The following is a 114,263-nucleotide window of genomic DNA, read 5'->3' on the forward strand; positions in this document are numbered from 1 at the left end:
ACGACGGCTCCGACAAGATCGGCTATACGGCTCCCTCCCTCGAAGGCCAGGCCGCGGCCGTGCGCACCGCCCATCTCGTCGCCGGGGTCGACCCGGCCACCATCACCTACGTCGAGGCGCACGGCACCGGCACGCCGCTCGGCGACCCGATCGAGGTGGCGGCGCTGACCAAGGCGTTCAGGGCGGGCACCGACGCACGCGGGTTCTGCGCCATCGGCTCGGTCAAGACCAACATCGGGCACACCGACGCGGCTGCGGGCGTGGCCGGGTTCATCAAGACCGTCCTGGCCCTGGAACACGGCCTCATCCCGCCCAGCCTGCACTTCCACACGCCCAATCCGCAGATCGACTTCGCCGCGAGCCCGTTCGTCGTCGCCACCGAGCCCACCGCGTGGCCGTACACGGGGCATCCGCGCCGGGCCGGGGTGAACTCGCTCGGCATCGGCGGCACCAACGCGCACGTGGTGCTGGAGCAGCCCCCGCCGCGTACGCCCGAAACCCAGGGCCCGGCCCACCTGCTGGTGGTGTCGGCGAGGACGCCGACGGCGCTCACGGCCACGGCAGGCGCCCTGGCCGCCCATCTGGCCAGGGACACGCCCGCCGCTCCCGGGCTGGCCGACGTCGCCCGTACGCTCGGCGCCGGGCGGCGTGCCCACCCTCACCGGGCCTTCGCCGTCGCGTCCGACCGGTTGGACGCCGTACGGGCGCTGTCGGGGGCCGATCCAGGCCGCCTGGTCGTGGGGCCGACGCCCGCGGGGGAGCCGCAGGTCGTCTTCGCCTTTCCCGGTCAGGGCGGCCAGCACGTCGGCATGGGGGCCGAGCTGTACGAGCACGAGCCCGTCTTCCGTGCCGAGATCGACCGCTGCGCCGCGCTGGCCCGCGAGGCGCTCGGCCTCGACCTGCGCGACGTGCTCTATCCCGATCCGGACGACAGGGTGGCGGTCAAGGAGGCTGCGGCCGCCCTGACCAGGATGGTCGTCGGGCAGCCCGCCGTCTTCGCGGTCGAGCACGCGCTGACCGCCCTGTGGCGGCACTGGGGCGTCGAGCCGGTGGCCGTGCTCGGGCACAGCCTGGGCGCGTACGCCGCCGCCTGCGCCGCCGGGGTGTTCACACCCGCCGACGCGTTACGCCTGGTCGTGGCGCGCGGGCGACTGCTCGACGGCCTCACGCCCGGCGCCATGATCGCGGTGCCGCTGCCCGAGCGGGAGGCGGCCGGGCTGGTCGGGAACGGCCTGTCGGTGGCGGCGGTCAACAGCGCCGACCAGTTCGTCCTGTCGGGACCCGTCGCCACCGTGCGCGCGCTCGGCGCCGACCTCGCCGCCCAAGGCGTCGACGCCAGGCTGCTGCACATCTCGGCCGCCGCGCATTCGCCGCTCGTCGAGCCGATCGTGGCGGCGTTCGAGGCCGTCTTCGACCGGATCGCGCCCGGCAAGCCGGTCATTCCGTTCGTGTCCGACACGACGGGCCGGTTGGCCGAGCCCGAAGAGGTCGCGACCACCGCCTACTGGAGCGCCCATCTCCGGCAGACCGTGCGTTTCGGCGACGCGCTCACGACCGTGCTGCGTACGCCGGAGGCCCTGCTGCTCGAAGTGGGGCCCGGCCGTACCCTCGCCGCCATCGCCAGGCGGCATCCCTCGCTCACCGGCGGGCGCACGGCCGTCAACAGCCTGCCGCATGCCTCCGAATCCGGCTCTGCCCTGGTCGCCGCCTACGCCGCGGCGGGAGCGCTGTGGACGCGAGGGGTCGAGGTGGACCTGCGGCGGCTGGGCGGCGGGCGGGGATCGCGCACGCCGCTGCCCGGCTATCCGTTCGAGCGGCGCAGGCTCTCGGTGCTCGGCGACGACCCGGAGAGCGTCGTACGGCCGGTGGCCGTCGTTGTCGAGGAGGACAGGGCGACGGGGGTGGACCTGGCCGCGTTGTTCGCCGAGACGCTCGGCCTGGCGCGGGTCGGCGAGCACGACGGGTTCTTCGATCTCGGCGGCGACTCGGTGATCGCCGCCCAGCTCGTGCGGGCCGTACAGCGGGAGTTCGGGGTGCGGATCCCGGTCCGTGCCGTCTTCTCCGCGCCCACGGTCGCGGGGCTGCGCCGGGTTGTCGCCGATCTTTCACAACTGACCGGCTGAGGCTCTTCTGCACTGACCTCCCAAGGAACCGACCTGCTGAGGAAGGGAACATCGTGTTCGAGGACGAGAGTGAGCAGACCTACGACGTGGTCCGCAACCACGAGGAGCAGTACTCCCTCTGGCCGACCACGCATCCGCTGCCCGGCGGCTGGAGCAAGGTCGGTGTGGGCGGCGTCAAGGCCGACTGCCTGGCCCACATCTCCGAGGTGTGGACGGACCTGCGGCCCAAGAGCCTGCGTGAGCCCGAGGTCGGGCTGCGGGACTCCGTCGAGCCGACGGGGCGGGTGAAGTGATGGCCACCGGAGTGGTCGGCAAGCGGCCCAGCCTCTGGCGGCGGGCCGACTTCATGAACCTCTGGGGGGCGCAGACGATCAGCGTCCTGGGCTCCCAGATCACCCTGCTGGCGCTTCCGCTGACCGCGATCCTGCTGCTCAAGGCGACGCCGCTGCAGATCGGCATCCTGTCGGCGCTGCAGTACCTGCCGTTCCTGCTCGTCGGGCTGCCCGCCGGGGTGTGGATCGACCGGCTGGCCAGGCGGCCCGTGCTCATCGTCGCCGATGTCGGCCGGGCGGTGCTGCTCGGGCTGGTGCCGCTGGCGTATGCGTTCGACCTGCTGTCGTTCTGGCTGATCTATCCGGTGGCGTTCCTTGTCGGGGTGTTCACGGTGTTCTTCGACATCGCGCACCAGTCGTACCTGCCTTCGCTCGTCGAGCGTGAGGACCTGGTCGACGGCAACGCCAAGCTGCAGCTGTCGTACTCGGGCGCCCAGCTCGCCGGGCCCGGCCTCGGCGGCACGCTCGTCCAGCTGCTCACCGCGCCGATCGCGATCCTGGCCGACGCGATCAGCTTCCTGGTCTCGGCCGTGCTGCTGCTGTTCATCCGCAAACCGGAGCGGCGGCCGGACGTCGGGGCCGCCGGTCGGCAGAGCCTGCTCAAGGAGATCGGCAAAGGCGTGCGCTACGTGGTCCGCAACAACGTGCTGCGACCGATCGCCCTGTCGACGGCCATCGACAACATCTTCGGCCTGTTCGGCATGCTGCAGGCCGTTCTCACCATCTACGCGCTGAACGAGCTGAAGGTCTCGCCGGTCTACCTCGGCCTGGTCTTGGCCCTGGCCAACGGAGGCGCCCTGCTCGGGGCCCTGGTCAACGGCAGGCTGGTACGCCGCTTCGGGGTCGGGCCCACGCTCGCGGCCATCTCGGTCGTGCCCGGCCTCGCGACCATGCTGCTGCCCCTGGCCACACCGGCGACCGCGGTTCCCGTACTCGTGGTGAGCCTGGCGCTGGCCTGGTTCGGCGTCGCGGTCTACAACACCAACCAGGTCAGCCTCCGTCAGGCGGTCACGCCCGTCGACATGCAGGGCCGGATGACCGCGACGATCAGGTTCGTCATCTGGGGGACGATCCCGCCCGGTGCCCTGCTCGGCGGTGTGCTCGGCGCCACGATCGGGCTACGGCCGACCCTGTGGATCGCGGCCGTCGGGAGTGCGTTGTCCGGGTTGCCGCTCATCTTCTCCGCGATCAGGTCGCTGCGTGAGATTCCGGCTTCGTGGGATTCGGGGGATTTGGTGGCTTCGGGGGATGCGGGGGATTCGAGGGACTCGGGAGTGGCTTCGGACGGGGCGATTTCGGGTGGGGTGGTGGCTTCGGATTTGCCGGTGGCTTCGGGTGGGGTGGTGGCTTCGGCGGAGTCGTTGAATGCCGAGGTCGGCGGTAGGAGGAAGCAGGGCGATGGCTGAGTCGCTGCTGCGTCGGCCGTGGCTGGCGTGCAGGACGCGCAGGCCCGACGCCTCCGTACGGCTCTACTGCTTCCCGCACAGTGGCGGCTCGGTCGGGGAGTACGTGCGCTGGGCCGACGCCCTGCCCGACGTCGAGGTGTGGGGCGTCCAGCTGCCCGGCAGGGGCGCACGGCTCGACGAACCGGCCCACACACGCATGGACGCGCTCGTCGAGGCGCTGACCGCCTCGGTGCACTTCGAACCGCCTTTCGCCCTGTTCGGGCACAGCCTCGGGGCGCTGGTCGCCTACGAGACGGCGTCGGCGTTGCAGGAGGGCGGTGAGGCGGGCCCGGTCAGGCTGCTGCTCTCGGCCTATCCGGCGCCGCACCTGCCCAGGACGCCGAGCGCCCTGCACCTGCTGCCCGACGCCGACCTGGCCGCCGTGCTCGACGACGAGTACGGCGGGTTCCCGCCCGAGCTGCGGGCCGACGACGAGCTGCTGCGGCTCGTCCTGCCCGGCTACCGGGCCGACTTCGAGATCTTCGAGACCTACGAGCATCGACGCAGGCCACCGCTGAACGTGCCGATCACCGCGATCGGCGGGCGGGGCGACCGGCTGGAGGCCTCCCAGCTCCTGGCCTGGCAGACACACACCACGAGAACGGTGACCGCACACCTGCTGCCGGGGGGCCACTTCTACTTCAGGGGCGCGAGCGGCCAGGGCCTGATGCGCACGATCTCCACGGCCTTGGGATGACCTGGAGCGATTCGCATGACCTGGGATGACCCCGGGAGACCGGCTGGACTGAGGAGCTCTGGAGGGTGATCGACAGTGACCATCGTCGAGTCGGGCAGTCTGGTGGCCGACCTTGCCGTCGGCCGGGTGCCCTGGTCCAAGATCGTGCCGTTTCCGCGTACGCCGGAATCCGAGCGTGCCGCGGGCGAACGCATCGCCGCGGACGTCGAACAGCTGCTGGCCGAGCACGTCGACCCCGACGAGGTCGACGCCTCCCGTACCCTGCCCGACCGCTATCTGGCCGAGCTGCGCCGCAGGGGTCACCTCAGGCTCGGCGTGCCGGAGGAACTGGGCGGGCACGGGCTCTCGGCCGTCAACGTCTTCCGGGTCGTCGAACGGGCGGCGAGCTGGTCGTCGTCGGCGGCGCAACTGCTGGCCATCCACAGCGGCATCGGCGTCGCGGCCCTGCTGGAGGCGCTGCCGGAGGGGCCGTTCGCCGATCGGCTGCGCGGCCTGGTCGCCAGGGACGTGATCTCGGGCTGGGCCGACACCGAACCCCAGGGCGCGGCCAACCGGCTGCCCGTCATGAGCGCGACCCGCGTGCCCGGCGGGTACGTGCTCGACGGCGAGAAGATCTTCATCGGCAACGGCCCGGTCGCCGAGGCGCTCATCGTCTCGGCCAGACTCGGCGACACCTCGGCCCTGTTCCTCGTCGAGACGGCGTCGGCCGGGTTCCGGGTGGGCTCGCGGCACGAGTTCATGGGCAGCAAGGGCCTGCCGAACGGCCGTCTGATCCTCGAAGGGGTCAAGGTCCCCGACCACGACGTCCTGCTGCGCCAGGAGGGCGACTGGCGTGTCACCTCGCCGCTGGAACCCCTGAGCGCGACCGGCAGGCTGTTCATCACGGCGGCCCCCGCCCTGGCGATCGCCAAGTCGTGCCTGGAATGGTCTCGGGAGTTCGTCAACCGCCGCACGGTGGACGCGCGTCCGCTCGGCGCCTACGAGGAGATCCAACGGCGTATCGCCGGCGCGGCGGGCGACATCTTCGCCATGGAAAGCGTCCTGGAATGGAGCCTGCTGCCTCCGGCTGCTGCAGCAGCAGCTGTCTCGGCGTCCGGCGAGTTGAGTCCGCTGTCTTCGCCCGCCGACTCCTCGGGGTCCAGCGGGCGAGGTGTGCCGTCTTCGTCCGCCGGCTCCTCGGGGTCGGGTCATGCCGATCGGTGGCCGGAGCGTATCGCCGCCAAGAACATCTGCTCCACCGCCTGCTGGCGTATCGCCGATCGTACGATGTCGCTGCTCGGCGGCGAGGGCTTCGAGACGGCGGCCAGCAAGCGGTCGCGCGGAGCGTCCGGCGCGCCGGTCGAACGTCTCTTCCGCGACGCCCGCGGTCTGCGGATCGCCGGAGGGGTCGACTTCCATGTGGACAACCGGGCCGCTCGTAACGTCCTGACCAGGTTCCACTACGGCTCGCCGCCTCCGCTCGACCTGCGGGACGCCGACTTCACCCCGCCGCCCGGCATGCGGCTCACCGCACGCAACCGCGACCATCTCGCCTTCGCCGTACGCCAGGTGCAGGGCTACGCGCTGAGGTGCAGGGAGCTCGCACTCAGGCACCCGGAGCCCGAGGCGCTGTTCGAACGGGAGCACGTGCTGATCCTGCTCAACCGGCTGCTGGCCGAGCTGTTCACGATGGTGGTGACGCTGGCCCGCGCCTCGCACCTGTCGGCGGCCGACGGGCTCGACGCCGGGCAGGACCTGGCCGACATCGCCTGTACGGAGGCCAGACACCGCGTCGAAGGACTACGCGCCCGGCTCGCCGATTCCCCCGGCCCCGACTTTTCCGGAATTAGTACGGCATGGCTGGAAGGGGAGGCGCTTGACCCATTGCTGGGGAACATCACGACAGCACGTTTGACATTGCGAGATAAATCCCCTCTTGTCAGGTAGGAAAAGTATGCATACATTGTTCCCATGCGGTTTGGTCTGCTGGGCCCGCTGGCAGTGCGCGGGTACGAAAGGGAATTGACACTGAGCCGACGGCACCAGGCGGTGCTGGGCGCGCTCCTGTTCAAGGCCAATGAATGCGTTCCGGTCAGCCGGCTCATGAAATGCGTGTGGACCGACCCGCCGAGATCCGCCATGGCCAATCTCCGTACCTATGTCTCCGCCCTGCGCCGGCAGTTCCATACCGCCGGAATCGCCGACGCCACCCTGGAAACACGGCACGGCGCCTACGTCCTCCGTATTCCGCCGGGCGACCTGGACCTGACCCTGTTCGAGGCCTCCGCACGCGCAGGCGAGGCCGCCTCCCTCGACGGCGCGCCCGGCTGCGCCGTCATCCATTTCGGCCGGGCACTCCGGCTCTGGCGCGGCCAGGTACTCGGCGACATCGAGGCGGGCCCCGCCCTGCACAGCGAGATCCTCAGACTGGAGGAACGCCGCCTCGTCGTCGTGGAAAGCTACATCGAGGCCTGCCTGGCCGACGGCGCCGAGGCAGCCGTCGTCCACGAACTACGCAAACTCGTCGCCGACCACCCCCTGCGCGAACGCTTCTGGGGCCAACTCATGACCGCCCTGTACCGCCTGGGCCGCCAGGCCGACGCCCTCGCCTGCTTCGGCCAGGCCCGCCGCCACCTCATCCAGGAACTGGGCATAGACGCAGGCCCCGCCCTCACCCTCCTCCACACCAAAATCCTCCAAAGCGACCCCACCATCCTCCACCGCACCCCCGACGTCCCTCCCACACCCTCTCCTCCCACCCCCTCTCCGGCCGCCACCTCGACACCCACGTCCCCACCGACGATTACGCCTCCCCTCGCCCTGGCACCCACCTCGGCATCGACGCTTGCGTCCGTGTCTTCGTCTGGGGTGGCTCCAGGGCTTGCGGTTGCGTCCGTGTCTTCGTCTGGGGTGGCCCCCGCGCTTGCGTTCATGTCCACGGCCCAGGTGGTCCCCGCGTCTACGCCTGCGCCTGCGTCCATGCTCGCGCCTGAGGCGGCCCCTGCGTCGGCGCCCGCGTCTGCATCGGAACCTGCGCCCGCGTCCGCACCCGAACCTGAACTTGAACCTGCGCCCATGTTCGCGCGTGCGTCGGCCCCTGCGCCTGCGTCGGCGTCCGCATCTGCTGCTGTGTCCATCTCCGCGCCTGCGCCGGCGTCCGCTGCTGTGTCCGCGCCCGCTTTTCTGGCTTTGTCGACGCTGGCCACGGCCATGCTCACCCCGTCCGGGGACTCCTCATCGGCGGATGCATCACTCCTCGGATCAGGAAGGCATGAGGAATCGCCTTCTCTCCCACAAGCGCCGCCAGGCCCCGTCACCCTCACACGAATCCCCACCCTGCCCACCGGCCCACCCGACCTCCCCGCCCAAGCCCCCTCGCTTCTCGCACTCTCTCCACTTCCCGCTTCCCTCGCGCCCCCTCCCGCCTTCCCTGCCCTCTCCTCCGCCCCGCCTACGACCCCACCTGCCTCCCCTTCACTCCCGCTGGCCTCCCCTGCGACCCCATCAGCTCCTTCGACGCTTCCCTCCACGCATTTCTCGGAGCCCCCTTCCACGCTCCATGCCAAGCCGCCGCCGCTCGATCCCATCCGAGCTCCCCACTCACCACACCAATCGCAACCAGCGCACCTGACACACCCAAGCCCATCGCCCCACCCACCGCACGGACCCCACCAATCAACCTGGCCCATCCAATCGCACAGCCCCACCCCGTCCCACCAGCCAAACCGAACCCGTACACCACACAAACCCCAACCCCCCCGCCGCCTCCACGCCTCCCACCACCACCCTCACGCCACCCACCCCCGCCACCTCTCCCCAGAGCCCCTCCCAGCCCCGCCCCACCAGATCACAATCCCCCCGAACCGCCACCCCCAGCCCACCCCTCGCCAACTCCCCCCGGACAGCCTCACCTTCGTAGGCCGCCAGGCCACCCTCGACTGCATCATGCGAGCCTGCCTCCCCGTCGCCGGCCGTACCCCCAAGGGCGTCGCCGTGATCGACGGCGTGTACGGCGTGGGCAAGTCCGCGCTCGCCGTACGGGCGGCGCACCGGATGGCCGATCGGTTTCCCGACGGGCAGCTGTTCGTCAGCCTGCACGGCTCGAACGCGCGGGCCACCCCGCCGGCCGCCCGCGACGTACTGGCCCGCCTCCTGCGTACCCTCGGTCCGAGCGGTGTCGAGTCCGACGACGAGGACGAGCTGGCCGCCGTACTGCGTTCGGCGCTCGCCGGGCGCCGGGTGCTCATCGTGCTCGACGACGCGGGATCGGCTTCCCAGGTACGGCCGCTGCTGCCGCTCGTGCCGGGATGTGCCGCGATCGTCACGGCCAGACGGGCCCTGCCGGGCATCGAGGGAGCCGCGAGGGTTCAGCTGGACGTGCTGTCCACTTACGAGGCGCTGGACTTCCTCGGCCGGATGGTCGGCCCCTCCCGCCTGGCGGCCGACCCGCGTGCCGCCTCCCGCCTCGTACAGCTGTGCGACCATCTCCCCCTGGCCCTGCGCATCGCGGGTACCCGCCTGAGCGCCCGGCCTTCCTGGAGCGTCGGCCGCCTGGTCGAACGCCTCGAAGCCGACCAGACCAGGCTTGACGAGTTCCACGTCGGCGATCTGTCGCTGCGGGCCAACCTCCAGGCCGCCTACCTGACGCTGAACTCCACCGAATCACCCGCCAGCCACGACCCCATCCGCGCCTTCCGCCTCATCGGCCTGCTCCCGGCCGGCGAGATCAGCGTCCCGGTGGCCGCCCTCCTGCTGAACGTTTCCCACGCCCGAGCCGAACGCGCCCTCGAACGCCTCGTCGACCTCAACCTCCTGGCCGGCCACGACCCGGACCACTACCGCATGTACGACCTGGTCCGCCTCTTCGCCCGAGAACGCGCCATAGCCGAAGAACCCGAACACATCCGCTCAGCCGCCCTCCGCCGCGCCAACCCCCACCTCCCCACCCCATCCACCCCACCCCTCACCCCACTCGCCCAGCACATGTGCGCCTGACCGGACGGGAAGCCCACCCGTACGAGGATGGGCTCCCGCACCCCTACCTCACAGCTCTCACAGCCCGAGCAGCACCGGCGACAGCAGGCCGGGATCCGCAGCGGCCATGATCAGAACGACGATGATGACGATGGTCCGGAGATAGCCGTACTCCCATCCACCCGAGACCGTGATGGAAACGCTGAAGCTCTCCATATGCCCTCCTGTGGGCGGTCGAACGTACGAAGCTACGAGCCCGGAGCCGTGGCTCCATGCGAACTTTCGACGCGTCACCGCGACGCTACCCGGGCCACCCGCGCGCCGTAACCTCCGGTCAACAGGCCTAACCTGCGGCTAACATGGCGACGACTCTTGCTTTCGAACTGTTCGATTCGGACCAGTCGCGGGGTATCGTGGTGACGTGAGGGCCGGCGTCAGTACCATCACTGACATGCCATCGGAGCTGCGCGAACGTGCCGCGCTCGTGACGTTGCTACAACGCGCGGGCGCGAAGTGGGCTGAGCTCAGCCTGGCGGTTCTTGAGCGGGGAAGCGCACTCGCCGTGCTGGCCGAGCAAATGCGTCTCCAGGAGACGCTGTTCGCCGACGCCGATCCGATGGAGAGTGCCATCACAAGCGCGACGGACCTGCTGCGGAAATGGGCGGCTGAGGGCATCGGCATCCACACGTGCCTCGACGAGCACTATCCGAGCCAGCTGCGTGGCATTCACCAGATGCCGCCCATCCTTTTCTCGCGCGGAAAGTCGGCGCCTGATCAGCGTGCGATCGCCGTGGTCGGCACCAGGAAAGCCAGCGACGAGGGATTGCGCATCGCGACCGCAGTGGCAAGAGACCTGGCGCTGCACGGTGTGACGGTCGTCAGCGGCCTGGCCAAGGGAATCGACACCGCCGCACATACCGCCGCACTGGAGGCGGGTGGGCGAACCGTCGCGGTCATCGGCACCGGGATCAACAAGTTCTACCCGGCGGAGAATCGTGCCTTGCAGGAACAGATCATTCAGGACGGCCTCGTCCTGAGTCAGTTCTGGCCCGACGCCCCACCCAACCAGCGCAATTTCCCGATGCGCAATGCCGTGATGAGCGGCTACGCCGCAGCCACCGTGGTGGTCGAGGCACCGTGGAAGAGCGGGGCACGCATTCAGGCGAGGCTGGCGCTTGAGCACGGCCGCCCGGTCGTGATGCCGGAGCAGTTGCTCGAACACGACTGGGCGCGCGAATACGCGGCAAAACCCGGTGTGCACGTCGTTTCCGGGCTGCGAGAATTGCTGGACGTTGTGGAAAAATTGATCGCGGAACTCAACACAGGCCCCGACTCTCTTCCGGAGATACCCGCCTTTGCCTGACGCAGTCGATCCTTGGGAAGCGATACGAAGGCACGTCGCCCAGCACGCTAACTACCTGCGCAATCCGATCGAGCCCGCACCGGGCATCTGCTACGTCTGCCGTGGCCCCGCAAAGCCGGAGTGGACGCGCTGCTACACCTGCGAACAGCACTTGAGCACAGCCCAGTCTCCGCTCGCCGACACGGTCGTCCCGATTTCCTACGCGGTCAAGGGCCGTCAGCACGCGCACGCACTCGCCGCGTACAAATCCACTTTCCCTTCGCCCAGCGTTTCGACGAACCTGCTCAATCTGCTGTTGCTCTTTCTGCTCGACCACCACACCTGTGTTGCGAGGGCCGCACATGTCGACACCTGGACGCATCTGGCAGTGGTGCCGAGCACAAGAGGGCGTCAAGGAGACCATCCGCTCCGTACGCTGATCGGTGATCGCCTGCGGCGGTTTCCATGGATACGGCTCGCCGCGAACACCGCCGTTCCGGCCGACGTACGGGCGTTCGATCCGGAGCGATTCGCCGTGCCGGACAGGGATCTCGACGGCGCTCACGTCCTGCTGCTGGACGACACCTGGACGACCGGCGGGCGTATGCAGTCGGCGGCCTACGCGCTCAAGCAAGCGGGATCGTCGAGAGTGGCCGCAGTCGTTCTCGGCCGCCATGTGAATCCCGCCTACGAAGGCTGGAAGCCGATTCTCAACGCCATCAAGGATCACCCCTACCGGCAGGAGGACTGCGCCGTCCACCTGTGAGGCGGACGACGCCGCCCGAAAGAGGAAAAGGCTGCGCAGTCCGGCCCAGGAGCCCCGGATGCCCGATCCGTCGCAGCACCCTCAGACGTGCTCGCGCTGAACGACGACGATCCCAACAGTGGCAACGGCCAAGGCGGCCCACGCTGCCCAGAGCCAGACATGGATGCCGGTCGCGACGGTTGCGGCGACGACTGCGACCAGGCTCGACATGGTGCAGACGATCAGAGCCTTGACGCTGGAGTTCATGCTTCCGCCTTCCGATCGCGACCGCCTCGATCAGTCTGAGGGCCCACCCCGCATTTGTCATCACCTGTCGAAGACCTGCCCCAGGGCGCCGTCGAGCACAGTTGGTGATCGCGATGCACGGCTCTCGGATCGAGGGCGCGAAAAAGGCCGCCCCTGATTTCTCAGAAACGGCCTTTGACCTCGGGACTAAACTGCGACGTCGGGGTGACAGGATTTGAACCTGCGGCCTCTTCGTCCCGAACGAAGCGCGCTGCCAAGCTGCGCTACACCCCGGTGCGCGGGTGGCTTGCCCGTGCTTGGGAAAGTCTAGCGGACTTCAGGGGTGCTTGTGACCGGTTAACGCCGTGGCACGAGGGTGAGCAGGGACGCCTCGGGGAAGCAGGCGAAACGGATGGGGGAGTACGGCGAGGTGCCCAGGCCTGCGGAGACGTGGAGCCAGGCGGTGTCGTGGCGGTTGAGGCCCTTGACGCGGGCCCGGTCGATGCCGCAGTTGGTGACCAGGGCGCCGTAGAACGGGACGCAGACCTGGCCGCCGTGGGTGTGTCCGGCGAGCAGGAGCTGGTAGCCGTCGGCGGCGAAGCGGGTCATGTTGCGCGGCTCGGGGGAGTGCATGACGCCGAGGCGCAGGTCGGCGTCGGCGGGCGCGGGGCCGGCCACGAGGTCGTAGCGGTCGCGGTCGATGTGGGAGTCGTGGATGCCGGCCACGGCCACGTCGAGGTCGCCGACCTTGAGCCGTGCGGTCGTGTTGTTCATGTCGAGCCAGCCTTCGGCCGACATGCCCGCGCCGAGGTCCTCCCACGGCAGCGACGGGGTTTGCTGGCGGCGCTCGTTCCTCGAGGTACGCCAGAGGTAGCGCAGCGGGTTCTTCGGCTTGGGCGCATACAGGTCGTTGGACCCGTAGACGAACAGACCGGGCCTGCTGAGCAGCGGCTCAAGGGCGTAGAGCAGGGCGGGCACGGCGTCGACGTGCGCGATGGAGTCGCCGGTGTTGACGACGAGGTCGGGCTTGAGGTCGCCGAGCGAACGCACCCAGTTGATGAGCATCCTGCGACCGGGCGTCAGGTGCAGGTCGGTCAGGTGCAGGATGCGGACAGGCCGCTGGCCGCGCTCCAGGACGGGGACGTCGAACCGGCGCAGTTTGAAGGAGTTGCGCTCGACGACCGAGGCGTAGCCGAGCCCGGCCACGCCGAGGCCCAGCAGGGACAGGGGCACAGCGGCAGCTTTCCTCACCACCTCATGATGCCCGACGAATCCCGGTTGTGACGCCTGACTGAACCTCGGGTGACGACGACGTGTGCCCCGCACTCGGCGTACGAGCTGTCGTGAGACGGCAAGATGGAGCTCATGACCACATTGAAGGACAAGCTGAAGGCCGATCTGTCGGCCTCGATGAAGAGCCGGGACGAGGTACGCCTTCGGACGGTCCGGATGGCGCTCGCCGCGATCAACGTCGAGGAGGTGGCGGGCAAGACGGCCAGGGAGCTCTCCGACGACGAGATCATCAAGGTGCTCACCAAGGAGGCGAAGAAGCGCCGCGAGGCGGCCGAGGCGTTCGGCAACGCCGGGCGCGCCGAGTCGGCCCAGGCGGAGCTGGACGAGCAGGCGGTGCTGGAGGAGTACCTTCCCGCGCAGCTGTCGGACGAGGAGCTCGCCAGACTGGTCGACGAGGCCGTCGCCGAGAGCGGTGCCTCGGGCCCGCAGGCCATGGGCGCGGTGATGAAGGTCGTCAACCCGAAGGTCGCGGGCCGCGCCGAAGGCGGCAGGGTCGCCGCCGCCGTCAAGGCCAAGCTCCTGGGCAAGCCGTAGCCGCCGACCGGGGCTGAAGGGGCAGAGGGGCGAGCCGTCGCCACCGCCGACAGGCCCCGGACACGGCCGCTGGCCGGGCCAAGCGTTTGCCCCGAGCGTTTGCCCCGAGCGTCTGCCCCGGCCGGTGGGGCCACACATCCGGCAGGCTTCGGCGGCGCCGCCCGGCGGGTCGTCCGCAGCGATGGGCGTCGGCCCGATCGAGAGCAAGGGTGACGGGGGCGAGCCCGGCCGGGAGCAGGCCTGATAGCCATCAGGCCCGAACGGCCGCTCGGCGCTGTGGCCGTCGGCGGGACGGCTGCCAGACGGGCGAACCGTGGCTACGGCCGTCAGGCCCGACGGCCGCTCGGCGCTGTGGCCGTCGGCGTGACGCGCCTGTCCCGCAGGCGCGGCCCGTTGGCCGTGGACGCCTCGCGACGCCTGTCAGACAGCCCACCCGTCCTACGGAGTGAACGACTGCCAGACAGCCCACCCGCCCCACCAAGTGACGCCTGCCAGACAGCCCAGCCCCTACTGAGCCGGTGTGATCGGCGCTCCCGCGCCGCCCGTGTCGATGTCGTCGTTGAAGATGTCGAACGGGTTCCCTCCGTCGTCGCCACCCCCGTCACCGTCGCCATCGCCGCCAGGCTCCCGGTCGCCCCCCTTGTCCCGCTTGGGCGGCTTCGGCGCACAGGCGTCGCTGCACCCGCCGAAGCGCTCCCCGTTGGGACTGACGAACGACGTCGCCTCGACGCCCTGCAGAGCGTCGCGCATGGAGTACTTCCAGATCGGCCCGGCGATCGACGAGCCGTACACGTAGGGGTAGTAGCGCCCGCCCACGGTGACCCCACGCAGGTCGTGGCCGAAGGCGCCGCGCGGGTCGCCGATGCTGACGGCGGAGGCGAGGTTCGGGGTGTATCCGGCGAACCAGGCGGCGGTGTAGTCGTCGGTGGTGCCGGTCTTGCCTGCGGCGTCGCGGCCGATGCCGCCCACGCCGTTCATCGTGCCCTTGGTGAACACGCCGGACAGGACCGCGTTGACGGCGTCGGCGACCTCTTCGTCCATGACCTGCTTGCACTTGGGCTTGAACGACTTGACCTTGCCCACGCGGTCCTTGATCTCGGTGATCGCGATCGGCTTGCAGTAGGCGCCGCGGGCGCCGAACACGGCGTAGGCGTTGGCGACGGTGACCGGGTCCATCTCGTTGATGCCGAGCGTGAACGTCTCGAACTCACGCAGCGGAGCGCCGTCGGAGCGCTTGATGCCGAGGCTCTTGGAGAGCTTGACGACGTCGCAGAGGCCGACCTTCTCCTGAAGCTTCATGAAGAACGTGTTGACCGATCCCCAGGTGCCCGATTCGAGGGTCTTGAAGCCGCCGCCGCCCTCGCTGGAGTTGCGTACCTCGTGGGAGGGCTCGCCGACCCGGTTGCCCTTGCAGTCGCGGAAGGAGGCCTCGCTCGGCGCGCGGTACCCGGCGGGCGAGGGGAAGCCGTCGCCGAACTTCATGCCCTTGTCGAGCGCCGCGGCCAGGGTGAACGCCTTGAACGTCGATCCGGCCTGGAAGCCCATGAGGCCGCCGTGCTGGCCGTCGGCGACGGCGTTGTAGCTGATCTCGTTCTTCTTCTTGTTGTTGCCGTACTTGCGGCTGGCGGCCATCGCCTTGATCTCGCCGGTGCCGGGTACGACCATGGCCTGCGAGGCGAGCTGCTTGTCCTTGACGTGGACGTAGTCCTTGATCGCCTTCTCGGACGCCTGCTGCATCTTGGGGTCGAGCGTGGTCTTGATGGTCAGACCGCCGCGCTGCAGCAGCCTGAGCCGCTCGGCCGCGTTGGCGCCGAACTGCTCGTTGTTCTTGATCTCGTTCTGCACGTAGTAGCAGAAGAACGGGTACTTGCTGACCTCGCAGCCGCCGGGGATCTCCGTGCCCTTGTAGCCCAGCTTGGCCTTCTTGGCCTCGGCCGCCTCCGCCGGAGTGATCTTCCCGCGCAGCGCCATGGTGTCGAGCACCAGGTTGCGCCTGGCCATCAGCCGGTCCCTGAAGGCCTTGCCTCGGCTGGGGTCGGTCATGCTCGGGTTCTGTACGGCACCGGCCAGCGTGGCCGCCTGGGCCAGGTTGAGCTCGGAGGCGGGCTTGCCGAAGAAGCGCTTGGACGCGGCCTGGATGCCGTAGGCGCTGGCGCCGAAGTAGGAGATGTTGAGGTACTTCTCCAGGATCTGGTCCTTGGTGTACTTCTCCTCGATCGCCATGGCGTAGCGCAGTTCGTTGAGCTTGCGGGAGAGCGTCGGGGCGATGGCCGCTGCCTGCTCGGCCTCGGTCTCGGCATTGTTGACCAGCACCAGCTTGACGTACTGCTGGGTGATCGAGGAGCCGCCCTGGACGACTCCGCCGCCGGTGACGTTCTTGACGAGGGCGCGTGCGGTGCCCTCGATGTCGATCGGGCCGTGCTCGTAGAAGCGGTAGTCCTCGATCGAGACGATCGCCTCACGCATGATCTCGGCGATCTGGTCGAAGCGGACCGACTGCCGGTTCTGGAAGTAGAACTGGGCGATCTGCTTGCCGTTGGCGTCCTGCAGGACGGTCTTCTCCGGCAGCGCCTGTTCGTCCAGTGTCTCGGGCTTGAGGGAGAGCTCCTCCGTCGTGGACTTGACCGCGACGCCCGCCCCGCCCACGGCGGGCAGCGCGACGGCGGCGACCAGCACACCGGCCGCCGATCCGGCCAACAGGAGCCGGACGACGTTCACGAACGGGTTCGAGTGATCTTTGCCCTCAGCTTGCACAGGACACAGACTACGTCGAAACAGCGACCTAATCGGTAACGAGACACCATTTCGCCTTGACTTGGCCGGGTGACTAGTCATTCCCGGTCAATGGAAGGCCGGGAAATTGGTCCTGTGGGGTCTGTCGGCCCGAACGCCTGGTTGCGTACGTTCTCCTCTGCGGCAACTGAATACGGAGGCTCGGCGCCCGCGCCCGTCGGCCCCAACTGACGACTGACCACCTAAGGGGAGTGGGGTCGAAATGTGGATCACGGATTGGACCTCCCGTGCCGCCTGTAGGGGCGCGGACCCGGACGCTCTGTTCGTCCAGGGTGCCGCCCAGAACAGGGCGAAGCTGATCTGCCGAGGATGCCCGGTCCGTACCGAATGCCTCGCCGATGCGCTTGACAACCGCATCGAGTTCGGGGTGTGGGGCGGTATGACGGAGCGGGAACGACGAGCACTGCTACGACGGCGACCTGACGTCGACTCCTGGCGAGAGCTGCTGGAGTCGGCCAAAGAAGAGTACGAACGTACCAACGAGCTGATCGCGGGCTAGCTGCCCACGAGGCGGCCGAGGGATGACCTCGGCCGCATCAGCATTTCCGGATCACGTGCCGAGCAGGGCGCCGATCCGGCGCAGGCCATCCAGGTCGTGCACATCCTCGGCCATGGCCCGCACCTGTACGAGCGGCACCGTGGGGTGCGACGAGACGAACGCGTCGCGCTCCCTGAGCTCGCGGGTGGCCAGTTGCATCCTGCCGGCGTGCAGGCGCAGCACGGCGGCCGTGAGCTCGTGCCCGCCCCTGGCCTCCAGGTCTTCGGCGGCGGCGGTGCTCCTGGCCGCCGACAGCCTGTCCGCCGGCGACAGGTGCACCCTGTTGACGACCAGCCCGGCCAGCGGCATGCGCTCCTCGGCCAGCCGTTCCACGAAGTAGGACGCCTCGCGCATCGCGTCGCGTTCGGGTGCGGCGACCACGATGAAGGCCGTGCCCGGCGCCTGCAGCAGCCGGTAGGTCTGCTCGGCGCGCTGCCTGAAGCCGCCGAACACCGCGTCCAGCGCCGAGACGAACGTCTGCAGGTCCTTCAGCACCTGGGCGCCCAGCAGCTTGGTCATGGCCCCTGCGACGATCCCGAACCCGGCATTGAGCAGCTTGAACGCACTGCGCCCTCCCGCCTTGGCCGGAGCCATCAGCAGCCTGATGAACCTGCCGTCGAGGAAGCGCCCGAGCCGTTCGGGCGCGTCGAGGAAGTCCAGGGCCGAGCGCGATGGCGGCGTGTCGACGATGATGAGGTCCCACTCGTCCGAGCGGCGCAGCTGGCCGAGCTTCTCCATCGCCATGTACTCCTGCGTGCCGGAGAAGCTGGAGGACAGCGACTGGTAGAACGGGTTGGTCAGGATCTGGCGCGCTCGTTCGGGATCGGCGTGCGCCTCGATGATCTCGTCGAACGTGCGCTTCATGTCGAGCATCATCGCGAACAACTGGCCCTCGCCCTCGACGCCCTCGACCAGGCGCGGGGTGTTGTCCAGCTCGCTGAGCCCCATCGACTGGGCCAGCCGCCTGGCCGGGTCGACGGTGAGCACGACCGCGCACCTGCCCCGCTCGGCGGCGCGCAGGCCGAGCGCCGCGGCCGTCGTCGTCTTGCCCACGCCGCCGGAGCCGCAGCACACGATGATGCGCGTGCCGGGGTCGTCCAGGATGGCGTCGACGTCAAGCTCGGGCGCGGTCCTGATCATGCTGCTCCCTGCTCGGAGATCTGCTCGGCCAGTTCGTACAGCGCGGCCAGGTCGACCCCGTCGGTGTGGATCGGCAGCTCGTAGCGCGGCACCGCCGCCCGCAGCAGCGCCGCGCGCTCCCTGCGTTCGAGCTCGGTACGGCTGGCGTGCTCGGCGACCTCCTCGGCCAGCGCACGCGCGACGGCCTCGGCGTCGTGCCCGTCGGCGAGCCCGGCCGCCTTGAGGCCGAGCGCGAGTTCGTCGACGTCGTAGTGCCCGCTCAGCGCCTCGTCCGGAAGCAGTTCGGGCCTGACCATGTTGATGAAGATCCCGCCGGGCCGCAGTCCGGCCTCGCGCAGTTCGGTGAAGCCGTCGAGGGTCTCCTGGACCGGCATCTCCTCCAGCACGGTGACGAAGTGCACGGCGGTCTCGGGCGAGGCGACGACGCCGCGTACGAGATCGGCGTGGTTCTTGATCGGGCCGACCCTGGCCAGGCCGGCGACCTCGCCGGTCACATTGAGGAAGCGCACGACCCGGCCGGTGGGCGGCGCGTCGAGCACGACGGCGTCGTAGACGCGCTTGCCGTCCTTGCCGCGGCGCCGTACTGCTTCGGAGGTCTTGCCGGTGACCAGGACGTCGCGGAAGCCGGGGGCCACGGTGGTGGCGAAGTCGACGACGCCCATCTTGGTGAGCGCCCGTCCGGCTCTGCGCATGCCGTAGAACATCTCCAGGTATTCGAGCATGGCCTCTTCGGGATCGATGGCCAGGGCGTAGACGTCGCCGCCGCCGGGCGCGATCGCGATCTTGCGCTCCTCGTAGGGCAGCGGAGGGCGGTCGAAGACCTGGGCTATGCCCTGGCGGCCTTCGACTTCGACGAGCAGCACCTTACGACCGCCGGAGGCTAGGGCGAGGGCGAGTGCCGCGGCGACGGTGGTCTTGCCCGTGCCGCCCTTGCCGGTGACGACGTGCAGCCGTACACCGTCCCAGTCCGTGTCCCGACTATTCACACTTTGAAGGCTACCGAACGGTCACTTGTCGAATCCCCGGCACCGTCCTTTGAAATACCTCACATTCGATGGGCACTACGCTGGGCGCCATGAAGAAATGGGAGTACCTCACGGCGCCCATCCTCATCCACAACACGAAGATGATTCTCGACAACTTCGGTGCGGATGGCTGGGAGCTCGTCCAGATCGTTCAGGGCGCGAGCCCCGAGCAGCTCGTCGGCTACTTCAAGCGGGAGAAGGCGTGACGCCGGAGGAGAGGCTCGCCGAGCTCGGCCTGACGCTGCCCGAGGTCGTGGCGCCGCTGGCCGCCTACGTGCCCGCCGTGCGCAGCGGCGACTACGTCTACACCTCGGGCCAGGTCCCGATGGTCGACGGCAAGCTGCCGGTGACCGGCCGGGTCGGCGCCGAGCTCACCGCCGAGGAGGGCGCGGCGCAGGCCCGCGTCTGCGCGCTCAACGCACTGGCGGCCGTCAAGTCGCAGCTCGGTGAGCTGTCGGCGGTCGCGCGTGTGGTCAAGGTCGTGGTGTTCGTCTCCAGCACGCCTGACTTCTATGCCCAGCCGCAGGTCGGCAACGGTGCGAGTGAGCTGCTGCGCGAGGTGTTCGGCGACCTGGGCGTGCATGCCCGCAGTGCGGTGGGTGTGGCGGCGCTGCCGCTCAACGCCCCCGTCGAGGTGGAGCTCGTGGTCGAGGTCCGCAAGTAGCCGGGTCGATCTGTGCCACCATGACCGAGTGATGTTCTGGAGGAGGTCATGGTGATCGGTCTTCCCCTGCCCGCCGACCTCGCCGAACGTGCGCGAGAGCTTCGGGCCGGGCGAGTGCGACCGGTCCCCGCGCGGGACTCAGCCACCGTGGCGATCCTGCGCGAGGGGCCGGAGGTCTACCTGATCAGGCGCAAGGCCAGCATGTCGTTCGCGGCCGGAGCTTACGTCTTCCCCGGCGGCTCGGTCGATCCGCGCGACAGCGACCACGCCATGGCCTGGGCCGGTCCTTCGCCCGAGGAGTGGGGCGCGGTGTTCGGCGCCGACGCGCCGACGGCCATGGGGCTGGTGTGCGCCGCCGTACGCGAGACGTTCGAGGAGTCGGGCGTGCTGCTCGCCGGTCCGAGCGGCGATGAGGTGGTCGCCGACACCACGGGCGAGGACTGGGAGCGCGACAGGCTCGCCCTCATCGACAGGAGCCTGGCCTTCGCCGACTTCCTCGACGGGCGAGGGCTGGTGCTGCGTTCGGACCTGCTCAAGCCGTGGGGCCACTGGATCACGCCGGAGGTCGAGCTCAAGAGGTTCGACACGCGCTTCTTCGCCGCCAGGCTGCCGACGGGCCAGCGCACGCGCGACGTGGGCGGCGAGGCCGACAAGGTGACGTGGGAGCGCCCGGCCGACGCGATCGAGCAGGCGCGCCGGGGTGAGATCTTCCTCATGCCGCCGACCCACCGCACGCTCGCCGAGCTGGCCGCCTTCGCCACCCTGGAGGAGGTCTTCGCGGCCGGGCGTGAGATCGTGACCTTCCTGCCGCGGGCCGTCGAGATCGACGGGCAGATGCGGCTGGTGGTTCACGACGAGGAGGACGAGCTGCCGTGAGCGGTCTGCACATCCCCATCGACACCCCCGACGGCACCCGCACGGCGCACGCGGAGAACCTCCTGGCGCCCAACGCGAGCCCGATGACGCTCGACGGCACGAACACGTGGGTCGTCGGCGCGGGCGAGCAGGTGATCGTCGTCGATCCCGGCCCCGACGACGAGACGCACCTGCGACGCGTGCTCGCCCATCTGGCGGGCCGCGAAGTGGTCCAGATCCTGCTCACCCACGGCCACCTCGACCACAGCGGCGGCGCCAGGCGTTTCGCCGAGCTGGTCTCCGCCCCTGTACGGGCCCTGGACCCCGCTCACAGGCTCGGGGAGGAGGGGCTGGCCGACGGTGACGTCGTGACGGTGAAAGGCGCCGAGCTGCGCGTGTACGGCACGCCAGGGCACTCCTTCGACTCGCTGTGCTTCTGGCTGCCCCAGGACCTGGCGATGCTGACCGGCGACACCGTGCTGGGCAGGGGCACCACCGTGATCGCGCCGGACGGCGACCTCGGCGACTACCTGCGCAGCCTCGACCGGCTGCGCGCGGTGGCCGAGGAGCTCGGCGCGGTGGCCCTGCTGCCCGGCCACGGTCCCGTGCTGCCCGACCCGATCGGCGCGCTGGAGGGCTACCTGGCCCACAGGCGTCAGCGGCTGGACCAGGTCAGGGCGGCCAGGGCGGCGGGCGCGACGACGGCACGGGCGATCGTGGAGATCGTCTACGCCGACGTCGATCCCGGGCTGTGGCCCGCGGCCGAGATGTCGGTGCGGGCCCAGCTGGACTACCTGGAGCGGTTGTAGAGCCTGTCGATGTCGAGGATGACCACGGCCTTGGCCTCGATCCGCAGCCAGCCGCGCTGCGCGAAGTCGGCCAGCGCCTTGTTGACCGTCTCGCGTGAGGCGCCGACGAGCTGGGCGAGTTCCTCCTGGGTCAGGTCGTGGTGCACCCGCAGCCCGTCGTCGTTCTTGGTGCCGAACCTCTCGGCCAGGTCGAGCAGCGCCTTGGCCACGCGGCCGGGCACGTCGGTGAAGACCAGGTCGGCGAGCACGTCGTTGGTACGGCGCAGGCGCTGGGCCAGGGCGCGCAGCAGGTGCAGCGCGACCTCCGGCCTGCCGGTCAGCCAGGGCCGCAGGTCGTCGTGGCCGAGCCCGGCCAGCCTGACGTCGGTCAGCGCCGCGGCGGTCGCGGTGCGCGGTCTGGGGTCGAAAAGGGACAGCTCGCCGAACATCTCGCTCGGGCCGAGCACGCTCAACAGGTTCTCGCGGCCGTCGGGCGCGGTGCGCGACAACTTGATCTTGCCTTCGAGCACCACGTAGAGCCGGTCGCCGGTCTCGTTCTCGTTGAACAGCGTCTGTCCCTTGGACAGCTGGACCTCGGTGATGCTCGTACGCAGCGCGGCAGCGCTCTCGCGGTCGAGCGCCGCGAACAGGGGGGCCTTGCCCAGCACGTCTTCGGTGTTCACTCTGCCTCCTCAGCAGCCATTGTGACGCACCCCACTTCAGAGGTCAGGAGTGACCCATGCGCTAAGGCTATGGGGATGCCACCAGAGTCAAGGGCTCGAGGTGCTGGTCGCCACGCTTTCTTACAGAGCGAAGTGTACGGACAAAACGATCCAAGATGTTACTTCACAGGTCTTGGCGTTGTGTCCGGCGTGTTGTGTGACTTCTACTGCAGGCCGGTCCTGACCGAGGTGATGCGCTGGGTGTTGAAGCCGAGCCAGTGCATCCGGCCCAGGTAGCGGGCGTGCTCGACCTTCAGGCAGAGGTCCATGATCACCGTGACGCCGCCCGACTCGGCGATCCGCGCGCCCTCCTCGTTGATCACGCCGAACTGGCACCAGAGCGCCCCCGCGCCGATCGCCACCGCCTCACGCGCGATGCCGGGCAGGGCGTCGGGCGCGCGGAAGACGTTCACGACGTCCACGGGGACCGGAACGTCGAGCAGGGTCGGATAGGAGGTCTCGCCGAGGATCTCCTTCTCGCGGGGGTTCACCGGGATCACCCGATAGCCATGGCGTTTGAGGTAGTAGCCCACGAAATGGCTGGCCCGCAGCTCGTTGCCCGACAGGCCGACGACCGCGATCGTCCGCGCCGAGTGCAGCACCCGCTGGACGGTGAGCGGCTCCTGGTACCTCTCAAGATCGGTCATGCCCGGCCTTCCTCACTTCCCGAGGGCTCACTTCCCGAGGGCTCGCTTCCCAGGGGCTCGCTTCCCAAGGTCGCGGCCACGTGGGCCAGGCCCTGGGTCAGGTCCCAGATCAGGTCGTCGGCCGACTCGGTGCCGACCGACAGGCGTACCGTGCCCGGACCGACTCCCGCCGCACGCAGCTCCTCGTCGCCGAGCTGGCGATGGGTGGTGCTGGCCGGATGGATGACCAGGCTCTTGGAGTCGCCGACATTGGCCAGGTGCGACCAGAGCGACAGCGCCCTGATGAGATTCTGGCCGCCCTCCCTGCCGCCCGCGCAGTCGAAGGAGAACACCGCGCCAGCCCCCAGCGGCAGGTACTTCTCCACCAACGGCCGGTACACACTCGATGCGAGCCCCGCGTAGGACACCGCCGAGACCAGCTCGTGCCCTTCGAGGAAGCCCGCGACCGCCTGCGCGTTGCGCACATGGCGCTCCATCCGCAGCGACAGGGTCTCCAGCCCCTGGAGGAACAGGAACGCGTTGAACGGCGACAGCGCCGCCCCGAGGTCGCGCAGCGTCTCGGCGCGCAGCTTCATCAGGAAACCGTACGCGCCGAACGTCTCGTGGAACTTCAGCCCGTGATAGGCCGGAGAAGGCTCGGCGACCACCGGGAAACGCCCGTTGGACCAGTCGAACGTCCCCGCCTCGACGACCACGCCCCCGATGCTGGTGCCGTGCCCGCCGATGAACTTGGTCGCCGAGTGGATCACGATGTCGGCCCCCCACTCGATCGGCCGGCAGAGGTACGGCGTGGCGAACGTGTTGTCCACGATCAGCGGCAGCTCGTTCTCATGGGCGATGGCCGCGACGGTCTCGATGTCGAGCACATTGCCCGCCGGGTTGCCGATCGTCTCGCCGAAGAACGCCTTGGTCTCGGCGCGCACCGCCTTGCGCCAGGCGTCGGGGTCGTCCGGGTCGACCCAGGTGATCTCGACGTGCATCTTGCGCAGGAGGTGCTTGAGCTGGTTGACCGTGCCTCCGTACAGGGCCGAAGAGGAGACGATGTGGTCGCCGGGCTGCAGCAGGGTGAACAGGGCGCCTGCCTGGGCGGCGATGCCGCTGGCGAAGGCGACGGCGCCGCTGCCGCCTTCGAGGTTGGCCACGCGCTCCTCGAACACCGCGACGGTCGGGTTCATGATGCGCGAGTAGGTGTTGCCGTACTCCTGGAGGTTGAAGTAGGCGGCGGCGGACTCGGGGTCCTCGAAGACGTAGCTGGTGGTCTGGAAGATCGGCACGGCGCGGGCGCCGGTGTTCGGGTCGGGGCGCTGGCCCGCGTGCAGCTGTCTGGTCTCGAAGCCGAACGCGCGGGCCGCCTCGGCCCGGATGGGGGTGTCGCTCACGCGGATTTCTCTTCCTCGACGTCGGCGTCCGGTCCCAGGGCGAGGAACCGGCGGATGATGGGAGTCTGACGCGCCTCCTCCAGCAGGAAGCAGTCGTGGCCGTAGGGCGCCTCGATCACGTGCGACTCGACCGGCTTGCCGAGCGAGAGCAGCGCCCGCTCGATCTCCTGCGAGGCCGAAGGCGGGTAGAGCCAGTCGGAGCTGAACGCGATCAGCAGCGTACGCGCCGACACGCCTTCGAGCGCCTTGGCCAGGGATCCGGCGCCGTGCTGCCTGGCCAGGTCGAAGTAGGTCAGCGCGCGGGAGACGTAGAGGTAGGTGTTGGCGTCGAAGCGACGTACGAACGCCTCGGCCTGGTGGCGCAGGTAGCTCTCGACCTCGAACTCGGGCTCGGTGATCGTGTGCCTGATGTCGTCGGCGTGCTGCAGCCGCCTGCCGAACTTGCCTTCGAGCGCGGGCGCCGACAGGTAGGTGATGTGGCCGACCATGCGGGCCAGGCCCATGCCGGCGTCGGGGGCCAGGCCCGTGCCGTGGTAGGCGCCGCCCTGCCAGCCGGGGTCGCGCATGATCGCCTCGCGGGCGATGGCGTTCCAGGCCACCCCCTGCGGGTGGAGGGCGTGGGTGCTGGCGATGACCACGATCGCGTCCACCTGGCCGGGGTAGCTGACCGCCCACTGCAGCGCCTGCATGCCGCCGAGCGAGCCACCCGCCACCGCGGCGAGCCGCTCGACGCCGAGCTCGTCCAGGAAGGCGCGCTGCGTCCGCACCATGTCGGCCACCGTGATCACCGGGAACCCGGCCCCGTACGGCAGGCCGGTCGCGGGATCGGCCGAGCCCGGCCCGGTGGTGCCGCCGCAGCCGCCGAGCAGATTGGTGGAGACGACGAAGTAGCGGTCGGTGTCGAACGCCTTGCCCGGACCGATCATGCCGTCCCACCAGCCGAGCCCACGGGGCGACGCGCCGTCCCTGTCGCGGGCGCCGAAGCCGTCGCGCGCGCTCTCGCCGGGCGGGTGCGCCGACACACCGGCGGCATGGGCGTCACCGCTGAGGGCGTGGCAGACCAGGATGACGTTGTCACGTTCCGGCGACAGCGTGCCGTAGGTCTCGTAGGCGACGCGGACGCCGTGCAGGGTCGCGCCGCACTCCAGGACGAGCGGGCCCGGCAGGTCGAGATGGAGGGTCTCGGCCTCGCCTGCAGAGCCGGCTGTGATCGTCTGAGCTGGCTCCTTCATAGGGCTATGGTGCCCGCCCCTCCGAATGTATTGTCAAGTAATCTAGTCGGTAATCCCGGAAAAGACGTAAGGGGTAAAGCGCGACATGACCACGGTGACCAACGGAGTGAACGTACAGGCGCTGCTGGACGCTCGCGAGGTGCTGAAGGGCGCCCCCGAGGCCGCCCAGTTCACCTGGCGGGCCACCTCGACGTGGCAGCACGGCGTGCACAGCACGACGAAGATCCAGAACTTCTACGGCCTCGGCCAGGAGCAGAGCCACAAGAGCGAGACCGTGTTCGACGCCGACCACCCTGAGGTCTTCGCGGCCGAGGACAACGGCATCACGCCGATCGAGTACCTCCTCGTCGGCCTCGCCAGCTGCCTCACGGCCGGAGTCGCCTCCGTCGCGCAGAACCGCGGCATCCAGCTGCGCTCGGTCGAGGCGGTCGTCGAGGGCGAGCACGACATCCGCGGCATCCTCGGTGTGGACGGCGACGTGCGCAACGGCTACAACGACATCAAGGTGACCTTCACCATCGACGCCGACGCCTCCCAGCAGGACATCGAGGCGCTGGTCGCCCAGTCGCAGAAGCGTTCGGCGGTTTTCGACGCGCTCACCAACCCGACGAACGTCACCGTCGAAGTCGCCTGAGGAGCGGGTCATCGAACAGCACGACGTCGTCGTCATCGGCGCGGGGCACGCGGGCCTCGCCGCGAGCCACTTCCTCAGCGCCGCATCGATCGACAACGTGGTGCTCGAACGGGGTGAGGTGGCCAACTCCTGGCGCAAGGAGCGCTGGGACTCCCTTCGACTGCTGACCCCGAACTGGCAGAGCCGCCTGCCGGGCCGCCCCTACGACGGGCGCGACCCGGACGGCTACATGACGGCGGCCGAGGTGGCCGAGCACATCGAGCTGTTCGCCAAGTCCGCACGTGCCCCGGTCCGCACCGGCGTGGAGGTCGCGTCGGTACGGCCGGAGGGCGACGGCTTCGAGCTGGCGACCGGCGACGGCCCCCTGCGGGCCAGGGCGGTCCTCCTCGCGTCCGGCGCGTGCAACCGTCCCGTCGTCCCGCCGCTCGCCCAGGCCCTGCCGCCCGGCGTCGTCCAGGTGACGCCCCTCGACTACCGGGGGCCCGGCGCACTGCCCGAAGGCGGCGTGCTCGTCGTCGGCGCGTCGGCGACGGGCGTGCAACTGGCCGCCGAGCTGCAACGCTCGGGCAGGCAGGTCACCCTGGCCACGGGCGAGCACGTACGGCTGCCGCGCCTCTACCGTGGCCGCGACGTGCTGTGGTGGATGGACGCCTCCGGCGTGTGGGACCAGCGCCATGACGAGGTCGACGACCTCACCAGGGCGCGACGCCTGCCCTCTCCGCAACTCGTGGGCACACCCGAACGGGCCACCCTCGACCTGAACGCGCTCACCGCGCTGGGCGTGGAGCCGGTCGGCAGGCTGGCCGCCGTACGCGACGGTGTGGCCCTGTTCTCGGGCGGGCTGCGCAATGTGGCCGCGCTGGCCGATCTGAAGATGGAGCGCCTGCTGGGCACGTTCGACGCGTGGGCGTCGTCGGGCGCCGAGGTGAGCGAGCCCGTTGAACGATTCGCCGCCACCGTCGTGCCGTCCTCGCCCCGGCTGCGCCTCGACCTGCGCGGCGGCGAGATCCACACGGTCGTGTGGGCCACCGGCTTCAGGCCCGAGTACGGCTGGCTCGACGTGCCCGTGCTGGACGGGAAGGGCCGTCTGCGGCACGAGGGCGGCGTCGTGGACTGGCCCGGCCTCTACGCGCTCGGGCTGCCGTTGCTGCGGCGGCGCAGATCGACCTTCATCTGCGGCATCGAGGACGACGCCCGTGAGGTGGTCGCCCATCTGGCCGGATATCTGGGCCGATCGGCGCAGGCTGTCCGTTAGGCGTAACTGCCTGTCCTGATTCTTCCTATCGGTCATCCCTGAACGCCTCTAGCGTGGATGTCACGGCTTCGCGAACCGGTCCATCCAGGCATCGAGGTGTATTCGGCATGCGCCGAGTACGGGAAGCAGGACTTCTCATGGCAACGAGTGTGCTGTCGCGGAGCGGGCCGCCCGGCGGTGTGGCGCCGCGGGCCAGGCTGGTGCTGTTCATGGTGTGTGTGGCGGTGTTCATGCTGATGCTCGACGCCACGGTCGTCTCGGCGGCGCTCGCCGACATCCGCGAGGACTTCGGCGCCTCCATCGACGGACTGCAGTGGGTGATCGACGCCTATGCCATTCCGCTCGCCGGACTGCTGCTGACCTTCGCCACGGCCGGTGACAGGTACGGGCGCAAGCGCATGTTCCTCGCGGGCATGGCCGTGTTCACCGGGTCGTCGCTCGCGCTGTCGCTGGCCGGGTCGATCGTGCAGCTCGACGTCATGCGGGCGGTGCAGGGGATCGGCGCCGCGATGTTGTTCGCCACGGCGCTGCCGCTGCTGGCCGGGGCCTTTCCCGGCAAGGCCGAGCGGGCGAGGGCGATCGGCGTGTACGGGGCGGTGATGGCGGGAGCCACGGTCGCGGGGCCGGTGCTCGGCGGTCTGCTGGTCACCAGGTTCGGCTGGCAGTCGATCTTCCTCGTCAATGTGCCGATCGGCGTGGCGGTCATCGCATTGGCCGCCGCACGGATGCCTGAGTTCGCGAAGGCGCTCGGCAGGAAGACGGACTGGCTGGGCTCGTTCCTGCTCACGTCCGGGCTGGTCGTGGGGACGTTCTGCCTGATCCGCGGCAATGCGCTGGGGTGGGCGTCCGGCGGCTTCCTCACGCTCGCCGCGCTGGCCGTGGTGCTGCTGGGGGCGTTCGCGGGCCGGCAGGTGCGGGCGGCGCATCCGCTGTTCGACGTGTCGATGCTGCGCAAGGCCGGGTTCGCGGGCACGGCGGTCGTCTCGGTCGCGCACATGGCGACGCTGATGGCCGCGGTGAACTACCTCGCGGTCTTCATGATCAACACGATGGGCTTCACGTCGCTGGAGATGGGGCTGCGCCTGATCCCGATCAGCCTGGCCGCCCTGGTCTCGGCCCCGCTGGCCGCGGTCTTCGCCAGGCGGCTGCCGATCGCGCTCGCGCTGCCGGTGACGATGGCCATGGTCGGGGCCGGGATGTGGCTGATCGGCGGCTACGGGCCCGGCGACTCCTGGACGCACTTCGTCCCCGGCATGGTGCTCGGCGGTCTCGGGATGGGCGCCATCACCGCGATCACCCAGGCGGCCTCGCTCACCTTCGCCACGAGCGAGCACGCCGGTATGGCCAGCGCCACGTTCGGCACGCTGCGTCAGGTCGGCATGGTGGTCGGCGTCGCCGGTCTCGGGGCCGTGTTCAGCGACGTCGCGGGTCAGCAGGCGCGCGAGGGGCTGCAGACGCTCGCCGTACCGGTGCCCGCGGGGCTCGCCGATCGCTTCGCCGAAGCCGTCGGCGCGGGTGCGGGTGCCGGCGTGGCCGACGGGGTGCCCGCCTCGGCCCAGGCCCTGGTGCCCGACCTGGTCGCCATCGCTAACTCGGCGTCGATCGAAGGGCTCAACACACTGTTCGCCGTGGGGGGCGCGGTCGGTGTCGTTGCCGCTGTCGTCTCGGCGGTCGCGTTCGCACGGGGCAGGCGTCAGGGGGTGATGCCGGGCTGAGCGACGGGTTCGGACGGGGTCAGGGGTGGCGCCGGGCTGAGTGACGGGTTCGGACGGCGTCAGGAGGCGGTGCCGGGCTGGGTGACAGGGTCTGGCTCGGCGCTGCTCGTGCCGAAGTACGCGGCGGGAGTGGTGCCGATCTCCCGGCGGAACGCGGTGATGAAGGCGCCCGCCGTGCCGTACCCCACCGCGCGTGCCACCCGCGAGACCGGCATCCCGGCGCCGAGCAGCGGCAACGCGGCGTTGAGCCGTTCGAAGGCGCGCCAGCTCTCGAAACCGACGCCGGTCTCCGCCCGGAAGCGCCGCGACAACGTACGCGCCGACGCGCCCACCTCGCGGCCCCACCCGTCGAGGCCGCGCGAGTCGGCCGGGTCCTGCCTGATGGCGAGCGCCACCCGCCTGGCCTGGGGATCGGTCGGCAGGATGGTCGGGATCACCGTGACCGAAACCGGCCGTACCAGGTCCCACAGCACGGCGTTGCCGCGTGCGCGCTCCCCGGCGGCGTCGGCGGGCAGGGCGACCAGATAGGCGAGCAGCGGCCCGATCAGCCCCGTGGCGTCGATGACGGTCGGAGCCGTCAGCCGCAACGGGCTCTCGGCGGGCTCGAAGAAGAGCGACAACATCTCGCACGAGGTGCTGGGCGCCACCGCGTGCGGGAGCCCGCCGGGGATCCACAGGGCGCGAGAGCGCTGCAGCACCCAGCGGCTGGAGCCCGCCTCCATGGTGAGAACGCCGTTGGGCGCCCAGGTCAGCTGGTGCTGCGGGTGGCTGTGCAGGGTGATGCCGGTCTCGGATCCGAGCGGGATGACGATGCTGGGGTAGGCCGCGAGGTCGATGGTCGGATGCCCGTCGCTTGCCACGCGGCCATGCTACCCACCGGCCCGAGGCGAGATCGCGAGCGCGCTCGACCAGTGGGGCGAGCTCACCGCCCGTCGGCCCGCGGCAGGCCGAGGTGTGCGGCGATGGCCGTATACAGCTCGGACACCGCCTGTGGGCAGGGGAGGCGGTCGGCGAAGTACGCGGCCTGGCGTGGCTTGCCGCCCACATGGGTGCGTGCCTCCGCCAGCAGGCCGGGGTCGACGCGTTCGAGGAAGGCCTCGAACTCGCCCGCCTTGCTGCCGTCGTCGCCGTACCGGTCGGCCAGGGTGAACACCCCGAGGCCCGCCCAATGCTCACGCCATGCGCCGAAGTCGTCGCCGTCCGGCCCCGCGCCCTGGAACACCGGGTGCGTGGCCGCCACACTGTCCGGCCGCAGCGCCGGTCCGTCGGCGACGATCGCCCACGGGATGCCGAACGCCTCCAGGTAGTCGATGTACCCGCCGAACTGCCGGTCGCCGTCGACGCTCACGACCGCGACGTGCGCCGCCTCAGGCGTCGGGTACGGCCCGCCGCCCTGGCTCCACCACACCGGCAACGCGAGCGCCTCGGTCGGCCCCTCGCACAGGATGACGGCCGAGGCGAACAGCAGCGCCCTGACGTCGCTCGGCGTCAGCAACTGGAACCACCGCGCCGCCTGCCTGTCCTGGAGCGTGTCGGGCACCCGCCGGATGACCGGCCCCGACGGGCCGGGCGCGAGACGCATGATCGAGTGCAGATCGGCGGGCGTGGACAGGGGGAGCAGATGCGGGCTGTGGGTGATGACGATGCTCTGGCCGGCGTTGCGCAGGGTGGAGATCAGGCGGCGCTGCACGGTCGGTTCGAGGTTGACCGCGGGCTCGTCCAGGACGATGAGCCGCCCGCTCTCCTGGGCGATCAGCGTGCTCAGCACCAGCGCCTCGTTCACGCCAGCTCCGGCGAACTCCAGCGGCGTCTCCACCCCCTCGGCGACGACCACCGGGTCGACGGTGAGGGAGTCGTCCTTCGGCATGACCGTCACACGCAGGTCCAGGTCCTTGCCGATGAGCGCCTTCAGCTGCCGCCGTACTTCCTCGTAGGCCTGGCGGGCCGGGAGGTCGCCGTTCTTCAGCCGGAACAGGGCCGCGGCTATCCGGGAGCCGTCGCTGAGATCGACGCGGTGCTCCAGCTCCTCCAGCGTGAACGTACGGCGCGGCGGCACCCTGCGGTTGTCGGTGACGACGACGCCATCGTCGAACAGCTTGGCGATCACCTCGGAGAACGCCCACGAGCTGCTCCTCACGTTGCCGCCCTTGCCCAGGGCCCGGGCGAGGGCGTCCATGCTCGCCGGTACGCCGTGGTTGGACGTGAGGGGGGCGATGGTGAGCCTGAAGGCCGACGGGGGAGTGAGAAGGGCCTGGGCGAGATCGAGAGCAGATGCCTCCTCGGCGGCTTCGACTAGGTGGCTGCCGGGGACGGTCACTTTGAGCCCCAGCAGCAGAGAAGCCAATCCCAGCGCCGAACCGGCCCACGGGCGGAAGGGCCGGATCTTGAAGGAGTGCAGGTGGTTCTCTCCTCCGCCGCCGCTGACCAAAGGGATCGTGTAGCTCCCGTATTCGGTGGCGAACGTGTACGACGCCCACCACGGGCTGCTGCGCGAGCCGTCGTAGGCCACCGTGATGACACCGCTGAACAGCGGCTCCAGCGAGCTCCGCGTCAGCTTGTCCCGTGCGACCCGGTCGAGCGCCTTCGCGATGCTGCGGCTGTCACGCTCCTCGTTGAGCGCGAACGCCGCCCGCATGAAGGCGACGATGAGGTCCTGCTCCCGCTCCTGGTCGAAGCGCACACGCAGCGCCACCTCGTAGGAGTTCGCCCCGTCTCGACCGGCCCGGCTGTAGAGCTCGATCCGGGAGGAGTCCAGCCGAGGCGTGCGCTGGTTCAACACACACCGGACCACGTCGATCACCCGGCCGAGGTTGCTCTTGCCCACCCCGTTGGGCCCGGTGACGATGTTCAGCGAATCGCCCAGCTCACAGTCGACCTCGCGAAGCGACAGAAAGTCCCAGGCCTCAAGCCGCGTGACGATCACCACTACCCCCACTCAAGAGGCAAGCCACACTAGACCGCTCCCGGCCCTCCCGCTCGACCATTGCTCGCGTAACCTCTATTGGACGCGCAAGGCGGTAGGCACCTTACGATCCAGATGTGAGCAGGTTTCTCCTGGCGTCCGTCGGCGGTCTCCCGGGATCCGGCAAGACAACGCAGTGTACGAATCTGGCCGGGTCACTCGGTGGAAGATCATTCGCGGCAGGACGACATCTCCGTGCGGCGGCCGCGAGAGGCACCGAACGCGGGCTTGAGTTCAGCCGATTCAACTCCGCTGGAATGCCTTGTCCTGATGATGTTGTCTGCGGAATTCTGGAGGAGCCACTCAGAGTGCTTCTTTCCGGCCACGACAGGGTGCTGCTGCTCGACGGATTTCCGAAAAGTGGTGGGCAGCTCGCTTTCCTGGAGCGCATCGCGCGTCAGGAGCTGGCCTGCCTGCTCTATCTTCAGGTCCCGTTGCGGGTGTTGATGCTCCGCTTATCGCGCAGGAAGACCTGTGGTGAATGCGGTCGCGCGGGATCGTCCGGCCGTCGGTGCGCTCATTGCGCAGGGCCTTTGATCCGCAGGGATGACGACATCGAGAAGGTCGCGCTGAAGCGACTCGAAACCTATCAGGAACGCGAGCTGCGATTCCTTGAGCTACTTCGGCGGTCCGGCAGAGTGGTGAGCGTCAACGGTGACTCGGCATCTGATGTCGTTCATGGTCGCCTGCAGTACGCGCTCCGGGATCTCACCCGAGAATCCTCCGGGCCTGGATGAGACGAAGCCCCTCCTTCTCCGAAAAAGCCCATTCGATCTCCACGGCGTCCGCTTCGAGCTTTTCCTCGACGAGCAGACAGAGGCGGGCGACCTCCTCGACGAGTGCCGTGGGAGGGGCCATGCTCGGCGTTGCCGCGCGCACATAGTGCCCGTCTCGCACCAGGTGGGCGACAACCTGGGCGCCCGATGTCCGCTCGGTGACATGCCCTGTGGCTCTCAGCAGGGTGAAGTAGTCCGGCGAGACCTCACCTGACGCGAGGCTCTCGCCGAGGCCGACCACCGATTCGAGAACCATCTCCTCCGCACCCGGCCCCGAGCGAGAGACGCATACACCGGAGAACGCTGCAGGAACGAGCTGCTGGATGACGACGTTCATACGGAGAGCGTTGTGATCGAGGTCATGGGTCTGGCAATAGGTCAGAACGGCTGGGGAGTCGAGACTGTGGACCACGTCGGCCACCGCCTCCGGGACATCCCTCCTCCTTACCCCGACCTCGCTTCGGAAGAGCCCCGAAAAGCCCGCTCCCGGTGCACTTTCGGAACTGGCCGAACTGCGAACCGCGAGAAGCGAGTCCTGAGGAAAGAGGGGGCCGATCTCATCGGTCAGCGAGTCGGGAAGCGATCTGTCTGTCGCGTTCTCCGCAGCCAGCACGAGGAAAGTTGGAACTCGGCCGAGGAGTGCTAATTCCCGCAGTATGCTTGCCTTGTGGCCGATGTCGTAGCCGGCGGGAATCGTCTCGTGCTGGTGAATGACTAGCATATTCGCGATTCGGTCTCGACCTCGCCACCGAATCGCCGGGGAGCATCGATGCGCTCGAAGTAGTCGAGGGTGGCGGGGTGGAGGCAACCAGTCCAGTCTCCCCCCGAAGCCAGCAGATTCTTGAACATCGTCGCAGTGACCTCGCAGCCTTGAGCGCCGTCCACGATGGCCACCTGCTCGCCGCGCCGTCGCCACATGGCTGCTTTCTGCCTTTCGAACTCGTCTCGATCGTTGTTGCAGATGCGGCGGCGCGGCGGGAAAGAGGATTTGGCGGCGTCCCAGAGGGTGTCCGGCCTGGGAATCGAAAGAAGCGTGACGCCGTTCGTGAGTCGTTCCGCGTCCAGCACCAGGCTGATCATCGCATGGCGTTCCCACAGGGTCAGCGGGTTGTTGTGCGTTTTGTGCTGAGACTCGGGTAGGTCCGACAGTGAGCCGGCTCCAGAAACGCCGAACCTGCTGTCGATAATCATGACGGCGACCGGAGGGCCGAATTGCTTGAGAATGCACTTGAGCATGAAGACATGCCCTAGATGGAACGGCTGGAAGCGTCCGATCCAGACGCTGACGGTGTCGTTCATGCTGTGTCGGAGCATCGCACTGCCTCAAGCTCACGAGGGAACACGACCTTTCCCTGGATCCCGGCTTTCAGCAGAGCTGTCAGCCTGTCCCTGCCTTCCGGCAGGGCATAGGGCGCCTGCATGTGGAAAGGGATCACGGTCGCGGCGTTGATGTCGGCGGCCAGTGCGATCAGGTCCTCGGCTGTGAGGTGCTTGAGTTGCGCCGCAGGGCCTCCGAACTCCGCCGCTGTGCCGAAGCATTCGCCTATGAGGATCTGCGTGCCGGCCAAGGCGCTCGTCAGGGTGTCCGAGAGCGCGGTGTCGGCGGTGAATCCGATCCCCTTCGCACCGCCGATGTCGACCACCACTCCGGCCGTTGGCACGGTGTGATCGGCGGCGAAGCCGGTGAGACCGACAGAGTCGTCGAGTGCCACACGCTCACCCACGACGAGCGGGTTCCAGCCCACCGCGAAGTCACGCTCCGGGTAGAACGACGACAGCAGATCCCGGCACGTGTCCAGCACCTCGGGCAAGCCGTGGACCTGCAGCTCCGTAGCGGGTCCGTAGCGGCGCTCCTGGACAGTGCGAGTGAACACGAGATTGGCGAAACCACTCAGGTGGTCGGAGTGAACATGCGATACGAAGACATGATCGATCGATGTGAGGCGGGTTCCCGAGAGCTCAAGCTGGCGGGCTGGATTGATGCCGACATCGAGGAGTAGGCCGAAGTCTTCGCTCTTGACGAGAAATGAAGTCGTTTCACCCGAGGAGCTCAGCGCCCAGAATCCCAGCGGAATAATCTCCATGGAGCCTTCCTTAACCTGAACTCAGATCCAGCTTCGCTCTCAGCGATGATCCTACCGCCTCTATTAGCTCGGCGGAAGCAGTGCGTTGTGACCTGCGAAAAGAGCCGATAAAGCTGACATTAACGACCAAGAGTACTTGCCGGTCGTTATTGGCATTGGCAATCTGAAAGACAATCTCTGGCCGGATGAGGTATCTCCGGCCATTGATCTTCTCTTCGTACTCCCAGGAAATCCTGTCCCGTCCTATGGTGAGCAGCTTGCAGCCCTTGTCTGAGAGGAGCTTCTTCTCGACCTCATTCTTCTCGCGTGCCGTCGAGACCTCTTCGGACCAGTTCAACTGGAAGGCCTTGGCTTTTCTGGTACGGCGGCCGAATGACCAAACAAGAAAGTAGATGCCGATGGTTGCGATTGCGACAGGTACCTCCCATGACCCGTACCCGAAGGCATTCGTCAATGTCACGGCTGCCGAGAGGCCAGTGGTCAGGGCGATGAAGGTGAGAGTCAGGTTCGCGGCTCGCTCGGAGTCCGCTCGCTCGGCCGACTGCTGTAGCAGAAAGCGCTGCTGGTCGAGGGACTCTTGTTGGCGGGACGCCTTGTTGCGCGACTGTGCGGCCTCAAGAATCTGCTGCAGCTGCTCTGTGCGGTTCTCCAGGAGCCTCAGAAGGTCCTTGATGGAGAACTCGTCATAGGCGCACTTGTAGAAATTCCTGGTGCGTTTCGCCGTGGCGAGATAGAAACCATCGATCTCGTTGAAGGTCCGTACCGAATCGCGGCGGACCTCCTCGACATAGCTAGCCGAAAAGTCGGTCAGCGACAGCTCCTCGTGTCTGACCAGGAGGCGCTGGATCTCCTGCAGCTGGCATGCGATCAGCATGTCCCATATACGGATCTCCACCATCGCCGGATCGTAGAGGTCCTCGATCTCCTTGCGACTGTAGGGATAGTCGTACACCAAGGTGTTTCGCGTGTTGACGCGCAGGACACCGGCGGGCGAGAGCGCCTGGTTGTGCTCGTTGAAGCGCATTCCCGGCGGGTAGCGGCGCTTCCAGTCCTTGATGACCCGGACCGACAGCGCATGGAATTCGTTCTCGTAGTGGTCGTAGATGTTCTCGTCGCCGTCATGCGCCTCGAACTCGCTCCGGTCCAGGTCGATCAGATGGATCATCGTGTAGATCCGCTGGAAGTCGGTGCGCCTGCTCCTGATGGCGGGAGCGAGCTCGGCTCTGATCTGCTCGATGACCGATGTCGGATTCAGGGACGACTTGTCACCGAGCGAGAGGGTGATGCTCTGGGTGGCGAGCAGGTTCGTCACGTCGAGGATCATTTGCGTGTCGAGCGGACTGTATGTCTCGGCCTCGACGATCAGGCAGCCGATCCCAGTGGAGCTCAGATAGACGGAATGACGAATCTGGGCGTGCTTGAGGAGATGCGAGTGGGGCAGGGGCTGGCTGCCCGCATGGCAGTCCTCCACCTCTCTGATCTGACTGTCGTTGTGAATCTCCAGCAGCGGCTTGGAGCGCCCCAGGTCGAAGAAGTTGGGATTGCGTGTCTGATAGCCCGCCGAGATGCCCGCCTCTTGGAGCAACTGCAGCACCTGCTCCAGGGGAGGAATCCTCCCGATGTCGAAGGTCTGCAACCGGAGCACGCGAGTCCGGCGGGACGTCAGCATTCATGTCTCCTGGATGCCAGCGAGAAGGGACATGGCGTCGTCGAACGAGAGCCTGAGCAGGTCACGAGGATCTGCCACGGCGGCTCGCAGAAGAACGCTGAGCACGGATATGAGACTCGACCAGAGGAATGCGAGCTCCTCCGACATCTCGTGCGTCAGACGGGCAGAGGCACCCCAAGCAGATGATGCGTCACGCGAGATGTCCTTCACGAGGTCGTCATGACCGTAGGAGCCGGAGGGGCGCGCGGCGTAGAAGGCTGCCTCGGTCATGACGTCTATCCGCTTGAGGTGGCGAGGTGTGGGACTCTGCTCTCGCCAGGCTCTGGTGAACGGACTGGTCAATTCGTTCAGAAGATCGGCCCGCTCCTCCAGCACCCTGTAGACGAGCGCCTCGTCGAAGCTGACCGTGGCGAACAGATGCGGCGCACACCGCCGGACGACCAAAGCGAGCGATCGCAGGGATCTCGCAGCTGCTCGTGAAGAGTGAGGGCCTTGTTCTTCGATCGAGAGAAGCATTTGGTACAGGGCGGCGATTTCCGACTCCCTGTGGCGGGAGTAGGAGAGCAGGAGTTCCGGCGATGTGAGCAGATGTTGTGTGATCTCTTGCGCCGATGGCAGGTGTTGATAGTGAACCGTATTGTTCTCGGCATCAAAGCTGAACACCGCGGGTGTCTCACAAATCCCGAGAACCTGTCCCGTTGCGGCGAAACCACCGACCATGAGGTCGTATTCGAACCTAGTCAGCGGCGCGACAGGCGTCACACTTGTCCGGCCCGACAGGGCGCGGTGATGTGCTGCGATCTCCGAGCCGTGGTCGTCGAAGGGAACGGCGATGAGATAGCGGAATCTCATCCCCAGAGCCTTGCGGCACGATCCGGCGTCACGATGGATGCCCATCGCATCCCTTGCAGGCGCGTCTCGTGACCCACGCTCATGAGGCACGGAATCCCGGCTTCCCTGATCAAGGCCGCCGCATGGGAGAGGACGCCCCCGCCGGAGACGATGATCCCCGCAGCGCCCGCCCTTTTGAGATTGACCGCATCTTCGGGAGTGAGAGGCGTTCCCACATAGACGACGGAATCACTCAAGGATGATTCAGCAGCGTTTACGGTCTCGTACAGGGTGAATCTTCCGATGGCGAGCCCTTGGGATGCGACGCGACCACTAAGAAGGAGGCACGTGCATTGCGCACTCATGTCTTCCCTTTGGAGTATATTTTCAGACCATCGCAAGGACGATGATAGATCGCCGATCGGTGGCCGGGCAAGGACTCGCGTGCGACGGCTATTGAGGACATGCTGTTTGTTTCGCATTACATAATTGCTACTCGGTCCGACCGGAAAGCGTGGGCAACACCGGTGAATCGGTGGTCGGCCGGTCGCCGAACCCCGGCACCGGCCTCGCGGGCCGTCCGTCACGTCCTACCCTGACGTCATGGCGACGCAGATGCAGACGGGCTCACGGCAGCGGGAGAAGCGGTTTCGGGAGGAGACCCGGCTCGGGCTGGTGCGGCGGGCGCGGCGGATGGACCGGATTCTGGCCGAGACCTATCCGGACGCGCACTGCGAGCTCGACTTCCGTGATCCGTTCGAGTTGCTGGTCGCCACCGTGATGTCGGCGCAGACCACCGACGTACGGGTCAACAGCGTGACGCCCGCGCTGTTCGCGAAGTTCCCGACGCCGGAGGACATGGCGTCGGCCGACCCGGAGGACGTCGAGACGATCATCAGGCCGACCGGCTTCTTCCGGGCGAAGACGAAGTCGATCATCGGGCTCGCGATCGCACTGCGCGATCGGTACGACGGCCGGGTCCCGGGCACGCTCGACCAGCTCGTCACCCTGCCCGGCGTCGGGCGCAAGACGGCGAATGTCGTGCTCGGCAATGCGTTCGGCGTGCCCGGGATCACGGTGGACACGCACTTCCAGCGGCTGACCAGGAGGTTCGGCTGGAGTGACGAGACCGACCCGGTGAAGATCGAGCATGCGGTGGGCGAGCTGATCCCGCGCAAGGACTGGACGATGCTGTCGCACCGGCTGATCTGGCACGGGCGTCGCATGTGTCACGCGCGTACCCCGGCCTGCGGCGTCTGCCCGCTGGCCGCCCTCTGCCCGTCCTACGGCACCGGCCCGATCGACCCGGCCAAGGCGACCAAGCTCGTCAAGACCGGCCCACCCGCCTAAGCCCCTCAAGACCGGCCCACCTTCCTGAACGGCGGCCTGATACGCGATCGCGGGAAGCTCTGGACGCCTCCGGGTGTTGCAGCGGGCGTGACCGACGTTCCCCCATGGCTTGAGACCCTCGCCGAGCGGGCCGCGCGCACGCCCGTTCCCGTGGGTCTGCGCCCGCCCGCGCGTGGTGGTCGCCCGGCGGCGGTGCTGCTGCTGTTCGGTGACGGCCCGCTCGGCCCCGACGTCCTGCTCATCCAGCGCAGCTCCAACGGCCGCAGGCATGCCGGCCAGCCCGCCTTCCCCGGCGGTGGCGTCGACCCGGGCGACGCGGGAGCGGTCGGCGCGGCGTTGCGCGAGGCGCAGGAGGAGACCGGCCTCGACCCCTCGGGCGTGCGGGTCGTGGGCACGATGCCCGAGTTGTTCGTCTCGCGCAGTGACAACAGGGTGACGCCGGTGCTCGGCTGGTGGCACACGCCGTGCGCCGTGCACGCGGCGGCTCCCGACGAGGTCGAGTCGGTCGAACGTGTGCCGGTCGCCGAGCTCGTCGATCCGGGCAACCGGCTGAACCTGCGGGTGCCCAGCGGTTTCGCCGGACCGGCGTTCCGGGTGCGCGGGCTGCTGGTCTGGGGGTTCACCGCGGGCGTGCTCGACGGTGTGCTCAGGGCGGGCGGCTTCGAACAGCCGTGGGACCGCTCGAACGTGGAGGACCTACCGCCCGACGTCCTCGATCTGGCGGCCAGAGGCTAGCGCCATGCCGAGCGTGGCCCAGTCGGCGACGTCGTCGTCGAGGTCGCGGGCCAGCCGGGCGAGCGCGGCCATGCCAGCGGGGTCGCCGGTCGCGCCGATGACATTGGGCAGCGCGTAGGCGGCGCCGTACCTGACCCTGGGGTCCTCGTGCTCGGACAGTTCGATCACCGAGGGCAGCGCGCGCGGGTCGGCGAGGTGGCCGAACGCGATGAGGACGGAGTAGAGGACCAGCGGGTCGTCCTCGCTCGCGGCCATGAAGCGCAGGACCGGCAGTGTGCGGTCTCTGAAGGGCTGCTCGTGGCCGCCCAGCCTGCCGAGCACGTCGACGCCCAGGAGTCGTTCCTCGACCGTCAGGCCCGCGCACAGGCGTCTGGCCTCGGTGAACGTCTCCAGGTCGCCCTGCTCCTGCAGTTGGGTGATGGCGTGCCAGCGTTCCGGTCCGTCATGGTCCGTGGCCGCTAGAGCGATCTTGATGAGATCGTGCACTGTTCCCCCGATCAGTGGCTTACGGCACACGATATCCACAGGAGTGACCGACTCCTCGGAGAAGTCGTTCACGCTTGACCGTGTCGCTGGATACCGTTGAACTGTGCGCGGCGATCTCCTTGACCTCATCCTCATCGTCCTCGTGATCGCTTTCGGCGTCTCGGGGTACCGGCAGGGCTTCATCATCGGCGCACTCAGCTTCGTCGGATTCATCGGCGGGGCCGTGCTCGGCGTGTTCATCGCACCGCCCATCACCAAGGCGGTCGTCGACGGTGAGACCGAGCAGGCGCTGCTCGCGATCGTGATCGTGTTCCTGGCGGCGACGATCGGGCAGTTCGCCTCCTCGACCATCGGCGCGGTGTTGCGCAGCCATGTCACGTGGGAGCCGGCCAAGGTGGCCGACGCGCTCGGCGGCACGTTCGCCAGCGCGCTCTCGGTGCTGGTCATCGCCTGGCTGATCGGCTCGCTCGTGGTCTCGACGTCGTTCGCGCCGCTCACCCAGCAGGTCAGGGACTCGTGGCTGCTGTCCACGGTCGACCAGGCCGTGCCGCAGGCGGCCAGGGCCTGGCAGGGGTCGTTCAAGCAGTTCATCGACAGGTCGGAGTTCCCGCCGGTCTTCGACCGCATCGCGTCCGGCATTCCGGCCGAGGTGCCGCCGCCTGACCAGAGCGTGCTGCAGGGCAAGGAGCTCGCCCGCGCCCGCCAGGCCATCGTCAAGGTGCAGGGCACGGCGCCGAGCTGCAAGAAGCGCATCGAGGGCACCGGCTTCGTCTACGCGCCCGAGCGCATCATGACCAACGCGCACGTCGTCGCGGGCGTCACCCAGGAGTTGCGCGTCACCGCACAGGGCGGCGACACCTTCACCGCGAGCGTGGTGCTCTACAACCCGCAGCGCGACATCGCGATCCTGCACGTGCCCGGCCTCAAGCTGCCGGTGCTGCGCTTCGACGGCACCGCCAAGTCGGGCGACAATGCGATCATCGCGGGCTACCCGCGCGGCCAGGGCTTCAAGGCCGAGCCGGCCCGCATCCGGATCAAGCAGCCCGCCAGCGGCCCCGACATCTACCGCCGCACGACCGTGACCCGCCAGGTCTACGAGATCCGCGGCAAGGTCCTGCCCGGCAACTCGGGCGGCCCACTGCTCACCGCCAACGGCGAGGTGTTCGGCGTCGTCTTCGCCGCCGCCACCGAGCGCAAGGAAACCGGCTACGTCCTGACCGCCCGCGAGGTCCGCCCCGACGCCGAAGCAGGCGAACGCGCCACCCAGCCGGTAGCCACCCAGGACTGCGACTAACCACACACGCGCCCGGTACGGCAAGCCACGCCCAGCCCACCGCGGCAGCGTGGCCGCCCCCGTCCATCACGCTCCCCGAGCACGACTCCGGCTGACCACCGTCACATCGCACACCATGCGAATCGAACGAAAAAGAAATGCGTCAAGAACAACCGAACGCCAAATAAAAAAGGCATGCGGAAAAAGAGGCCGTGACCGGAATCGAACCGGTGTAAACCGCTTTGCAGGCGGTTCCCTGAGCCACTCGGGCACACGGCCGGGAAAGAAATGAAAAGAGGATGCCCACTACCCGTGCACAGGCGGGAACGACGTGGTGAAAGGGGAGGTCGCAGTCAGGCGCGACAACAGGACGAGGTGCTCAGATCGCAGGTAGAGCGGGTCGTGGCGACCGCCGTCTTCCTGTCCATCGTCTGGCTCCTACCGCTCGTCCTTCTGTGTTCACGACAATAACGCCAGATATCCCCGACGTCAATTCCCGTACTTAATTCGGCAGCGATTCCAAAGCGCCGAGCACAAGCGCGATTCCGGAGGCGGCGGTCGTTTCGGCGGTGAGTGAGCGGGCCGCGACCGCCACGGCCGCATAGGGCTCACCATGGGCCTCGACGGCGGTGGCGCCCCTGGCGAACAGCGTCGAGGCGCCCCGGCCGTTGCCGCGCTGCAGGTGGGTCAGGCCGACACAGATCTGGGCCAGCCCCTGCCACAGCTCGCGCTCGCCGGAGGGAGCGCACTTCCAGCGGCCCTCGAAGATCTCGTGGGCATGGAAGGGCCTGCCCTGGGCGAGCTGCGCGCGGGCGTCGGTCAGCGCCTCGGCCGTGCTGGGCGCGTAGGAGTCGGGGATGCGCTCGACGCCTTCGGCGCCGTAGGGGAGCGGCCTGCCGTACTCGTCCCTGGGTCTGGCGTTGCGGGGGCGGCCGTCGGGGTCACGGTCCCTCATCGGCCAGCCAGGTCAGCAGTGCGGCGTCGAACTCCTCGGGCGTCTCCTCGTGCGGGAAGTGCCCTGCGCCCTCCAGGAGTTTCCAGCGGTAGGGGGCGGCCACGTAGCGGTTGGAGCCCTGGGCGGTGCGCGGCAGGATGCACGTGTCGAGCGCGCCGTGCAGGTGCAGGGTGGCGGCCTCGATCTCGGTGTGCATGGTCTTGGCGTAACGCAGGCCGTCCGGCCTGAACTGCGAGCGGCCGAACCACCGGTGGTACTCCAGCGAGCAGTGCGCCACGCCGGGGATACGGAAGGCGTCGCGGTAGACCTGCGACTCATCGGCCGAAGGCCAGCCCGGCCGCGACCATTCGTCGATCAGGCGGCTCACCAGCGCGGCGTCGTGCTTGGTCAACCGGCGCTCCGGCAGGAAGGGCAGCTGGAAGCCGAGCGTGTAGCCGCTGGCCTTGAGCTGGCCGAACGGGTCGGTCAGCAGCGCCGAGCGCAACCGCAGCGGATGCGGCGCCGACACCGCGACCAGGCGGTGCACCGACTTGGGGTCGAGTACGGCCATCGTCCAGGCGAGCAGCCCGCCCCAGTCGTGGCCGACCACGATCGCACTGCTCTCGCCGAGCGCCCTGATCAGCCCGGTCGCGTCCCCGGCGAGCGTGGGCAGGTCGTAGCCGCGTGGCGGCTTGTCGCTGCCGCCGTAGCCTCGCAGGTCGACGGCCACCGCACGGTACCCGGCGGCGGCCAGCGAGGTGAGCTGGTGGCGCCAGGTCCACCAGAACTGCGGGAAGCCGTGCAGCAGCAGCACCAGCGGCCCTTCGCCCGCCTCCACGACATGGAAGCGGGTGCCGCCCGCGTGCACCGATCGGTGCGTCCAGGGTCCCTCGACCCTGACCAGGGACTCGTCAGGCGCCACTCTTGCTCACCGGCTCACGGTGCGAGCCGACCTCTCCGGCCGTGGGCAACGGCTCAGCGTCGGGTGTGGCGATGTCCTTGAGTCCCTTGAGCGAGCGCGTGGTGCGCTTCAGCCCGGCCAGGCCCTTCAGCCTGCGAGAGCCGATGAACACCGCGAGCCCGGCGACCAGCAGGTAGAACACGGTCACGATGAGGAACGACAGCCACGTCGGCAGGCCGAACTCGACCAGTCCGTACGCGATGGTGAACGACAGCAGGATCAGGCACAGGTGCGCGATGAACGCCGCGCCCGCGAACAGCCCGACCGCGGTGCCGACCCGTTTGGCGTCGAACCTGAGCTCGCTCTTGGCCAGTTCGATCTCGGATCTGACCAGCGTCGAGATGTGGTTGCTCGCCTGGGCGACCAGAGCGCCCAGCGATTCTTCCTCTGAAGTCTGTGACATGTTCGTCTCCTATCGAGGGCTGGTGGGCGTGTCAGACATCATCCAACCCATTGCTGCGCTTACGCACTCTCACGTGGAGCAGGATCGCGGCGAGTACCGAGGCGATCAAGCTTGCCGCCAAGATGCCCGTGGTTACCGAGGTGACACGCGCCGGATCGTCGTAGAAGGCCAGCGAGCCGATCAGCAGCGACACCGTGAAGCCGATGCCGGCCAGCAGCGACACCGCGGCCATGTCACGCCACTGCAGGTCCTGCGACAGTCTGGCCAGGCCGAGCCGCACCGCGAGCCAGGCACCGCCGAACACGCCGACGAACTTGCCGATGACCAGTCCGGCCACCACTCCAAGGACTACCCGATCGGTGAAGATCGCGCTGAGCCCGGCGCCGTCGAGTTTCACCCCGGCCGAGAGGAACGCGAACACCGGCACCGCGACTCCCGCCGAGATCGGCCTGATGGCGTGGTCGGCGCGCTCGGCGGGTGAGGCGTCCTCGTCCTCGGCGGTCGTGACCCTGGTGAGCAGGCCGAGCGCGACTCCCGCGACGGTGGCGTGCACGCCGCTGACCTCGACGAAGTACCAGGCGGCGAGTGCGATCGGCAGGTAGATCCACAGGCCCTTGACCCGCCTGGCCTGCAGCACGCCGTACAGGGCGATGAGGGCGGCGCCGATGAGGAGCATGGTGAGGTTCAGGTCGTCGGTGTAGAAGACGGCGATGATGGTGATCGCGCCGAGGTCGTCGACGACCGCGCTGGTCAGCAGGAACGCGCGCAGCGCCGCGGGCATCGAGCTGGCCGTCACCGCGAGCACCGCGAGTGCGAACGCGATGTCGGTCGCCGTCGGGATCGCCCATCCTCGTGCCGCGCCCGGCGCGCCCCAGCTCACGGCCAGGTAGACCAGCGCGGGCACCGCCATGCCCGCCAGGGCGGCGAGGATCGGGAGGGCGGCCTTGCGCAGGTTCGACAGCTCGCCGTGTACGAACTCCTCCTTCACCTCGATCCCGGCGACGAAGAAGAAGACGCACAGCAGGCCGTTCTGCGCCCACTGGTAGAGCTCCAGGTCCAGATGCAGCGCCTCGGGCCCGAACCCGGTCGTACGCAGCGCCTCGTAGGAGTCGATCGACACGTTCGCCCACACCAGCGCGGCCACGGTGGCGCCCAGCATGATGACGCCACCGATGGTCTCGGTGCGCAACGCCTCCGCGAGCGTCCTGGCGTACCGGACGGTCGGACGGATGGGCCAGACTTCTGCGACGCGGCGCACGGTGTGATTCCCCCTGGGTGAGCGAGTTGAGACAGGGCGGTCCCCCGAATCGCCGACCAGTCTTCCCGGCACACCTGATCAGTAGGTTACCCAGGTGGAGGCATTTCAACGTTTGAGGGGGTACGGCGAGCGCCGTACCCCCTGGTGGAGCTTTCGAACGGTCTGTCAGTCCTCGGACTTGGCGTTGGGCAGCTTCTCCGAGATGAGGTTCATCACCGAGCTGTCGGCCAGCGTGGTGACGTCGCCGACGCTGCGGTTCTCCGCGACGTCGCGCAGCAGGCGTCGCATGATCTTGCCCGACCTGGTCTTGGGCAGCTCGGGCACGACCAGGATCTGCCTGGGCTTGGCGATCGGGCCCAGCGTCTTGGCCACGTGGTCACGCAGCTCCTTGGCGATGTCGGCGCTCTCCTCCACATTGCCGCGCAGGATGACGAACGACACGATCGCCTGGCCGGTCACCGGGTCGGTCGCGCCGACCACGGCGGCCTCGGCCACCTTGGGGTGGGAGACCAGGGCGCTCTCCACCTCAGTGGTGGAGATGTTGTGGCCCGAGACGAGCATGACGTCGTCGACGCGGCCGAGCAGCCACAGGTCGCCGTCCTCGTCGCGCTTGGCGCCGTCACCGGCGAAGTACATGCCTTCGAAACGCGACCAGTACGTGTCGATGTAGCGCTGGTCGTCGCCCCAGATCGTACGGAGCATCGAAGGCCACGGGTCGCGGATGGCGAGGTAGCCGCCACCGCCGTTCGGCACGCTGTTGCCCTGGTCGTCGACCACGTCGGCGGTGATGCCCGGCAGCGGGCGCATGGCCGCGCCCGGCTTGCCCGCCGTCACACCCGGGAGCGGGCTGATCATGATGGCGCCGGTCTCGGTCTGCCACCAGGTGTCCACGACCGGCGTGCGGTTGCCGCCGATGTGCTCGCGATACCAGACGTAGGCCTCGGGGTTGATCGGCTCGCCGACCGAGCCCAGGATGCGCAGCGACGTCATGTCGAACTTCGCGGGGATGTCGTCGCCCCACTTCATGAACGTCCTGATCGCGGTGGGCGCGGTGTAGAGGATGGTCACGCCGTACTTCTGCACGACCTCCCAGAACCTGCCCCGGTGCGGGGTGTCGGGCGTGCCCTCGTAGATCACACTGGTCGCGCCGTTGGCCAGCGGGCCGTACACGATGTAGGAGTGTCCGGTCACCCAGCCGATGTCGGCGGTGCACCAGTAGATGTCGCTCTCGGGCTTGAGGTCGAACACCGCGTGGTGGGTGTAGGCCGCCTGGGTCAGATAGCCGCCGGTCGTGTGCAGGATGCCCTTGGGCTTACCGGTCGTGCCGCTGGTGTACAGGATGAACAGCGGGTGCTCGGCGTCGTGCGCCTGCGCCTCGTGCGCGTCGCTCTGGCGCTCGACCAGGTCGTGCCACCAGACGTCCTTGTCGGTCGTCTCGACGTCCTGGGCGGTGCGGCGCACCACGAGAACGTTCTCGATCTGCGGGCACTCGGCGACGGCCTCGTCGACCGTCGGCTTGAGCGCGCTCGGCGCGCCCCTGCGGAACCCGCCGTCGGCGGTGATGACGAGCTTGGCGTCGGCGTCGTCGATACGGCTCTTCAGCGCACTGGCCGAGAAGCCACCGAACACCACCGAGTGGATGGCGCCGATCCGGGCACACGCCAGCATCGAGATCGGCAGCTCGGGGATCATCGGGAGGTAGATGGCGACCCTGTCGCCCTTGCCCACCCCCAGCTCGAGCAGCGCGTTCGCGGCCTTGTTGACCTCACGCTGGAGATCGGCATACGTGATGGTACGGCTGTCGCCCTCGGGCTCGCCCTCCCAGTGGTAGGCCACCTTGTCGCCGCGGCCCTCCTCCACATGCCGGTCGACGCAGTTGTAGGCGATGTTCAGCTCGCCGCCGAGGAACCACTTGGCGAAGGGAGGGTTCCACTCCAGCGTGGTGTCCCATCGCCTGGCCCACGTCAACCGCTCGGCCGCGCGATCCCAGAAGCCGAGGCGATCGGCCGCCGCCTCGGTGTACGCCTGGGCGGTGACGTTCGCTGCCGCGGCGAGCTCGGCCGGCGGCTCGAAGCGCCGGGTCTCGTGCAGCAGGTTCGACAGCGCCTGGGTCTCATTGGTGCCGTGACCAGGGGTCTCCGGGGCCACTTCGTGCTCCTTCATATGGCCAGGTTGGATAGGACGTGTCCCACTTCACCAGTCACAGACCGGTCACCACAAGAGGTCTAGACAGGTCTGTACCAATTCGGTGGTGGGTGGGGGTGTTGTGGTGGAAGAGGGAGGGGTGGTGGGGGGTGGGTGATGTGGAAATCCTAGGAAAGGGGGTGGGGGTGGGGTTGGGCGGGGTGGGGGTTTGTCCTTTGGGTGAGGTTTGCGGTTCGGGGTGTTTGGAGGGGGGAGGCGGTAGCTGCGGCGGCGTGTTCGGGCTGGTGTGTTCACGTTCGTGGAGTTGGGGGGAGTTGGGGGAGTTCGTGGGGCGAGGTGTTGCTGGTGGGGGGCTTGGCTTGTCTGTTGGGAGCGCTTGGGGGCGCTCGCAGAAGGGGGGCTCGCAGAATGTGGCGGTAGTGGGGTGGGGTGGGGAATCGTTTTGGAGGTTTTCCTCCGGCTTGAGGCATCCTCCGGTTGTTCATGATCCCTTCGGACGCTGGCCGGTCTGAGGTGCGTGGCATCGGTTGTCACCAGTAAGTCCATCCGGCGTACGACAGACCTCGCCCAGGCAGTGCGCGGGCGACAGCATCAGCGCATTTCACCGGGCATCGTTTCTTCGCGGGTTCGCGGGTTCGCGGGTTCGCGGGTTCGCGGGTTCGCAGGCTCGCAGGCTCGCAGGCTCTCCAGCCCTTCACATCCCGCCTTGCCTGGTCAGCCCTTCACAACCTCGCCAGCCGATCCAGCCTGTTCAACCTGCTTGGACCTCTCCAGCCTGTCCAGCGCCTTCAGTCCGTTCAGCGACTTCAGTCCTTCCGCGTGTTCAGCCCCTTCAGCTTCAAGCCGCTCAGCCCCTCCCCCCTTCAGCCTCAAGCCGCTTCGGCTCTTTCGATCCCTTCAGCCCCAAGCCGTTCTCGTTCTTTCGGCCTGTTCAGCACCAAGCCTTCGACATCTTCAGCACCAAATCGCTCTCGCCCCTTCAACCCCTCTCACCTCCCAGCCCTTCCGCGCCTTCAACCCCTTCAGCGCCTCCAACCCCAATCCCCCCTCAAGCCCAAGCCCCTCCCGCCACTTCAACCCCAGGCCCGTCCAGCCGGTTCGCCCGGTTACTCGGCTAGGCGCCTGTTCCGCCTCTCGCTCGGGTGTCGGCTCGCCCGCCCGGCTACCGGTTAGTAGGTAGGGAATCGGCAGGCCGGTAGGGTCGGGTGTCGTGAGCGACCCACTGGCTGTCATCGCCGCACTGCCCGGCGTACCCGAAGCCGTCCAGGAGGCCCGCGAGGCCGTGGACCGCATCTACCGCCACCGCGTGTTGCGCAGACGCAGCCCTGAAGTCTCCACCGAAGCCTCCCTGCGTGGCGCCCGAGCCTCAGCCGCCCTGGAAGGCGTCGACGTACCCCTGGACGCCCTACGCAGGGACGAGGTCTCCGCCCCCATCGTTCACGGCGCCCTACGTGCCTCCGCCGAGATCGGCCGCCTGGCCCCCACCTGGCGCTCGGCCCCCCGCCAGGTACTGGCCCGCCTCCACACGGTCGCCGCCGCAGGCCTCCCCGGCGCCAACCTCGGCCGCCCACGCACGACCGACACCCCAATCACCGATGCCACGAGCAACGCCACCCCCCTGGGGCCTTCCGGCGACACCTCGACGAACTCACGTACGACCGATCCCGCAACCCTGATCCGCAATGCCGACGCCGCACCGGTGCCCCGTAGTGCCGACGCCGCCCCGACCATGCGCAATGCCGATGCCGCCCCCGCCGCGCGTAATGCCGATGCCGCCTCGGCCGTACGTATGACCGATCCTGCAACCGCCCTCCCGCAGCCCGATCCGCTGGCGATCGGCCCTGCGCCGGGCCCGGCAGAGCTGGCCGTACGCATGGACGGCCTGATCGCTCTCCTCACCACCCCCACCAAGGCCCCCGCCATCATCCTGGCCGCCATCGTCCACGCCGAACTGGCCGTACTCCGCCCCTTCGGCACAGCCGACGGCATCGTCGCCCGAACGGCAGAACGCCTGACCCTGGTCGAGTACGGCCTCGACCCCAAGTCTCTGGTCCCCACCGAGACCGGCCACTACGAACTGGACTACGCAGCAGCCCTGCAGGCCTACCTCCAGGGAACCCCCGAGGGCATCTCCACCTGGATCCGCCACTGCACCTCAGCAGTCATCCTCGGCGTACGCGAAACCACAGCAATCTGCGAAGCAATGCAACGCGGCTAACCACCACAACCAACACCAAGGCGACAGCCACACCCGGGCGTACGCCCACCAGGCCACCCAGGCCACACGACATGCACAAACTCACCCGCACACCTGCCTTCCTAGGACATAGGCTCACCCGCCAGCCCGCCAGCCCGCCAGCCCGCCAGCCCGCCAGCCCGCCAGCCCGCCAGCCCGCCAGCCCGCCAGTTCCTCGCCCAGCAGGCAGTGAGCAGTCGGTCGAGCCCTCCCTCGTCCCGCGGATACATGGCAGTCGGCCTAGTTCGCCCATCGTGCAGGCGGTTGAGATCAGGCCCTCGCGCAGGTTGATCTTGATCGAGTGCGAGGTGTGGTGTCACTCGCACTTGCTCAGCTCGTCGCACGCAGACCTGCATCACGCGCAGTCGTGTACCGCACGCAACGCTGCATTGTGCGCAGTCTTAGCTCTCCGTGCACTCCCGCATCGCACTCACCGCATTGCCAACTCCCCGCATCGCGCGGTCATTGCATCGCGCGGTCGCGCGCCACGCGCACTCCTGAATCGGGCACACCCCTGCCTCTCGCGCGCGCTCACTACGCCACGCGAATCCCTGCGTCTCGCGCACTCACAACGCCTCTGCGTCACCCGGGCACGGGGCACCTGCTCAAGGCCGACATCGAAGTGCCGTGTGGCGGGTCTCGCACACCCGTAACGCCTCTACTTCCCTGCCTCTCGGCACTTCCCCAGTCCTCCCCTCCCTCCCCCCTTCCCCTGAGGGCACCGCCAGGTCCCACCGACCTGGCCCGCCAATCGGCCACATGCGGTGAACACACGCCCCGAGCCACGCCCCAAGCGCCGACGCCCGCAGTCGCGCCGGGAAGCCTCCAGCAAATCTCAGGCCACCACACCACGATGGCGCCCACACCCACGACGCCCACACCCACGCGCCCCCGGCAACGCGCCTCGAAATGACTGATTAGTCAATCAGCGGATCCGCCAGAATCCCGTAGACGGACCCCCGCCACAAGCCCGGTACTCCGAGATAGCCGAACGGCACATCCCGCCACATCCCAGCATTCCCAACCGCCAACACCCCCGAAGACCCACCCACAGCCCCAGCGATTCCCGTCCGTGCCCAGACATAGCGGACGGCGCCCCAGAAGAGGGACGCCGTCGCCGGCACTCCACACCGAGTTACCAAGCGTGCACCTGAATTCGTCGGAGCGGGTCAAGCCCGTCTCGACGCGCCTCCCGCGGCTGGTCGCGCGTGGGTACTCGATTGGCGTGCCCGGACAAGTGGTCCGTGCCACCTTTGTACGACGAATCTGCCCTGATGGGAAGCCCTAGAAGCAAGACCTTTACTGCCCCCGCACCGACCCCGGACGAACCGCCCATACCGCCTCGCCGCCCCGGAACCCCGCCTCCGTGATCGCCACTAAAGATCACTCACGGTGATCGTCCGCCGCCCGCGACGCGCCGAAGGAGATTGTTGGCCATATCGTTACCGTGAAAAAAACTAGCGAAAATTGGAGATTGCTCCTCGACGAAACTCAAGTCGATCGGGCAGCATACGGTGGTATCTCCCGAAACCGGAGCGGCTGTGCAAGGGGTAGCTTTGCAAGTCCCTTGCCATGCTCCGGTCAAGTGTTGAAAGCTTTCTTCTGAAACGGGACCGGCTCTACCCCCCCGGAGCCGGACCGGTTTACGGCGACCCCCGCTATCCCCCCCGGCGGGGGTCGCCCCTTTTCCGGCACCCACCCTCCCCTCAGGCACCCAAGCCTCGCGGTCACACCCCTCGGCCACCTCCTGTACGCCCTCTCAACCGCGCCCAGCTTCCAGGCCCCCGAATGCCGCAGGGCATGCGCCGCCCAAGAGGTGCCATCCAGGCTCTACTGCCCTCAGACCTGGCGGCGCCCCAAGCCGCGTCCCTCCGTCAAGGCCTAGACAGCCAAGGAGCCGCGCGCCCCTGATGCCCTGGCTTCGCGCAACGCCCCTTACGCCACGAGGCGAGCACCGATATCCACCTCCGGCGTCCAGCCCAACAGGCCCAACCTTCCGCTGACGGGCCGACCGGCCCACGCAGGCCCTGCTCCGCTGACCAATCGCTCGCCACAAGCGCCGGCCAGCCGCCTCGCACACGCGTTCCAGCCGCTGCCCTGCGTACTCCATCTCCAGCGCCTCCCCGCCGCCGCACGTCGGCCAGCATGCCCACCGGCCCAGGTGAGACAGCCCTGCGCTCGAGCTCGTTGCAGCCTCGCCCGCGTCCTCGAATCCCCAGGCGGCACAGCCGATCTCGCGGGCGCCCCTTCATCCATAGGCGAGCCCAGGACTCACTCCCACACTCCACAGGCCAGCCCGGACTCACCTCCACACTCCACAAGTCGGCTCCAGAGCTACCCGCACACTCCACAGGCCAGCCGAACTCAACACACTCCATCCACAGGACACCACCGCCCAAACCACCAACCCCCACGCTCACCTCCAGCCCAACCACCACTCCAAAGCCGCCACCCAACAACCCTGTCCACACCCCATCCCCATCACGACCGCAACATCCACAGCCCAAAATCCTCAAAAGCGATATCACGCCCCCACCCGACCACCTCCACCTCACCCACAACCCGCGACCCCCACCTCCATCCACAGCCCCCACCACCACACCCCCTCCATCCACAGAACCCCGTTCACCCACCTCACCCCACCCCCACCCCAGCCAAGGTGAGACCTCCCGCACCCCCAAGCAGGAGGCCGACATGCCCCGCCCCTTGGTCATCACCGAAGACCACCACCTCCTCGACGAGCTCGTCCGCATAGCCGCAGCCGCAGGCACCCAGCTGGACGTCGCCCACGCCCCAGCCCACGCCCGCCCGCACTGGACCCGAGCCCCGCTGATCGTGGTAGGCGAAGACATGGCCGACGCGCTGGCCGCCACCGCCCCGCCACACCGCCAGCGCGTACTCCTGGTCACCACGACCCCGGAATCCGTCGAGACCTCCGACACGTGGCGCCGCTGCGTGGCGATAGGCGCCCAAGCCGTACTCGAGCTCCCCAAGGCCGAACGCGTACTGGTCGACGAGTTCGCCGACATCATGGACCCGGCTCCACACGCCGGTCTGGTCGTGTCCATCGTGGGCGGCAGCGGTGGCGTGGGCGCGAGCCTGCTGGCGGCCTCCCTGTCGCTCAGAGCCGCGAAGTCCGGCCTTCACACGCTCCTCCTCGACGCCGACCCACTGGGCGGCGGCATAGACGCCCTGCTGGGCCAGGAGGAGTCCTCAGGCGCCCGCTGGGCCGATCTGGTAGCCAGGGAGGGCAGAGTCAGTCCCAGCGCCTTGGAGGCGGCTCTACCGACGTTCGGCGACCTCACGGTGCTGTCCTTCCACCGAGGCGACGTCGAAGCCATCCCCGCCGAAGCCATGCGCTCCGTACTGGAGGCCGGAAAGCGCGGCTTCGACCTGGTAGTGGCCGACCTCCCGCGCTACCTGGACCCGGCAGCCACCGAAGCGCTGACCCGCTCGACGACAACCTTGATCGTCGTCTCGGCCGACGTGCGAGGCGTACTCGCCGCCGCCCAGATCCTCAACACCGTGAAACGCCATACATCAGACATTCGAGCCGCCGTACGCACAGGCATCGTCGCCGAGGAGATCGTCTGTACCTCTCTCGACCTCCCCTGCGCAGGCTCCATCCCCGACCAGCCCCGCCTCACAGTCGCCCTCAACCGAGGCGAGATGCCCGCCTTGGGCCCCCGCACCGCCCTGGGCCAGTTCTGCCACGGCTTCCTCACCGACCTGACCGCCGACCCACTCCCGTAGCCCAGCCCGCAGCCCGCCGCCCGCAGTAGCAACCTCCCCACGCGAGGCACCCCCAGCCCACTCCCGAAGGCCACCATGCCAACAGCCCCACCACCAGAGCCCCCTTCCCCCACCCTCATCGAGGCCGTACGCGTCCGCCTGGCCCGCACCGGCGTCGAACCCAGCGCCGCCCACGTAGCCGTAGCCCTCCGAGCCGAACGCTCCGTGTACGGCGACGCCGAGATCCTCGCCGTCACCCGAGCCCTGTGCGCCGACCTGATAGGAGCAGGCCCGTTGGAGGTGCTCCTGACCCAGCCGGACGTCACCGATGTCCTGGTCAACGGTCCGAACGACGTATGGATCGACGACGGCGCAGGCCTTCGGAGAACGACGATCACCTTCCCCGACGAATCAGCGGTACGCCGTCTGGCCCACCGCCTGGCCGCGTCCGCAGGCCGCCGCCTCGACGACGCCTCCCCGCATGTCGACGCCCGCCTCGCCGGAGGCGTACGCCTGCACGCCGTACTCCCGCCCATCGCCCCCGGCGGCACCTGTATCTCGCTGCGCCTGCCGCCGCGCCGTGCGTTCACCATGGAGGCGCTGGTCGGCGCGGGCACGATGTCGGCACAGATGGTCGCGATCCTGACCGCGATCGTGGAGTCCCGCCTGGCCTTCCTGATCACCGGCGGCACGGGCACCGGCAAGACCACCCTCCTGTCCGCGATGTTGTCGCTGGCCTCACCCGCCGAGCGCCTCCTCCTGGTGGAGGACTCGGCCGAGCTCCGCCCGCATCACCCCCACGTCGTACGCCTGGAGTCCCGGCCGGCCAACCTGGAGGGCGCAGGTGGCATCGCGTTACGCGACCTGGTACGCCAGGCGCTGCGCATGCGCCCTGATCGCCTGGTCGTCGGGGAGGTACGAGGCGCCGAAGTCGTGGATCTGCTCGCAGCCCTGAACACCGGACACGAGGGCGGCTGCGGAACTCTGCACGCCAACACCGCGACCGACGTACCCGCTCGCCTCGAAGCCCTGGCCTGCGCCGCAGGTCTGACCCGCGAAGCCGTACACAGCCAGTTGGCCGCAGCCTTGGACGTCGTCATCCACCTGACACGCAGCAAACGCGACGGCCGTCGCAGGGTTGCCGAAATCTGCCTGCTGACCAGAACCACCTCCGGCCTGGTCGAAGCCGTACCCGCCCTCACCTTCCCCCGATCCGGGCCGGCTCGACCGGGCCCTGCCTACCAGGCGTTCCGCTCCAGAGCCTGTCGCCCGCCATCCTCCGACGCGGAGAACCAGCACAAGTCCCCACCTACCTCGCCGCCGTCGCCCAACCGACAGCCGCCATCGCCCAACCAACAGCCGTCGTCCCTCAACCAAAAGCCGTTGTCCTCCAACCAACAGCTACCGCCCGCCACGCCGAACCAGCACCCCTACGAACCCACCACCTCCCGCCATTCCGCCCGACCCGGCTGGCAATCACCGCCGCCCGCACAGGCCCCCAGGCCGTGCCATCCCACCTCGCGAGCTCCCATCCAGCAGTTGGGTACGGACCCGACTCAACCCGTGAGCGCATCCCGGCCATGACCTTGCTCGCCGCCCTGTGCGCAGCCGCAGTCGTGTGGCTGTGGCGTGCGCCAAAAGCCCCGAACGCCCGCCTCGCCAGACTCCTGACCTCCTCCGTCTCACCGCCCGTCGCCACCGTTTGGAACATCAGGAGGTGGATCACCCGAGTACGGCCCGCCCGGCAGGCAGAGGCCTGGCGCATCGCATCCATCGACCTCTGCCAATCCCTGTCCGCCGAACTGTCCGCCGGCCGTACCCCGAGCGAAGCCCTCTCCAAAGCCCTGGCGACCAGCGACTTCCCCGCCCCGGAGGCCCTACGACCGGTGATCGCCGCAGCGAGGGACGGGAGCGACGTCGCAGCCGCCCTCGTGGCCGCAGCTCCCCAGCAGGGCGGCGAGGGCTTACACAGGCTCGCCGCGTGCTGGGAGATCGGCGTACAGGCAGGCGCCGGGCTGTCCGCGCTGGTCGACCGGGTGGGATCGGCCTTGCGTACGGCGCAGGCGCATCGGCATGACATCGCGGCCCAACTCGCCGGGCCACGCGCCACCGCCAAGATGCTCGCCGCGCTCCCGCTGCTCGGCCTGCTCATGGCCACCGGCCTGGGCATGCATCCGCTCGACTTCCTCCTCGGCACCCTGCCCGGCCTGGGCTGCCTCGCAGCCGGGGTCGTACTGGACGCTGTCGGCCTGTGGTGGACCCACCGCATGGCCCAGAACGCCGAGAACACCTGACCCTTCCCGTCCGCGACGACACCGTTTCCCGTCCACGACGACCGCAAAGGGCGTGGCCTATGTCCGCATTCCTGGCTGCTCTGTGTACTGCTTTGGCAGCTTGGTTCTACTTCTCACCCGCTCATCCAGCCCAACGTCTCGAACGATGCCGCCCGCCCCTCTGCTCGACCAACCAGCGTGCTGTCCAGCTCAGCGGCCCAGGTCCGGTCGGTTTGGCGCTCCCCTTACCACCACCGGACGACGACCTCGCATCAGCCGCCGAAGCCAGGGGGCGGCCGAGTGCCCGAACGGTTCTCCAGGCCGCGGCAATCGCCCTTTTCGTGGGATTCGTTGTCGAAGGCGTGCCAGGGGTGGTCGCGGCGTTGCTGACGTTCGGGGGAGTCGTCGTGGCGCTGGCGCGTCGGGAGCCGCCACAGAGTCAGCGCGAACGCCACCAAGTGATCTCCGATCTCCCGTACGCCGCCGACCTCATGGCCGCCTGTCTCCGCTCCGGCCTGCCGATCAGTACAGCCATCGACCACACGTCGAACGCCATCGGCGGCCCCCTTGGACACCGCCTGGCGACGATCAGCGGTCACCTCCGCCTGGGCGCCACCCCAGAGGCCGCCTGGTCCCCGTACCTCAAGGACCAAGCCCTGAGCCAACTCGCCCGAACCATGACAAGAGCCGCCCAAAGCGGAGCCCCCATCGCCGAAGCCCTCACCCGCTTGGCCGACGACGCCTCCCACACCACCCGCGCCCTCTCAGCCGCCGCAGCGAGACGAGTAGGCGTCAAGGCTGTAGCCCCCCTCGGCCTGTGCTTCCTGCCCGCGTTCGTCCTCCTGGGCATCATCCCCGTCATCGCAGGCTTGGCAGCCACCATCCACCTCCCCTGAGTACCCGCCACCATCCATCTCCCCTGAGTACCCGCCATCTCCAGCTTCCCTGAGTGACCATCACCTCCACCTCCCCTGAGTGACCATCACCGAGGAGGCCGCTCATGCCCATGCACCTCGTGCAATGGACGGCCGTCACGGTGAACGGCCTCCACAGCAAGCCGCCTCACGCGCCCCACCTTCATCTGCCAGGGCGCATGCACTTGCTCAGTTCCAGGGGACAACGCTTGCCCTTCTAGGGCACACCCCCTTGCACGACGAAGGGCGCAGCGCGCGGTCAGCCTGCCTCGCGCCGCCTATCGCAGCCTCGCGCGGCATCGCGTGCAGCACGGTGTCGCCCGTACGCCTCCCACCGCCATCCACAGCCCAATCTCGCGCCCGCCCACTATCCACAGAACGCCGCTCGCCCCCGATCCGAGCCCCCCACCAGGCGACTCTGGTAGCCCACCCAGCCAGACACCTGGAGGACCGATGAACAACACCGCCCTCGCCCCACAAACAGGCAACACGATGCTGAGCCCCCTCACCCTGAGCGCCTACTTCCTCGGCCTCAACGCACTCTTCGTCACCAGCACGCGCAGGGCACTGCACACAACGGCATCCGCCTTCGTACGGCAGCGCCTGACACAGCTGTCGATGGCGGCGACCGACCGAGGCATGTCCACAGCCGAATACGCCGTGGGAACCATCGCAGCCTGCGCCTTCGCAGCCGTCCTGTTCAAGGTCGTCACTAGCCCCGACATCCAGGAGAGCCTCGGCAACCTGATCTCCCAGGCCCTCGACACCGCCGGATAGCCAACCTCCAACGCCAGTCGATCAAACCTCCATGCCACACCGGAATCCTGCGAACCACTCGAAGACCAGTCCAGCCACAACGACACACCTGCACCCCACCCGGTATCTCCCATGATCACCCGCCCTCCGACGCGAGAGGTCAGCGATCCGCATGCGCTCCCAGCACCTTCGTAGGCGGCGCCAGAGCTGCCGCGGTTCCGTAACCGCAGAAACCGCAGCGGTCCTGCCCGCCCTGGTGGCCGTACTGGCAGCCGCGCTATGGGCGATCTCCGTCGTAGGAGCACAACTGGAATGCGTAGACGCCACCCGAGCCGGCGCGCGTGCCGCAGCCCGAGGCGAGGCGTTGGAGGACGTACGCGCCCAGGTCCTCGTACGCGCTCCCGCAGGCGCTCAGGTCGACATCACCCGAGACGCCGAGACGACAAAAGTCGAAGTGTCCGCCCGCATACGCCCAAGCTGGGGCATAGCCCTGCCACCCATAGACATCCACGCCAAGGCCGTCGCCGCCACCGAGCCCAACGCCTCCGAGAACCCAGCCTCGCCGTGAGAGCCGACACCCGACCGGGCCCCGAGCCGCCGCCGCACCACCCCGACGACTGAACAGCCGGCTTCGCCCATTCGATCCGAGGCCGTACGGCTGCCGCCGTCACCAAGCCGGTTCGCTCGCTGCTCAGAAGGCGACGGGCGAACCGGCGAACGGGAGCCCGTTCGCATTCCGAGAAAGCCGCTCGGACCGAAAAGGCGAATACGGCTGAACGTGCCCAGGTGGGAACGCGATATCGGTGGACGAATCGGAAAAGAAGGACTGAAGGGAAGGGGGAGTGTGACACGACAACGAACGGGAGAGCTGTCGAGGCGCGGGGCTGGTGAGGGATATTCACGTTGTCATAGAAGTGAGAATTTGTCGGATTGTTCATCCCGGGATTGTCGTGCGCGCCGCCGCAGCTTCAGGCGCCCCGAGGGTGGGGTTCATGGCCGGTATCGGCGCCATCGGCAGGACCGGGGATCGGCTTCGATTTGGGCGGTCGGATTGATGGGATTAATACTCTTTGTCGCAATGGCGTTCGCTGTCGTGGGCTCGGTGCGAGTGGCTCAACACCGCGTACGGGCTGCGGCCGATCTCAGTGCCCTGGCGGGAGCGCGACTGGCCTTGGCGGAGCCGGGGCGTGTCTGTGCCGAAGCGTCAGCGATCGCTATCGCGAATGGGGCTGAGTTGGAGCGGTGTGAGGTGTTCGGGGAGGTGGTGAAGGTTTGGGCTAGGTTGCGCGTCGACCTGCCCGTAGTGGGGGCGCGCGTGCTGATTGCCCAGGCAAGGGCTGGACCAAGCCGGGTCGGTCCGTGACCGCAGCACTCCGCGTCCTGCCTCCCCATGAATCACTCTTCCGTGTGGCACGCTCCGCTCCTCCATAGTCCGTTCCGTGCTCTCGCGCCGCTGATGGACGGGGCTTCGCTTGGAGGTATGTGGCCTTGGAGGCGAGCGCGGAGTGAAGGGGGTCTGGTCGCACGGGCTCTGTCTGGTGAAGGTGCTCGCTTTGGGAGGGGGGGCGGGGAATTGGGCGGGATGCCTGCGGAGCGGTGTTCGTTGGGAGACTGCACTCGCCTCGTCGGGCTGTCGTTCCAGGCAGGGTGACCGCTCGGACAGAGGAAATCAGGGGGCGTGTGCTCGGCTTGGGGCCGGGCCCGCCAGAGAGATGCCGGTGTCGGGGAGGTCGGCGTCTGGGGCCGGTCGGGGGTGGTCGCTTGGGGAATCCCTGCAAGGGTGGTGGGTTTCTGCATGCTCCTTAGGTGGCATGTGTGTAGGCCCTAAAGCGTGGGGTTGAGTTTTCTCAGGGTGGCAATCAGCGATGTGCGTCTTGTGGCATTTATCTGGCTTTCGAGGCGGCATTTCTGAGTCTTTTGGCTGCGTATGGCAGGTGAGGGGCGTTCGGGGGATCGAGGGAAGAGGATGACTCTGGGTCACTAACGAAGTGCGACTTTTTGGACTTCGTGCTCAAGAGTAGGAAATCTCGCATAAGGACTCGCTTACCCTTGCCCAATGTGACTTGTACTGACTGGTGGGACAAAGGCGGGTCAACTGGTTATGCTGCTCGGCGTCGTCGTGGGGGCGATGTGTTTCGGGGGATTTGGCTCGTTCAGGCGGGCCTGGAGGACTGGCATTTCCAGTCGCCGTACGGCTGCTCGCGTACGCGGGTGGCGGCGGTGCGAGGCTCTCGATGAAGGGAAACGCCGTGGCGGCGGTTCGCAGACTGATGGCGGCAGCGGTGGTCGTGCCGCTCGCAGTTGGGTCCTTGGTGCTCATGGGGTCGACGGCGGCAGAAGCGGTCGCGCTGCCCACGCTGGCGACCAAGGTGACGTTGACCAATAGCGCCACGGCGTCGGCGAACGGCTCGGCTGCCTCAACGTCAGGCGCGGCCTCGACCGGGATCACCTCACCGTCCGAGGGACAGGTCGTGACGAGTGGATCCGTACCGGTTTCGGCGCGTAGTGGGCTGCTGCAGTTGGACGTCGGGCTGTATGTCGAAGGGCCCTCGGTCTCGCGGCAGCGTGTGGCTCGTGGCGGGGCGAATCAGACGATCTCCGGCACGTTCAACGCCGGAAGTGCGCCCAACGGTACGTACACCGTGACTTTTGTGGGAGAGGTCAGCCGCCAGACGTACGACACGCGGACCTTCAGGTTGCGTCGACCGGCGGCCGAGCCGAGTGGCGTGAGCGCCAGCCTCCAGGGTGGTAACAAGATCGCCGTTACCTGGAGCAAGGGGGCGGAGCCCGATCTGCAGTCCTACGAGGTGTCGACCAGTCAGAACGGCAGTGTCGGCAAGGTTCCGGCTGGCAGCGCCTGTTCGGGTTCGTCATGCAAGGCCATGTTCGACGTACCGGCTGGTTCGGCTGGTGAGCAGGTCGGGGTCGTGGTGAAGGCGTTCCGAGGGGACGGCGAAGGTGGGGTGCTCGGCTCGGCGGCCTCCGACACCGCGTACGTGACGATTCTCGCGCCACAGGATTCCGCCAAGGCGTCGCCGCAGGCCGCAGAGCAGGATCCGAAGAAGGGCGGGACGTCGCAGAGCGACACTGACGACTCCAAAGCGGTGGAGAACGGCGACAAGGCTTCGTCCGACCCGTCGGACAAGGACTCCGCCAAGGCCGCGTCGACCGGGAAGTCGCAGGGCGATTCCGGTACGCCGAAGGATCAGTCGCTGACCGACGGGGAGCGTAAGGGCGAGGGGGTATCGCCGCTTGACGATCCTGAGAGTGGGCGAGACGGCCTGGTGGGCGATTCGCTTCGGGGTGATCGGGAGGGAGAGGCTGGCACCTCGTTGGGTACGGATCATGGTGTGACCGAGGCGGGGGCCGCGGTGGAGTCGGGTGGCTCGGTGTTCGGGGGTGTGCGGCAGTACGGGCTGCTTGTCGCGGGTGGGCTGGTGCTGCTGATCGGGGCCTTTGGTGGGGCTTGGCTGAGGCGTAGGTCGCTGGTCGCTGGTGGCGCTCGCGGGGCGGGAGCGGCTGTGGCTGTGGAGGGGGACGCGGGAGGGGCGGCTGCGGCTGCTGGCGATGCTGAGTCCGGAGGCAAGGCTGGGGCTGGGGACAGGACTGAGGGGGCGGCCATGGGGGCTGCTGGCGTCGCCGAAGGCGCTGAGGGCTCTGGAAAGGGAGGGGCTGGTGGCGGTCTCGGCGGTGTTGTCGAGGAGGACGACACGGTGGTGAGTGGGACTGTGACGTCGCCGAGGGGCGTGTATGACCCGATGACGGAGAGTGTGCCGCCGCCGACCAATCGGCGTCCGGCTGTGATTCTTGGTGTGGCCGAGTCGGTCAGGTCTGAGCGGCTGAGGCCGGAGGGCGGGGCCGGGCGGGCGGCTGCTGCGGCGGGGGTTGGTGTCGATCACGGCGAGGGGGAGGCGTCGTTCGGTGCGGGGACGGCGTCGGTTCCTGTCGGGTAGTCGTAGGGGGTGGGCTTGTTGTGGGGTGGGGGTGCCGCCGGGTTGGGGTGGGCACCCTCGCGGGCCGGTGAGTTGGGACGGCGTCGGCGGGTCGGTCTAGGAGGGGGTGTCTTTGAGTCGACGTTGACGGGGGGTGGCTGACACACGCGTCGAGGTTGCCTTGTGCGAACGGCTTGGCGAGCAGGGCGGCTGAGAGTTAGGGGGCGCTGGGGCTCGGGTGCGCTGGGACTTGCGTGGGATGTGGCTCGGATACGGGCTGTGGCGGAGGGATTGGATTCTCCGGGTCGAGGCCGAGGTCAGCCCTGGACGCGGCTGGGCGAGCGGTAAGGGCAGTGCCGCTCGGAGTCGGGGCAAGGCGACGTAGTCCGCCTGGGAGGTGGGTTGCCGGCGCATCACTTCGGCGTGGGATGGCTCCGTTGTCGCGCGGCTTTCGATCAGGTGCTGTCGGGTGGCTTCGCTCAGGCCGGTAGGAGGCAGGTCTGAGCGGAGCTGTCCGAAAGCCGTGACCGGAACCTCTGGCGGGCTGCCAACTCTGATGGGCTGACGGCGTGGCTGATGCTGCTCGTCGATGGGGGCAGTCTGGTGAACGCCTACGGGCGGGAGACGCCGGTGAGGCTGTTGAGACGGGCGATGCCAGCAATGAAACGGGCAATGCGGCGAGAGCTCGGGAAGGCGGTCGAGGGCGGTTCTGGAGACGCTGACGAAGGCTGAGGTGACGGCACGGCTCTCGGGTATTTGGGCGAGGCAGGGCTCTCGGATGTCCGGAATATGAGGCTGGCCGAAGCTCCGCCAGGATGTGCAGCCCCTCCACTGACACCGCGTGTGGCCTGTGTGAACGCGGCGTGGTGACTGGCTGCTGCCGCATTTGCCTAGATGCTCGAAGGCGGCAGAGGCTCGCGGCACGGTGTGGTGGGAGGCGCGAGCCACGGGGTGGCGAGTTGGCTGCCGCAAGGGCGCCTATGGCGTTGGTGGGGGTGTCGCCTGTTCTGGTGGGAGGGGTCGGCTATGGGTGGGGGGTTGGGGTGAGGAGGGTGGCCAGGAGGTGGAGGGCGCCTTGTTTGTCCAAGGGGTCGTTGCCGTTGCCGCATTTGGGGGACTGGATGCAGGAAGGGCAGCCTCGGTCGCATTCGCAGGAGGCGATGGCTTCTCGGGTGGCGGTGAGCCAGTCGGCTGCTCGCGCGTAGCCGCGTTCGGCGAAACCGGCGCCGCCCTCGTGGCCGTCGTAGACGAAGACGGTGAGGAGGCCGGTGTCGGGGTGGAGTTCGGTGGACACGCCGCCGATGTCCCAGCGGTCGCATGTGGCGAACAGGGGGAGCAGGCCGATCGCGGCGTGTTCGGCGGCGTGGGCGGAGCCGCCGAGGTCGAATCCGGCTTCGGCGAGGCGGGCCACCTCGGTGGCGGGCAGCGTCCACCAGACGGCGCGCGTACGGAGGGTGCGTGGGGGGAGGTCGAGGGGCTCGTCGCCCAGTACCTCGCCGCTTTGGCTGCGGCGCTTGAGATAGGACACGACCTGGCGGGTTACTTCGACCTCGCCGAAATGCAGGTCGGCCGGGCCGAGGGAGTGTGACCGCAAGGACGACAGTACGGAGATTTCGGTGATGTCCCTGGCGAACGTCGTGTAGTCCGGTTCGCCTGCTGTCACCAGGGCCACGCCGGCCTCCAGGTCGAGGAGGTCGACGACGAACGTTTCGCCCTGGTGCAGGTGTACTGCGCCGGTGTGTACGGCGGTGTGGGCCGACGATTCGTCGACGGTACCCAGCAGGCGGCCCGTGTCGCTTTCGACGATCTGGATCGGGTGGCCGCCTCCTCCTCGGATATCGGCCAGGTCCGTGGCTCGTTCTCTACGCGTCCAGAACCAGCCAGCCGGACGGCGGCGAAGGAGGCCCTGGGTGACGAGGTCGTCGAGTACGGCGGGCGCGGAGTCGCCGAAGATCGGCAGGTCGGCCTCGGTGAGGGGGATCTCGGCGGCGGCGGCGCAGAGGTGAGGGCCGAGGACGTACGGATTGGTGGGGTCGAGGACGATCGCCTCGACCGGCTGGCCGAACAGGGCCTGGGGGTGGTGCACGAGGTAGGTGTCCAGGGGGTCGTCCCTGGCGATCAGTACGGCGAGGGAGTCCTGGCCGGATCGACCGGCTCGGCCTGCCTGCTGCCAGAGGGAGGCCCGTGTGCCCGGCCAACCGGCGATGAGTACGGCATCGAGGCCGGAGACGTCCACGCCCAGTTCGAGCGCGTTGGTCGTTGCCAGGCCCATGAGCTCACCTGAACGCAGGGCCTTTTCGAGCACACGCCGGTCGTCGGACAGGTAGCCCGCGCGATAGGCGGCGACGCGGTCCGGCAAGTCGGGCATGGGGGGTGTGTCGGGTGTGGGCGAGGGGTTGGGGGCTGGGGGTGTGTCGGGTGCGGGGGACGCGTTGGGGATTGGGGGCGTATTGGGCGTGGGGGATGTGTCGGATATGGGGTGGGTGGGATACGCGTCGGGCATAGGAGACATGTCGCGCGTGGGAAGCGTGGGGGATATTTCGGGGCGAGGGGCTTGGTTGGGTGGGGGGGCAGTTTGGGTGGGGTCGGCGGTTGGGGCTGGTTGATCGGCGTGGGGTGCGTGGGGGGCTTGGGTGATGTGGCTGGGGTGGGCGAGGTGGGGAGGGGGAGTCGTCGGGGATGGAAGCTGTCGGGTTGGAGTAGGGGGCGAGCTCTCGCCGGTCAGCAAGCCCCCATCAGGCAGCGCAGCAACACCGGCCGCCGAATCGTCGTCGGCCACATCCCCGCTAGGCGGCATTTCTCCGCCAAGTGGCATATCTCCGCGAGCCGCCGAATCGTCGCTGGCCACCAAGTCCCCGCTAGACGGCATTCCTCCGACCAACGGCCTGCCTCCGCAAGCTGCCGAATCGTCACCAGCCACCGCATCCGCGCCAGGCGTCATACCCCCGCCAGCCGCCAGGTCCCCGCCAGGCGGCATGCCTGCGCTAGCTGTCGAATCGTCGCCTGCCACCGCATCCGCGCCAGGCGTCATATCCCCGCCTGCCACCGCATCCCTGCCAGACCGCATACCCCCGCCAGACCACCTCTCGCCAGACCACAGCCCCCGCTCAGACCGCCCTCCCTCACCACCGCCCAACTCCTCAAACGAACCCCCCACCCCACCCCGCGCCCAAGCACCGCCACCCCCACCAGCACCACCACGAGCACCGAAGCCACCCCCCACCCCGGCATCCTGAAGAAGCGCCCGCGCAGTAAGCGCCACCGTCTCCGCACTACGCCGGGAACGCACGAAAGCCAGCGTACGAACATCGGCCAGGACAAGATCAGCCAGAAGATCGGCAGTCTCAGCAGTCGCCGTACGACGCACAGGGGCGCCGCCCTCGCCGCGGAGCTCCGTCAGTGGGGGCTCCCACAGGGCGAAGGTGGTCGACCCCTTGGGCGAGGCGTCAACCGTCACCTCGGACATCTCCAGCCCGGTCAAGCGTCGCCCAAAGGCGCCGGGCTCGCTGGCGGTGGCCGAGGCGAGGACGAACACGGGCGTGGAGCCGTACTTGGCGCAGACGCGGCGCAGGCGGCGCAGGATCTGGGCGACGTGGGAGCCGAAGACGCCTCGGTACCCGTGGCACTCGTCGACGACGATCACGCGCAGTCGGCGGAAGAACGACGACCACTGGGCATGGCGTGGCAGCAGGGCACGGTGCAGCATGTCGGGGTTGGTGAGGACGTAGTTGGCGTGCTGGCGTACCCAGGCGCGTTCCTCGAAGGGCGTGTCGCCGTCGAACGTGGCGGCGCGCAAGGCGGTGATCGCCAGGCGGCGCAGGGAACGCAGCTGGTCGGCGGCCAGGGCCTTGGTGGGCGTCAGGTACAGCACCGTGCCGCCCGACAGCGCCGCGGCCAGCGCGGGAGTGAGGTAGGCCAGCGATTTCCCGGACGCCGTCCCCGTGGCGACGATCACATGTTTGCCCTCGTGGGCCAGCGTGGCGGTGTCGTATTGGTGCGACCAGAGGCCCTCGACGCCTTGGTTCGCCAAGCGCGTAACCAGAAGTTCGGGGGCCCATTCCGGCCAACGTACTTGACCGGCTTGACGTGCTGGAACATGCTCCACATGAGTGACGCGCTCATGACGTGCGGGAACACCGAGGAGCCGGTCGAGGAGTGGACCGCCTCGATGTGGGGAGAAGGCGAAGGAACTCACTGGTTTCCAGTCTCGCATCCATGGGCAGAGTCGCCGGGAATCGTGATTTCGTATAGACAGTGAAGCTGGGCGTGGTTGAATGCCGCGCGTCAGGGTCGGACAGTCAGGGGCAACCCCGCTCCAGACTGCCAGGCCCGCCAGAGTACTTTCGCAGGCAAGGCGCTGGAGGATCTGTGGATCTGAAGTTGGATCACCGCACCGAAGACCGACTCACCATCGTGGAGGTCGAGGGTGAGATCGATGTCTACACCGCGCCGAGGCTGCGTGAGCTGCTGATCGACCTGGTGAACAAGGGCAACTTCAATCTGCTCGTGAACATGGAGAAGGTCGACTTCCTCGACTCGACGGGCCTTGGTGTCCTGGTCGGGGGGCTCAAGCGGGTTCGGGCGCATGACGGTTCCCTCGAATTGGTGTGCACGCAGGAGCGTATTCTCAAGATCTTCCGGATCACCGGACTGACCAAGGTCTTCGGGATCTACGCTTCGGTCGACGAGGCCAAGGAAGCACACGGCCGAGACAAGTAGTCATGGCTACCGTCGAGCTGACGTTCAGCGCACTGCCCGCGCACGTGCGTACGGCACGGCTGGTCGCGACCGCGATCGCCCGCCGCACCGGCGTGGAGGAGTCTGTCCTGGACGAGGTCAGGCTCGCCGTCGGAGAGGCTTGCTCCCGGGCTGTGGAGGCACACCGCCTGCACTGCCCGGGTGAGCCCATCCGCATCGAGCTGCGGGACGACTCCGGTCGTTTCGAGGTCGTCGTCACCGACCTGGCACCCAGTGACGACATCAAACAGGAGCAGTCCTTCGACCTTGCCCTGTTCCCCGACACCCTCACGTCCGGCTTCGGCATCGCGGTCATCGCGGGCCTGGCCGACGACGTCGAGGTCATCCCCAGCCCCAAGGGCATGCGCATCCGCATGAGCTGGCCGGCCATCTCCAACGGCCGCATCTAACCCCGAGGGACCGAACCACGGCTGGCGCCCAACTGGGCGCCATTCGTCGTTTCTGCACGCTTTCAGGGGCATCCAGTACGGCTGACGCCGTGGTTGGAGCTACTCGCCGTCCAGGGCTGGGACCCGTCCTTCACGCCGCTCCAGCGGGACTTCGGCTGAGGAGCGTTACGTCGAGGGCGCCGGGCTGGTCCCAGGGGAGTGCTTGGCACGGCGGGGTGCGGGTGAGGAGCGGAGGCAGGACTCAAGGGGTGGAGGCGAGGGACGCAAGGGGCAAGGCCGCAGGGCGAGCGGCGCGAGACGAGGGCACGGGCGGGGTGAGGGTGTGAGGCCGAGTAGCGAGGTGCGAGGCGAGAGGTGTGAGGCGCGAGGTGTGCGGGGTGAAGGACGGAGGCGGGTGCAAGGGATGCAAGGCCGAGAGGTGAGCGGTGTGAGATCTGGGCAAGGCGCGGGCGGTACGTGGTGTGAGGCCGAGAGTCAAGACGCGTGAGACGTGAGGCAAGGGGTGGGGTGAGGGGACGGGAGGCGCGAGGCCGAGCGGTGAGAATCGAGGTGCAAGGGGCACGAGATGCAGGGGGCGCGAGGTAAGGACGAAGGCCGGGCGAGGGATGCAAGGGGGCAGGGGGTAAGAGGCGGAGGCAAGAGACGAGGAGTGAGGTGCGAGGCGCGAGATGAGGCAAGGGCAAGAGGCGAGAACGAGGCGGTAGCGGCAGGGGGCAAGAGGCAAGAGGCGGGAGCGGTAGGGCGCAAGAGGGCGGGGGCGGGGACGAGGCGGGAGCGGCAGGGGGCAGAGGGCAGAGGGCAGGTAGGAGGCGAGGTCATGGAGGGCGCGAGGGGCAGAAGGGGCGTAGGTCATGAGGGGTCGTGAGTTGCCCCAAACCCCACCCTCCCCCCGCCCCAAACCCCACCCCCCTGATGCGCAAGTGACAAGCGCGTCCCCCGGGACGGAGTCCCGCCATCTGGACCTCTTCCTTGATCCTGACTTCCTCCACACCCCGCCCCTGACAACCACCCCATACAGCGTGCTCCACCCCCCACCCTCGCCCATTCCAGTCACCCCAAACAACAAATAAAAGCCCTCCTAAACCCCACCCTCCACCCTTAAGTACCCCTGGATATCGGCATGTTGGTCAGGTGATTACCGAACGTCTGGTAAATGGCCGTGCGCAGAGCCTTCATATCCGGGACGGCCGTGCGTAGACTCCCGGCACCGGCCAAGGTTTACCCCGCGGCAGCGGCGGACTCAACCGGAAGCGGCACAGCCCATGACCCGGATGTGCGCAGCACCGCCCGCCGTACGTGATACCGCAGCGCCCGTCCGGGCAGGACGTACCCGTCTTGCCGAGGAGAACGGATGTCAAGGCTCTATCTGGCCGCTGAACCAAGCTCAGCGGTGTCCCTGAGCGGAAACCACCTCACGATCGTGATCGTGGTCGCCGCGGTCGCCCTGCTCGCACTCGCCGTCGCAGGCGGACTCGTGCGAGAGGTGCTCGCGGCCGGTCAAGGCACGCAGCGCATGCAGGACATCTCCCGAGCCGTACAGGAAGGGGCCGCCGCCTATTTGAAGCGGCAGTTCCGTACGCTCGCGATTTTCGTGGTTCTGATTCCTTTCCTGTTGCTTCTACTGCCCGGTGAGACCGATGTGCGCATCGGTCGGTCGATCTTCTTCGTGGTCGGTGCGTTGTTCTCCGCGCTGACCGGATTCATGGGTATGTGGCTGGCCGTACGCGGAAATGTTCGCGTGGCCGCCGCCGCCCGTGAGTCGGGGGAGAAGGTCGCCATGCGCATCGCCTTCCGCACCGGCGGCGTCGCCGGAATGTTCACCGTCGGGCTCGGTCTGCTGGGCGCGGCGATCGTCGTCATCGTGTACCAGGGCGACGCGCCCGGTGTGCTCGAAGGGTTCGGTTTCGGCGCGGCGCTGCTCGCGATGTTCATGCGAGTGGGCGGCGGTATCTTCACCAAGGCCGCCGACGTCGGCGCCGACCTGGTCGGCAAGGTCGAGCAGGGCATCCCCGAGGACGACCCGCGCAACGCCGCCACCATCGCCGACAACGTGGGCGACAATGTCGGCGACTGCGCCGGTATGGCGGCCGACCTGTTCGAGTCCTACGCCGTCATGCTGGTGGCCAGCCTCATTCTGGGCAAGGTCGCCTTCGGTGTCGAAGGCCTGGTCTTCCCGCTGATCGTGCCGATGATCGGTGTGATCACGGCCATCATCGGCATCTTCGTCACGCGTCCGCGCGACGGGGACCGCAACGGCATGGCCGCCATCAACCGGGGCTTCTTCATCTCCGCCGCGATCTCCGCCGTGCTCGTGGCCGGTGCGGCCTTCGCCTACCTGCCGAGCAGCTTCGCCGAGCTGTCGGGTGTGAGCACGGCCATCGCGGCCGTCGACTCCGACCCCCGGATCATCGCGATCGGCGCGGTGCTGATCGGCCTCGTGCTGGCCAGTGCGATCCAGATCCTCACCGGGTACTTCACCGAGACGAACCGTCGTCCGGTGAAGGACATCGGCGAGAGCTCGCGCACCGGTCCCGCGACCGTCATCCTGGCCGGCATCAGCGTCGGTCTGGAGTCGGCGGTGTATTCGGCGCTGGTCATCGGCGCCGCGGTGTACGGCGCGTTCCTGCTCGGGTTCGGCAATGTGACGATCGCCCTGTTCGCGGTCGCGCTGGCCGGCACCGGTCTGCTGACCACCGTGGGCGTCATCGTGTCGATGGACACCTTCGGCCCGGTCTCCGACAACGCGCAGGGCATCGCCGAGATGTCGGGCGACGTCGAGGGCGAGGGCGCCCGGGTGCTCACCAGCCTCGACGCCGTCGGCAACACCACCAAGGCGATCACCAAGGGCATCGCGATCGCCACGGCCGTACTGGCGGCGACCGCGTTGTTCGGCGCCTTCCGCACGGCCGTCGAGGGCGAACTGCTCACCGCGAGCGCCTCGGTCAAGGAGGCGCTGGGCACGTTGCAGACGTTCAGCCTGAGCGTCGACGCGCCCAACATCCTGGTCGGCCTGATGATCGGCGCCGCGGTCGTGTTCCTGTTCTCGGGGCTCGCGATCATGGCGGTCGGCCGGGCGGCCATGCGTGTGGTGTTCGAGGTGCGGGAGCAGTTCAGGACCAAGCCGGGCATCATGGCGGGCACCGAGCTGCCCGACTACGGCAGGGTCGTCGACATCTGCACGCGCGACTCGCTCCGTGAGCTGGCCACACCCGGCCTGCTCGCCGTGCTCACGCCGATCGCGGTCGGTTTCGCACTCGGGTACGCGCCGCTGGGGGCGTTCCTGGCCGGTGCGATCGCCTGTGGCACGCTGATGGCGGTGTTCCTGTCCAACTCCGGTGGGGCCTGGGACAACGCCAAGAAGCTGGTCGAGGACGGGCACCACGGCGGCAAGGGCTCCGAGGCGCACGAGGCGACGATCATCGGCGACACGGTCGGCGACCCGTTCAAGGACACCGCCGGTCCGGCCATCAACCCGCTGATCAAGGTGATGAACCTGGTCGCACTGCTCATCGCCCCGGCCGTCGTGGCCTACGCCGACAACCCGACGCTGCGTATCGGCGTCACGGTGCTCGCGGTGGGCGTCGTGGTCGGCGCGATCATCGTGTCCAAGCGCCGTTCGGCGGGCACGCCGTCGGAGAGCAACGAGAACAACGACAGGACCCCGGAGCCGGTCAGCTCCTGACCGCCGCCCGAACCTGTTCGCCCGAGGCCCCTACCTGCCGGTGGGGGCCTCGGTTGTGTCCGGTCCCGGCCCGTTCTCCCGCCGGGCGGTCCGGTCCTCGGCTCATGGTGGGATCGGGTGGGAGGGCGGGTGGGGTGGGTGGGAAACTGGGGGGATGGAGGAGCAGAGGCCGTCGGGCGGCAAGACGCTGGTGTTGATCCTGTTGGCGATGCTCGCGATCCTTGCGGTGATCGCCGGGATGGGCATCTGGATGTCGAAGGGGTGACGACGTCGTGCGCACGCTGATCGTTCTGCGGCATGCCAAGGCCGCGCAGGTTCCGGGGCTCAACGACAGGGACCGGCCGCTGACCGAGCGCGGCGAGCGCGACGCCGGGCGGGTGCACGAGGTGCTGACGAGCAGAGGGCTGGTCCCGGACGTGGTGTTGTGCTCGCCCGCGACCCGCACCCGGCGCACCGCGGAGCTGGCCTTCCCCGGCGCCGAGCCGATCTTCGAGAAGGAGATCTACGAGGCCTATCCCGAGGAGCTGTTCGAGCTGCTGCGCAGGCAGGGCGACGCGCGGACCGTGGCGCTCGTCGGGCATAACCCGGGCGTGCACGAACTGGTGCTGAGCCTGGTCGGCGGCGAGTTCGGGTTCAAGCCGGGCGCGTTCGCCGTGATCGAGACCGACGCCGAGTGGGTAGACCTCTGGCCTGGGACGGGACGCCTGGTCGACCGCTGGGATCCCAAGGAGGACTGACACCGGGGGAGCCGTATGCGAGGGCTGCTCGACGCACTGCGTCGCGGCTTCTCGCTGCCGGCCAGACCGCCGTGGGCCTACGGGCTGCTGTGTGGGCTGGCGATCGGGCTGCCGCTGCTGGTGGGGGCGCTGAGCGGCTATGCGCACGAGGGGGCGCTCGCGGCGCTCGGCTCGTATCTGACGGGATTCGCCGACCCGTACGGCTCGCCGTACTCGCAGCGGGCCAGGACGTTGCTCACCAAGGTCGTGCTGATCGCGCTGGGGTTCCTGCTGGGGTCGCTGGTCGCGCCGTATCCGTGGGTGGCGGTCGCGGTGGTGGGGGTGGCCGCGGCGGCGGGCGGGCAGTGGCCCGGGATCGGGCTGCCGCCTGTGCTGGCGGTCGTGGTCGGTGTGTACGACGCGATGGAGCCGGGGTCGGCGCCTACGTTGCTGGTGGGGGCCGGTGGGCTGTTCTTCTGTGCGATGGCGGTCGCGGGGCGGCGGGCGGCGGGGCTCGAGCCGCTGCACGACGAGCTGACCGTCGCGGGCCTGGCCATGGTGGACCTGCTGGAGGGCCTGGACCTGCCCGACAACGACTGGGTGGCGGCCAGGCAGCGCGGGGCCAGGGCGCTGGACGCGGCGGGCACGGCGGCGGCGGCGTTCCGAGGCGGCGAGAACTCCCCCGACCGCTATGTGTCGACGCTCACCCGCATCTTCCAGGAGGTCGTGGCGCTGCGCACGCTGCGGCAGCAGGCGCGTGCGGCCCACCCGGCCGGTGTGGAGTCGCCGGGCGAGATGGCCGTGCTCGACGCCGCGGTGGCCGCGCTCGCAGGCGCGTTGCGCGAGGCCTCGGCCTCGGCCAGCGCCGTGGGCGTGCCCTTCGCCCTGCAGAGCGCCGCCGCATTCGGCCAGAGCGCGGCGGCCTTCAGGGCCGAAGGCCGCACCGACCCGGCCTCGCTGACCTACTCCGTGCTGCTCGGCCAGGTACGCAGGTGTGTGGACAGGCTGGCCGTCGCCGTGCGTTCGGTGGGGCTGCTGGCCTCGGCGGGCGTGCGGCTGCGGGCCAGGCTGAGCGCGCTCGCGCCGGGGACGGGCGTCCAGTTCGGCGCCCTGTTGCGCAGGCCGCGGCACGCCGCCAGGGTCGGGGTGGGGGCGCTGGCCGCGATGGCGTTGATGGTCGCGTTGCACGAGCACTACGGGCAGTGGTTCGTGTTCACCGTGCTCATGGGGTTGCGCCCGACCTATGGCGACACGGTGGAGCGTGTGGTGCTGCGGACGGCGGGCACGGTGCTGGGCGCGGCGATGGCGGCGATCGTCCTGGGACTGGTCCCGGGGCTGCTGACGGTCGTGGTGACGGTGTTCGTGTTCGCGACGTTCGGCTTCGCGCTGAAGGTGGTCAGCTATGCGTACTGGTCGGTGTTCGCGACTCCGCTGGCGTTGATGCTGACCGACTTCTCCACCGTGCTCGGCTGGGAGGCCGCGGGCATCCGCCTGCTGCTGACCGCGGCCGGCGGCGTCATGGTGCTGGTGGCGGCGAGGCTGCTGTGGCCAAGGGGCGAGGCGGGCCGGGTGCCCGGCCGGGTGGCCGACATGGTGCGCGAGCACGCGAGCATGGTCAGGGCGCTGGCCGAACGCGACCTCGACGCGGTGAGCGAGCACACCGACGCGGCGGGCGAGGCCGCCGATCGGCTCAAGGACACGCTGGCGAGGCTGGCCAAGGAGCCCGGCGGCAGCGCGCCGGAGGAACTGCGCAGGGCCGTACGCGACGCGAGGGCGTTGCGCGACGACGTGATCCTGCTGGCGGCGGTGATGCGCGGCGCCGAGGTCGGTTCCGACGCCACCGTCGCCGTGCTCGACGCGGTGGCCGACCGGCTGGAGGCCACGGCCCAGGCGGTGCTCGACGGCGAGGAGCTGCCGGAGGCCGACCAGCTCGACGAGGAGCTGGACGAGCTCGCCTCCCGGGTGGACGAGCTCCTCGACGACGACGACGCCGTCAGGCCCGGCCGCGTGCGCAGGGAGCTACGCCTGGCCGTCGCCGCGCACCCGGCCCTGCGCCGCCTGTGCGACGACGCCCTACGCCTGGTCCGCCGGGTCGACAGCACCCGAGAGAGCGCGCCGCCACCTCGACCCGCACAGCGCGAAACCTAAGGCGCGATCCCGTCCTCGGCGTCGGCCGCCTCGACCTCGTCGCGGGAGATGCCCAGCAGGTAGAGGATCGCGTCCAGGTACGGCACGCTGAGCGCGGTGTCGGCGGCCTGCCGTACGACGGGCTTGGCGTTGAAGGCCACGCCGAGGCCGGCGGCGGCGATCATGTCCAGGTCGTTGGCCCCGTCGCCGATCGCCACCGTCTGGCCGAGCGGTATACCGGCGGCCTGTGCGAACCTCTCCAGCGCACGCGCCTTGCCCGGCCGGTCGACGATCTCGCCGACGACGCGGCCGGTGAGCTTGCCGTCGGCGACCTCCAGCGTGTTGGCCGCGGAGTAGTCGATGCCGAGGTCCTCGACGAGCGCGTCGGTGATCTGGGTGAAGCCGCCGCTGACGATGGCGAAGCGGTAGTCGAGCCGCTTGAGCGTGCGCACCAGCGTGCGGGCGCCGGGCGTGAGGACGACCTCGTCGCGCACCTTGGCGAAGACCGCCTCGGGCAGGCCTTCGAGCAGGGCGACCCGGCGGCGCAGCGACTCGGCGAAGTCGAGCTCGCCGCGCATCGCCTCCTCCGTCACCCTGGCGACCTCGTCGAGACAGCCCGCGTGCGCGGCCAGCAGCTCGATGACCTCGCCCTGGATGAGCGTGGAGTCGACGTCCATGACGATGAGCCGCTTGGCCCTGCGCGAGAGCCCGGTGCGCTGGACGGCGACGTCGACCTGCTGGACGGCGGCCTCGGCGGCCAGCTCGACGCGCAGGGCGTTGGGGTCGGCGCCGGAGACCGACAGCTCCAGGCAGGTGACCGGCCATTGGGCCAGCCGCTCGATCCTGTCGATGTTGGCCCCCGCGGCGGCGATGCGCCCGGCGATCCCGGCCATCGCGGCGGGCTGAAGGGGCGCGCTGAGCACACTGACGGTGAGCCGGCCTCGACGGCGTTTGTCCTGGTCGTGGCTGCCGGTCGACAGCTCGACCTCAAGGCCGAGGTCTTCGGCGGCGCGCTCGACGGCCGTCCACATGGCGCCGAGCGTGCCGCCCGTGCCGGTCGAGGGGCCGCCCGCGTAGGCGACGAGCACACCGAGGGTGAGCCGCCCCCGGATGACGACCTGCTCGATGTCGGCCACCGTCACGGGGAAGCCGGACAGGACGGAGAAGAGCCTGGAGGTGACACCGGGACGGTCGGGTCCGGTGAGCGTGATCAGGAGGGTGCGCTGGTCCACACGGGCCACGCTACTGGGCATGCCACCGTGGTCGGGTTGGAGGTTCACCATTCGGACGTGTGACCTTGGGCGAATTGTCACGCCGACCTGGCTACATGTGAGCATGCAGACCACTGCTCAACGCCGCTACACGATCGGCCTGGCCCGGACCGCCGCCGATCTGCAGGCCGCACAGCGCCTGCGTCACCAGGTGTTCGCCGAGGAGCTCGGCGCGACCCTGGACTCGCCGGTGACCGGCCTGGACGTGGACCCCTTCGACGCCTACTGCGACCACCTGCTCGTCCGTGACGGCGACGAGGTGGTCGGCACCTATCGGCTGCTCCCGCCCAGGCGGCGTGACGGCCTCTACTCCGACACCGAGTTCGATCTCGCCAATCTGTCCGGGATCAGGGCGGACCTGGTCGAGGTCGGCCGGTCCTGCGTGCGCCCGGATCATCGCGAGGGCGCGGTCATCGGTCTCATGTGGGCGGGAATCGCCCGCTACATGATCGAGGGCGGGCATCGCTGGCTGGCCGGGTGCTGCTCGGTCGCGCTGGACGACGGCGGCGCGACGGCCGCCGGTGTGGTGGCGAAGGTGGGTCTCGGGCCCGAGGAGTACAGGGTCAGGCCGCTGACGCCGTGGGCGTCGCCCGCGCCGCCGCGCGAGTTCCTGCTGCCGCCGCTGCTGCGCGGTTACGTCAGGCTGGGCGCGTGGATCTGCGGTGCGCCCGCGCACGACCGGGCGTTCGGTACGGCGGACTTCTTCGTGCTGCTGTCGATGGACCAGGTCAATCCCAGGTACCTGCGCCACTTCCTGGGGCAGGCGTGAGCCTCCAGGGCGCTGCTGTCGCCCCTGAGCGCGAGCGCCCGGCCGAGGGCGTCAATCCCTGGGTGCCCGTCTCGCCGTGCACGCCCGAGGACTGTGTGCGCGATCCGGCGCGTGCCGCGGGGGCGGCGCTTCGGGTCTGGCGTATGACGGCGGCCTTCGCCGTCCTGTTCCTCGGTGTGGTGGCCGTGGTGCTGGTCAGGGCGCTCGGCATGGGCACGGCCAGGCGTGGGCTGACCATGGCCTGGTCGCGGCTGCTGCTGCGGGCCCTCGGCGTACGGCTGGAGCTGCGGCAGGGGTTCGCGTTCTTCGCGGGGGCGGCCACGGCGCACGCCGTACCGGGGCGTGGGCCCGCGCTGCTGGTGGCCAACCATGTGTCGTGGCTGGACCCGCTGGTCGTCGCGGCGTCGCAGCCGTGCCGGATCGTGGCCAAGTCGGAGGTGTCGCACTGGCCGGTCGTGGGGGCGATGGCGGCGGAGTCGGGCGCGCTGTTCCTGGACAGGGGCTCGCTGAAGGCGCTGCCCGGCTCGGTGGCCGAGGTCGCGGCCGTGCTGCGCGCGGGGGAGACGGTCGCGGCCTTCCCCGAGGGCACGACGTGGTGCGGCCGGGTCGGCGGGCCGTTCCGGCCTGCGGTGTTCCAGGCGGCCGTCGACGCGGGGGTCGCGGTCAGGCCGCTGGCCCTGCACTACCGGGAGGCGGGCGGCAGGGCGGCGACGGCGCAGGCGTTCGTCGGGACGGACTCGCTGCTGGTGTCGCTGGCCAGGGTGGTGACCGTACGCAGGCTCGTCGTGGAGGTCACGGTGCTGCCGCCGATCGCCGCGTCGGGGCGCAGGGAGCTGGCCCGGGTGGCCGAGGACGCCGTCGCCTCGGTGATCGGCCGTCCCCCGGCACGACGGCACCCGCCGCTCAGCGTGGAGGGGCGGGTGCCGGTGCGGGCTGCCTGAAGGTCAGCCGATCTTCGTCTTCACGTTCTTGCCGTAGAACCAGCGCTTGAAGCCGCCGAGCCGGTCCATCTCCTCCCTGGACATGTCCTCCATGCCGTTGGGAACGTCCCAGACCTCGGCGCCGAGCGTGGCCTTGGCGACGCCGCGCGTGGTCTTCTTCAGCCTGACCTCAAGGGTGAGCCAGTCCTCGTCGTTCTTCTCCAGCAGCCACGGACCGGCGCACCAGAAACCGCCGCCGTCGATGACGCACTCGGTGCCCTTGGGGCCGTCGTAGTACACCTTGTTGGTGATGCCCTTGGGCAGCTTGCCGCCGATCCAGTAATAGTTGGCGGTGTGCGGGCCAAGGTTCTTGACGGCGATCCTGTATGTGATCTTGCCGCCGCGCTTCACCTTCTTGGTCGCCGAGACCGTGGTGGCGAAAACGGAGTACGGCTCGTCGGCCTTGACCGTGCTGACCTTGGCCGGAGCCGTCACGCTGGCCGAGGCGACAGGGGTGGCCCCGAGCAGCAGCGCGCCCGCGAGGGGCGCGACGAGCGCGACGGAACCAATCTTCGAGAGGGGGAGGCGCATGCAAAATCTCCGATGAGGAAGGAAGCGGGGAACCTGCCGTCGGCCCCCGTCAATAGTGGAAGCGTTCTACCACGCGAACGTGAAGAACGTAAAACTTTTTACAAGCTCCACCTTTTCCCGGCACGGTTGTGATCCTCTTGCAATCGACTAGTCGGCGATGATCAAATGCGCATCCCCGAATTCGTGCCAGAGGTAGCCCCCGCGCAGCGCCTCCTCATAGGCCGCGGCGAGCACGTCCGGCCCGGCGATCGCGCTCAGCATCTGCAGATGGCTCGACCGAGGCTCGTGCAGCCCGGTCAGCAGGCCGGTGATCGCCCTGACGCCGGTCTCGGGCGTGACGACCCGTGAGGTCCAGCCGCCCGCCGCCGTCACCAGCCCGTCGGGGCCGACGGCAGACTCCAGCGCCCTGACCACCGTGGTGCCGACGGCCACGACCTGCCCACCGGCCTCCCGCGTCAGGTTCACCAGCCTGGCCGTCGCCCGCGGCACCTCGAAACGCTCGTCGTAGGGCGGCTCGTCCTTCTCCGGCGAGGCCACCCCCGTGTGCAGGGTGATCGGCGCGACGCCCACCCCCCGTGCGACGAGCGCGGTCACCAGGTCCGTGCTGAAGGGCCGCCCGGCGCTCGGCATCTCCGCACTGCCGGGCACCGCGCCGAACACCGTCTGGTAGGCGGCGATCGGCCAGTCCCTGTCCACGTAGGAGTAGCGGATCGGCACCCCGTGCCTACGCAGGTACGGCAGGACGGCCTGGTCCAGCCCGGCACGCCACAACCGGGACGTCTCCCGCTCGATCAGCCGCAACGTGGCCCTGCCCGGCAACGGCAACCACTCCCCGGCCGCACCCCCGGCGAAGGGCTCGGTCCCCGATCCGGTACGGCGACGCAGCTCCACCAGCCACGTGCCGTCCTCACGCTCGGTCGAGAAGTGCACGGCCACCCGGTCCAGGCGCACGGCGGCGGGCAGCGTGGCGGAGTTGTTGACGACCAGCAGGTCGCCGGGCCGCAGCAGCGACGACAGGTCGCCGAACGTGTGGTGGGTGTGCCGTCCCGAGCCCTTGCCCGTCACCAGCAGGCGTACCCCGTCACGGGCCAGCCCGCGCGCCTCTGGCGGCTCGTGCGCCGACAGGGAGTCGGGCAGGGTGAAGTCGAGGGTCGCGGTCATTGCGCGCTCACCCGGCCGCTGGCCGGCCTGCTGGTGATCAGCCCGACGATGGAGGCGGCCACGACGGCCGGGTCGGCGGCCTGGGCGGCCTCCTGCTCGCCCACGGCGTCGGCCAGCATCCTGGTGTTCATCTCGCCAGGGTCGATCCACCAGACGGCGACGTCGGGCTCCTCGGCCGCGAGCACGTTGGAGAGCTGGTCGAGCGCCGCCTTCGTGGCGCCGTAGCCGCCCCAGCCCTCGTAGGCGCCCGTCGCCGCGTCGGAGGTGATGTTGACGATCGCGCCCTTGCTCGCGCGCAGGGCGGGAAGCGTGGCCTGCACCAGGCCGAGCGGCGCGCTCACATTGGTGGCCAGTGCGGCGGCGAAGGCGTCGAGCGGGTAGTCGGCGAGCTTGGGCAGCGGCACCGTGCCCAGGTCGCTGGCATTGTTGACCAGCAGGTCGAGCTCGGGCACGGCCGAGGCCAGCCTGGCCCGGTGCGCGGGGTCGGCGACGTCGCCCGAGATCGTGACCGCGCCGAGTTCGTCGGCCACGGCGTTCAGGTCGCCCCTGGCCGTCAGGACGAGACTCCAGCCCTCCCTCGCGAGCGCCCTTGCCAGAGCGAGGCCGAGTCCACGGGAAGCGCCGGTGATGAGTGCGGTGTTCGTCATGCTCGCGACGCTACGAGCGGGCGCGTCGCCGTACATCGGGCGCAGGACCGGGCGGGGTCTGGGCACATGGACCTAGGACCATGGGGAGCGGGAGCGCCGCCATAGGGTGGGGGGATGACCTCCAGTGGACAGGAGCGCGAGGCGATCCTGCAGGCGGTGAGCACGGCGGTGCTCGCCGTCACCAGGCACCTGTCGGTCCGGGAGGTGCTGCAGGTGATCGTGCGGTCGGCGCAGCGGCTGCTGGACGCCCGGTACGCGGCGCTCGGCGTGCCGGACGACGACGGGTCGTTCGCCGAGTTCGTCGCCGAGGGCATCACCGACAGGCAGTGGGACGCGATCGGCCCGCTGCCGCGCCAGCACGGCATGCTGGGCGCGATGTTGCGCGAGGGCGCGCCCGTGCGCCTGGCCGACCTGCGCGAGGACCCCAGGTTCGAGTACTGGCCGAGCGCGCACCCGGTGATGAAGGACTTCCTCGGCGCGCCGATCAAGGACGGCGACCAGGTGCTCGGCATCATCTTCCTGGCCAACAAGCGCCTGCCAGGTGGCTTCACCGCCGAGGACCAGGACCTGCTCACCCTGTTCGCCGCGCACGCCGCCATCGCGCTGACCAACGCCAGGCTGTACGAGAGCGGGCGCGAGCTGGCCATGCTGGAGGAGCGCAACCGGATGGCTCGCGAGCTGCACGACGCGGTCACCCAGAAGCTGTTCTCGCTGCGGCTGACCGCACAGGCCGCCGCCCACCTGCTGCCGCCGGGCGCCGAGCGGGCCGCGGCCGAGATCGAGCGGGTCCAGCGCCTGGCCGGGGAGGCGCTCGCCGAGCTGCGCGCGGTCATCGTGGAGCTGCGCCCGGCCGAGCTCGACCGGCACGGCCTGGCCGAGACGCTGCGCAAGCACGTGCGCATGATGGACAGGCTGCACGCGCCGGGCGTGGGCTTCGAGGCGACGTTCGAGGACTGCCTGCCCGCGGCGACGGAGGTCGCGGTGCTCAGGGTGGCCCAGGAGGCGCTGCACAACGCGTTGCGGCACGCCGAGGCGAGCGAGGTGGCCGTGCGGCTGGACCGGCTGCCCGGCGGCGTGGTGCTGTCGGTGCGCGACGACGGCAAGGGGTTCGACGCGCCGGGCGGGCGGGGGCTCGGTCTGGTGTCGATGCGCGAGCGCACCGAGTCGGTCGGCGGCACGCTGGTGGTGACGTCCTCGCCCGGTGCGGGGACCGAGGTACGGATGGAGATCCCTCAGTGAACGCGAGTGCGATCAGGGTGGTGATCGCCGACGACCACCCGGTGGTCAGGCAGGGCCTGCGGACCTTCCTCGACCTCCAGGACGACATCACGGTCGTGGGCGAGGCCGCCGACGGGCTGGAGGCGGCCGAGCTGGTGGCCTCGCTCAGGCCGGACGTGCTCCTGCTCGACCTGCGGATGCCGGTGCTCGACGGGCACGGAACCCTGGCCAGGCTGGCGGGCACGGCGACCAGGATCGTGGTCCTGACCTCGGTCAGCGACCGCAACGACGTGGGACCCGCCATGCGGGCGGGTGCGGCGGGCTTCCTCTACAAGGACGTCGACCCGCTGGCCCTGGCCCAGGCGGTGCGCGCCGTGCACGGCGGCCAGGTGCTGCTGGCGCCCGAGGCGGCCGAGGCGATGATGGCGCCGCTGCCCGAGTCCGGTCCGGCGCCGATGCCGCTGACCGACAGGGAGCGCGAGGTGCTGGCGCTGCTGGCGGCGGGCCGGTCCAACCGGGAGATCGCCAAGGAGCTGCGCGTGGCGGAGAAGACGGTCAAGACGCACGTGTCGAACGTGCTGATGAAGCTGGGTGTGCAGGACAGGACCCAGGCCGCGCTCTACGCCGTGCGGCACGGCCTGGGCTGAAAGGAGCGCTCAGGTGTCCTTCTTCTCGTTGCGCTCTTCCTTGCTCGCGGGCGGCGGGGTCCACGGCGGCGGAGGCGGCGGCGTGTAGGTCTTGCCCGGCTTCGGCCACACGATCTTCGTCCTGGCCGTCTTGAGGAACGTCCAGCCCCGGATGCCGATGCGCTCCAGCTCCTCCTTGGACAGGTCCTCGGCGCCGTTGGGCACGTCGTAGGCGATGATGCCGAGCTTGGCCACCCGCGTGGTCTTGGTGCCCTTCTTCAGCTTGAGCTGGAACTTCAGCCAGTCGCTCTTGCCGACCTCCAGCCGGTAGGGGCCGGAGCACCAGAACTGCTGGCCCTCCCATGAGCACTTCGTGCCCTTGGGGCCGTCCCAGTACAGGCGCGGCTCGACGCCCTTGGGCAGCTGGCCGCCGATCCAGTAGTAGTCGGCGTAGTAGGGGCCGTTGTTCTTGGCCCGGATCGAATAGCTGATCTTCCCGCCGCGCTTGACGGTCTTGCTGTATTTGATGTCGACCTTGAAGACGGAGTACGGGTCTGTCGCGGTTGTCGCGGTCGTGGTCGCCGACGCCGATGCGGTGGGCACGGCGGCGAGCGGGGCGACGAGAGCGAGACCCAAGAGCATGCCGGCTGTACGGCGCATGTCGGGCTCCTGGTGATCGGAAAGTCACGCGATTGTCGCCTATTCCGATTGCCGCCAGCAAAGTTTTGGCAAAGAATGACGATCTCTTGTGCGGCGGGGAGGGATCACGTGCCGGACGCTCAGCCCCTGCAACCTGGGGATCCCACGTCGCTCGGCGCCTACCGCCTGCTCGGCAGGCTCGGCAAGGGCGCGCAGGGTGTGGTGTACCTCGGCGAGGGCGGCGACGGCGCCAAGGTCGCGGTCAAGCTGCTCAGCACCGGCCTCGACCGGCCCGGCATGGACGTCGAGCGCTTCATCCGCGAGGTCGCCGCCGCACGCAGCGTGGCGCCGTTCTGCACCGCCCAGGTCATCGAGGCCGACACCGACGGCGCGCAGCCGTACATCGTCAGTGAGCTGGTCGAAGGCGTGTCGCTGCAGCGGATCGTCCAGCTCGAAGGGCCGCGCGCCGGAGGGGCCCTCTACCGGCTGGCCGTCGGCACCGTCACCGCGCTCGCGGCCATCCACCGGGCCTCGATCGTGCACAGGGACTTCAAGCCGAGCAATGTCATGCTCGGCCCCGATGGCCCCCGCGTGATCGACTTCGGCATCGCCAGGGCGCTGGACAGTGCGGTGACGACGGCGAGCGGCGTGGTCGGCACGCCCGCCTACATGTCGCCCGAGCAGATCGGCGGCGAGCGGGTCGGGCCCGCGTCCGACATGTTCAGCTGGGCGCTCACCATGGTCTACGCGGCCAGCGGCCATCCGGCGTTCGGGCACGACAGCCTTCCGGTGATCATCTATCGCGTCATCCACGAGGAGCCCGACCTCTCGGTGCTGCCGGAGAGCCTGCGCGTCCTGGTCCGCAGCTGCCTGGCCAAGCGGCCAGAGGGCAGGCCGACGGCGGCCGAGGTGCTCTTCGCACTGCTGGAGCACCAGCGTGACCTCGCGCCGGTCGTCGCCGACGACGTGTCGGCGCTGACGACCGGCACCAGGATCGCCGCCGAGCCCGCCGCCCGCCCCACGCCCGTCCCCCTCCCGCCGCCGCCCGCGCCCAGCACGGTCACGTGGGCCAGCCCGTCGGGCGACGGCAGCTGGGCGCGCCCGGCCCCGCAGCTGCCGCCACCGCCGTCGCAGACCCCGGCCGGACGCCCCCCGTACGGCGCGCCGCCACCGCCGCCGCGCCCGGTCGGCCAGCGCCCGTACGCCGCTCCGCCACCTGCGGGCCAGCCCGTGATCGCGCCGACGCCTCTCCCGTTTCCCGGGGTGGCCGACTTTCCCGGGGTGGCCGACAACGACGCCTTCTTCAGGGGGACCACCGCCGAGACCCAGGGCGAGCAGGACACGGCCAGGCGCAAGCGTGCCGTCGTCGTGGGCGGCGCGCTCGCGACCGCGCTGGCGCTCGCGGTGACCCTGCTGATCGTCGTGCCCAAGGCGTTCGACGAGACGCCCGTCGCCCAGCCCACGATCACCACACCGGCCGTCCCGCCCGCGCCGACCCCCACGCCCGCCTCCACCCCGACGCCCACGCCGACACCCACCGCCGCCGCGGCGCCGCCCGAGGTGCGGCCGCGCTTCGACGGCCAGGAGGGCAAGGCGCTCAAGGGACACGGCAAGCCCGTGCAGACGGTGTCCGGCCTGACCTCCGGCGGTAAGCCGATGGTCGTCTCGGGCGGCCAGGACGGCGTGCTGCGGGTGTGGGACCCGGTCAAGCACAAGGCGCTGGCCAAACTGCGCGGCCACGACGACGAGGTGTACGCGATCGCCACCGCCGTGGTCGGCGGCAGGCCGATGGCCGTCTCGGGCGGCTACGACCACTCCGTACGCGTGTGGGACCTGAAGTCACGCAAGGGCAGGGTGCTGGGCTACCACCCGATCGGCGTGTTCGCCGTGGCCGTCGGCAAGGTGAAGGGCCGTTGGCTGGCCGTCACCGGCGACGGCGACGGCACCCTGCGCGTGTGGGACGTCAAGCGCCGCAAGCAGGTGGGCGCGTTCAAGGCGCATGCCAGGGACGTCAACTGGCTCGGCTTCGGCATGGTCGGCTCCAAGGCCGTCGTCGTCTCGGCCAGCGAGGACGGCACCCTGCGCGTGTGGGACATCGCCAGACGCAAGGCGTACGGCAAGCCGTACAAGGGGCACCGGAAGGCGGTGTTCTCCGTCGCGGTCGGGAAGGTCGGCGGGCGTGCCGTCGTGGCGTCGGGCGGCAGCGACAGGCACATCAGGCTGTGGGACCCCAAGACCGGCAAGACGCTGGGCCTGCTCAAGGGACACACGAAGAAGGTGTACTCGCTGGCGTTCGGCACGGTGGCGGGCAAGCCGGTGCTGGTGTCGGGCGGCACCGACGGCACCGTGCGCCTGTGGGACCCGGCCGCGCGCAAGCCGTACGGCAAGGCGGTCAAGGCGCACAAGGGCGGGGTGTACTCCGTGGCCTTCGTCACGGTGAAGGGCGAGCCCCGGGTGGTCTCGGCGGGCAAGGACAGGATGGTGCGCATCTGGCGCCTGTCGGGCGGGCAGCTCGGCTCCTGAACGGGCTCAGGTGCTGCGGGAGGGCTCGAACACGGCGTGGTGGCTGGCGACGAGCGCCCGGCGCACCGCACGGTCGAGCTCGCGCAACGCCGCGTCGCCGGTGGCGATCTGGGCGGCGCTGAGCCCTCGGGTGTCGGCCAGGCGCAGCACGGTGGCCAGCCGTCCGGCGAGTGCGGCGACGCGGTGCGCCCTGCCGGGATAGCCGGGCGCGAGCTCCGTGCCCGCCAGCGCGCCGGGATGGGCCGGCCTCGGACCCCCGACCTCGGCGAGCGCGTCGGTCGCCACGCGGATGGCCGCGGACAACCCCTGCTCGGCCTCGGCCACCGACGGCAGGTCGGCCCGCACCGGCCCCGCCGGATGGGCCGACCACGCGACGCCCGAGTAGGAGGAGCCGCGCAGATCGGGCGCGGGCACGAGACCGGCGCAGCGCTCGGGCAGCACCGCGATCACCGCCTGACCGGCTTCGAGCGCGGCGGCGTTGAAGGCCGGAGGACCGGAGAGCCCGAGCGGATCGCCGGGCACCGGCAGGGCCAGTCTGAGCCCGGAGAGCCCGTCGACGCGTAAGCCCGCCAGCCGGGAGCGGAGCGGGGTGCCGTCGACGACGCAGGGGCCGACCAGGCGTTCGACATGGTCGGTCGCCTCGTCGAGACCGACATGGCCGGTGAGCCAGGCGTTGCCCCAGGCGACCAGAGCTGCGGAAGCGGGCGAATCAGAGCGCACCGGTCCACGATATGCGCTCAGCCTGCAATAGGTTGGTCCCAGGTGTTTCTCTGAGAGGGGTCGGGGATGGGTGGTCAGGTGCTGCGGCTCCAGGACGTCGCCGTCAGGCGTGACGGCGCCGCCTTGCTACGCGGCATCGACTGGGCGGTCGGCGAGGACGAGCGCTGGGTCGTGATCGGCCCCAACGGCGCGGGCAAGACCACGCTGCTGCAGGTGGCGGCGACCCTGCTGTACCCCAGCGAGGGCCAGGTCGAGGTGCTCGGCGAGACGATCGGCCAGACCGACGTGTTCGACCTGCGACCGCGCATCGGCCTGGCGAGCGCCGCACTGGCGGAGAAGGTGCCGCCGGACGAGAAGGTCATCGACCTCGTGCTCACCGCCTCCTACGCCATACTCGGCCGCTGGACCGAGGAGTACGACTCCAACGACGTCACCAGGGCCGTCGAGCTGATCGACATGATGGGCGCGGCGCATCTCATCCGCCGCAGGTTCGGCACGCTGTCCGAAGGCGAGCGCAAGCGCGTGCAGATCGCCAGGGCGCTCATGCCGGACCCCGAGCTGCTCCTGCTGGACGAGCCCGCCGCCGGTCTCGACGTCGGCGGGCGCGAGGACCTGGTGCGCAGGCTCAGCATGCTCGCCCACGACCCCAAGGCGCCCACGATGGTGCTGGTGACGCATCACGTGGAGGAGGTGCCGAGCGGCTTCACGCACGGGCTGCTGCTGCGTCACGGCTCGGTGCTGGCCCAGGGGCCGCTGGAGCACGTGATGACGGCCGACAACCTGTCCCGGACGTTCGGCGTGCCGCTGACGCTCGACCGCGGCGCCGAAGGCCGCTGGTACGCCAGGGCGCAGCAGTACTGACGGCTCCTGAGGGGTGTCCCCCTCGCCGCCGGTTCCGGTCCGCCCCCTAAGCTCGGGCGCAGGCCGGAGGAGAGGCAGGGGCTTGTGACACCGTGGGAGGCGGTCGCGGTGTGCGCGGCCGGGATCGGGGCGGGCGCGATCAACGCGGTCGTCGGGTCGGGTTCGCTGATCACCTTTCCCACGCTGGTGGCCGTGGGCGTCGACCCGGTCACGGCCAATGTCTCCAACAACATCGGGCTGGTGCCCGGCTCGCTCACCGGCGCGCTCGGCTACCGCGCCGAGCTCAAGGGCCAGCGTGAGCGCCTGCTGCGGCTCGGCTCGGGTTCGGTGCTCGGCTCGCTGCTCGGCGGCCTGCTGCTGCTGGTGCTCGACCCCTCGGTGTTCCAGGTGGTCGTGCCCGTGCTGATCGGGTTGGCCTGTGTGCTGGTCGTGGTGCAGCCGAAGCTGAACGGCTGGCTGTCGGCGCGCAGGAGCGAGCACGTGCATCCCGAGGGCGGGGCGGCGCTGTGGCTGGGTGTTTTCGGCGCGGGCGTGTACGGGGGGTACTTCGGCGCGGCGCAGGGGGTGTTGCTGATCGGGCTGCTCGGCAGCTTCCTGGCCGACGACCTGCAGCGGGTCAACGCGGCCAAGAACGTGCTGTCGCTGCTGGTGAACTTCACCGCCGCGATCCTGTTCGTCTTCCTGGCCGAGGTGGACTGGTGGGCGGTGCTGCTGATCGCGGTGGGCGCGGCGCTCGGCGGGTTCCTCGGGGCCAAGGTGGGACGCCGCCTGCCCGCCCCTGTGCTGCGGGGATTCATCGTGCTGGTGGGCGTGGCGGCCATAGTCAAACTGGTGTACGGATCATGAAAAACGGGCATAAATCGGGACATGAAAGGTGACTGGGTCGAGGTCGTGATCGACGCGGGCGGCACCACCCCGCGCACCTACGAGATCAGTGCCACCAAAGCGGGCCGGAGGGTCGAGGTGGCCACACGGCGCGGCCTGATCGAGGTCAGCGAGGTCACCAGGACCGGCACACCCGTCCGCACCGCCAGATTCATGTCCAGCCGCATCCTCGCCCTGGTCGAACACCCGGCCGAGACCACACCCTGAAACGCCGCTCACCTAGCCGCCCGGCCGTACCTGAAGGATGCCCTCGCGGGTGACCCGCGACTCGAACGTCGGCTGTGGCGCCGTCGCGGGGCCGTGCCGTACCGAGCCGTCGCTCAGTCTGAACGTGCTGCCGTGCCACGGGCAGACCACGCACGCCACGCCGTCCTCCAGCACCAGGCTGCCCTGGTGCAAGGGGCCGGCCAGATGCGAGCACCGGTCGGCCAGCACGGTCACGCCCTCGCTGTGGCGCAGCACGAACAGCTGGATGTAGCCGAGCCTCCTGGCCACGGGACGGCCCTCCGGCAGGTCCTTGAGCGTGCACAGGTCGTGCCAGCCGAGCGGGAGCAGGTGGGTGACCTGTTCGGCATGGTTGGCGCCCGCCGCCTGCCGGTAGGCCAGATGCCCGCCCAGATAGCCGCCCACCCCGGCCGCGCCCAGCCCGGCCAGCGACAGCGCCTGCCCGGAACGCTGGTGCCCGGCCAGGCGCAGCAGCAGCGAACCGGAGAACAGCCCGATCGCCCCCAGGTTGGCCAGCATGTGGACGAAGCCGACGCGCTGCTGCTCCCGATGCAGGGAGGACCAGTCGGTGAGCCCGGCGGCGGCCGTGGGGATCGCACCGGCCAGCCCGGCGCCGACGAGTACCCGTGAGGCGCGCGGATCGGCCCTGGTCAGATCGAGGAGCGCCGCCGACACCCAGCAGCCGAGGCTGACCGTGGCCAGGGGCGGATGCAGCGGTTTGCCGGTCGGCACGCCGTGCAGGAGGTCGCGCACGCGTCCCGGCCTGAGCCGGTCGCGCACGGCCTTGGCCAGCACGCGGATCGGCCGATCCATCGAGCGCGTCTTCTCCAGGCGATCGGCGAGGTCAACAGGGGTCATGAGGCGGCGTACGTGTCCGTGGCGCGCCTTTGCTGTCTCCTTCACGCTAGGTGCCCTACCCCACGGGCGAGGGGGTCACTCGGGTCACTCGGCGAGGTGCCCCTGCGACACCGACATCGCGATGAGCTCGTCGGTGTAGGCGCCGAGCGTCGGCGAGCCCTCCCTGATGATCTCCACCTTCTCGCGCACCTGGGCCGCCGTGACCTTGTACAGCGACCAGGTGCCGCCCTCGTTGTGGTGGTTGGCCAGGATCGGCGCGAACCTGTCGAGCGCCTTGGCGAACTTCGCCTCCTGGCTCTTCCTGGCCTCGAACTCCTCCCACAACTCCCGCAGCGGCACGCCCTGCTCGCCCGGCAGGATGGCGAAGATGCGGTCGGCGGCGGCGCGCTCGGCATCGGCCTGGGCGGCGACCGCGACGGGGTCGTAGATGAAGGTGTCGCCCGCGTCGATCTCCACCAGGTCGTGCACCAGCAACATCGCGACCACGCGCTGGATGTCGGTGCCGGGAGGCGCGTGCTCGCCGAGGACCATGGCCAGCAGCCCGACGTACCAGGAGTGCTCGGCGTCGTTCTCGCGGCGCGAGCCGTCGATCAGGTTGTTGCGGCGCAACACGCGCTTCAGCTTGTCGATCTCCGTGGCGAAGCTGATCTGGGCGGCAAGGCGGTCCTCGGTCGTCACCCGCGTCACCTTAGTGGGCAATGATCGGCCCGGGCACCGGATCGATGGGTGAAAGCGTGACAGGAACCCCATTGAACACCGCATTTCCCGACGGGACATCAATCGCACCCTCGTCGGTGAGCACATTGGCGCTGACGCCCGCGTGCTCGGCGGCGACCGCCTGGGAACTGCCCGCGTGCCCCCAGCCGTGCGGCAGGCTGACGACACCGCACATGATCGTGTCGGTCTCCTCGATCGGCACGGTGACCTCGCCCTTGGCCGAACGCACGAGCGCGTGCGTGCCGAGGCCGAGACGCCTGACGTCCGCGGGGTTGATCTGAAGGGTGCACGTGTTGCTGCCGCCGACAAGCGGGGCGACATTGTGCATCCAGCTGTTGTTCGAACGCAGATGCCTCCTGCCGATCAGCACCACGTCGGGCTGCGGCTCGGCCAGCCCGGCGACCAGGCGCTCGACATCGGCGACGAGCTGCTGCGGGGCGAGCTCCACCACGCCGGAGGCCGTCCTGAGCACCTCGGGCAGCCGGGGCCGCAGCGGGCCCAGGTCGAGGCCGTGCGGGTGCCGCAGCAGCTTGGCCAGGCTGAGATCGCCGCCCTCTCCCCACGAGCCGTAGGGGCCCAGGCGCAACATGGCGTCCAGGCGCAGCTCGGCCCCGCTCTCGCCGTCGAGCTCGGCCCGCAGGTCGGCGGGGTCGCGGCCCTCGACGGCCGAGCCCGGCGTGGCGACCGCACTGCGCAGCATCCGCTCGATGACGAACTCGTCCAGGTCGCCGCCTTCGGCGCCCGAGGCGATCATCGCCAGCCTGGCCAGGATCTGCGCCTCCGAAGGCCGCCCGGCGAGCGGGAGCGCCGCACGCGAGTACCTCGTGTAGTTGCGCACCGCGAGGCCCAGCAGGGCGAAGTCGTAGTGCGCCGACTGCAGCACCCGGGGCGGCGGCAGGATGACGTGGGCGTGCCTGGTGCTCTCGTTGAGATACGGATCGACGCTGACCATGAAGTCGAGCCCGGCGAGCGCCGGATCGAGCCGCCCGCCGTTCGGCGCCGACAGCACCGGGTTCCCGGCCACCGTGACCAGGACCCTGATCTGTCCCTCGCCCGGCGTCTCGATCTCGTCGGCGAGCGTGGCCACCGGCAGTTCCCCGTTGGTCTCGGGCAGGCGCCTGACCCGGCTGTGCCACCGGCCCGTCACGTACGGCCTGCGCCGCCCGTTCGTGTGCTCGGTCGCCGGTTTGGGGAACATCGCGCCGCCCGGCCGATCCAGGTTGCCGGTCAGGACGTTGAGCACGTCGACCAGCCATTGGGCGATCGTGCCGAACTCGGCCGTGCAGGTGCCGATCCGGGCGTACACGGCGGCGCGCCCGGCCGAGGCGAGCTCGCGGGCCAGCCTGACGACGGTCTCGGCGGCGACGCCGGTGCGCTCGGCCACGACCTCGGGCGGGAAGTGCGCGGCGCACTCGCGTACCCGCTCCAGGCCGGCGACCGGGACCTCGACCGTGACGAGGTTCTCCGCGAACAGCGTGTGGACCAGGCCGAACAGCAGGTAGGCGTCGCTGCCCGGCCTGACGAACACGTGCTCGTCTGCCAGCTTCGCCGTACGGGTGCGGCGGGGGTCGACGACGACGAGACGGCCGCCGCGCTCGCGCAACGCCCGCAGCCTGCCGGGGAAGTCGGGCGCGGTGCACAGCGAGCCGTTGGACTCCAGGGGGTTGGCGCCGAGCATGAGCAGATGGTCGGTGCGGTCGAGGTCGGGCACCGGGATGGCGAGCGGATGGCCGAACATCAGGCCGACGGCGACGTGCTTGGGCATCTGGTCGGCGGAGGAGGCGCTGTAGACGTTGCGGGTGCCGAGCGCACGGGCCAGCGGCCCGCCGTACAGGGCGCCCGCGATGGTGTGCGCATTGGGATTGCCGAGGTAGAGGCCGATGCTCTGCCGGTCGGACACGTCGGCGAGCCCCTCCCGCACGGCCGCGAACGCCTCCTCCCACGACGCCTCACGCCAGTGCTCGCCGGTGCGGATCAGCGGTCTGGTGAGCCGGTCGGGGTCCTCGTCGAGCCGGCCGAGGCTGGCGCCCTTGGGGCAGATGAAGCCCCGGCTGAACGGATCGTCCCTGTCGCCCCTGACCGATGTGACGTGCCCGCCGCCGTCCAGGGTGAGCGTCAGGCCGCAGACGGCCTCACAGAGAGGACAGGTACGGTGAACGGTCGTCATCGCGCCACTCCTGAGTTCGGCATCCGAACCCATATCGTGCCCCAGGCGGGAACGCATTGCCATACCGCTCGGTATGCGGACCCCGGAGCCCCCGCGACCACGGGACCCCGCCGGTGGCTAGGCCGGTTCCTTGGCGGGGCTGCGGTTCACGCCCCTGGCCAGGCCGTCGAACCCGGGGTGGCGGTAGCGCCTGGCGCCGAAGGCCGTGGTCGTGACGGTCCAGCCGCGCCGGTAGGCGAACTCGTCCGGCTCCATGAAGACGTCGCGTTCCACCCAGGCGAGGCGGTCGTTGATCCAGGCCCTGATCGCAGGAGTTGTCGTGATTTCTCCAAAGTGCATAGCAGACCCCCACCTTTCGCAGCATTGTCGAAGTGCACTTCTGTGCCGACCGGGTCGCCGGGCCGTGCGGCAGCGAGGTGGCAGCCTTTTCTCCCGGTCGTGCGGGCGGGAGCGCTGATCGTGCTCCACCGCACCTCGGACACGGTGACGCTCAGCTGCGTATATGTGATCCCTCCGGTGGGCGGCCTCCCACGTGTGATGCCTCGTGGGCGGGGTTACGGCGCCGTTGCCGGACGGGCGGCCCAAGCGGCCGCAGGCGTGTAGTCGTCGAAGCGTGTGGTCGGCGGCCTCGGTGCCGGACGAGGTCTCCGATTTCCCGGCTTCTTCTCCTGAGTTGAGCATCCGCTCGGCAAGGCGTCACTGCAAGAGCCGATGCATGAGAAGAATTGGATTTCTTCGCAATTTCTCGTGCTCGTTGCTTAAGTGTTTGCGATGCATCGGGATCTGCAACTTGCACGAGAACTGTCAGGGGAGCCTGGGACGCCTGTGGCGGCGCGAGTTCACTCCGAATTCGGGACGCCACTCTTCGTTGCCAGCCTGCCTCCCGGAATGGTCACGGGCAAGTGCGCCTGCCATTACTCGTGCAAGTTGCGGTGTTAGCATTGGTGCACGACCATGGTCTTTCCGCCATACCTGGCCACCCGCGCAGAGGGGAGTGGACGGTGCCGGAGCGAGGCAGTCCCACCGTCCGGCGGCTCCGGCTGGGCCAGGAGCTGCGGCTGCTGCGTGAGCGCAGCAACCTGACCGGCGCCCGAGCGGCGCAGCGTCTCGGCTGGTCGGCCAGCAAGGTGAGCAGGATCGAGTCGTCGAAGACGATGCCGAGCCCTGACGACATCCGAGCGCTGGCCGGGCTGTTCGCCACCGGCGACGGCAAGCTGGCCGAGTTGCTCACGCTGCTCGACGACGCCGATCAGCGCGGCTGGTGGGAGGACTACGAGGACACCCTGCCCGGGGAGTACACCAGACTGCTCGGGCTTGAGGCGGAGGCCGTCTTCCAGCGCGGCTGGGAACCCCAGCTCGTGCCCGGTCTCCTGCAGACAGAGGCCTATGCCCGTGAGGTCGTTCTGGCTACTCGGGGAATCGTGCGTTTCACGCAGAGTGGTGTGAGAAGCCGCGTGGAAGCCCGACTCGATCGGCAGAAACGTGTGCTGCATCGTCCAGACCCACCGACGATCTCCGTGGTTCTCGACGAATCCGCTTTGGTGCGTCAGTTCGGCGGGCCTTCCGTCATGCACGAACAGATGGAGCATCTCCTTGAGATGTCGATGATTGCCCACGTCAGCGTGCGTGTGCTCACCCTGGAAGCCATTCATCCGGTCAACACGGGCGCGTTCATTCATCTGAAGTTCGTCGAGCTCGACGATGTTGTATACCTGGAGTCGCTCTACAGCGGGCGCTTTGTCGAGGACCTCGAGCTGGTGGCCGGTTACGAGATGGCTTTCGAGCATCTGCGCTCGGAGGCGCTTGACGAAGACGAGTCGCGGGTGCTCATCCAACGCAAGGCGATGCACTGGCGGCGATAGTATATATCGGACAAAAAGGGGCAATGGTGCCTCTTTTCTCTATTTGGGGTAAAAATGCACATCGATACCACCAGTGCTCCCTGGCGCAAGAGCCGGTACTGCAACGGCGCGTCGGGCTGTGTGGAAGTGGCGAACCTCGCGGACGGCAAGATCGCGGTGAAGGACGGCAAGCAGGAGGAGGGCCCGGTCCTGGTCTTCACTCCGGGTGAGTGGGACGCCTTCGTCAACGGCGTCAAGGACGGCGAGTTCGACCTTTAACAAGCGGTAGGCAGCACGACCCCGGCCACCACACCCGGAGCAGCACGACATCCAGGTTCGTGCTGCTCCCACCTGCGACAGGCGCGCACACAGGAAGAGCCGCTTGCGCCCAAGGGTTCGGGGGCACAAGCGGCTCTCGCTTCTGGAGGCGTCAGGCGACGCCGAGACCTCGGGCGACGCCCTCGCCGAGGTCCTTGTGGATATTCGTCCAGTACTCCACGACACGCTTCTTCGTATCGGCCGTGACCTCGGGCGCGGAGGCGTGCCCGACGACATTGCTCACCAGGTGCGCCCGCTCCACGTCGGACAGCACGTTCTCCCACAACGCACGGGGCTGGCCGTAGTCGTCGTCCTCGCTGTGCAGGGTGTAGGCCGAACGGATGACCTCACCCGCCAGCTCGTAGGACTCCCCGGCCCATGCGGCGGGATCGGCGGCGGGCCCGCCCAGCGAGTTGGGCGCGTACACCGGTCCGTTCGGCTGGGCGTAGGCCATCGGGCCGTCGAAGTCGTAGGAGTGCACGGCCGCCTTCGGCTGGTTGATCGGCAGCTGCGGGTAGTTGGGCCCGATCCGGTAGCGATGGGTGTCGGGATAGGAGAACAGCCGGCCCTGGAGCATCTTGTCGGGCGAGGCGCCGATGCCGGGCACGAAGTTCGACGGCTCGAAGGCGGCCTGCTCCACCTCGGCGAAGTAGTTGGCCGGATTGCGGTCCAGCGTCATCCGGCCGATCTCGATCTCCGGATAGTCGGCATGCGGCCACACCTTGGTGAGGTCGAACGGGTTGAACCGGTAGTCGGCCGCCGCCTCGAACGGCATGACCTGCACCTTCACCGTCCAGGAGGGATGCTCGCCGCTGGCGATGGCGGTGCTGAGGTCGCGGATGTGGAAGTCCGGGTCGGCCGCGGCCTGGGCCGCCGCTTCGGCGTCGGTGAAGTTCTCGATGCCCTGGTCGGTCTTGAAGTGGTACTTCACCCAGAACTTCTCGCCACCGGCGTTGTACCAGAGGAAGGTGTGGGAGCCGAAGCCGTGCATGTGGCGCCAGGTCCTCGGGGTGCCGCGGTCGCTCATCAGGAAGGTGACCTGGTGCGCGGACTCGGGCGACAGCGTCCAGAAGTCCCACTGCATGTTGTTGTCACGCAGGTGGTTGTCGGGGCGGCGCTTCTGGCTGTGGATGAAGTCGGAGAACTTCTGCGGGTCCCGGATGAAGAAGATCGGCGTGTTGTTGCCGACGAGGTCGTAGTTGCCCTCGGCGGTGTAGAACTTGATCGCGAAGCCGCGCGGGTCGCGTGCGGTGTCGTCGCTGCCCAGTTCGCCCGCCACGGTGGAGAAGCGCAGGAACAGCGGCGTCTCGCGGCCCGGCTGGAACAGGTCGGCCTTGGTGTACTGGCTGACGTCCTCGGTGATGCGCAGCACGCCGTGCGCACCGCCGCCCTTGGCGTGCACGACGCGCTCGGGCACCCGTTCCCGGTTGAAGTGCGCCATCTTCTGGATCAGGTAGTGGTCCTGCAGCAGCAGGGGCCCGTTGGGGCCGACCGAGAGCGAGTGCTCGTCGCTGGGCGCCGGTGCTCCGGCATCGGTCGTGGTGGTAGGCCGGGTGGTCATCGCGCGGTCCCTCCGGATCGTCATCGTCGTTGATGGGGGGCGGGCACTCCATGCGGTTACCGGCTATGTCTCCTTGGCTCGGGCTCCATCGGCCCCGGTCTCCTGGGTACGGCAGGCGGGGCACAGGCCCCAGAAGGTCACGTCGGCCTCGTCGATGAGGAAGCCCGCCGAGTCGGCGGGGTCGAGGCAGGGCGTCGCGCCCGCCACACAGTCGACGTCGGCGACCGTGCCGCACGAACGGCACACGAGGTGGTGGTGGTTGTCGCCCACCCTGGCCTCGTAGCGGGCCGGACTGCCCATCGGCTCGATCTTCCGGAGCAGGCCGACGCCGTGCAGCGCGTGCAGCGCGTCGTAGACCGCCTGAAGGGAGACCTGGCCCACACGCTCACGCACCCCGCGGTACACGGCGTCCACGTCGAGGTGGTCACCCTCCCGCACGGTTTGCATGATCGCCACCCGGGCAGCGGTAACCCTTAGCCCGTTTTGACGAAGTATGTCGGCATCCCCCATGTCCATCACGGTATGCCCTAAACCGGAATGATTCAAGTAAAGGAACCGTCCAAGTTTTCCCCCGTATGAACGTGCGCCGCTGCCAGTCCTCCCATGGAGATGGCATGCTCAGGTCACGATGAAGACGCGAATCGCCCTCCTGGTCCTGCCCGCCCTGCTCGCGCTGGCCTGCTCACCGGCGCAGTCGGAGCCCGAAACCGACGTCGCGGAGAAGCCGACCACACCCTCCGCCACCGCCAAGCCCAAGCCGAAGAAGGAGCCCTTCACCATCTCCTTCGGCGGCGACGTGCACTTCGAGGGCGTGCTCAGGGCCCGGCTCAACCAGCCGCGCACCACGCTCGGACCCATCGCGAAGGTGCTCGGCGCCTCCGACCTCGCGATGATCAACCTGGAGACCGCGATCACCACGGGCGGCACGCCCGCACCCGGCAAGCAGTACACCTTCAGGGCCCCGGCCTCGGCCTTCACCGCCCTGAAGGCGGCCGGGGTCGACGTGGTGTCGATGGCCAACAACCACGGCATGGACTACATGCAGAGCGGCCTGGCCGACTCGCTGGCCGCGGTCAAGCGCTCGAAGTTCCCCGTCGTCGGCATCGGCCGCAACGAGGCCGAGGCGTACCGGCCGTGGCGCACGACGGTCAACGGCAACCGGGTGGCGATCATCGGGGCCACCCAGGTGCTCGACGCCGAGTTCATCCAGGCCTGGACGGCGACCAGCACGCAGGGTGGTCTCGCCTCGGCCAAGAACGAGACCAGGCTGCTGCAGGCCGTACGCCAGGCGCGTAAGACGTCCGACACGGTGATCGTGCACCTGCACTGGGGGACCGAGCTGCAGAAGTGCCCCAACGAGGCGCAGCGCTCGCTCGCGCCCAAGCTGGTCGAGGCCGGGGCCGACGTCGTGGTCGGCGGGCACGCGCACATCCTGCTGGGCAGCGGCTACCTGGGCCAGGCCTATGTCAGCTACGGCCTGGGCAACTTCGTCTTCTACAACTGGGGCCCGGAGACCGGCCGCACCGGTGTGCTGACCTTGACGATCAACGGCCGCAAGGTGCTGAAGGACCGCTGGACCCCCGCGACCATCCAGGGCGGCATCCCCGTGCCGGTCACCGGCGCCGCCAGGACGCAGGCCATCTCCACCTGGAAGGCACTGCGCGGCTGCACCGGCCTGACGGCCAGACCCTGATGAGGCACGTGGAGTCGGGCGACGTACGGCTGGCGCTGTACGAAGAGGGGGATCGCGCCCACCCGTCCCTCGTCCTGATGCACGGCTACCCCGACACGCACGCGGTGTGGGACGAGGTCGCCGCCCTGCTGCGCGACCGGTTCCACGTCGTGCGCTACGACATGCGGGGGGCGGGCCGCTCGACCGCGCCGAAGGACCGGCTCGCCTACGGCCTCGACCATCTGGCGGGCGACCTCGCCGCCGTGCTCGACGCCGTGGGCAAGCCCGCCGTGCATCTCGTCGGGCACGACTGGGGGTCGGCCCAGGCGTGGGACCAGGTGGGCAGGCCGGGGATCGGCGATCGGGTGGCCTCCTTCACCGGGTTCGGCGGGCCCGGCGTCGGGCAGGCGCTGCACTTCCTCGGGCACGGCGCGCCCGCCGCGGTCGCCGGGCAGCTGCGGCGCTCCTGGTACATCGCCGCCTTCCAGCTGCCGATCCTGCCCGAGCTGGCCTGGCGCACGCTGATGCCCGGCTGGTTCGCCCGTGGCCTGCGGGCCGAAGGCGCCGAGCCGAGGGCCGGGCACCCGGCGCCGACCCTGCGCGCCGACGCATGCCGAGGGCTCGGCCTCTACCGGGCCAATATGTTCACCGGCTCCCGCCCGTCCGCCGCCACCGTGAACGTGCCGGTGCAGGTCATCGAGACCAGGCGCGACCCGTTCATCTCGGCGGGCCTGCTGTCCTCCCTCGATCAGTGGGCGCCGAAGCTGTGGCGCCGGAGCGTCCCCGCCGGGCACTGGGCCCAGCGCACCCATCCCGAGGTGATCGCCAGGATGGTCGCCGAGTTCGCCGCCCACGTCGACGGCGCCCCCGCCGCACGCGAGCTGGCCAGAGCCAGGACAGGTGTGCGGCGGGCCCGCTTCGCCGACAGGCTCGTGGTCGTCACCGGAGCGGGCAGCGGCATCGGCCGGGCGAGCGCGAGGGCGTTCGCCGCGCACGGCGCCGAGGTCGTGTGCGTGGACATCGACGAACAGGCGGCCCTGCGTACGGCAGGCGACATCACCGCGGCCTTCGGGCGGCCCGCACACGGCTACCGGACCGATGTGGCGTCGGAGGCGGACATGCGGGCCCTGGCCGAGCGCGTGGCCGCCGAGCACGGTGTGGCCGACGTCCTGGTGAACAATGCCGGGATCGCGGTCACAGGCTCCTTCCTCGACCATTCGACGGCCGACTGGCGCAGAACGCTGGATGTGAACCTCTGGGGCGTCGTGCACGGCTGCCGGATCTTCGCCGAGCAGATGATCGAACGCGGCGAAGGCGGGCACATCGTGAACATCGCCTCGCTCGCCGCGTTCGTCCCCTCGCGGATGTTGCCCGCGTACTCGACGTCCAAGGCGGCGGTGAAGATGCTCGGCGACTGCCTGCGGGCGGAGCTGGCCGGGCAGGGCATCGGCGTGACCACGATCTGTCCCGGCTTCGTCTCCACCGCCATCGCCGGGAACTCCACCTATGTCGGCGACGAGAGCAGGAGGGAGCGAGCCGTGGCCGCCCTGCGCAGACGTGGCTATCCGCCCGAGCGCGTCGCCGCGCACATTCTGCGTGCGGTGCACCGGGACGAGGCCGTGGTGCCGGTCAATGCCGAAGGCAGGCTGGGTTATGCCCTGTCTCGGATATCTCCGGCAATGATGCGGCGGCTTGCGCGTATAGCGAGATAGACGGCAAATGCGGGCAGTTGCCGGCTGAATATGGCGCACATCCCTAGAGATTTCCGGAGTTTGGCCGGTAGGGATTGCGGCGATCGGGGCAAGATGGTCCTCGTGTCCACCCTGCCCGTTGACGAGTCTGACGGCTTGGAGACAACTCCTCTCCGTCGCCAGCCCACACAGCGCCGCAGCGCCAAGCGCGTCGAACGCATGCTCGACGCCTGCGCGGAGTTGCTCGACGACCTCGGATACGAGGCCCTGTCGACGACGCGGATCGCCGAGCGAGCCGGGGTCGCGATCGGCTCCGTCTACCAATTCTTTCCCGACAAACGAGCCATCACCCAGGAACTGACCAGGCGCAACGTCGAGCTTTTCGTCTCGCGCGTCGGCCGTAGATTCCTGGAGGAGGACTACAAGGGCTGGTGGGAGGCCGTCGACGCGATCATCGACGAATACGTCGACATGCATCGAAGCGTTCCCGGCTTCAAGAGCCTGCACTTCGGTGACGTGGTCGACCTCAACCTGCTCGACTCCGACTCCGACAACAACACCGTGATCGCCGGCCGGTTGCGGGGGCTGCTGCTCGAGGAGTACGGCCTGGCCGACAGCGAGGAGCTGGACCTGGCCGTCCTGGTGGCGGTCGAGGCCGGCGACGCGGTGCTCAAGCTGGCCTTCCGCAGGGACCCAGGCGGCGAGCCGCAGATCATCGAGGCGGCCAAGACGCTGATCAGGGGCTTCCTGTCGCACCAGCTCGGCCCGAGCAGGCCGATCACCCTGTAGTCGCCACCCGGGTGGATGTCACCGCGGGGATGTCACCGGGGGGATGTCGCTGTGGAGGGCGTCACCGCGGGGGCGTCACCGCGGCGGGCAGCCATTCGAGGGGCGGCACCACGGGCTGCTGTTCGTCGGGGCGGCCCTGAGCTCTCTTCGCGCGTGCCTGTTTCGCCTCGCGGGCCTCGCGCTCGAACGCCTCGATCGGTGGCGGCGGTGGCGGCGGGAGATAGTCGCACGGCTTCGGCACCGAGACCGGCCTGGTCTCGGCGGCCAGCTCGGCCCTGACCCGTGACTCCCACATCCGGAGATCGTGCTCGGCCGATTCCACGGCTTCCATCCGGGCCGAAAGATAGCCCGCGGTGCCGGGAACGACGGTTGCGAGCACGGCCGCACAGGCCAGAGTGAAGGTCAGTTGTCGTGACATCGCCCGCCTCACTCCCCCCACGTCGTCGCTACCGCGCCCGGTATATGCCCCCTGGCCTGGACGGACACGCGGTGTGTGTCACGACATGCACAAACCGTTGCCCAAGCTGTGCCATCACGGCCCTGGGAATTGTCCAGGCAAAGGAGAGCATTGCTCGGTAGTCTCGGCGGTGTGGCGCATGTGACCCGTGAGCACCTTGATCGGTTGCTTGAGCAGGCTCTTCTGGCAGACGACCATGGCACGTTGGCCAGGCAGCTCGGTGATCTCGCCCTCGACTACTCCTCGGGAGACGTGTCCAGGGCGTCGATCTTCGTGCTGGCTGCCGACGAGTGGCGGCAAGCCGGACAGCCGGCCCGTGCTCTGGAGTGTTTCCAGCGCGCGGTGGAGGACGGCGGCGACGCCGGATTCGACCCGCGCGCGGGGATAGCCGACACACTCTTCGAGCTCGACCGGCCGGACGAGGCGCGTGAGGTGATCGAGACGATCAGGTCGGAAGGCCTGGTCTCGCCCGCCACCGCGCACAATGTGGCGGAGACGCTGGTGGCATACGGCGACCTGCGGACCGGCCTGGAGTGGGCCACGCAGGCCGTGCTCACCTGTGACGAGCACGACCCCGACCACCTGGCCCTGCTCCGCACCCGCTACCGCATCCGCGTGGACCTCGGCCTCCCGGAGGACGAGCTCGACCACCAGGTGACCTGACCCGGCGCGTCCGCCGTCGCACGCACGAAGGGGACCGTGCGGACAAGCACGGTCCCCTTGTGGTGGTGCGCCGCGGATGGGAGGCGCGCCGCATCCGTGGGGTGGGGCAGGGGCCCGCCTGCGGCTCACGGTGCGGTCGTGAGCGCGGCGGGCCCGACGGGGCTGCGGCAGGTCAGCTGGTCTGCGGCAGGCCGGTCGAGGTCGAGGCAGGTCAGCCGAGGTCGAGACCGGTCAGCAGACCGCCGATCCCCACGGGAGCCTGCTTGCTGTTCACCTCGGGCACGGCCACCGGCACCGGCACGACGTCTTCCACCTTCTTCACCACGTCGGCCGTGCCCGGCAGCGACGTGACGACCTTCTTCTCGACCGGCTCAAGCCCGTGACCGGGCAGCTCCATCGAACCCGAGCCCAGGGCGCCCGCGGCGTCCGGCAGACCGGGCACGGCCTTCACCGAAGGCAGGGCGACCAGGCCGGGCACACTCGGCAGGCCGGGCAGGTCGGGCGCGGACGCCATCCTGCTGACGTCGGCGAGCCCGGCCAGGCCCGGCACGCCGATCGGAAGTGCGGGCAGGCCGGCCCCCGCCGCCACGCCCCCCATGTCCGCCACGCTCAGCACGGCGGTCGCCCGCGACATGCCGGGCAGGCCGGCCTGCTGGGCGAGCTGCTCGACCGACTTCAGCAGGCCGCTGTCCTTCGGGACCGACATCCGGCTGATCGACCCGACCGCCTGGATGTCGGTCGCCTGGTCGCAGACAGAGGCGATGGTGCTGGGCGCCTTGAGCAGGCTCACGTCGTCCTTGCAGGTGAGCGCGGAGGCGGGCCCGGTGGCCAGCCAGCTCACGCCAGCCGTGAAGGTGGCCACCGCAAGGATGCTTCGGACTGCGTTGTTCATACACGTCCCCCTGATCATGTTCGGTGATCCGACGAACGTTGAAGCTAGTCAGCGGGGCAGCCGCCGCGCGGTGGCTTGGCCGAGCCGTGGCCATGGCCTTACCTGTTCGGCGGCCGCACGTGGACGGCGCTTCACCTGCTCGGCAGCACCGTCAGGGTGTCACCCGCCTCGTCTAGGTCGACCACGACCGTGTCGCCGTCGACGATCTGACCCGACAGCACGGCCCTGGCCAGCTTGTCGCCGATGGCCGACTGCACCAGCCTGCGCAGCGGACGCGCGCCGTACATCGGGTCGTAGCCGGTCATCGCCAGCCAGTCGCGCGCCGCCGGGGTCACGGTCAGCTCCAGGCGGCGGTCGGCCAGCCGTTCGGCCAGCTTGACCACCTGGAGGTCGACGATGCTGGCCAGCTCCTCGGTGCCGAGGGCGTCGAACACGATGACGTCGTCGAGCCGGTTGAGGAACTCGGGCTTGAACGACGAGCGCACGGCGGTCATGACCGCGTCACGCTTGGCGCCGTTCTCCAACTGCGGGTCCACCAGGAACTGCGAGCCGATGTTGGAGGTCAGGATGAGGATCGTGTTGCGGAAGTCGACCGTGCGCCCCTGCCCGTCGGTCAGCCGGCCGTCGTCGAGCACCTGCAGCAGGATGTCGAACACCTCGGGATGCGCCTTCTCCACCTCATCCAGCAACACCACGGTGTACGGCCTGCGCCGCACGGCCTCGGTGAGCTGGCCGCCCTCCTCGTAGCCGACATAGCCGGGCGGTGCGCCGACGAGCCTGGCGACGCTGTGCTTCTCGGAGTACTCCGACATGTCGATGCGCGTCATCGCACGCTCGTCGTCGAACAGGAAGTCGGCCAGCGCCTTGGCCAGCTCCGTCTTGCCCACGCCGGTCGGGCCGAGGAACAGGAACGAGCCGGTCGGCCGATCCGGGTCGGCGATGCCCGCCCTGGCCCTGCGCACGGCGTCGGATACGGCCTCGACGGCCTTGTGCTGGCCGATGAGCCGCCTGCCGAGTTCGTCCTCCATGCGCAGCAGTTTGGTCGTCTCGGCCTCCAGCAGCCTGCCCGCGGGGATGCCGGTCCACGAGGAGATCACCTGGGCGATGTCGTCGGGCCCGACCTCCTCCTTGACCATGGCGTCCTCGGGCACGGCGGCCTTGGAGGCCTCCTGCAGCGCGTGCTCGAGACGGGGCACGTCGGCGTACATCAGGCGGGAGGCCGCCTCGAAGTCGCCGTCGCGCTGGGCCCGCTCGGCCGCGCCGCGCGCCTCGTCGAGCTGCTTCTTCAGCTCGCCGACCTTGTTGAGCCCGGCCTTCTCGTGCTCCCAGCGGCCGACGAGGGCGTTGAGCTCCTCCTGGCGGTCGGCCAGCTCCTTGCGCAGCCGTTCCAGGCGCTGGCGGGAGGCCTCGTCGGTCTCCTTGGCGATGGCCAGCTCCTCCATCCGCATCCGGTCGACCGTGCGCTGCAGCTCGTCGATCTCGACCGGGCGCGAGTCGATCTCCATCCGGAGCCGGGAGGCGGACTCGTCGACCAGGTCGATGGCCTTGTCGGGCAGGAACCTGTTGGTGATGTAGCGGTCGGACAGCGCCGCCGCCGCGACCAGGGAGCTGTCGGCGATCTGGACCTGGTGGTGGGCCTCGTAGCGGCCCTTGAGCCCGCGCAGGATCGCGATCGTGTCCTCGACGGTCGGCTCGCCCACGTAGACCTGCTGGAAACGCCGCTCCAGCGCGGGGTCCTTCTCGATGCGCTCGCGGTACTCGTCGAGGGTGGTCGCGCCGATCATCCGCAGCTCGCCCCTGGCCAGCATCGGCTTGAGCATGTTGCCGGCGTCCATCGCGCCTTCGGCGGCGCCCGCGCCGACCACGGTGTGCAGTTCGTCGATGAAGGTGACGACCTGGCCGTCGCTCTCCTTGATCTCCGAGAGCACGGCCTTGAGCCGCTCCTCGAACTCGCCCCTGAACTTCGCGCCCGCGACCATCGCGCCGAGGTCGAGCGAGATCAGCCGCTTGTTCTTCAGCGACTCGGGCACGTCGCCGGCCACGATGCGCTGGGCCAGACCCTCGACGACGGCGGTCTTGCCCACGCCGGGCTCGCCGATGAGCACCGGGTTGTTCTTGGTACGGCGCGAGAGCACCTGCACGACGCGGCGGATCTCGGAGTCGCGGCCGATCACGGGGTCGAGCCTGCCGCTGCGGGCACGCTCGGTCAGGTCGACGCCGTACTTCTCCAGCGCCTGGTAGGTGTCTTCGGGCGTGGCGCTGGTGACCCTGGCATGGCCGCGCACCTTCTCGAACGCGTCGAGCAGCGCCTCGGGCGTGGCGCCCTGTGACCGCAGCAGCTCGGCCGCCGGACCGCCGTCGGCCGCCAGGCCCACCAGCAGGTGCTCGGTCGAGACGTACTCGTCGCCGAGCCTGGTGGCCCGCTGCGACGCGGTGTTGATCACGGTCAGCAGCTGCCGTGAGCTCGACGGCGCCCCCACCGTCGACCCCTGCGCCTTGGGCAGCGCCGCGAGCTGCTCCTCAGCCCGCTGACGCAGCCCCTTCCAGTCGGCCCCGACAGCCTCAAGCAGAGGTATGGCGGTGCCGCCCGTCTGGTTGAGCAGGGTGGTCAGCAGGTGGACGGGGGCGATCTCAGGATTACCTTCGGCAGCGGCTCGGCGCATGGCCCCCGACAGAGCCTCCTGGCTCTTCTGCGTCAGCTTGTAGTCCATCTGTCAAACCCCCGGTGGTAGCTCGTATCTGATCAATGCTCTGACCGTCGACATCTCGGCGCGCAGCCGAAGGACCTCTTCGCGCAGCCGCAGGGCTTCGTTCTCCAACTCCAGGATCCGCTTGATCCCGGCCAGGTTGATGCCCTCCTCCTGCGACAGGCGCTGCACCTCGCGCAGCTGGACGATGTCGCGGGTGGAGTAGAGGCGGCCGCGGCCCGCCGTGCGGCCCGGGCTCACCAGGCCCAGCCGGTCGTACTGACGCAGGGTCTGCGGATGCAGGCCGGACAGTTGCGCCGCCACCGAGATCACGTAGACGGGAGTGTCGTCGGACAGATCGAAGTAGTTGGCGTCCATCGGCTTACTCGCTTCTGGCCTTCAGGATGAGGTCGGCGCGCGGGTCCTCGCCCGCGCTCGCTTCACGGAACTCGTTGAGCAGCTCGCGCGACTTCTCGTCGAGGTGCTGCGGGACGAGGACCTCGACCGTCACCAGCAGGTCGCCCTTGGTGCCGTCCTTGCGGGTGACGCCGCGACCGCGCACACGCATGGTGCGGCCGTTGGGCGTGCCCTCGGGGATGCGCAGGGTGACGGGCAGGCTCCTGAGCACCGGGACCTTGATCTCGGCGCCGAGCGCGGCCTCGGTGAACGTCACCGGGACCGTGATCGTCAGGTTGTCGCCGGTGCGGCCGAACACCGCGTGCGGCTTGACGTGCGTGACGATGTAGAGATCGCCCGCGGGACCGCCGTTCTCGCCCGGAGCGCCCTTGCCCTTGAGCTTGACGCGCTGGCCGTCGGCGACTCCCGCCGGGATGCGCGCGTTGATGGTGCGGGTGCTCTTGCCCCTGCCACTGCCCTCGCACACCTGGCACGGGTCGTCGACGAGCAGACCCCTGCCCTTGCAGTCGCGGCAGGGCTCGGAGAAGGCGAAGTTGCCCAGGTTGCGGCTGGCCGCGCCGGTGCCGTCACACGTCGGGCAGACGCGTGGCGTGGTGCCGGCCTTGGCGCCGGTGCCCGAGCACGCGGTGCACGCCGACGAGCTGGTCAGCCGCAGGGCGACGGTCGCGCCCTCGACGGCCTCGGTGAACGACAGGGTGACCTCGGACTCGATGTCCTGGCCACGGCGGGGCCGCGTCGTCGTCGAACGCGTGCCCCCCGTGCCGCTGTTGCCTCTGTTGAACAGACCCCCGAACAGGTCGCCGATCCGCTCGCCCGCGCCGCTCTGCTGGTTGTTGGTGCCACCGAACAGGTCGCCGAAGTCGAACGGGAAGCCCCCACCGCCCGCGCCCCCCCTGGGCGCGCCCAATCCCGATCCGAACAGCGTGCGCGCCTCGTCGTACTCCTTGCGGCGCTTGGTGTCGGACAGGATGTCGTAAGCCTCGGAGACCTCCTTGAACTTGGTCTCCTTCTCCGGGCTGCCCTGATTGGCGTCAGGGTGATACTGCCTGGCCAGCTTGCGGTAGGCCTTCTTGATCTCTTCGGCGCTGGCGGACTTGGGCACACCAAGGACGGCGTAGTAGTCCTTCTCCAGATAGTCCTTGGTGCTCATCTATGGTCCTTTCGGGGGTCTGCTCTTGGTCTTACTCTGACGCGGGGTTTCCCTCGGACGCGGGCGCGTCCTCGGGCTCGGCGACGGCCACCCGCGCCGGGCGCAGGATCCGCTCACCGATCCGGTAACCGGGCTGGAAGACCTCTACGCAGGTCGGCTCGGTCACGTCGGACGAGTAGCTGTGCATCAACGCCTCGTGCACGGTCGGGTCGAAAGGATCGCCCTTGGTGCCGAAGGAGTCGAGTCCGAGCTTGGTCGTGGCCGCCTCCAGCTGCTCGCTCACCTTGGCGAAACCGCCGGTGAGCTCGCCGTGGTCGCGTGCCCTTCCGATGTCGTCGAGCACGGGCAGCAGCTCGGTCAGCACGCTTGCGACGGCCTGCTCCTTGACCGCGAGCCTGTCACGCTCGACCCTGCGCCGGTAGTTGGTGTACTCGGCCTGCAACCGCTGAAGGTCGGCCGTCCGCTCGGCGACCTGCGCGAGCAGGTCGCCGTCCTGGGCGGAGGGCTCCGGGGCGGGGGCGGCGGGCTCGGCCTGCTCGGCCGTGCGCGCCTTGCCCGTCTCCGGGTCGATCTTCCGGTTGTCGCGGATCACCGGCTCCTCGTGCGGCCCGTTCTCACGCGTGTTCACGGTTCGTGCTCCCCTCGATTCGCGTGAGCGGCCTACTTGTCGTCCTTCTTCGGCTGCTCGTCGTCGACGATCTCGGCCTCGACGACGTCGTCGTCGGCGCCCTTCTCGCCGCCCGCACCGGGGGCCTCGCCGCCCGGAGCCGCGCCGCCCTCGGGGCCGCCCTGGTTCTGGGCGTAGATCGCGGTGCCCATCTTCTGGCTGACGGTCGCGAGCTTCTCGGCCGAGGTGCGGATCACGTCGGTGTCGGTGCCCTCAAGCGCCTTCTTCAGCTCGGCCAGCGCCTCGTTGACCTCGGTCTTGATCTCGCCAGGGATCTTGTCGTCGTTGTCGTTGACGAACTTCTCCGTCTGGTAGACCAGCGCGTCCGCGTTGTTGCGGACCTCGGCCTCCTCGCGGCGCTTCTTGTCCTCGTCGGCGTAGGACTCGGCCTCGCGCATCATGCGCTCGATGTCGTCCTTCGGCAGCGCGGAGCCGCCGGTGATGGTCATCGTCTGCTCCTTGCCGGTGCCGAGGTCCTTGGCGGAGACGTTGACGATGCCGTTGGCGTCGATGTCGAAGGTGACCTCGATCTGCGGGATGCCGCGCGGCGCCGGGGCGATGCCGGTCAGCTCGAAGGTGGCCAGCTTCTTGTTGTAGGAGGCGATCTCACGCTCGCCCTGGTAGACCTGGATCTGCACCGACGGCTGGTTGTCCTCGGCCGTGGTGAAGACCTCGGAGCGCTTGGTCGGGATCGTGGTGTTGCGCTCGATGATCTTCGTGAAGATCCCGCCCTTGGTCTCGATGCCCAGCGACAGCGGGGTCACGTCGAGCAGCAGGACGTCCTTGACCTCGCCCTTGAGCACACCGGCCTGGAGCGCGGCGCCGATGGCCACGACCTCGTCCGGGTTGACGCCCTTGTTGGGGTCCTTGCCGCCGGTCAGCTCCTTGACGAGCTCGGTGACGGCGGGCATGCGGGTCGAGCCGCCGACGAGCACCACGTGGGCGATGTCGGAGACCTTGATGCCGGCGTCCTTGATGACCTGGTGGAAGGGACCCTTGGTCCGCTCGAGCAGGTCGGCGGTCAGGCGCTGGAACTCGGCCCGGGTGAGCTTCTCGTCCAGGTGCAGCGGGCCCTCGGCCGAAGCCGTGATGTAGGGCAGGTTGATGCTGGTCTCGGCCTGGCTGGACAGCTCGATCTTGGCCTTCTCCGCGGCCTCGCGCAGGCGCTGCAGAGCCATCTTGTCCTTGGCCAGGTCGACGCCGTGCGCGTTCTTGAACCTGTTGACGAGCTCGTCGACGACGCGCTGGTCCCAGTCGTCGCCACCGAGGTGGTTGTCGCCGGAGGTGGCCTTGACCTCGACGAAGCCGTGACCGTCGTCCTGGCCGACGTCGAGCAGGGACACGTCGAAGGTGCCGCCGCCGAGGTCGAAGACGAGGATGGTCTCGTCCTTCTCCTTGTCGAGGCCGTAGGCGAGGGCCGCGGCGGTGGGCTCGTTGATGATGCGCAGGACGTTGAGGCCGGCGATGGTGCCCGCCTCCTGCGTCGCCTGGCGCTGGGCGTCGTTGAAGTACGCCGGGACGGTGATCACCGCGTCGGTGATCTTCTCGCCCAGGTAGGCCTCGGCGTCCTGCTTGAGCTTCTGCAGGACGAAGGCGCTGATCTGCTGGGGCGAGAACTTCTTGCCGTCGATCTCGACGGACCAGTCGGTGCCCATCTCGCGCTTCACGGAGCGGATGGTCCGCTCGACGTTGGTGACGGCCTGTCGCTTGGCGACCTCGCCAACCAGGACCTCGCCGTTCTTCGCGAAGGCGACCACGGACGGCGTGGTCCGCGAGCCCTGTGCATTGGCGATGACGGTGGGCTCACCGCCCTCGAGGATCGAGACGACGGAGTTGGTCGTCCCCAGGTCGATACCTACCGCACGTGCCATGAGTACGTCCTTGTAGTCAAAGTTGAGTCGGTCAGACTCAATCTAGGGTCGGGTGGAGGCTTTGTCAAACGACTTGAGCCTACCCGACTCAACCCCAATCGCCGTGAAAGCATTCCGGCTAATCGGGCAAAAGACCCCGCACGCTGAACGAAGCAGTCAGCAAGGTCGTTCCAAGGACGTACTCAAGGCACGTGGGCTACTTCTTCGCCCCGTCGACCAGCTTGCGCTTGCCCAGCGGCTTGGCGAGCCTGACCGTGGTGGTCTTCTCCACGGCGATCATGATGCAGGCGACGTCCTTCGCCGTGGCCGCCGTGCCCTCGTACAGGGTGATCGTGACCTTCCTGGCCGTCTCCTTGACCTTCACGCGGTCGAGCACGGTGCACGGCTCGACGCCCGACCACCACCTGAGGCGGACCGTGCGGGTGTTGCCCGTCAGCGGCTTGGCGCTGACCCAGGTCACTTTCCGCGCGCCGATCGTGTGGCCGACCGGCCTGACCGGCTTGGGGCCCGTCTGCGCCTCGTGAACGGCGGGCTGTACGGCGGGCTGTGCGACGGCGGCTGGCTGGGGGAGAGGCTGCGCGACGGCGGCGGGCGCGGCGGCGCAGCCCACGGTCAGAAGCAGACATCCGGCGACTAGAGTTCGCATACCCCTTCGACGGCTGGGACACCGTGGACGGTTCACCGATCGCCTCGGGCGCAGGTCGGCGCGGCGACACCGCGCGGGCCGGGGCGCTGCGGTTAGGCTGAATGGCGTGCTACGTGACGTTCTGCTTGCCGTTTCGCGCAGTGAAAGGGCCGAGCGCCTTCTCACCTCCTCGCCGCTGACCCGCGGTGTGGTCAGGCGATATGTCGCCCAGGACGTCGAGGCCGTGGTGGCCAAGCTGACCGGCAAGGGGCTGCTCGTCACCGTCGACCACCTCGGCGAGGACATCACCGACGCGACGAGGGCCGAGCACGGTGTGCGCGCCTACCTGCGTCTCATGGGCACGCTGCCGCCCGGCGCCGACGTCTCGGTCAAGCTCACCTCGCTCGGCCTGCGCCTGTCGGAGCAGCTCGCACTCGACAACGCGGCCACGATCTGCGAGGCGGCGAGCGCCGCCGGTCTCACCGTGACGCTCGACGCCGAGGAGCACGACACGGTCGTCGCCCAGCTCTCGGTGCACGCGACCCTGCGCAAGGAGCACCCCGACGTCGGCGTGGTCGTCCAGGCCTACCTGCGCGACGCCGCCGACGCCTGCCGCTCGCTCGGCGGATCGCGCGTGCGCCTGTGCAAGGGCGCCTACACCGCGCCCGACTCGCTCGCCCACACCTCGGCCGCCGCGATCGACAGGTCGTTCGCCCGCTGCCTCAAGATCCTCATGTCGGGCTCGGCCTACCCGATGGTCGCCACCCACGACCCCAGGCTCATCGAGATCGCCTCGGCCCTGGCCGTGCTCAACGACCGCGACGCCGACGCCTTCGAGTTCCAGATGTTGTACGGCGTGCGCCCCGACGAGCAGGAGCGCCTGGCCGGGCTCGGCGCCAAGGTGCGTGTGTACGTGCCCTACGGCTCCGACTGGTACCCCTACCTGATGCGCCGTCTGGCCGAGCGCCCCGCGAACCTGGTCTTCTTCCTGAGGTCGCTGACCTCCAGGGACTGAGCGGCTGGATACCATGCGAGCCCTGGACCGAGCGGGTACGTAGCGGGTGAGGTGCTGTCATGATCGCGATTTTGGGCACGGGCAAGATGGGCGAGGCCCTGATGTCGGGGCTGCTGCGGGCCGGTTTCAAGCCGGGCGACATCATGGCCACGGCCAGGCGCCCCGAGCGCGGTCAGGCCCTGCGTGAGCGCTACGGCGTCCAGGTCGTCTCCAACGCCGAGGCGGCCAAGAGCGCGGGTACACTCATCCTGGCCGTCAAGCCGCAGGACATGGGCACCCTGCTGGCCGAGATCGGCGCGCACGTTCCGTCGGGCACGCTGGTGATCTCGGCGGCGGCCGGCATCACCACCGCGTTCGTCGAGCAGCGCCTGGCCGACGACGTGCCGGTCGTGCGCGTGATGTCCAACACGCCGGTGCTGGTCGACGAGGCGATGAGCGTCATCTCGGCGGGCGCGCACGCGGGCGAGGAGCACCTGAAGCTGACCGAAGACCTGCTCAGGCCGGTCGGCAAGGTGCTGCGCATCCCCGAGTCGCAGCAGGACGCCGCCACCGCGCTCTCGGGCAGCGGCCCGGCCTACTTCTTCTTCCTGGTCGAGGCCATGGTGGACGCCGGGATCCTGCTGGGCATGCCGAGGGCGGCAGCGCTCGACATGGTCACGCAGTCGATCGTGGGCGCGGCGATCATGCTGCGCGACTCGGGGGAGCACCCGGTCATCCTGCGCGAGGCGGTCACCTCGCCTGGCGGCACCACGATCGCGGCCATCGCCGAGCTCGAACGCCACAGTGTGCGCGCCGCCTTCCTCGCCGCCATCGAGGCGGCCAGGGACAGAGGGCGTGAGCTGGCGGCCGGCTGAGCGCGGATCCGGACAGGACTGAACAACACGGCGTGGGAAGGGTGCGGCTCCACGAATAATTGGGGATCGACCGGAGGGGGACCACGTGCCGCGCCCGAGCACGCCGCTGCTCAGCCGTACATCCATCGCAGCCACCGCGCTGGCGATCATCGATCAGGAGGGTGCGCATGCGCTGACGCTGCGGCGCATCGCCGATCGGATGGGGGTGCGGGCCTCGTCGTTGTACAACCACGTGGCCTCGCGCGAGGAGATACTCGACCTCGTCACCGATCTGATCAACGAGGAGCTCGACCTCGACGCGCTCGACGATCCCGACTGGCGGCGCGGGCTGACGGCGTTCGCGCGCTCCTACCGAAGGGCCTATGCCGCCCATCCCAGGGCCACGCCGCTCATCGCCTCGCGTGACGTGCGCACCGAGCGGGCGGCGCGCGGCTACGAGCGCACGCTGGAGCGGCTGGTGGAGGCGGGGTGGTCGGACGAGGCGGCCCTGAAGATCATTCTGGCCGTCGACCATCTGGTGCTCGGCTCGTCGATCACGCCGTTCACCGGGCTGCTCAACCTTCCGGCCGAGCTCGGCGTCAGGCATCCGAGGCTCGTGCACACGATGGGGCTGGTCGATCCACAGGCTGTGGACGAAGAGGCGTTCGAGCTGGTCCTGGGCGCGCTGCTGGCGGGGCTGTCGCCGCCGCTTTGATACCAAGGCTTACCATTTCGGGCTGTGAGTGCACCCCCCGCCGTCTGGTCCCGAGACTTCACCCTCTTCTTCACCGCTCGTACCGTCTCGATGCTGGGCGCCGGGATGATGCCCGTCGCCACGGCGCTGGGCATGCACGGGGCCGGGTACGGCTCCACGGGGGTCGGCCTGGCGCTGGCCGCCTGGATGGCGCCGATGGCCGGGCTCATCCTGTTCGGCGGCGTTTTCATGGACAGGTTCACACCGCGCCGGATGATGGTCGGGGCCGACCTGGTCAGAGCCGTGAGCCAGGGCGTCACCGCCGTGCTGTTCGTCACGGGCAGGCCGGGGCTGTGGGAGATCCTCCTGCTGTCGGCGGTGTCGGGCGCGGCGACCGCGATGTACCTGCCGGGCGTGGCGGGCACCGTACCCAAGATCGTCACTGATGTGCAGCGGGCCAACGCCACCATGCGGGTGTCGGAGTCGATCATGCAGCTGGTCGGGCCGGGGCTCGGCGGGGCGCTGGTCGGGCTCGCCGGTGTGGGCGTCGTGTTCGCCGTCGACGCGGCCGGGTTCCTGGTCAGCGCGCTCTGCCTGCTGCTCATGCGGGTCAGGATCGCGCGCAGCGCCTCGGAGAACGAGCCCATGGTGCGCAGGCTGCGCGAGGGCTGGGTGGAGTTCCGCTCGCGTACGTGGATGTGGAGCGTGATCCTCATCTGGGTGGCGTTCGGCATCACGCTGTTCGGGCCCATGATCCCGCTCGGCTCCGAACTCGTCACCGCCGCGCACGGCCAGACCGCGTACGGGCTGGTGCTGTCGGCCGGTGGCGCGGGCACCATCGTCGGCGGGCTGCTGGCCATGCGGCTGCGTCCGGCCAGGCCGCTGGCGGCGGGTGCGACGGCGCTGTTCCTGTTCGCCCTTGAGCCGCTCAGCATCGCCTTCGGCCTGCCGCTCGGCGCGATCATGGGGGCGCACGTGCTGGGCGGGGCCGGATGGGCGTTCTGGTCGGTCATGTGGGCCACCAGTGTGCAGACCATGGTCGCCCCCGATGCGCTGAACCGGGTCAGCGCCTACGAGATCGGCGGCTCCACGATGGCGGTGCCCATCGGGCAGGCGCTCGCCGGACCGGTCGCGGGCGTGGTCGGCGCGGCGCAGGTGCTGACGTTCGCGGGCGTGGTCGCGGCGGCCGGATGCACGTTGCTGCTGGTGATCGCGCCCATCCGGCGACTCGGCAGGAGCACGCCCGGCCGCGTGCCGGTGCGCGAGGAACACCAGACGGTGTAGGAAGCGCCGTTGGCACGGGGTTCGGCACACGGGCGCATGACCCGGTCTTTACGATGGGTCGGGTGACGTTACGTCGCGGCCTCCCACCGCTGATCGTCGTGCTCGCGCTCACCGGCTGTTCGGCCGAGGAGCCATCCAAGGTCCAGACCGCCGAGGTGGGCAGGACGGCGATCGTCGAGATCGTCGAAGCGCCCGCCACCATCGGCGCACGGGCCACCGCCACCCTGCGCTCCCCGGCGCAGGGCACCCTGGCCAAGCTCTACGTCCGTGACGGCGACCAGGTCAAGAAGGGCCAGCTGCTGGCCAGGATCGGCTCACCCCAGGCCGAGGACCAGCTCAAGCAGGCCCGCAAGGCCGCCGCCCTCACCTCCTCGACCACACCGCGCGCCGCCTTCGCCGCGCCGAGCCTCACGCTGCCGAAACCCGACACGCGCCGGCTCGACGCCAAGATCCGCGCCCACTTCGCCGACGCCCGCCGTACGGCCAGGCGCATCGACGACCCGGCGGCGCGCAAACAGGTGCTCGCCGCGCTCGACATGGCCGCGGCCCAGCACGAGAGCCAGCGTCAGGCGCTCTCGCAGATCACCGCGAGCCTCAGCCGTTCGGTCAACGGGGTGCTGTCCAGCCTCACCGGCCAGCTCACCAGCGGGCTCGGCGGGCTCACCTCGTCGATGACCTCGCTGCAGGCCGCCTCGCGTACCCAGGCCAAGGCCACGGTCAAGGCGGCGCGGACGATGGTGAAGTCGCTCACCATCAAGGCGCCGTTCTCCGGCGTCGTCACGCTCGGCAGGTCAGGCGGCTCGCCGGGCGGGGCGAACCCCCTCAGCGGCCTGCTCGGCCAGCTGCCCGGCGGAGCGCAGGCGCCGGCGCTGCCTTCGGGCGGCGGCTCCTCCTCCGGCGGCGGCGCGGTCGCGATCGGCGTGCCGGTCTCGGCGGGCGACGCCATCGTCACCGTCACCGATGTGTCCAGGCTCACGCTGTCCGCCGACATCGACGAGACCGACGTCCTGCTCGTCGAACGCGGCACACCCGCCCAGGTCGAGCTCGACGCCGTGCCGGGCGCCACCTACACGGCCGAGGTCACCGGCGTCGGCGTCACGCCCATGGAGACGAGCACGGGCGGGGTCAGCTACCCGGCCCAGCTCGAACTCGGCCCCGGCCGCTTCGACGACGGCGGCGAGGCGCCCAGGCCCAAACCGGGGATGAGCGCCGTCGTACGTCTCACCGTGCGCGACGCGCCCGACGCCGTGGCCGTGCCCGCATCGGCCATCGTCACCAGCGGCCGTGACAGCGTCGTCTGGGTCGTCGCGGGCGGCAAGGCCCAGCGCAGAGTCGTCAAGCTCGGGGCGCAGGGCGAGTCCATGGTCCAGGCGCTGAGCGGTGTCGCGGTCGGCGACGTCGTGGTCGCCAAGGGCGCCGACTCCGTACGGCAGGGACAGTCGATCCCATGACGCCCGCCGCGCTGGAGGCCGTGGACCTGACGCGGGCCTACCAGCTCGAAGGGGTGTCGGTCGAGGCGCTGCGTGGAGTGACGCTGAGGATCGGGCAGGGCGAGTTCGTGGCGATCATCGGCCCTTCGGGATCGGGCAAGTCGACGCTCATGCACCTGCTGGGCTGCCTGGACCGGCCCACGACCGGCGTGCTCAGGGTCAACGGCGTGGAGATGGCCGGACTGTCGGACACGGCGCTCGCCGAGCTGCGCAACCGGACGATCGGGTTCGTGTTCCAGTCCTTCCACCTGCTCGGGCGTACCTCCGCGCTGGACAATGTGGCGCTGCCGCTCGTCTACAGGGGCGTCGGCAGGGCCGAGAGGCGCGAGCGGGCCAGGCAGGCGCTGACGGCCGTCGGGCTCGGGCATCGGCTCGACCATCGGCCGTCGCAGATGTCGGGCGGCGAGCAGCAGCGCGTCGCCATCGCCAGGGCCCTGGTCGGCGAGCCCGCCGTGCTCCTGGCCGACGAGCCGACGGGCAACCTCGACACGCGCAACGGCGGCGAGGTCATGGCCATACTCGACCGGCTCAACAGCGAGCGCGGTGTGGCCGTCGTCCTGGTCACGCACGAGCCCGAGGTGGCCGCGCACGCCAGACGGCAGATCCACGTCCGCGACGGGCTCATCGAACTCGACACCGGGGACGACCCAGGACGAGGACAGGAGGGCCGTGATGCGGGGGCGTGAGGCGTTCTTCATGGCGTTGGAGGCGCTGCGGGTCAACCGGCTGCGCAGCCTGCTGACCATGCTCGGCGTCATCATCGGCGTCTCGGCCGTCGTCGTGCTCGTCGCGGTCGGCACCGGGGCCAAGAACGCGGTCGAGAGCGAGATCGCCGGGCTCGGCAGCAACATCATCCTCGTCGTGCCCGGCCAGATCGGCGTCGGCGCCGCGCCCACCCAGAGCAGGCTGCAGCTGGCCGACGCGGCCTTCGTCAGGCGTGTGGTCGGCGACCCGGGCAAGGTGACGGTCAGTGTGAACTCGGGCGAGACCGTCAGGGTCGGCAGGACCGAGGTCTTCGTCACGGTCGTCGGCACCGACCAGAACCTGCCCAACATCTTCAACCGCCCTCTGGAGCGCGGCCGCAACCTCAGCGAGACCGACGTCGACACCAGGCGCAGGGTCGCGATACTCGGCGCCGAGGTGGCCGATCGGCTGTTCGGCGACGTGGACCCGCTCGGCAGGCAGGTGTCGATCTCCGGAGCGCGTTTCCGCGTCATCGGCGTCTACGCGACCGTCGGCGCCACGTTCGGCGTGGCACGGGACCAGGAGATCCACCTGCCGGTGACGACCGCGCAGCGGCTGATCGGCGCGCCGAGGATCAACGGCATCGCGATCGGCGCCTCCGGGCCGGACGAGATCGAGCCGCTGCAGGCCAAGGTGGTCGCGGCGCTGGGCGAGAGGTACCCGGGCGAGCGGTTCTCGGCCGTCACGCAGACCCAGCTGCTCGGCACGATCGGCAGTGTGCTCGACATGCTGACCGGTGTCCTGGCCGCCATCGCCGGGATCTCGCTGCTGGTCGGCGGGGTCGGGGTGTCCAACATCATGCTGGTCAGCGTGCGGGAGCGGACCCGGGAGATCGGTCTGCGCAAGGCGCTCGGGGCGCGGCAGCGCGACGTGCTGACCCAATTCCTCATCGAGGCGGTGCTGCTGACCACCGTGGGCGGGGTGACGGGCATCGCACTCGGCGTCTCGGCCTCGCTGCTCATCGACACCCTGTCGCCGGTGCCCGCCGCGATCACCTGGTGGTCGGTGGCGCTGGCGTTCGGGGTGTCGGTGGCGGTCGGCGTCTTCTTCGGCGTGCAACCGGCCCGCCGCGCCGGGCGGCTGGACCCGGTGATCGCGCTGCGGGCCGAGTGAGCGGCCGTCCCTACGCGTCGCGGCGGCGCATCAGGACCGCCGCGGCGACCATCGCGACCGCGATCCAGGCGAGGTAGACCCCGAACCCGGCCCACGGCCCCAGCGAGTCGGGCCTGACCTCGGTCTGCGTGATCAGCTGCCCGGCGTTGGAGGTGAAGTACGTGGAGATGGTACGGCCCACCTCGCCGGGCAGCAGCGGCACCATCGTCGGCAGCACGAAGATCAGTGCGATGACCGCGACGAGCGCGCCGGGCGTGTGCCTGATCAGCGCGCCGATCGCCAGTCCGAACAGACCGCTGGCCGTGAGGTACAACGCCGTGCCGATCACCGCACGCGTCACGCCCGGGTCGCCGAGCGAGGAGGCGAACCCGGTGCCCGACAGCACCGCCTGACCGGCGAAGAACGAGACGAACGCCGCGACGCCCGTCACCACCAGCGAGACCGCAGTGAACACCGCCATCTTGCCCGCCAGCAGCTTCAACCGCTGCGGCACGGCCAGGAACGAGGTGCGG

At 69.3% G+C, this 114,263-nt stretch carries 101 protein-coding genes, 2 tRNA genes and 2 pseudogenes (2 of these 105 cut by a window edge); 57 read left to right on the top strand and 48 right to left on the bottom strand.

Going from position 1 to position 114,263, the window contains the following annotated elements:
• The 7 genes and pseudogenes from ACTWNK_RS03390 to ACTWNK_RS03420 all read left to right on the top strand — a co-directional run.
• Positions 1–2,123, top strand: partial view of a type I polyketide synthase gene (locus tag ACTWNK_RS03390; protein ID WP_474302028.1) — the 3' portion only. It extends 775 nt beyond the left edge of the window; only the last 2,123 of its 2,898 coding nucleotides appear in the window; its start codon lies off the left edge, out of view; it ends in the stop codon at positions 2,121–2,123.
• A gap of 53 nt (positions 2,124–2,176) precedes the next feature.
• The gene (locus ACTWNK_RS03395) at positions 2,177–2,416 is read left to right on the top strand and encodes an MbtH family protein (protein WP_474302029.1); all 240 of its coding nucleotides are present in this window, start codon (positions 2,177–2,179) and stop codon (positions 2,414–2,416) included.
• Positions 2,416–3,861 carry an MFS transporter gene (locus ACTWNK_RS03400; RefSeq protein ID WP_474302030.1) on the top strand — a complete coding sequence of 482 codons (1,446 nt, stop codon included), beginning with the start codon at positions 2,416–2,418 and terminating at the stop codon, positions 3,859–3,861. The genes ACTWNK_RS03395 and ACTWNK_RS03400 overlap by 1 nt, the downstream gene beginning before the upstream one ends.
• Positions 3,854–4,597, top strand: a complete 744-nt coding sequence (locus tag ACTWNK_RS03405; RefSeq protein WP_474302031.1) for a thioesterase II family protein — start codon at positions 3,854–3,856, stop codon at positions 4,595–4,597. The genes ACTWNK_RS03400 and ACTWNK_RS03405 overlap by 8 nt, the downstream gene beginning before the upstream one ends.
• 75 nt (positions 4,598–4,672) lie before the next feature.
• Positions 4,673–6,523: an acyl-CoA dehydrogenase family protein gene (locus tag ACTWNK_RS03410; RefSeq protein ID WP_474302032.1), complete on the top strand. Its 1,851-nt coding sequence runs from the start codon at positions 4,673–4,675 to the stop codon at positions 6,521–6,523.
• 24 nt (positions 6,524–6,547) lie between these two features.
• Positions 6,548–7,213, top strand: a pseudogene (locus ACTWNK_RS03415) (AfsR/SARP family transcriptional regulator); the annotation flags it as partial.
• Between the two features lie 1,308 nt (positions 7,214–8,521).
• Positions 8,522–9,571: an NB-ARC domain-containing protein gene (locus ACTWNK_RS03420; RefSeq protein ID WP_474310821.1), complete on the top strand. Its 1,050-nt coding sequence runs from the start codon at positions 8,522–8,524 to the stop codon at positions 9,569–9,571.
• Positions 9,572–9,628: 57 nt separating this feature from the next.
• Here the strand turns inward: ACTWNK_RS03420 and ACTWNK_RS03425 are convergent, their stop codons facing one another.
• Positions 9,629–9,766, bottom strand: coding sequence for a hypothetical protein (locus tag ACTWNK_RS03425; RefSeq protein WP_474302033.1), 138 nt, complete (start codon positions 9,764–9,766; stop codon positions 9,629–9,631).
• A gap of 235 nt (positions 9,767–10,001) precedes the next feature.
• On the opposite strand from ACTWNK_RS03425, the gene ACTWNK_RS03430 reads away from it, so the two are divergent.
• Positions 10,002–10,913, top strand: coding sequence for a DNA-processing protein DprA (locus ACTWNK_RS03430; protein WP_474302034.1), 912 nt, complete (start codon positions 10,002–10,004; stop codon positions 10,911–10,913).
• The gene (locus ACTWNK_RS03435) at positions 10,906–11,658 is read left to right on the top strand and encodes a hypothetical protein (protein ID WP_474302035.1); all 753 of its coding nucleotides are present in this window, start codon (positions 10,906–10,908) and stop codon (positions 11,656–11,658) included. The genes ACTWNK_RS03430 and ACTWNK_RS03435 overlap by 8 nt, the downstream gene beginning before the upstream one ends.
• An 81-nt stretch (positions 11,659–11,739) precedes the next feature.
• Here the strand turns inward: ACTWNK_RS03435 and ACTWNK_RS03440 are convergent, their stop codons facing one another.
• The 3 genes from ACTWNK_RS03440 to ACTWNK_RS03450 all read right to left on the bottom strand — a co-directional run bounded on the left by ACTWNK_RS03440 (position 11,740) and on the right by ACTWNK_RS03450 (position 13,134).
• Positions 11,740–11,904: a hypothetical protein gene (locus tag ACTWNK_RS03440; RefSeq protein WP_474302036.1), complete on the bottom strand. Its 165-nt coding sequence runs from the start codon at positions 11,902–11,904 to the stop codon at positions 11,740–11,742.
• A gap of 199 nt (positions 11,905–12,103) precedes the next feature.
• Positions 12,104–12,177, bottom strand: a tRNA-Pro gene (locus ACTWNK_RS03445).
• A 63-nt stretch (positions 12,178–12,240) separates the two neighbouring features.
• Positions 12,241–13,134, bottom strand: a complete 894-nt coding sequence (locus ACTWNK_RS03450) for a metallophosphoesterase (protein WP_474302037.1) — start codon at positions 13,132–13,134, stop codon at positions 12,241–12,243.
• Positions 13,135–13,248: 114 nt separating this feature from the next.
• Between ACTWNK_RS03450 and ACTWNK_RS03455 the strand changes: the two genes are divergently transcribed.
• Positions 13,249–13,710, top strand: a complete 462-nt coding sequence (locus tag ACTWNK_RS03455) for a GatB/YqeY domain-containing protein (protein ID WP_474302038.1) — start codon at positions 13,249–13,251, stop codon at positions 13,708–13,710.
• A 507-nt stretch (positions 13,711–14,217) separates the two neighbouring features.
• Here ACTWNK_RS03455 and ACTWNK_RS03460 read toward each other — a convergent pair.
• The gene (locus ACTWNK_RS03460; RefSeq protein ID WP_474302039.1) at positions 14,218–16,428 is read right to left on the bottom strand and encodes a transglycosylase domain-containing protein; all 2,211 of its coding nucleotides are present in this window, start codon (positions 16,426–16,428) and stop codon (positions 14,218–14,220) included.
• A gap of 277 nt (positions 16,429–16,705) precedes the next feature.
• Between ACTWNK_RS03460 and ACTWNK_RS03465 the strand changes: the two genes are divergently transcribed.
• Entirely contained in the window at positions 16,706–17,002 is a 297-nt protein-coding gene (locus ACTWNK_RS03465) for a WhiB family transcriptional regulator (protein WP_148036282.1), read from the top strand.
• 51 nt (positions 17,003–17,053) lie between these two features.
• Here the strand turns inward: ACTWNK_RS03465 and bagB are convergent, their stop codons facing one another.
• On the bottom strand, positions 17,054–18,181 hold the full coding sequence (gene bagB, locus ACTWNK_RS03470) for an ATPase BagB (protein ID WP_474302040.1): 1,128 nt from the start codon (positions 18,179–18,181) through the stop codon (positions 17,054–17,056).
• The gene (bagA, locus tag ACTWNK_RS03475) at positions 18,178–19,167 is read right to left on the bottom strand and encodes an ATPase BagA (protein WP_474302041.1); all 990 of its coding nucleotides are present in this window, start codon (positions 19,165–19,167) and stop codon (positions 18,178–18,180) included. The genes bagB and bagA overlap by 4 nt, the downstream gene beginning before the upstream one ends.
• A gap of 89 nt (positions 19,168–19,256) precedes the next feature.
• Between bagA and ACTWNK_RS03480 the strand changes: the two genes are divergently transcribed.
• Genes ACTWNK_RS03480 through ACTWNK_RS03495 form a run of 4 tightly spaced genes read left to right on the top strand, consistent with a single transcriptional unit; the run spans position 19,257 to position 21,534 of the window.
• Positions 19,257–19,412: a hypothetical protein gene (locus tag ACTWNK_RS03480; protein ID WP_474302042.1), complete on the top strand. Its 156-nt coding sequence runs from the start codon at positions 19,257–19,259 to the stop codon at positions 19,410–19,412.
• A complete protein-coding gene (locus ACTWNK_RS03485; RefSeq protein ID WP_474302043.1) occupies positions 19,409–19,870 on the top strand; it encodes a RidA family protein in 462 nt (153 codons plus the stop codon). Before ACTWNK_RS03480 ends, ACTWNK_RS03485 begins: the two co-directional genes overlap by 4 nt.
• 48 nt (positions 19,871–19,918) lie before the next feature.
• A complete protein-coding gene (locus ACTWNK_RS03490; RefSeq protein ID WP_474302044.1) occupies positions 19,919–20,746 on the top strand; it encodes an NUDIX hydrolase in 828 nt (275 codons plus the stop codon).
• A complete protein-coding gene (locus tag ACTWNK_RS03495; RefSeq protein ID WP_474302045.1) occupies positions 20,743–21,534 on the top strand; it encodes an MBL fold metallo-hydrolase in 792 nt (263 codons plus the stop codon). Before ACTWNK_RS03490 ends, ACTWNK_RS03495 begins: the two co-directional genes overlap by 4 nt.
• On the opposite strand, the gene ACTWNK_RS03500 is transcribed toward ACTWNK_RS03495, so the two are convergent.
• From ACTWNK_RS03500 to metX, 4 genes are all read right to left on the bottom strand, one after another.
• Entirely contained in the window at positions 21,516–22,196 is a 681-nt protein-coding gene (locus tag ACTWNK_RS03500) for a Crp/Fnr family transcriptional regulator (RefSeq protein ID WP_474302046.1), read from the bottom strand. The genes ACTWNK_RS03495 and ACTWNK_RS03500 overlap by 19 nt on opposite strands.
• A 203-nt stretch (positions 22,197–22,399) precedes the next feature.
• On the bottom strand, positions 22,400–22,882 hold the full coding sequence (locus tag ACTWNK_RS03505) for a CoA-binding protein (RefSeq protein ID WP_474302047.1): 483 nt from the start codon (positions 22,880–22,882) through the stop codon (positions 22,400–22,402).
• Positions 22,879–24,261 carry an O-acetylhomoserine aminocarboxypropyltransferase/cysteine synthase family protein gene (locus ACTWNK_RS03510; RefSeq protein WP_474302048.1) on the bottom strand — a complete coding sequence of 461 codons (1,383 nt, stop codon included), beginning with the start codon at positions 24,259–24,261 and terminating at the stop codon, positions 22,879–22,881. Before ACTWNK_RS03510 ends, ACTWNK_RS03505 begins: the two co-directional genes overlap by 4 nt.
• Positions 24,258–25,493 (bottom strand): homoserine O-acetyltransferase MetX, encoded by a 1,236-nt coding sequence (gene metX, locus ACTWNK_RS03515; protein ID WP_474302049.1) that lies wholly within the window; start codon positions 25,491–25,493, stop codon positions 24,258–24,260. The genes ACTWNK_RS03510 and metX overlap by 4 nt, the downstream gene beginning before the upstream one ends.
• A gap of 85 nt (positions 25,494–25,578) precedes the next feature.
• On the opposite strand from metX, the gene ACTWNK_RS03520 reads away from it, so the two are divergent.
• The 3 genes from ACTWNK_RS03520 to ACTWNK_RS03530 all read left to right on the top strand — a co-directional run bounded on the left by ACTWNK_RS03520 (position 25,579) and on the right by ACTWNK_RS03530 (position 29,097).
• Positions 25,579–26,127: an OsmC family protein gene (locus ACTWNK_RS03520; RefSeq protein WP_474302050.1), complete on the top strand. Its 549-nt coding sequence runs from the start codon at positions 25,579–25,581 to the stop codon at positions 26,125–26,127.
• Between the two features lie 10 nt (positions 26,128–26,137).
• Entirely contained in the window at positions 26,138–27,382 is a 1,245-nt protein-coding gene (locus ACTWNK_RS03525) for an NAD(P)-binding domain-containing protein (RefSeq protein ID WP_474310824.1), read from the top strand.
• A gap of 137 nt (positions 27,383–27,519) precedes the next feature.
• Positions 27,520–29,097 carry an MFS transporter gene (locus ACTWNK_RS03530; RefSeq protein WP_474302051.1) on the top strand — a complete coding sequence of 526 codons (1,578 nt, stop codon included), beginning with the start codon at positions 27,520–27,522 and terminating at the stop codon, positions 29,095–29,097.
• A 59-nt stretch (positions 29,098–29,156) separates the two neighbouring features.
• On the opposite strand, the gene ACTWNK_RS03535 is transcribed toward ACTWNK_RS03530, so the two are convergent.
• A complete protein-coding gene (locus ACTWNK_RS03535) occupies positions 29,157–29,957 on the bottom strand; it encodes a helix-turn-helix domain-containing protein (RefSeq protein ID WP_474302052.1) in 801 nt (266 codons plus the stop codon).
• Between the two features lie 62 nt (positions 29,958–30,019).
• Positions 30,020–32,023 (bottom strand): AAA family ATPase, encoded by a 2,004-nt coding sequence (locus ACTWNK_RS03540; RefSeq protein WP_474302053.1) that lies wholly within the window; start codon positions 32,021–32,023, stop codon positions 30,020–30,022.
• Between the two features lie 113 nt (positions 32,024–32,136).
• Here ACTWNK_RS03540 and ACTWNK_RS03545 point away from each other — a divergent pair, with 113 nt between their 5' ends.
• Complete coding sequence (locus ACTWNK_RS03545) at positions 32,137–32,796, top strand: adenylate kinase family protein (RefSeq protein WP_474302054.1); 660 nt, start codon at positions 32,137–32,139, stop codon at positions 32,794–32,796.
• Here the strand turns inward: ACTWNK_RS03545 and ACTWNK_RS03550 are convergent.
• Genes ACTWNK_RS03550 through ACTWNK_RS03575 form a run of 6 tightly spaced genes read right to left on the bottom strand, consistent with a single transcriptional unit; the run spans position 32,768 to position 37,901 of the window.
• Entirely contained in the window at positions 32,768–33,556 is a 789-nt protein-coding gene (locus tag ACTWNK_RS03550) for a PEP/pyruvate-binding domain-containing protein (protein WP_474302055.1), read from the bottom strand. The two genes, ACTWNK_RS03545 and ACTWNK_RS03550, sit on opposite strands and share 29 nt — an antisense overlap.
• A complete protein-coding gene (locus tag ACTWNK_RS03555; RefSeq protein ID WP_474302056.1) occupies positions 33,550–34,134 on the bottom strand; it encodes a hypothetical protein in 585 nt (194 codons plus the stop codon). The genes ACTWNK_RS03550 and ACTWNK_RS03555 overlap by 7 nt, the downstream gene beginning before the upstream one ends.
• Positions 34,131–34,919: an MBL fold metallo-hydrolase gene (locus ACTWNK_RS03560; RefSeq protein WP_474302057.1), complete on the bottom strand. Its 789-nt coding sequence runs from the start codon at positions 34,917–34,919 to the stop codon at positions 34,131–34,133. The genes ACTWNK_RS03555 and ACTWNK_RS03560 overlap by 4 nt, the downstream gene beginning before the upstream one ends.
• A 10-nt stretch (positions 34,920–34,929) precedes the next feature.
• Complete coding sequence (locus tag ACTWNK_RS03565) at positions 34,930–36,588, bottom strand: hypothetical protein (protein WP_474302058.1); 1,659 nt, start codon at positions 36,586–36,588, stop codon at positions 34,930–34,932.
• Positions 36,589–37,485, bottom strand: a complete 897-nt coding sequence (locus tag ACTWNK_RS03570; RefSeq protein ID WP_474311149.1) for a hypothetical protein — start codon at positions 37,483–37,485, stop codon at positions 36,589–36,591.
• Positions 37,437–37,901 (bottom strand): PEP-utilizing enzyme, encoded by a 465-nt coding sequence (locus ACTWNK_RS03575; RefSeq protein WP_474302059.1) that lies wholly within the window; start codon positions 37,899–37,901, stop codon positions 37,437–37,439. The genes ACTWNK_RS03570 and ACTWNK_RS03575 overlap by 49 nt, the downstream gene beginning before the upstream one ends.
• A gap of 121 nt (positions 37,902–38,022) precedes the next feature.
• Between ACTWNK_RS03575 and nth the strand changes: the two genes are divergently transcribed.
• A complete protein-coding gene (gene nth, locus ACTWNK_RS03580; RefSeq protein WP_474302060.1) occupies positions 38,023–38,769 on the top strand; it encodes an endonuclease III in 747 nt (248 codons plus the stop codon).
• Between the two features lie 87 nt (positions 38,770–38,856).
• Complete coding sequence (locus ACTWNK_RS03585; protein WP_474302061.1) at positions 38,857–39,504, top strand: NUDIX hydrolase; 648 nt, start codon at positions 38,857–38,859, stop codon at positions 39,502–39,504.
• Here ACTWNK_RS03585 and ACTWNK_RS03590 read toward each other — a convergent pair.
• Positions 39,466–39,990: a HEAT repeat domain-containing protein gene (locus ACTWNK_RS03590; protein WP_474302062.1), complete on the bottom strand. Its 525-nt coding sequence runs from the start codon at positions 39,988–39,990 to the stop codon at positions 39,466–39,468. The genes ACTWNK_RS03585 and ACTWNK_RS03590 overlap by 39 nt on opposite strands.
• 103 nt (positions 39,991–40,093) lie before the next feature.
• Between ACTWNK_RS03590 and ACTWNK_RS03595 the strand changes: the two genes are divergently transcribed.
• Complete coding sequence (locus ACTWNK_RS03595; RefSeq protein WP_474302063.1) at positions 40,094–41,284, top strand: MarP family serine protease; 1,191 nt, start codon at positions 40,094–40,096, stop codon at positions 41,282–41,284.
• 186 nt (positions 41,285–41,470) lie between these two features.
• Here the strand turns inward: ACTWNK_RS03595 and ACTWNK_RS03600 are convergent.
• The 6 genes from ACTWNK_RS03600 to acs all read right to left on the bottom strand — a co-directional run bounded on the left by ACTWNK_RS03600 (position 41,471) and on the right by acs (position 46,982).
• Positions 41,471–41,542, bottom strand: a tRNA-Cys gene (locus ACTWNK_RS03600).
• Positions 41,543–41,765: 223 nt separating this feature from the next.
• Positions 41,766–42,218 carry a DUF309 domain-containing protein gene (locus ACTWNK_RS03605; protein WP_474302064.1) on the bottom strand — a complete coding sequence of 151 codons (453 nt, stop codon included), beginning with the start codon at positions 42,216–42,218 and terminating at the stop codon, positions 41,766–41,768.
• The gene (locus tag ACTWNK_RS03610; RefSeq protein WP_474302065.1) at positions 42,205–43,119 is read right to left on the bottom strand and encodes an alpha/beta fold hydrolase; all 915 of its coding nucleotides are present in this window, start codon (positions 43,117–43,119) and stop codon (positions 42,205–42,207) included. Before ACTWNK_RS03610 ends, ACTWNK_RS03605 begins: the two co-directional genes overlap by 14 nt.
• Positions 43,109–43,561, bottom strand: a complete 453-nt coding sequence (locus ACTWNK_RS03615; RefSeq protein WP_474302066.1) for a phage holin family protein — start codon at positions 43,559–43,561, stop codon at positions 43,109–43,111. Before ACTWNK_RS03615 ends, ACTWNK_RS03610 begins: the two co-directional genes overlap by 11 nt.
• Positions 43,562–43,592: 31 nt before the next feature.
• Positions 43,593–44,819: a Na+/H+ antiporter NhaA gene (gene nhaA, locus ACTWNK_RS03620; RefSeq protein ID WP_474302067.1), complete on the bottom strand. Its 1,227-nt coding sequence runs from the start codon at positions 44,817–44,819 to the stop codon at positions 43,593–43,595.
• 165 nt (positions 44,820–44,984) lie between these two features.
• On the bottom strand, positions 44,985–46,982 hold the full coding sequence (gene acs / locus ACTWNK_RS03625) for an acetate--CoA ligase (protein ID WP_474302068.1): 1,998 nt from the start codon (positions 46,980–46,982) through the stop codon (positions 44,985–44,987).
• A gap of 1,192 nt (positions 46,983–48,174) precedes the next feature.
• Between acs and ACTWNK_RS03630 the strand changes: the two genes are divergently transcribed.
• The 9 genes from ACTWNK_RS03630 to ACTWNK_RS03670 all read left to right on the top strand — a co-directional run bounded on the left by ACTWNK_RS03630 (position 48,175) and on the right by ACTWNK_RS03670 (position 60,828).
• Positions 48,175–49,182 (top strand): Fic family protein, encoded by a 1,008-nt coding sequence (locus ACTWNK_RS03630; RefSeq protein WP_474302069.1) that lies wholly within the window; start codon positions 48,175–48,177, stop codon positions 49,180–49,182.
• Between the two features lie 2,712 nt (positions 49,183–51,894).
• Complete coding sequence (gene ssd / locus ACTWNK_RS03635; protein WP_474302070.1) at positions 51,895–52,953, top strand: septum site-determining protein Ssd; 1,059 nt, start codon at positions 51,895–51,897, stop codon at positions 52,951–52,953.
• A gap of 75 nt (positions 52,954–53,028) precedes the next feature.
• A complete protein-coding gene (locus ACTWNK_RS03640; RefSeq protein ID WP_474302071.1) occupies positions 53,029–54,516 on the top strand; it encodes a TadA family conjugal transfer-associated ATPase in 1,488 nt (495 codons plus the stop codon).
• Positions 54,513–55,226 carry a type II secretion system F family protein gene (locus ACTWNK_RS03645; RefSeq protein ID WP_474302072.1) on the top strand — a complete coding sequence of 238 codons (714 nt, stop codon included), beginning with the start codon at positions 54,513–54,515 and terminating at the stop codon, positions 55,224–55,226. Before ACTWNK_RS03640 ends, ACTWNK_RS03645 begins: the two co-directional genes overlap by 4 nt.
• Positions 55,227–55,438: 212 nt before the next feature.
• Positions 55,439–56,101, top strand: coding sequence for a type II secretion system F family protein (locus ACTWNK_RS03650; protein ID WP_474302073.1), 663 nt, complete (start codon positions 55,439–55,441; stop codon positions 56,099–56,101).
• Positions 56,102–56,572: 471 nt separating this feature from the next.
• Positions 56,573–56,896, top strand: a complete 324-nt coding sequence (locus tag ACTWNK_RS03655) for a DUF4244 domain-containing protein (RefSeq protein ID WP_474302074.1) — start codon at positions 56,573–56,575, stop codon at positions 56,894–56,896.
• A 151-nt stretch (positions 56,897–57,047) separates the two neighbouring features.
• Positions 57,048–57,443 carry a TadE family type IV pilus minor pilin gene (locus tag ACTWNK_RS03660; RefSeq protein ID WP_474302075.1) on the top strand — a complete coding sequence of 132 codons (396 nt, stop codon included), beginning with the start codon at positions 57,048–57,050 and terminating at the stop codon, positions 57,441–57,443.
• Positions 57,444–57,719: 276 nt separating this feature from the next.
• Positions 57,720–58,238, top strand: coding sequence for an Rv3654c family TadE-like protein (locus ACTWNK_RS03665; RefSeq protein ID WP_474302076.1), 519 nt, complete (start codon positions 57,720–57,722; stop codon positions 58,236–58,238).
• Between the two features lie 871 nt (positions 58,239–59,109).
• Complete coding sequence (locus ACTWNK_RS03670; RefSeq protein WP_474302077.1) at positions 59,110–60,828, top strand: hypothetical protein; 1,719 nt, start codon at positions 59,110–59,112, stop codon at positions 60,826–60,828.
• A gap of 1,003 nt (positions 60,829–61,831) precedes the next feature.
• Here ACTWNK_RS03670 and ACTWNK_RS03675 read toward each other — a convergent pair.
• Positions 61,832–64,762: pseudogene (locus ACTWNK_RS03675) on the bottom strand (DEAD/DEAH box helicase).
• Between the two features lie 413 nt (positions 64,763–65,175).
• Between ACTWNK_RS03675 and ACTWNK_RS03680 the strand changes: the two are divergent.
• The 5 genes from ACTWNK_RS03680 to ACTWNK_RS03700 all read left to right on the top strand — a co-directional run bounded on the left by ACTWNK_RS03680 (position 65,176) and on the right by ACTWNK_RS03700 (position 72,500).
• Positions 65,176–65,526 carry an STAS domain-containing protein gene (locus tag ACTWNK_RS03680; protein ID WP_474302078.1) on the top strand — a complete coding sequence of 117 codons (351 nt, stop codon included), beginning with the start codon at positions 65,176–65,178 and terminating at the stop codon, positions 65,524–65,526.
• 2 nt (positions 65,527–65,528) lie between these two features.
• Positions 65,529–65,954 carry an ATP-binding protein gene (locus ACTWNK_RS03685; RefSeq protein WP_474302079.1) on the top strand — a complete coding sequence of 142 codons (426 nt, stop codon included), beginning with the start codon at positions 65,529–65,531 and terminating at the stop codon, positions 65,952–65,954.
• Positions 65,955–67,305: 1,351 nt separating this feature from the next.
• The gene (locus tag ACTWNK_RS03690; protein ID WP_474302080.1) at positions 67,306–69,636 is read left to right on the top strand and encodes a sodium-translocating pyrophosphatase; all 2,331 of its coding nucleotides are present in this window, start codon (positions 67,306–67,308) and stop codon (positions 69,634–69,636) included.
• 272 nt (positions 69,637–69,908) lie between these two features.
• Positions 69,909–70,373, top strand: a complete 465-nt coding sequence (locus tag ACTWNK_RS03695; protein WP_474302081.1) for a SixA phosphatase family protein — start codon at positions 69,909–69,911, stop codon at positions 70,371–70,373.
• 15 nt (positions 70,374–70,388) lie between these two features.
• Complete coding sequence (locus ACTWNK_RS03700) at positions 70,389–72,500, top strand: FUSC family protein (protein ID WP_474302082.1); 2,112 nt, start codon at positions 70,389–70,391, stop codon at positions 72,498–72,500.
• On the opposite strand, the gene serB is transcribed toward ACTWNK_RS03700, so the two are convergent.
• Complete coding sequence (gene serB / locus ACTWNK_RS03705) at positions 72,497–73,711, bottom strand: phosphoserine phosphatase SerB (RefSeq protein ID WP_474302083.1); 1,215 nt, start codon at positions 73,709–73,711, stop codon at positions 72,497–72,499. The genes ACTWNK_RS03700 and serB overlap by 4 nt on opposite strands.
• A 103-nt stretch (positions 73,712–73,814) precedes the next feature.
• Here serB and ACTWNK_RS03710 point away from each other — a divergent pair, with 103 nt between their 5' ends.
• Positions 73,815–74,519, top strand: a complete 705-nt coding sequence (locus tag ACTWNK_RS03710; protein ID WP_474302084.1) for a GNAT family N-acetyltransferase — start codon at positions 73,815–73,817, stop codon at positions 74,517–74,519.
• A complete protein-coding gene (locus ACTWNK_RS03715; protein WP_474302085.1) occupies positions 74,516–75,460 on the top strand; it encodes a lysophospholipid acyltransferase family protein in 945 nt (314 codons plus the stop codon). The genes ACTWNK_RS03710 and ACTWNK_RS03715 overlap by 4 nt, the downstream gene beginning before the upstream one ends.
• Before the next feature lie 3 nt (positions 75,461–75,463).
• Here ACTWNK_RS03715 and ACTWNK_RS03720 read toward each other — a convergent pair whose 3' ends face one another.
• The 3 genes from ACTWNK_RS03720 to ACTWNK_RS03730 form a co-directional block, all read right to left on the bottom strand.
• On the bottom strand, positions 75,464–76,030 hold the full coding sequence (locus ACTWNK_RS03720) for a hypothetical protein (protein WP_474302086.1): 567 nt from the start codon (positions 76,028–76,030) through the stop codon (positions 75,464–75,466).
• Positions 76,031–76,177: 147 nt separating this feature from the next.
• Complete coding sequence (locus ACTWNK_RS03725) at positions 76,178–77,191, bottom strand: S-adenosylmethionine:tRNA ribosyltransferase-isomerase (protein WP_474302087.1); 1,014 nt, start codon at positions 77,189–77,191, stop codon at positions 76,178–76,180.
• Positions 77,188–77,838 (bottom strand): SDR family NAD(P)-dependent oxidoreductase, encoded by a 651-nt coding sequence (locus tag ACTWNK_RS03730; RefSeq protein WP_474302088.1) that lies wholly within the window; start codon positions 77,836–77,838, stop codon positions 77,188–77,190. Before ACTWNK_RS03730 ends, ACTWNK_RS03725 begins: the two co-directional genes overlap by 4 nt.
• 114 nt (positions 77,839–77,952) lie before the next feature.
• Between ACTWNK_RS03730 and ACTWNK_RS03735 the strand changes: the two genes are divergently transcribed.
• The gene (locus tag ACTWNK_RS03735) at positions 77,953–79,077 is read left to right on the top strand and encodes a GAF domain-containing sensor histidine kinase (RefSeq protein WP_474302089.1); all 1,125 of its coding nucleotides are present in this window, start codon (positions 77,953–77,955) and stop codon (positions 79,075–79,077) included.
• Positions 79,074–79,703 (top strand): response regulator, encoded by a 630-nt coding sequence (locus ACTWNK_RS03740; protein WP_474302090.1) that lies wholly within the window; start codon positions 79,074–79,076, stop codon positions 79,701–79,703. Before ACTWNK_RS03735 ends, ACTWNK_RS03740 begins: the two co-directional genes overlap by 4 nt.
• A 9-nt stretch (positions 79,704–79,712) precedes the next feature.
• Here the strand turns inward: ACTWNK_RS03740 and ACTWNK_RS03745 are convergent, their stop codons facing one another.
• The gene (locus ACTWNK_RS03745) at positions 79,713–80,342 is read right to left on the bottom strand and encodes a hypothetical protein (RefSeq protein ID WP_474302091.1); all 630 of its coding nucleotides are present in this window, start codon (positions 80,340–80,342) and stop codon (positions 79,713–79,715) included.
• Positions 80,343–80,450: 108 nt separating this feature from the next.
• Between ACTWNK_RS03745 and ACTWNK_RS03750 the strand changes: the two genes are divergently transcribed.
• Positions 80,451–82,844: a protein kinase domain-containing protein gene (locus tag ACTWNK_RS03750; RefSeq protein WP_474302092.1), complete on the top strand. Its 2,394-nt coding sequence runs from the start codon at positions 80,451–80,453 to the stop codon at positions 82,842–82,844.
• Between the two features lie 6 nt (positions 82,845–82,850).
• Here ACTWNK_RS03750 and ACTWNK_RS03755 read toward each other — a convergent pair whose 3' ends face one another.
• Positions 82,851–83,564: a hypothetical protein gene (locus tag ACTWNK_RS03755; RefSeq protein WP_474302093.1), complete on the bottom strand. Its 714-nt coding sequence runs from the start codon at positions 83,562–83,564 to the stop codon at positions 82,851–82,853.
• Between the two features lie 66 nt (positions 83,565–83,630).
• On the opposite strand from ACTWNK_RS03755, the gene ACTWNK_RS03760 reads away from it, so the two are divergent.
• The 3 genes from ACTWNK_RS03760 (at position 83,631) to ACTWNK_RS03770 (ending at position 85,517) form a co-directional block, all read left to right on the top strand.
• Positions 83,631–84,425, top strand: a complete 795-nt coding sequence (locus ACTWNK_RS03760) for an ABC transporter ATP-binding protein (protein WP_474302094.1) — start codon at positions 83,631–83,633, stop codon at positions 84,423–84,425.
• 84 nt (positions 84,426–84,509) lie between these two features.
• Positions 84,510–85,271, top strand: coding sequence for a sulfite exporter TauE/SafE family protein (locus ACTWNK_RS03765; protein ID WP_474302095.1), 762 nt, complete (start codon positions 84,510–84,512; stop codon positions 85,269–85,271).
• A 21-nt stretch (positions 85,272–85,292) separates the two neighbouring features.
• The gene (locus tag ACTWNK_RS03770; protein WP_474302096.1) at positions 85,293–85,517 is read left to right on the top strand and encodes a hypothetical protein; all 225 of its coding nucleotides are present in this window, start codon (positions 85,293–85,295) and stop codon (positions 85,515–85,517) included.
• Positions 85,518–85,529: 12 nt separating this feature from the next.
• Here ACTWNK_RS03770 and ACTWNK_RS03775 read toward each other — a convergent pair whose 3' ends face one another.
• The 4 genes from ACTWNK_RS03775 to ACTWNK_RS03790 form a co-directional block, all read right to left on the bottom strand.
• A complete protein-coding gene (locus ACTWNK_RS03775) occupies positions 85,530–86,393 on the bottom strand; it encodes a Rieske (2Fe-2S) protein (protein WP_474302097.1) in 864 nt (287 codons plus the stop codon).
• A gap of 84 nt (positions 86,394–86,477) precedes the next feature.
• Positions 86,478–87,071 carry an HD domain-containing protein gene (locus ACTWNK_RS03780; RefSeq protein WP_474302098.1) on the bottom strand — a complete coding sequence of 198 codons (594 nt, stop codon included), beginning with the start codon at positions 87,069–87,071 and terminating at the stop codon, positions 86,478–86,480.
• Between the two features lie 10 nt (positions 87,072–87,081).
• A complete protein-coding gene (locus tag ACTWNK_RS03785) occupies positions 87,082–89,277 on the bottom strand; it encodes a molybdopterin-dependent oxidoreductase (protein WP_474302099.1) in 2,196 nt (731 codons plus the stop codon).
• 117 nt (positions 89,278–89,394) lie between these two features.
• A complete protein-coding gene (locus ACTWNK_RS03790) occupies positions 89,395–89,616 on the bottom strand; it encodes a hypothetical protein (RefSeq protein WP_474302100.1) in 222 nt (73 codons plus the stop codon).
• A gap of 662 nt (positions 89,617–90,278) precedes the next feature.
• Here ACTWNK_RS03790 and ACTWNK_RS03795 point away from each other — a divergent pair.
• Together ACTWNK_RS03795 and ACTWNK_RS03800 are read left to right on the top strand one after the other, a co-directional pair.
• Entirely contained in the window at positions 90,279–91,139 is an 861-nt protein-coding gene (locus tag ACTWNK_RS03795) for a helix-turn-helix domain-containing protein (protein WP_474302101.1), read from the top strand.
• 54 nt (positions 91,140–91,193) lie between these two features.
• A complete protein-coding gene (locus ACTWNK_RS03800; protein WP_474302102.1) occupies positions 91,194–91,397 on the top strand; it encodes a DUF397 domain-containing protein in 204 nt (67 codons plus the stop codon).
• A 151-nt stretch (positions 91,398–91,548) separates the two neighbouring features.
• Here ACTWNK_RS03800 and ACTWNK_RS03805 read toward each other — a convergent pair whose 3' ends face one another.
• A complete protein-coding gene (locus ACTWNK_RS03805) occupies positions 91,549–92,997 on the bottom strand; it encodes a catalase (protein WP_474302103.1) in 1,449 nt (482 codons plus the stop codon).
• A 63-nt stretch (positions 92,998–93,060) separates the two neighbouring features.
• Complete coding sequence (locus ACTWNK_RS03810) at positions 93,061–93,507, bottom strand: Fur family transcriptional regulator (protein WP_474302104.1); 447 nt, start codon at positions 93,505–93,507, stop codon at positions 93,061–93,063.
• A 118-nt stretch (positions 93,508–93,625) separates the two neighbouring features.
• Here ACTWNK_RS03810 and ACTWNK_RS03815 point away from each other — a divergent pair, with 118 nt between their 5' ends.
• From ACTWNK_RS03815 to ACTWNK_RS03825, 3 genes are all read left to right on the top strand, one after another.
• The gene (locus tag ACTWNK_RS03815) at positions 93,626–94,690 is read left to right on the top strand and encodes a CapA family protein (protein WP_474302105.1); all 1,065 of its coding nucleotides are present in this window, start codon (positions 93,626–93,628) and stop codon (positions 94,688–94,690) included.
• Positions 94,690–96,381, top strand: coding sequence for an SDR family oxidoreductase (locus tag ACTWNK_RS03820; RefSeq protein ID WP_474302106.1), 1,692 nt, complete (start codon positions 94,690–94,692; stop codon positions 96,379–96,381). Before ACTWNK_RS03815 ends, ACTWNK_RS03820 begins: the two co-directional genes overlap by 1 nt.
• A 135-nt stretch (positions 96,382–96,516) precedes the next feature.
• Complete coding sequence (locus ACTWNK_RS03825; RefSeq protein ID WP_474302107.1) at positions 96,517–97,149, top strand: TetR/AcrR family transcriptional regulator; 633 nt, start codon at positions 96,517–96,519, stop codon at positions 97,147–97,149.
• Between the two features lie 61 nt (positions 97,150–97,210).
• On the opposite strand, the gene ACTWNK_RS03830 is transcribed toward ACTWNK_RS03825, so the two are convergent.
• Complete coding sequence (locus ACTWNK_RS03830) at positions 97,211–97,567, bottom strand: hypothetical protein (RefSeq protein WP_474302108.1); 357 nt, start codon at positions 97,565–97,567, stop codon at positions 97,211–97,213.
• 171 nt (positions 97,568–97,738) lie between these two features.
• Between ACTWNK_RS03830 and ACTWNK_RS03835 the strand changes: the two genes are divergently transcribed.
• Positions 97,739–98,269: a hypothetical protein gene (locus ACTWNK_RS03835; RefSeq protein WP_474302109.1), complete on the top strand. Its 531-nt coding sequence runs from the start codon at positions 97,739–97,741 to the stop codon at positions 98,267–98,269.
• Positions 98,270–98,480: 211 nt separating this feature from the next.
• On the opposite strand, the gene ACTWNK_RS03840 is transcribed toward ACTWNK_RS03835, so the two are convergent.
• From ACTWNK_RS03840 to ACTWNK_RS03870, 7 genes are all read right to left on the bottom strand, one after another.
• Positions 98,481–99,161 (bottom strand): hypothetical protein, encoded by a 681-nt coding sequence (locus ACTWNK_RS03840; RefSeq protein ID WP_474302110.1) that lies wholly within the window; start codon positions 99,159–99,161, stop codon positions 98,481–98,483.
• Between the two features lie 131 nt (positions 99,162–99,292).
• A complete protein-coding gene (clpB, locus tag ACTWNK_RS03845) occupies positions 99,293–101,872 on the bottom strand; it encodes an ATP-dependent chaperone ClpB (RefSeq protein WP_474302111.1) in 2,580 nt (859 codons plus the stop codon).
• A 3-nt stretch (positions 101,873–101,875) separates the two neighbouring features.
• A complete protein-coding gene (locus tag ACTWNK_RS03850; RefSeq protein ID WP_474302112.1) occupies positions 101,876–102,226 on the bottom strand; it encodes a heat shock protein transcriptional repressor HspR in 351 nt (116 codons plus the stop codon).
• Positions 102,227–102,230: 4 nt separating this feature from the next.
• Positions 102,231–103,415 carry a molecular chaperone DnaJ gene (gene dnaJ, locus ACTWNK_RS03855; RefSeq protein ID WP_474302113.1) on the bottom strand — a complete coding sequence of 395 codons (1,185 nt, stop codon included), beginning with the start codon at positions 103,413–103,415 and terminating at the stop codon, positions 102,231–102,233.
• A 31-nt stretch (positions 103,416–103,446) separates the two neighbouring features.
• A complete protein-coding gene (gene grpE / locus ACTWNK_RS03860; RefSeq protein WP_474302114.1) occupies positions 103,447–104,043 on the bottom strand; it encodes a nucleotide exchange factor GrpE in 597 nt (198 codons plus the stop codon).
• A gap of 32 nt (positions 104,044–104,075) precedes the next feature.
• A complete protein-coding gene (dnaK, locus tag ACTWNK_RS03865; RefSeq protein WP_474302115.1) occupies positions 104,076–105,953 on the bottom strand; it encodes a molecular chaperone DnaK in 1,878 nt (625 codons plus the stop codon).
• Between the two features lie 196 nt (positions 105,954–106,149).
• Entirely contained in the window at positions 106,150–106,599 is a 450-nt protein-coding gene (locus tag ACTWNK_RS03870) for a hypothetical protein (RefSeq protein WP_474302116.1), read from the bottom strand.
• Between the two features lie 106 nt (positions 106,600–106,705).
• Here ACTWNK_RS03870 and ACTWNK_RS03875 point away from each other — a divergent pair, with 106 nt between their 5' ends.
• The 7 genes from ACTWNK_RS03875 (at position 106,706) to ACTWNK_RS03905 (ending at position 113,751) form a co-directional block, all read left to right on the top strand.
• Positions 106,706–107,593 carry a proline dehydrogenase family protein gene (locus ACTWNK_RS03875; protein WP_474302117.1) on the top strand — a complete coding sequence of 296 codons (888 nt, stop codon included), beginning with the start codon at positions 106,706–106,708 and terminating at the stop codon, positions 107,591–107,593.
• Positions 107,594–107,652: 59 nt separating this feature from the next.
• Entirely contained in the window at positions 107,653–108,447 is a 795-nt protein-coding gene (proC, locus tag ACTWNK_RS03880; RefSeq protein ID WP_474302118.1) for a pyrroline-5-carboxylate reductase, read from the top strand.
• Between the two features lie 85 nt (positions 108,448–108,532).
• Entirely contained in the window at positions 108,533–109,141 is a 609-nt protein-coding gene (locus tag ACTWNK_RS03885) for a TetR/AcrR family transcriptional regulator (protein ID WP_474302119.1), read from the top strand.
• A gap of 24 nt (positions 109,142–109,165) precedes the next feature.
• On the top strand, positions 109,166–110,404 hold the full coding sequence (locus ACTWNK_RS03890) for an MFS transporter (RefSeq protein ID WP_474302120.1): 1,239 nt from the start codon (positions 109,166–109,168) through the stop codon (positions 110,402–110,404).
• A 62-nt stretch (positions 110,405–110,466) separates the two neighbouring features.
• Positions 110,467–111,855: an efflux RND transporter periplasmic adaptor subunit gene (locus tag ACTWNK_RS03895; RefSeq protein WP_474302121.1), complete on the top strand. Its 1,389-nt coding sequence runs from the start codon at positions 110,467–110,469 to the stop codon at positions 111,853–111,855.
• A complete protein-coding gene (locus tag ACTWNK_RS03900; RefSeq protein WP_474302122.1) occupies positions 111,852–112,580 on the top strand; it encodes an ABC transporter ATP-binding protein in 729 nt (242 codons plus the stop codon). Before ACTWNK_RS03895 ends, ACTWNK_RS03900 begins: the two co-directional genes overlap by 4 nt.
• Positions 112,567–113,751, top strand: a complete 1,185-nt coding sequence (locus tag ACTWNK_RS03905; RefSeq protein WP_474302123.1) for an ABC transporter permease — start codon at positions 112,567–112,569, stop codon at positions 113,749–113,751. Before ACTWNK_RS03900 ends, ACTWNK_RS03905 begins: the two co-directional genes overlap by 14 nt.
• Before the next feature lie 10 nt (positions 113,752–113,761).
• Here the strand turns inward: ACTWNK_RS03905 and ACTWNK_RS03910 are convergent, their stop codons facing one another.
• On the bottom strand, positions 113,762–114,263 hold the 3' portion of the coding sequence (locus tag ACTWNK_RS03910; protein ID WP_474302124.1) for an ABC transporter permease subunit. The gene runs 209 nt beyond the window's last position; 502 of the gene's 711 nt are visible here — the last part of the coding sequence; its start codon lies beyond the right edge, outside the window; the stop codon is at positions 113,762–113,764.

Source organism: Nonomuraea sp. IBHARD001 (genome assembly GCF_056106265.1).

What these genes read in the sequence shown, in the direction of transcription:
- ACTWNK_RS03640 (WP_474302071.1), top strand. Translation starts at nt 53,029, where the DNA reads ATGCCAACAGCCCCACCACCAGAGCCCCCTTCCCCCACCCTCATCGAG.
- ACTWNK_RS03770 (WP_474302096.1), top strand. Translation starts at nt 85,293, where the DNA reads ATGAAAGGTGACTGGGTCGAGGTCGTGATCGACGCGGGCGGCACCACC.
- ACTWNK_RS03810 (WP_474302104.1), bottom strand. Translation starts at nt 93,507, where the DNA reads ATGGGGGATGCCGACATACTTCGTCAAAACGGGCTAAGGGTTACCGCT.
- ACTWNK_RS03520 (WP_474302050.1), top strand. Translation starts at nt 25,579, where the DNA reads ATGACCACGGTGACCAACGGAGTGAACGTACAGGCGCTGCTGGACGCT.
- ACTWNK_RS03690 (WP_474302080.1), top strand. Translation starts at nt 67,306, where the DNA reads ATGTCAAGGCTCTATCTGGCCGCTGAACCAAGCTCAGCGGTGTCCCTG.
- ACTWNK_RS03615 (WP_474302066.1), bottom strand. Translation starts at nt 43,561, where the DNA reads ATGTCACAGACTTCAGAGGAAGAATCGCTGGGCGCTCTGGTCGCCCAG.
- ACTWNK_RS03685 (WP_474302079.1), top strand. Translation starts at nt 65,529, where the DNA reads ATGGCTACCGTCGAGCTGACGTTCAGCGCACTGCCCGCGCACGTGCGT.
- ACTWNK_RS03555 (WP_474302056.1), bottom strand. Translation starts at nt 34,134, where the DNA reads ATGAACGACACCGTCAGCGTCTGGATCGGACGCTTCCAGCCGTTCCAT.
- ACTWNK_RS03565 (WP_474302058.1), bottom strand. Translation starts at nt 36,588, where the DNA reads ATGCTGACGTCCCGCCGGACTCGCGTGCTCCGGTTGCAGACCTTCGAC.
- ACTWNK_RS03905 (WP_474302123.1), top strand. Translation starts at nt 112,567, where the DNA reads ATGCGGGGGCGTGAGGCGTTCTTCATGGCGTTGGAGGCGCTGCGGGTC.
- ACTWNK_RS03605 (WP_474302064.1), bottom strand. Translation starts at nt 42,218, where the DNA reads ATGAGGGACCGTGACCCCGACGGCCGCCCCCGCAACGCCAGACCCAGG.
- ACTWNK_RS03420 (WP_474310821.1), top strand. Translation starts at nt 8,522, where the DNA reads ATGCGAGCCTGCCTCCCCGTCGCCGGCCGTACCCCCAAGGGCGTCGCC.
- ACTWNK_RS03465 (WP_148036282.1), top strand. Translation starts at nt 16,706, where the DNA reads ATGTGGATCACGGATTGGACCTCCCGTGCCGCCTGTAGGGGCGCGGAC.
- ACTWNK_RS03550 (WP_474302055.1), bottom strand. Translation starts at nt 33,556, where the DNA reads ATGCTAGTCATTCACCAGCACGAGACGATTCCCGCCGGCTACGACATC.
- ACTWNK_RS03735 (WP_474302089.1), top strand. Translation starts at nt 77,953, where the DNA reads ATGACCTCCAGTGGACAGGAGCGCGAGGCGATCCTGCAGGCGGTGAGC.
- ACTWNK_RS03805 (WP_474302103.1), bottom strand. Translation starts at nt 92,997, where the DNA reads ATGACCACCCGGCCTACCACCACGACCGATGCCGGAGCACCGGCGCCC.
- ACTWNK_RS03720 (WP_474302086.1), bottom strand. Translation starts at nt 76,030, where the DNA reads ATGCGCCTCCCCCTCTCGAAGATTGGTTCCGTCGCGCTCGTCGCGCCC.
- ACTWNK_RS03505 (WP_474302047.1), bottom strand. Translation starts at nt 22,882, where the DNA reads ATGACCGATCTTGAGAGGTACCAGGAGCCGCTCACCGTCCAGCGGGTG.
- ACTWNK_RS03840 (WP_474302110.1), bottom strand. Translation starts at nt 99,161, where the DNA reads ATGAACAACGCAGTCCGAAGCATCCTTGCGGTGGCCACCTTCACGGCT.
- ACTWNK_RS03820 (WP_474302106.1), top strand. Translation starts at nt 94,690, where the DNA reads ATGAGGCACGTGGAGTCGGGCGACGTACGGCTGGCGCTGTACGAAGAG.
- bagB (WP_474302040.1), bottom strand. Translation starts at nt 18,181, where the DNA reads ATGATCAGGACCGCGCCCGAGCTTGACGTCGACGCCATCCTGGACGAC.
- ACTWNK_RS03775 (WP_474302097.1), bottom strand. Translation starts at nt 86,393, where the DNA reads ATGACCCCTGTTGACCTCGCCGATCGCCTGGAGAAGACGCGCTCGATG.
- ACTWNK_RS03850 (WP_474302112.1), bottom strand. Translation starts at nt 102,226, where the DNA reads ATGGACGCCAACTACTTCGATCTGTCCGACGACACTCCCGTCTACGTG.
- ACTWNK_RS03785 (WP_474302099.1), bottom strand. Translation starts at nt 89,277, where the DNA reads ATGACGACCGTTCACCGTACCTGTCCTCTCTGTGAGGCCGTCTGCGGC.
- dnaJ (WP_474302113.1), bottom strand. Translation starts at nt 103,415, where the DNA reads ATGAGCACCAAGGACTATCTGGAGAAGGACTACTACGCCGTCCTTGGT.
- ACTWNK_RS03455 (WP_474302038.1), top strand. Translation starts at nt 13,249, where the DNA reads ATGACCACATTGAAGGACAAGCTGAAGGCCGATCTGTCGGCCTCGATG.
- ACTWNK_RS03645 (WP_474302072.1), top strand. Translation starts at nt 54,513, where the DNA reads ATGACCTTGCTCGCCGCCCTGTGCGCAGCCGCAGTCGTGTGGCTGTGG.
- ACTWNK_RS03790 (WP_474302100.1), bottom strand. Translation starts at nt 89,616, where the DNA reads ATGCACTTTGGAGAAATCACGACAACTCCTGCGATCAGGGCCTGGATC.
- ACTWNK_RS03660 (WP_474302075.1), top strand. Translation starts at nt 57,048, where the DNA reads ATGCGCTCCCAGCACCTTCGTAGGCGGCGCCAGAGCTGCCGCGGTTCC.
- ACTWNK_RS03670 (WP_474302077.1), top strand. Translation starts at nt 59,110, where the DNA reads ATGAAGGGAAACGCCGTGGCGGCGGTTCGCAGACTGATGGCGGCAGCG.
- ACTWNK_RS03575 (WP_474302059.1), bottom strand. Translation starts at nt 37,901, where the DNA reads ATGCGAAACAAACAGCATGTCCTCAATAGCCGTCGCACGCGAGTCCTT.
- ACTWNK_RS03425 (WP_474302033.1), bottom strand. Translation starts at nt 9,766, where the DNA reads ATGGAGAGCTTCAGCGTTTCCATCACGGTCTCGGGTGGATGGGAGTAC.
- ACTWNK_RS03745 (WP_474302091.1), bottom strand. Translation starts at nt 80,342, where the DNA reads ATGCGCCGTACAGCCGGCATGCTCTTGGGTCTCGCTCTCGTCGCCCCG.
- ACTWNK_RS03490 (WP_474302044.1), top strand. Translation starts at nt 19,919, where the DNA reads ATGGTGATCGGTCTTCCCCTGCCCGCCGACCTCGCCGAACGTGCGCGA.
- ACTWNK_RS03480 (WP_474302042.1), top strand. Translation starts at nt 19,257, where the DNA reads ATGAAGAAATGGGAGTACCTCACGGCGCCCATCCTCATCCACAACACG.
- ACTWNK_RS03870 (WP_474302116.1), bottom strand. Translation starts at nt 106,599, where the DNA reads ATGCGAACTCTAGTCGCCGGATGTCTGCTTCTGACCGTGGGCTGCGCC.
- ACTWNK_RS03430 (WP_474302034.1), top strand. Translation starts at nt 10,002, where the DNA reads ATGCCATCGGAGCTGCGCGAACGTGCCGCGCTCGTGACGTTGCTACAA.
- ACTWNK_RS03725 (WP_474302087.1), bottom strand. Translation starts at nt 77,191, where the DNA reads ATGACCGCGACCCTCGACTTCACCCTGCCCGACTCCCTGTCGGCGCAC.
- ACTWNK_RS03530 (WP_474302051.1), top strand. Translation starts at nt 27,520, where the DNA reads ATGGCAACGAGTGTGCTGTCGCGGAGCGGGCCGCCCGGCGGTGTGGCG.
- ACTWNK_RS03730 (WP_474302088.1), bottom strand. Translation starts at nt 77,838, where the DNA reads ATGACGAACACCGCACTCATCACCGGCGCTTCCCGTGGACTCGGCCTC.
- ACTWNK_RS03405 (WP_474302031.1), top strand. Translation starts at nt 3,854, where the DNA reads ATGGCTGAGTCGCTGCTGCGTCGGCCGTGGCTGGCGTGCAGGACGCGC.
- proC (WP_474302118.1), top strand. Translation starts at nt 107,653, where the DNA reads ATGATCGCGATTTTGGGCACGGGCAAGATGGGCGAGGCCCTGATGTCG.
- nth (WP_474302060.1), top strand. Translation starts at nt 38,023, where the DNA reads ATGGCGACGCAGATGCAGACGGGCTCACGGCAGCGGGAGAAGCGGTTT.
- acs (WP_474302068.1), bottom strand. Translation starts at nt 46,982, where the DNA reads ATGAAGGAGCACGAAGTGGCCCCGGAGACCCCTGGTCACGGCACCAAT.
- clpB (WP_474302111.1), bottom strand. Translation starts at nt 101,872, where the DNA reads ATGGACTACAAGCTGACGCAGAAGAGCCAGGAGGCTCTGTCGGGGGCC.
- ACTWNK_RS03815 (WP_474302105.1), top strand. Translation starts at nt 93,626, where the DNA reads ATGAAGACGCGAATCGCCCTCCTGGTCCTGCCCGCCCTGCTCGCGCTG.
- ACTWNK_RS03900 (WP_474302122.1), top strand. Translation starts at nt 111,852, where the DNA reads ATGACGCCCGCCGCGCTGGAGGCCGTGGACCTGACGCGGGCCTACCAG.
- ACTWNK_RS03560 (WP_474302057.1), bottom strand. Translation starts at nt 34,919, where the DNA reads ATGGAGATTATTCCGCTGGGATTCTGGGCGCTGAGCTCCTCGGGTGAA.
- metX (WP_474302049.1), bottom strand. Translation starts at nt 25,493, where the DNA reads ATGAAGGAGCCAGCTCAGACGATCACAGCCGGCTCTGCAGGCGAGGCC.
- ACTWNK_RS03710 (WP_474302084.1), top strand. Translation starts at nt 73,815, where the DNA reads ATGCAGACCACTGCTCAACGCCGCTACACGATCGGCCTGGCCCGGACC.
- ACTWNK_RS03655 (WP_474302074.1), top strand. Translation starts at nt 56,573, where the DNA reads ATGAACAACACCGCCCTCGCCCCACAAACAGGCAACACGATGCTGAGC.
- ACTWNK_RS03830 (WP_474302108.1), bottom strand. Translation starts at nt 97,567, where the DNA reads ATGTCACGACAACTGACCTTCACTCTGGCCTGTGCGGCCGTGCTCGCA.
- ssd (WP_474302070.1), top strand. Translation starts at nt 51,895, where the DNA reads ATGCCCCGCCCCTTGGTCATCACCGAAGACCACCACCTCCTCGACGAG.
- ACTWNK_RS03800 (WP_474302102.1), top strand. Translation starts at nt 91,194, where the DNA reads ATGCACATCGATACCACCAGTGCTCCCTGGCGCAAGAGCCGGTACTGC.
- ACTWNK_RS03400 (WP_474302030.1), top strand. Translation starts at nt 2,416, where the DNA reads ATGGCCACCGGAGTGGTCGGCAAGCGGCCCAGCCTCTGGCGGCGGGCC.
- dnaK (WP_474302115.1), bottom strand. Translation starts at nt 105,953, where the DNA reads ATGGCACGTGCGGTAGGTATCGACCTGGGGACGACCAACTCCGTCGTC.
- ACTWNK_RS03760 (WP_474302094.1), top strand. Translation starts at nt 83,631, where the DNA reads ATGGGTGGTCAGGTGCTGCGGCTCCAGGACGTCGCCGTCAGGCGTGAC.
- ACTWNK_RS03700 (WP_474302082.1), top strand. Translation starts at nt 70,389, where the DNA reads ATGCGAGGGCTGCTCGACGCACTGCGTCGCGGCTTCTCGCTGCCGGCC.
- ACTWNK_RS03570 (WP_474311149.1), bottom strand. Translation starts at nt 37,485, where the DNA reads ATGGGCATCCATCGTGACGCCGGATCGTGCCGCAAGGCTCTGGGGATG.
- ACTWNK_RS03440 (WP_474302036.1), bottom strand. Translation starts at nt 11,904, where the DNA reads ATGAACTCCAGCGTCAAGGCTCTGATCGTCTGCACCATGTCGAGCCTG.